Source organism: Zoogloea sp. GDB6 (genome assembly GCF_056724105.1).
Genome location: NZ_CM161497.1, coordinates 5485001 through 5599232, shown reverse-complemented (window position 1 = coordinate 5599232; position 114232 = coordinate 5485001). Strand labels below are relative to the sequence as shown.

99 protein-coding genes and 2 rRNA genes are annotated in these 114232 nt (G+C 66.4%); 58 read left to right on the top strand and 43 right to left on the bottom strand.

Annotation, left to right across the window (positions count from 1 at the left end; translation table 11 throughout):
* Window positions 1–16: 16 nt before the first annotated feature.
* Both AC1PQG_RS25570 and AC1PQG_RS25565 read left to right on the top strand, forming a co-directional pair.
* Window positions 17–655: a hypothetical protein gene (locus AC1PQG_RS25570; protein WP_481120532.1), complete on the top strand. Its 639-nt coding sequence runs from the start codon at window positions 17–19 to the stop codon at window positions 653–655.
* A gap of 153 nt (window positions 656–808) precedes the next feature.
* Window positions 809–1417, top strand: a complete 609-nt coding sequence (locus AC1PQG_RS25565; RefSeq protein WP_481120531.1) for a hypothetical protein — start codon at window positions 809–811, stop codon at window positions 1415–1417.
* 14 nt (window positions 1418–1431) lie between these two features.
* Here AC1PQG_RS25565 and AC1PQG_RS25560 read toward each other — a convergent pair whose 3' ends face one another.
* The gene (locus tag AC1PQG_RS25560; RefSeq protein ID WP_481120530.1) at window positions 1432–1812 is read right to left on the bottom strand and encodes an Hsp20/alpha crystallin family protein; all 381 of its coding nucleotides are present in this window, start codon (window positions 1810–1812) and stop codon (window positions 1432–1434) included.
* An 18-nt stretch (window positions 1813–1830) separates the two neighbouring features.
* Window positions 1831–2262: an Hsp20/alpha crystallin family protein gene (locus AC1PQG_RS25555; RefSeq protein ID WP_481120529.1), complete on the bottom strand. Its 432-nt coding sequence runs from the start codon at window positions 2260–2262 to the stop codon at window positions 1831–1833.
* A 185-nt stretch (window positions 2263–2447) separates the two neighbouring features.
* Here AC1PQG_RS25555 and AC1PQG_RS25550 point away from each other — a divergent pair, with 185 nt between their 5' ends.
* Complete coding sequence (locus tag AC1PQG_RS25550) at window positions 2448–3599, top strand: S1C family serine protease (protein WP_481120528.1); 1152 nt, start codon at window positions 2448–2450, stop codon at window positions 3597–3599.
* Between the two features lie 39 nt (window positions 3600–3638).
* Here the strand turns inward: AC1PQG_RS25550 and nfsB are convergent, their stop codons facing one another.
* Window positions 3639–4292 (bottom strand): oxygen-insensitive NAD(P)H nitroreductase, encoded by a 654-nt coding sequence (gene nfsB, locus AC1PQG_RS25545; RefSeq protein WP_481120527.1) that lies wholly within the window; start codon window positions 4290–4292, stop codon window positions 3639–3641.
* Between the two features lie 265 nt (window positions 4293–4557).
* Between nfsB and AC1PQG_RS25540 the strand changes: the two genes are divergently transcribed.
* The 8 genes from AC1PQG_RS25540 to AC1PQG_RS25505 all read left to right on the top strand — a co-directional run bounded on the left by AC1PQG_RS25540 (window position 4558) and on the right by AC1PQG_RS25505 (window position 12124).
* Entirely contained in the window at window positions 4558–4797 is a 240-nt protein-coding gene (locus AC1PQG_RS25540; RefSeq protein ID WP_481120526.1) for a hypothetical protein, read from the top strand.
* Between the two features lie 501 nt (window positions 4798–5298).
* Window positions 5299–8163, top strand: a complete 2865-nt coding sequence (locus AC1PQG_RS25535) for a TonB-dependent receptor plug domain-containing protein (RefSeq protein WP_481120525.1) — start codon at window positions 5299–5301, stop codon at window positions 8161–8163.
* A gap of 71 nt (window positions 8164–8234) precedes the next feature.
* Complete coding sequence (locus AC1PQG_RS25530; RefSeq protein WP_481120524.1) at window positions 8235–8663, top strand: DUF6152 family protein; 429 nt, start codon at window positions 8235–8237, stop codon at window positions 8661–8663.
* 19 nt (window positions 8664–8682) lie between these two features.
* Window positions 8683–9186 carry a DUF6644 family protein gene (locus AC1PQG_RS25525; protein WP_481120523.1) on the top strand — a complete coding sequence of 168 codons (504 nt, stop codon included), beginning with the start codon at window positions 8683–8685 and terminating at the stop codon, window positions 9184–9186.
* 5 nt (window positions 9187–9191) lie between these two features.
* The gene (locus AC1PQG_RS25520) at window positions 9192–9665 is read left to right on the top strand and encodes a DUF6644 family protein (protein ID WP_481120522.1); all 474 of its coding nucleotides are present in this window, start codon (window positions 9192–9194) and stop codon (window positions 9663–9665) included.
* An 11-nt stretch (window positions 9666–9676) separates the two neighbouring features.
* Window positions 9677–10273, top strand: a complete 597-nt coding sequence (locus AC1PQG_RS25515; protein WP_481120521.1) for a hypothetical protein — start codon at window positions 9677–9679, stop codon at window positions 10271–10273.
* A gap of 51 nt (window positions 10274–10324) precedes the next feature.
* A complete protein-coding gene (locus AC1PQG_RS25510) occupies window positions 10325–11113 on the top strand; it encodes a hypothetical protein (protein ID WP_481120520.1) in 789 nt (262 codons plus the stop codon).
* Window positions 11114–11131: 18 nt separating this feature from the next.
* Window positions 11132–12124, top strand: coding sequence for a hypothetical protein (locus AC1PQG_RS25505; RefSeq protein WP_481120519.1), 993 nt, complete (start codon window positions 11132–11134; stop codon window positions 12122–12124).
* A gap of 6 nt (window positions 12125–12130) precedes the next feature.
* Here AC1PQG_RS25505 and AC1PQG_RS25500 read toward each other — a convergent pair whose 3' ends face one another.
* Both AC1PQG_RS25500 and AC1PQG_RS25495 read right to left on the bottom strand, forming a co-directional pair.
* Entirely contained in the window at window positions 12131–13630 is a 1500-nt protein-coding gene (locus tag AC1PQG_RS25500) for a sensor domain-containing diguanylate cyclase (RefSeq protein WP_481120518.1), read from the bottom strand.
* Between the two features lie 209 nt (window positions 13631–13839).
* Window positions 13840–14019: a hypothetical protein gene (locus AC1PQG_RS25495; protein WP_481120517.1), complete on the bottom strand. Its 180-nt coding sequence runs from the start codon at window positions 14017–14019 to the stop codon at window positions 13840–13842.
* 385 nt (window positions 14020–14404) lie between these two features.
* On the opposite strand from AC1PQG_RS25495, the gene AC1PQG_RS25490 reads away from it, so the two are divergent.
* Genes AC1PQG_RS25490 through AC1PQG_RS25480 form a run of 3 tightly spaced genes read left to right on the top strand, consistent with a single transcriptional unit; the run spans window position 14405 to window position 18057 of the window.
* The gene (locus AC1PQG_RS25490; protein ID WP_374479388.1) at window positions 14405–14743 is read left to right on the top strand and encodes a P-II family nitrogen regulator; all 339 of its coding nucleotides are present in this window, start codon (window positions 14405–14407) and stop codon (window positions 14741–14743) included.
* A 10-nt stretch (window positions 14744–14753) separates the two neighbouring features.
* Complete coding sequence (locus AC1PQG_RS25485) at window positions 14754–16253, top strand: ammonium transporter (protein WP_481120516.1); 1500 nt, start codon at window positions 14754–14756, stop codon at window positions 16251–16253.
* A 58-nt stretch (window positions 16254–16311) separates the two neighbouring features.
* Window positions 16312–18057, top strand: a complete 1746-nt coding sequence (locus AC1PQG_RS25480) for a methyl-accepting chemotaxis protein (protein ID WP_481120515.1) — start codon at window positions 16312–16314, stop codon at window positions 18055–18057.
* 97 nt (window positions 18058–18154) lie between these two features.
* Here the strand turns inward: AC1PQG_RS25480 and AC1PQG_RS25475 are convergent, their stop codons facing one another.
* Complete coding sequence (locus AC1PQG_RS25475) at window positions 18155–18757, bottom strand: helix-turn-helix domain-containing protein (RefSeq protein ID WP_481120514.1); 603 nt, start codon at window positions 18755–18757, stop codon at window positions 18155–18157.
* Between the two features lie 146 nt (window positions 18758–18903).
* Between AC1PQG_RS25475 and purU (AC1PQG_RS25470) the strand changes: the two genes are divergently transcribed.
* The 11 genes from purU (AC1PQG_RS25470) to folB all read left to right on the top strand — a co-directional run bounded on the left by purU (AC1PQG_RS25470) (window position 18904) and on the right by folB (window position 30767).
* A complete protein-coding gene (purU, locus tag AC1PQG_RS25470; protein WP_481120513.1) occupies window positions 18904–19764 on the top strand; it encodes a formyltetrahydrofolate deformylase in 861 nt (286 codons plus the stop codon).
* Window positions 19765–19788: 24 nt separating this feature from the next.
* Window positions 19789–21030, top strand: a complete 1242-nt coding sequence (locus AC1PQG_RS25465) for an FAD-dependent oxidoreductase (protein ID WP_481120512.1) — start codon at window positions 19789–19791, stop codon at window positions 21028–21030.
* A 29-nt stretch (window positions 21031–21059) separates the two neighbouring features.
* Window positions 21060–21317, top strand: a complete 258-nt coding sequence (locus AC1PQG_RS25460; protein WP_079437540.1) for a sarcosine oxidase subunit delta — start codon at window positions 21060–21062, stop codon at window positions 21315–21317.
* On the top strand, window positions 21314–24214 hold the full coding sequence (locus AC1PQG_RS25455; RefSeq protein WP_481120511.1) for a 2Fe-2S iron-sulfur cluster-binding protein: 2901 nt from the start codon (window positions 21314–21316) through the stop codon (window positions 24212–24214). Before AC1PQG_RS25460 ends, AC1PQG_RS25455 begins: the two co-directional genes overlap by 4 nt.
* Window positions 24214–24816, top strand: coding sequence for a hypothetical protein (locus AC1PQG_RS25450; RefSeq protein ID WP_481120510.1), 603 nt, complete (start codon window positions 24214–24216; stop codon window positions 24814–24816). The genes AC1PQG_RS25455 and AC1PQG_RS25450 overlap by 1 nt, the downstream gene beginning before the upstream one ends.
* 35 nt (window positions 24817–24851) lie before the next feature.
* Window positions 24852–26180 carry a type III glutamate--ammonia ligase gene (gene glnT / locus AC1PQG_RS25445; protein ID WP_481120509.1) on the top strand — a complete coding sequence of 443 codons (1329 nt, stop codon included), beginning with the start codon at window positions 24852–24854 and terminating at the stop codon, window positions 26178–26180.
* A 24-nt stretch (window positions 26181–26204) separates the two neighbouring features.
* Window positions 26205–27113 (top strand): class II glutamine amidotransferase, encoded by a 909-nt coding sequence (locus tag AC1PQG_RS25440; RefSeq protein ID WP_481120508.1) that lies wholly within the window; start codon window positions 26205–26207, stop codon window positions 27111–27113.
* Entirely contained in the window at window positions 27101–27790 is a 690-nt protein-coding gene (locus tag AC1PQG_RS25435; protein WP_481120507.1) for a protein glxC, read from the top strand. Before AC1PQG_RS25440 ends, AC1PQG_RS25435 begins: the two co-directional genes overlap by 13 nt.
* A gap of 97 nt (window positions 27791–27887) precedes the next feature.
* Entirely contained in the window at window positions 27888–29249 is a 1362-nt protein-coding gene (locus AC1PQG_RS25430; protein WP_481120506.1) for an FMN-binding glutamate synthase family protein, read from the top strand.
* Between the two features lie 135 nt (window positions 29250–29384).
* Window positions 29385–30302, top strand: coding sequence for a bifunctional methylenetetrahydrofolate dehydrogenase/methenyltetrahydrofolate cyclohydrolase FolD (gene folD, locus AC1PQG_RS25425; protein WP_481120505.1), 918 nt, complete (start codon window positions 29385–29387; stop codon window positions 30300–30302).
* A 69-nt stretch (window positions 30303–30371) separates the two neighbouring features.
* Window positions 30372–30767, top strand: a complete 396-nt coding sequence (gene folB / locus AC1PQG_RS25420; protein WP_481120504.1) for a dihydroneopterin aldolase — start codon at window positions 30372–30374, stop codon at window positions 30765–30767.
* 151 nt (window positions 30768–30918) lie between these two features.
* Here the strand turns inward: folB and AC1PQG_RS25415 are convergent, their stop codons facing one another.
* Window positions 30919–31371 (bottom strand): SRPBCC family protein, encoded by a 453-nt coding sequence (locus tag AC1PQG_RS25415; protein WP_481120503.1) that lies wholly within the window; start codon window positions 31369–31371, stop codon window positions 30919–30921.
* Window positions 31372–31526: 155 nt separating this feature from the next.
* On the opposite strand from AC1PQG_RS25415, the gene AC1PQG_RS25410 reads away from it, so the two are divergent.
* Window positions 31527–33260: a sensor domain-containing protein gene (locus tag AC1PQG_RS25410; protein WP_481120502.1), complete on the top strand. Its 1734-nt coding sequence runs from the start codon at window positions 31527–31529 to the stop codon at window positions 33258–33260.
* Between the two features lie 20 nt (window positions 33261–33280).
* Here the strand turns inward: AC1PQG_RS25410 and AC1PQG_RS25405 are convergent, their stop codons facing one another.
* A complete protein-coding gene (locus AC1PQG_RS25405; RefSeq protein ID WP_481120501.1) occupies window positions 33281–33916 on the bottom strand; it encodes a MarC family protein in 636 nt (211 codons plus the stop codon).
* 205 nt (window positions 33917–34121) lie between these two features.
* Between AC1PQG_RS25405 and AC1PQG_RS25400 the strand changes: the two genes are divergently transcribed.
* Window positions 34122–34886, top strand: coding sequence for a metallophosphoesterase family protein (locus AC1PQG_RS25400; protein WP_481120500.1), 765 nt, complete (start codon window positions 34122–34124; stop codon window positions 34884–34886).
* 24 nt (window positions 34887–34910) lie between these two features.
* Here AC1PQG_RS25400 and AC1PQG_RS25395 read toward each other — a convergent pair whose 3' ends face one another.
* The 6 genes from AC1PQG_RS25395 to AC1PQG_RS25370 all read right to left on the bottom strand — a co-directional run bounded on the left by AC1PQG_RS25395 (window position 34911) and on the right by AC1PQG_RS25370 (window position 42052).
* A complete protein-coding gene (locus AC1PQG_RS25395; RefSeq protein WP_481120499.1) occupies window positions 34911–35852 on the bottom strand; it encodes a c-type cytochrome in 942 nt (313 codons plus the stop codon).
* Window positions 35853–35904: 52 nt separating this feature from the next.
* Window positions 35905–36642 (bottom strand): c-type cytochrome, encoded by a 738-nt coding sequence (locus tag AC1PQG_RS25390; protein WP_481120498.1) that lies wholly within the window; start codon window positions 36640–36642, stop codon window positions 35905–35907.
* Window positions 36643–36750: 108 nt separating this feature from the next.
* On the bottom strand, window positions 36751–38811 hold the full coding sequence (locus tag AC1PQG_RS25385; protein WP_481120497.1) for a c-type cytochrome: 2061 nt from the start codon (window positions 38809–38811) through the stop codon (window positions 36751–36753).
* Window positions 38812–38906: 95 nt separating this feature from the next.
* A complete protein-coding gene (locus tag AC1PQG_RS25380) occupies window positions 38907–39542 on the bottom strand; it encodes a response regulator transcription factor (RefSeq protein WP_481120496.1) in 636 nt (211 codons plus the stop codon).
* Window positions 39539–41347: a sensor histidine kinase gene (locus AC1PQG_RS25375; RefSeq protein WP_481120495.1), complete on the bottom strand. Its 1809-nt coding sequence runs from the start codon at window positions 41345–41347 to the stop codon at window positions 39539–39541. The genes AC1PQG_RS25380 and AC1PQG_RS25375 overlap by 4 nt, the downstream gene beginning before the upstream one ends.
* Before the next feature lie 96 nt (window positions 41348–41443).
* Window positions 41444–42052 carry an HD domain-containing protein gene (locus AC1PQG_RS25370; protein WP_481120494.1) on the bottom strand — a complete coding sequence of 203 codons (609 nt, stop codon included), beginning with the start codon at window positions 42050–42052 and terminating at the stop codon, window positions 41444–41446.
* 163 nt (window positions 42053–42215) lie between these two features.
* On the opposite strand from AC1PQG_RS25370, the gene AC1PQG_RS25365 reads away from it, so the two are divergent.
* The 5 genes from AC1PQG_RS25365 to AC1PQG_RS25345 all read left to right on the top strand — a co-directional run bounded on the left by AC1PQG_RS25365 (window position 42216) and on the right by AC1PQG_RS25345 (window position 51678).
* Window positions 42216–42515, top strand: coding sequence for a hypothetical protein (locus AC1PQG_RS25365; protein ID WP_481120493.1), 300 nt, complete (start codon window positions 42216–42218; stop codon window positions 42513–42515).
* Between the two features lie 431 nt (window positions 42516–42946).
* Window positions 42947–44176, top strand: coding sequence for an exonuclease subunit SbcD (gene sbcD / locus AC1PQG_RS25360; RefSeq protein WP_481120492.1), 1230 nt, complete (start codon window positions 42947–42949; stop codon window positions 44174–44176).
* Window positions 44173–47622, top strand: a complete 3450-nt coding sequence (locus tag AC1PQG_RS25355; protein ID WP_481120491.1) for an AAA family ATPase — start codon at window positions 44173–44175, stop codon at window positions 47620–47622. The genes sbcD and AC1PQG_RS25355 overlap by 4 nt, the downstream gene beginning before the upstream one ends.
* 137 nt (window positions 47623–47759) lie before the next feature.
* Window positions 47760–50666, top strand: a complete 2907-nt coding sequence (locus AC1PQG_RS25350; RefSeq protein ID WP_481120490.1) for an MHYT domain-containing protein — start codon at window positions 47760–47762, stop codon at window positions 50664–50666.
* Window positions 50659–51678 carry an HD domain-containing phosphohydrolase gene (locus AC1PQG_RS25345; RefSeq protein ID WP_481120489.1) on the top strand — a complete coding sequence of 340 codons (1020 nt, stop codon included), beginning with the start codon at window positions 50659–50661 and terminating at the stop codon, window positions 51676–51678. The genes AC1PQG_RS25350 and AC1PQG_RS25345 overlap by 8 nt, the downstream gene beginning before the upstream one ends.
* Before the next feature lies 1 nt (window position 51679).
* Here AC1PQG_RS25345 and AC1PQG_RS25340 read toward each other — a convergent pair whose 3' ends face one another.
* The 4 genes from AC1PQG_RS25340 to AC1PQG_RS25325 all read right to left on the bottom strand — a co-directional run bounded on the left by AC1PQG_RS25340 (window position 51680) and on the right by AC1PQG_RS25325 (window position 55366).
* Window positions 51680–52720, bottom strand: a complete 1041-nt coding sequence (locus tag AC1PQG_RS25340) for an NAD(P)H-dependent flavin oxidoreductase (RefSeq protein WP_481120488.1) — start codon at window positions 52718–52720, stop codon at window positions 51680–51682.
* A 12-nt stretch (window positions 52721–52732) separates the two neighbouring features.
* Window positions 52733–54037: an HD-GYP domain-containing protein gene (locus tag AC1PQG_RS25335; protein WP_481120487.1), complete on the bottom strand. Its 1305-nt coding sequence runs from the start codon at window positions 54035–54037 to the stop codon at window positions 52733–52735.
* A gap of 63 nt (window positions 54038–54100) precedes the next feature.
* Entirely contained in the window at window positions 54101–54790 is a 690-nt protein-coding gene (locus AC1PQG_RS25330) for an HD domain-containing protein (RefSeq protein WP_481120486.1), read from the bottom strand.
* Window positions 54791–54877: 87 nt separating this feature from the next.
* The gene (locus tag AC1PQG_RS25325; RefSeq protein WP_481120485.1) at window positions 54878–55366 is read right to left on the bottom strand and encodes a DUF3617 domain-containing protein; all 489 of its coding nucleotides are present in this window, start codon (window positions 55364–55366) and stop codon (window positions 54878–54880) included.
* Window positions 55367–55753: 387 nt separating this feature from the next.
* On the opposite strand from AC1PQG_RS25325, the gene AC1PQG_RS25320 reads away from it, so the two are divergent.
* Window positions 55754–57889 (top strand): methyl-accepting chemotaxis protein, encoded by a 2136-nt coding sequence (locus AC1PQG_RS25320; RefSeq protein ID WP_481120484.1) that lies wholly within the window; start codon window positions 55754–55756, stop codon window positions 57887–57889.
* A gap of 21 nt (window positions 57890–57910) precedes the next feature.
* Here the strand turns inward: AC1PQG_RS25320 and AC1PQG_RS25315 are convergent, their stop codons facing one another.
* Window positions 57911–58579 carry a hypothetical protein gene (locus AC1PQG_RS25315; RefSeq protein ID WP_481120483.1) on the bottom strand — a complete coding sequence of 223 codons (669 nt, stop codon included), beginning with the start codon at window positions 58577–58579 and terminating at the stop codon, window positions 57911–57913.
* Between the two features lie 5 nt (window positions 58580–58584).
* Entirely contained in the window at window positions 58585–59091 is a 507-nt protein-coding gene (locus tag AC1PQG_RS25310) for an acyl-CoA thioesterase (protein ID WP_481120482.1), read from the bottom strand.
* Between the two features lie 189 nt (window positions 59092–59280).
* Between AC1PQG_RS25310 and AC1PQG_RS25305 the strand changes: the two genes are divergently transcribed.
* Window positions 59281–60570, top strand: coding sequence for an ATP-binding protein (locus AC1PQG_RS25305; RefSeq protein WP_481120481.1), 1290 nt, complete (start codon window positions 59281–59283; stop codon window positions 60568–60570).
* Window positions 60571–60668: 98 nt separating this feature from the next.
* Here AC1PQG_RS25305 and AC1PQG_RS25300 read toward each other — a convergent pair whose 3' ends face one another.
* Complete coding sequence (locus AC1PQG_RS25300; protein WP_481120480.1) at window positions 60669–61550, bottom strand: TorF family putative porin; 882 nt, start codon at window positions 61548–61550, stop codon at window positions 60669–60671.
* 172 nt (window positions 61551–61722) lie between these two features.
* Between AC1PQG_RS25300 and AC1PQG_RS25295 the strand changes: the two genes are divergently transcribed.
* From AC1PQG_RS25295 to AC1PQG_RS25265, 7 genes are read left to right on the top strand one after another with little or no spacing between them, the layout of a single operon-like run.
* A complete protein-coding gene (locus tag AC1PQG_RS25295; protein WP_481120479.1) occupies window positions 61723–63411 on the top strand; it encodes an APC family permease in 1689 nt (562 codons plus the stop codon).
* A gap of 11 nt (window positions 63412–63422) precedes the next feature.
* Window positions 63423–64004 carry a dimethylamine monooxygenase subunit DmmA family protein gene (locus AC1PQG_RS25290; protein WP_481120478.1) on the top strand — a complete coding sequence of 194 codons (582 nt, stop codon included), beginning with the start codon at window positions 63423–63425 and terminating at the stop codon, window positions 64002–64004.
* A complete protein-coding gene (locus AC1PQG_RS25285) occupies window positions 64001–64951 on the top strand; it encodes a PDR/VanB family oxidoreductase (protein ID WP_481120477.1) in 951 nt (316 codons plus the stop codon). Before AC1PQG_RS25290 ends, AC1PQG_RS25285 begins: the two co-directional genes overlap by 4 nt.
* 31 nt (window positions 64952–64982) lie before the next feature.
* Window positions 64983–66059 carry a heme-dependent oxidative N-demethylase family protein gene (locus AC1PQG_RS25280; RefSeq protein WP_481120476.1) on the top strand — a complete coding sequence of 359 codons (1077 nt, stop codon included), beginning with the start codon at window positions 64983–64985 and terminating at the stop codon, window positions 66057–66059.
* Window positions 66060–66112: 53 nt separating this feature from the next.
* Window positions 66113–67495 (top strand): acyl-CoA dehydrogenase family protein, encoded by a 1383-nt coding sequence (locus AC1PQG_RS25275; protein WP_481120475.1) that lies wholly within the window; start codon window positions 66113–66115, stop codon window positions 67493–67495.
* 20 nt (window positions 67496–67515) lie between these two features.
* Window positions 67516–68046: a flavin reductase family protein gene (locus AC1PQG_RS25270; RefSeq protein WP_481120474.1), complete on the top strand. Its 531-nt coding sequence runs from the start codon at window positions 67516–67518 to the stop codon at window positions 68044–68046.
* The gene (locus AC1PQG_RS25265; RefSeq protein WP_481120473.1) at window positions 68043–69947 is read left to right on the top strand and encodes a DUF1989 domain-containing protein; all 1905 of its coding nucleotides are present in this window, start codon (window positions 68043–68045) and stop codon (window positions 69945–69947) included. The genes AC1PQG_RS25270 and AC1PQG_RS25265 overlap by 4 nt, the downstream gene beginning before the upstream one ends.
* Before the next feature lie 42 nt (window positions 69948–69989).
* On the opposite strand, the gene AC1PQG_RS25260 is transcribed toward AC1PQG_RS25265, so the two are convergent.
* Complete coding sequence (locus tag AC1PQG_RS25260; RefSeq protein WP_481120472.1) at window positions 69990–70829, bottom strand: HDOD domain-containing protein; 840 nt, start codon at window positions 70827–70829, stop codon at window positions 69990–69992.
* Between the two features lie 187 nt (window positions 70830–71016).
* On the bottom strand, window positions 71017–71808 hold the full coding sequence (locus AC1PQG_RS25255) for a helix-turn-helix domain-containing protein (RefSeq protein WP_481120471.1): 792 nt from the start codon (window positions 71806–71808) through the stop codon (window positions 71017–71019).
* A gap of 74 nt (window positions 71809–71882) precedes the next feature.
* On the opposite strand from AC1PQG_RS25255, the gene AC1PQG_RS25250 reads away from it, so the two are divergent.
* From AC1PQG_RS25250 to AC1PQG_RS25215, 8 genes are all read left to right on the top strand, one after another.
* The gene (locus AC1PQG_RS25250; RefSeq protein ID WP_481120470.1) at window positions 71883–72746 is read left to right on the top strand and encodes a bile acid:sodium symporter family protein; all 864 of its coding nucleotides are present in this window, start codon (window positions 71883–71885) and stop codon (window positions 72744–72746) included.
* 321 nt (window positions 72747–73067) lie between these two features.
* Window positions 73068–74891 carry a DUF1302 domain-containing protein gene (locus AC1PQG_RS25245; protein WP_481120469.1) on the top strand — a complete coding sequence of 608 codons (1824 nt, stop codon included), beginning with the start codon at window positions 73068–73070 and terminating at the stop codon, window positions 74889–74891.
* A gap of 22 nt (window positions 74892–74913) precedes the next feature.
* Window positions 74914–76659, top strand: a complete 1746-nt coding sequence (locus tag AC1PQG_RS25240; RefSeq protein WP_481120468.1) for an arylsulfatase — start codon at window positions 74914–74916, stop codon at window positions 76657–76659.
* A 70-nt stretch (window positions 76660–76729) separates the two neighbouring features.
* Entirely contained in the window at window positions 76730–78889 is a 2160-nt protein-coding gene (locus AC1PQG_RS25235; RefSeq protein ID WP_481120467.1) for a tetratricopeptide repeat protein, read from the top strand.
* Between the two features lie 260 nt (window positions 78890–79149).
* Window positions 79150–79704, top strand: coding sequence for a cold shock domain-containing protein (locus tag AC1PQG_RS25230; RefSeq protein WP_481120466.1), 555 nt, complete (start codon window positions 79150–79152; stop codon window positions 79702–79704).
* Window positions 79705–79722: 18 nt separating this feature from the next.
* Window positions 79723–80370, top strand: coding sequence for a DUF6928 family protein (locus tag AC1PQG_RS25225; protein ID WP_481120465.1), 648 nt, complete (start codon window positions 79723–79725; stop codon window positions 80368–80370).
* A gap of 228 nt (window positions 80371–80598) precedes the next feature.
* Window positions 80599–81201 (top strand): class I SAM-dependent DNA methyltransferase, encoded by a 603-nt coding sequence (locus AC1PQG_RS25220; protein ID WP_481120464.1) that lies wholly within the window; start codon window positions 80599–80601, stop codon window positions 81199–81201.
* Between the two features lie 626 nt (window positions 81202–81827).
* Complete coding sequence (locus AC1PQG_RS25215) at window positions 81828–82370, top strand: DUF2867 domain-containing protein (RefSeq protein ID WP_481120463.1); 543 nt, start codon at window positions 81828–81830, stop codon at window positions 82368–82370.
* Window positions 82371–82417: 47 nt separating this feature from the next.
* Here AC1PQG_RS25215 and AC1PQG_RS25210 read toward each other — a convergent pair whose 3' ends face one another.
* Both AC1PQG_RS25210 and AC1PQG_RS25205 read right to left on the bottom strand, forming a co-directional pair.
* Window positions 82418–84037 carry a response regulator gene (locus AC1PQG_RS25210; protein ID WP_481120462.1) on the bottom strand — a complete coding sequence of 540 codons (1620 nt, stop codon included), beginning with the start codon at window positions 84035–84037 and terminating at the stop codon, window positions 82418–82420.
* 12 nt (window positions 84038–84049) lie between these two features.
* A complete protein-coding gene (locus AC1PQG_RS25205) occupies window positions 84050–84661 on the bottom strand; it encodes a sensor histidine kinase (RefSeq protein WP_481120461.1) in 612 nt (203 codons plus the stop codon).
* 489 nt (window positions 84662–85150) lie between these two features.
* Here AC1PQG_RS25205 and AC1PQG_RS25200 point away from each other — a divergent pair, with 489 nt between their 5' ends.
* Complete coding sequence (locus tag AC1PQG_RS25200) at window positions 85151–86167, top strand: zinc-dependent alcohol dehydrogenase family protein (RefSeq protein WP_481120460.1); 1017 nt, start codon at window positions 85151–85153, stop codon at window positions 86165–86167.
* 9 nt (window positions 86168–86176) lie between these two features.
* On the opposite strand, the gene AC1PQG_RS25195 is transcribed toward AC1PQG_RS25200, so the two are convergent.
* Entirely contained in the window at window positions 86177–86827 is a 651-nt protein-coding gene (locus tag AC1PQG_RS25195) for a pyridoxamine 5'-phosphate oxidase family protein (RefSeq protein ID WP_481120459.1), read from the bottom strand.
* Window positions 86828–86913: 86 nt separating this feature from the next.
* Here AC1PQG_RS25195 and pdxR point away from each other — a divergent pair, with 86 nt between their 5' ends.
* Window positions 86914–88365 carry a MocR-like pyridoxine biosynthesis transcription factor PdxR gene (gene pdxR / locus AC1PQG_RS25190; protein WP_481120458.1) on the top strand — a complete coding sequence of 484 codons (1452 nt, stop codon included), beginning with the start codon at window positions 86914–86916 and terminating at the stop codon, window positions 88363–88365.
* Window positions 88366–88374: 9 nt separating this feature from the next.
* Here pdxR and AC1PQG_RS25185 read toward each other — a convergent pair whose 3' ends face one another.
* The 12 genes from AC1PQG_RS25185 to AC1PQG_RS25130 all read right to left on the bottom strand — a co-directional run bounded on the left by AC1PQG_RS25185 (window position 88375) and on the right by AC1PQG_RS25130 (window position 102145).
* The gene (locus AC1PQG_RS25185; protein ID WP_481120457.1) at window positions 88375–91395 is read right to left on the bottom strand and encodes a bifunctional diguanylate cyclase/phosphodiesterase; all 3021 of its coding nucleotides are present in this window, start codon (window positions 91393–91395) and stop codon (window positions 88375–88377) included.
* Between the two features lie 13 nt (window positions 91396–91408).
* Entirely contained in the window at window positions 91409–92209 is an 801-nt protein-coding gene (locus AC1PQG_RS25180; RefSeq protein ID WP_481120456.1) for a substrate-binding periplasmic protein, read from the bottom strand.
* A 145-nt stretch (window positions 92210–92354) separates the two neighbouring features.
* Entirely contained in the window at window positions 92355–93044 is a 690-nt protein-coding gene (locus tag AC1PQG_RS25175) for a response regulator (RefSeq protein WP_481120455.1), read from the bottom strand.
* Window positions 93045–93049: 5 nt separating this feature from the next.
* A complete protein-coding gene (locus tag AC1PQG_RS25170) occupies window positions 93050–94339 on the bottom strand; it encodes an ATP-binding protein (protein WP_481120454.1) in 1290 nt (429 codons plus the stop codon).
* A 111-nt stretch (window positions 94340–94450) separates the two neighbouring features.
* Window positions 94451–95524: an RnfABCDGE type electron transport complex subunit D gene (locus AC1PQG_RS25165; RefSeq protein ID WP_481120453.1), complete on the bottom strand. Its 1074-nt coding sequence runs from the start codon at window positions 95522–95524 to the stop codon at window positions 94451–94453.
* Entirely contained in the window at window positions 95521–97041 is a 1521-nt protein-coding gene (gene rsxC / locus AC1PQG_RS25160; RefSeq protein WP_481120452.1) for an electron transport complex subunit RsxC, read from the bottom strand. The genes AC1PQG_RS25165 and rsxC overlap by 4 nt, the downstream gene beginning before the upstream one ends.
* 10 nt (window positions 97042–97051) lie before the next feature.
* Window positions 97052–97585, bottom strand: coding sequence for an RnfABCDGE type electron transport complex subunit B (locus tag AC1PQG_RS25155; RefSeq protein ID WP_481120451.1), 534 nt, complete (start codon window positions 97583–97585; stop codon window positions 97052–97054).
* Between the two features lie 28 nt (window positions 97586–97613).
* Window positions 97614–98195 (bottom strand): electron transport complex subunit RsxA, encoded by a 582-nt coding sequence (gene rsxA, locus AC1PQG_RS25150; protein WP_374486874.1) that lies wholly within the window; start codon window positions 98193–98195, stop codon window positions 97614–97616.
* Window positions 98196–98210: 15 nt separating this feature from the next.
* Window positions 98211–98732 carry a SoxR reducing system RseC family protein gene (locus tag AC1PQG_RS25145; RefSeq protein WP_481120450.1) on the bottom strand — a complete coding sequence of 174 codons (522 nt, stop codon included), beginning with the start codon at window positions 98730–98732 and terminating at the stop codon, window positions 98211–98213.
* Window positions 98733–98758: 26 nt separating this feature from the next.
* The gene (locus AC1PQG_RS25140; protein WP_481120449.1) at window positions 98759–99445 is read right to left on the bottom strand and encodes an electron transport complex subunit E; all 687 of its coding nucleotides are present in this window, start codon (window positions 99443–99445) and stop codon (window positions 98759–98761) included.
* Between the two features lies 1 nt (window position 99446).
* On the bottom strand, window positions 99447–100085 hold the full coding sequence (gene rsxG / locus AC1PQG_RS25135; protein WP_481120448.1) for an electron transport complex subunit RsxG: 639 nt from the start codon (window positions 100083–100085) through the stop codon (window positions 99447–99449).
* Window positions 100086–100339: 254 nt separating this feature from the next.
* Window positions 100340–102145 (bottom strand): sensor domain-containing diguanylate cyclase, encoded by a 1806-nt coding sequence (locus tag AC1PQG_RS25130; protein ID WP_481120447.1) that lies wholly within the window; start codon window positions 102143–102145, stop codon window positions 100340–100342.
* Window positions 102146–102330: 185 nt separating this feature from the next.
* Between AC1PQG_RS25130 and AC1PQG_RS25125 the strand changes: the two genes are divergently transcribed.
* From AC1PQG_RS25125 to AC1PQG_RS25095, 7 genes are all read left to right on the top strand, one after another.
* Window positions 102331–103902 carry an ATP-binding protein gene (locus AC1PQG_RS25125; protein ID WP_481120446.1) on the top strand — a complete coding sequence of 524 codons (1572 nt, stop codon included), beginning with the start codon at window positions 102331–102333 and terminating at the stop codon, window positions 103900–103902.
* Window positions 103886–104563: a response regulator gene (locus AC1PQG_RS25120; protein ID WP_481120445.1), complete on the top strand. Its 678-nt coding sequence runs from the start codon at window positions 103886–103888 to the stop codon at window positions 104561–104563. Before AC1PQG_RS25125 ends, AC1PQG_RS25120 begins: the two co-directional genes overlap by 17 nt.
* A 170-nt stretch (window positions 104564–104733) precedes the next feature.
* Complete coding sequence (locus AC1PQG_RS25115) at window positions 104734–105864, top strand: aminomethyl transferase family protein (protein WP_481120444.1); 1131 nt, start codon at window positions 104734–104736, stop codon at window positions 105862–105864.
* 136 nt (window positions 105865–106000) lie between these two features.
* Window positions 106001–106864, top strand: coding sequence for a formyltetrahydrofolate deformylase (gene purU, locus AC1PQG_RS25110; protein ID WP_481120443.1), 864 nt, complete (start codon window positions 106001–106003; stop codon window positions 106862–106864).
* Window positions 106861–107778 carry a bifunctional methylenetetrahydrofolate dehydrogenase/methenyltetrahydrofolate cyclohydrolase FolD gene (gene folD, locus AC1PQG_RS25105; protein WP_481120442.1) on the top strand — a complete coding sequence of 306 codons (918 nt, stop codon included), beginning with the start codon at window positions 106861–106863 and terminating at the stop codon, window positions 107776–107778. Before purU (AC1PQG_RS25110) ends, folD (AC1PQG_RS25105) begins: the two co-directional genes overlap by 4 nt.
* Before the next feature lie 157 nt (window positions 107779–107935).
* The gene (locus AC1PQG_RS25100) at window positions 107936–108250 is read left to right on the top strand and encodes a transposase (protein ID WP_481120441.1); all 315 of its coding nucleotides are present in this window, start codon (window positions 107936–107938) and stop codon (window positions 108248–108250) included.
* Window positions 108247–108660 (top strand): hypothetical protein, encoded by a 414-nt coding sequence (locus tag AC1PQG_RS25095; protein WP_481120440.1) that lies wholly within the window; start codon window positions 108247–108249, stop codon window positions 108658–108660. Before AC1PQG_RS25100 ends, AC1PQG_RS25095 begins: the two co-directional genes overlap by 4 nt.
* On the opposite strand, the gene tnpC is transcribed toward AC1PQG_RS25095, so the two are convergent.
* The 5 genes from tnpC to AC1PQG_RS25070 all read right to left on the bottom strand — a co-directional run bounded on the left by tnpC (window position 108652) and on the right by AC1PQG_RS25070 (window position 114185).
* Window positions 108652–110157, bottom strand: coding sequence for an IS66 family transposase (tnpC, locus tag AC1PQG_RS25090; RefSeq protein ID WP_481120439.1), 1506 nt, complete (start codon window positions 110155–110157; stop codon window positions 108652–108654). The genes AC1PQG_RS25095 and tnpC overlap by 9 nt on opposite strands.
* Before the next feature lie 61 nt (window positions 110158–110218).
* On the bottom strand, window positions 110219–110548 hold the full coding sequence (gene tnpB, locus AC1PQG_RS25085; RefSeq protein ID WP_481120438.1) for an IS66 family insertion sequence element accessory protein TnpB: 330 nt from the start codon (window positions 110546–110548) through the stop codon (window positions 110219–110221).
* Complete coding sequence (locus tag AC1PQG_RS25080) at window positions 110545–110910, bottom strand: transposase (protein WP_481120437.1); 366 nt, start codon at window positions 110908–110910, stop codon at window positions 110545–110547. The genes tnpB and AC1PQG_RS25080 overlap by 4 nt, the downstream gene beginning before the upstream one ends.
* Window positions 110911–111072: 162 nt before the next feature.
* A 5S ribosomal RNA gene (gene rrf, locus AC1PQG_RS25075) occupies window positions 111073–111185 on the bottom strand.
* A 117-nt stretch (window positions 111186–111302) separates the two neighbouring features.
* Window positions 111303–114185 (bottom strand): 23S ribosomal RNA (locus tag AC1PQG_RS25070).
* Between the last annotated feature and the right edge of the window lie 47 nt (window positions 114186–114232).

Genomic DNA, 114232 nt, shown 5'->3' with positions numbered 1-114232 from the left:
ACACCGCTCATCCGCCATGGCTCCGTCCGCCGCCCTGCTGCCGCCCGTCGTCGACAAGCGCCTGCGCGACTTCGCCGGCGGCGCGCCGCTGCGCATCCGCCACCGGGGCGCCGGCGAGGCCGGCAGCGACGTGTATTGCCATGCGGTGGTGCGTGACACGGTGGCGGCGTCGGGCGGACGCCAGTGTTTCGGCTGGCTGCACAGCCTGCCGGCCCATGCCAGGCCGCAGCAGGGCGCCCACGGCTTCACCTTCCATTCCGTGTGGCTGGCGCCGGACGGGCAACTGGTGGATGTGGCGCCCCACGCCTTCTCGCGGGACGGCTGGAGCGTCTTCATCCCGGACCGCCGGCGGCGTTACGACTTCGCGCAGGACATGGGCTACAACGCGCTGGTCATCTACACGGACGCCCGCGTCAGCGCCTACGCGCGCAAGCTCAGCGGCCTGCCGGTGGCGCCCGGCGAGCTGTACTGGACATCCCACCTCTACCTGTTGCCGGTGGCCACCTACGAAGGGCGCTTCCGTCGCGCGTCGCGCTACCTGGCCGAGATCGAGCGGCGCTACGGCCTGCGCAGCGACGGCAGGCGCCTCGTCGGGCTGGAAGGGCTGAACCGCAGCCAGCGCATCGAACTGGCCTTCAATTACGGCGTGTATTGAGCTGCGCCGCCGCGCATTCCGATGCCGGAACGGCCACGCGGTTAACCTGGCGCAAACAAAGCCGGATTGCCATCGTTCCGACACCGTCCCGTTACCGTACTGTCATCCGGCGTGGCCACAGTGCCCTCATCCAAACCACAAGAGGGCGGCCAGATGCATGATTTTCTTGAAAAACTGCGCACACTGCGGTGGGACGACCACCGCTACTACCACCAGTGCCGCATCAACCAGACGCTGCACCTGATCAGCGCCGTCAGCTTCCTGTGCGCCTACGGCCTGCTCTTCGTCGATCCGGCCATGGCGGGCCTGGTGGGCTGGCTGGTGGGCATGGTGTCGCGCCAGTCGGGGCACATCTTCTTCGAGCCGCGGGAGTTCGACCGGGTGAACAACACCAGCTACGACTACAAGGAATCGATCAAGGTCGGCTACAACATGCAGCGCAAGGGCGTGCTGATCGGCATCTGGCTGAGCATCCCGGCGCTGCTGTATGTGCAGCCGACGCTGTTCGGCCTGTTCGACGCACAGGCCGCCTTCCTGCACAAGCTCGGCCTGGTATGGCTGGGGCTGGGCATCGGCGGGCTGCTGTTCCGCACCGTGCATCTGTTCTTCCTGCGCAGCCCGGCCTGGGGCCTGGCCTGGATGTGCAAGATCCTCACCGACCCCTTCCACAACGTGGACATCTACTGGAAGTCGCCCGTGTGGCTGCTGCGCGGCCAGCGCCTCGACCCGCTCGAGCACGATCTGGAAGAAGCGGCGGCCTGAGCCGCCGCCAGGACTTACACCACCTGCACCTCGATGCGCCGCGGCTGGGCGTGCTCGGCCTTGGGAATGCGCAGGGTCAGCACGCCCTGCTCGAAGCTGGCCTTCACCTTGCCGGCGTCGAGCTCCTTCGACAGCGTGAATTGGCGGCGGTAGCGCGGCAGGCCCACCTCGGTGTGGGTCAGCTCCATGCCCTCCGGCGCGTCGAGCACCACTTCGCCGTCGATGGTCAGCACGTCGGCCTCCACGTGCAGGCTGAGGCGGTCCTTCGGCACGCCGGGCAGGTCGGCATACAGCGTGATGCCGCCAGCGTCCTCCAGCACATCGACGGGGGGCAGCAGCGCGGCGTCCTCGTGGGTCGCGGCGGCACTCTTGGGGGCTTGGTTGGTATCGCTCATGGTCGGTCCTCCGGGGGCTTACTGGATGCTGATGCGGCGCGGCTGGGTTTCTTCGCGGCGCTGCACGCTGACGTGCAGCATGCCGTCGCGGTACTTGGCGACGATGGAATTGGGGTCGATGTCGTCGGGCAGGGACACCACGCGGCGGAAACGCCCGGCGAAGCGCTCGCCGATATGCACGGTGGCCTGCTCGGAGACGGCCGGCGCCTTGCGCTCGCCGGCGATGGTCAGGATGCCCTTCTCGAGCTGCACGTCCAGCGTGGCCGGATCGAGGCCCGGCGCGAAGGCGTAGATCTCCACGGCATTCGGGGTGCCGCCCACGTTGAGGGCGGGGTAGCCGCGCTTCTGGCCGCGAATGCTCGGCCCGGGTTCGACGGTCTGCGGCACCTCCCGCTGCAGCCGCTCGAGTTCGGCGAGCAGATCGCGGGGGAACATGGATCGGTAGTACATGCGAGCCTCCTGAAAGTAGGGGAAAAGGCGGCGCCGGGGCGCCCATGCCCCCATAGCTGAGTGCGCGCCATGGCAATTTCAAGGCCTTGAAGTTCGCCCCCGCATCCCCCATCTTTCGCACAGGCGCGTGCGTGGCGGAGTGCTCCGCATGCGGTCCGACGGCCCCCCGACGACAGGCAGCCCGCATGCGCTACGACGACGACTCCTCCCACCAGCAGCAACGCTTTGCGCAGCGCTGGCTCATCATCACCGTCTGCGTCGGCGCACTGATGCTGCTATGGCATTTCCTGCCGGCGCTGGAGTCGGCCTTCAGCCCCCAACAGGCCAGCGAGCGCACCGTGACGCCGCGCGGCGACCTGGCCGCCGACGAGAAATCGACCATCGAGCTGTTCGAGCGCTCCCGCAATTCGGTGGTGTACATCACCACCTCGCAGCTGGTGCGCGACAACTGGACCCGCAACGTGATGTCGGTGCCGCGCGGCACCGGTTCGGGCTTCATCTGGGACGACGCGGGCCACGTGGTGACCAATTTCCACGTCATCCGCGGCGCCTCGCAGGCCACCGTGCGCCTCGCCGACGGACGCGACTACCAGGCGGCGCTGGTCGGTGCCAGCCCGGCCCACGACATCGCGGTGCTGCGCATCGGTGTCGGCTTCAAGCGGCCACCGCCGGTGCCGGTGGGCACCAGCGCGGACCTGAAGGTCGGGCAGAAGGTCTTCGCCATCGGCAACCCCTTCGGCCTGGACTGGACGCTGACCACCGGCATCGTGTCGGCGCTGGACCGCAGCCTGCAGGGCGACGACGAGGGACCATCGATCGAACACCTGATCCAGACCGACGCGGCGATCAACCCCGGCAACTCCGGCGGCCCGCTGCTCGACTCGGCCGGCCGCCTGATCGGCATCAACACCGCGATCTACAGCCCGTCCGGCACCTCGGCCGGCATCGGCTTCTCGATCCCGGTGGATACGGTGATGCGCGTGGTACCGCAGCTGATCCGCAGCGGCAAGTATCTGCGCCCGGCGCTGGGCGTGGAGCTCGACGAGGCGCTCAACCAGCGCCTCTCCCACGGGCTGGGCGTCGAGGGGGTGGTGATCCTGCGCGTACCGCGCGGGTCGGCGGCCCACCAGGCCGGGCTGCGGGGCATCACGCAGAACCCGGACGGCAGCCTGGTGCCGGGCGACATCATCGTCGCGGTGGAAGGCAAGCCGGTGGATTCGGTGGCCCGCCTGGCGGCGCGCCTCGACGACTTCAAGGTCGGCGAGAGCGTATCGATCGAGATCCTGCGCGGCCGCAACCGCCAGTCGGTGGCGGTCACGCTGCAACCGGGCAGCTGAACATCAACGAAAAAACGGGGGCCGCAGCCCCCGTGTCGATCACAACTCGGTGAACAGCGCCCCATCGGGCAGGCGCGATTTGGGCAGCTTGGCGTTGAAGTCGTCCGCGCCGCTGTAGCCGAGGGCCACCAGCACCACGCCGGTGAGGCCGCGCTCGGTAAGGCCGAGGGCTTCGTCCAGCGCCTTCACATCGAAGCCCTCCATCGGACAAGCGTCGATGTCCAGTGCCGCCGCGCCGAGCAGCAGGGTGCCGAGGGCGATGTAGACCTGACGCTCGATCCAGCTGCGCTCGTCCTGCAGCTCGGTCTGGTGCAGGTTCACGTAGAAACGCCGGCTCTTGTCCTGGTTGGCCTTGGCCTCGTCGGTCGCGAAACGGCCGTCGGCCTGCTCGGCGTCGAGCACCGCCGACAGGTGGGCGTCGTCCAGCGTGGTGCGAGCGCATAGCACCACCACGTGGGAGGCCTTGCGGACCTTCGGCTCGTTGTAGGCAAAGCCGCCCTGGGTCGCCTGCGCGACGCGTGCCTTGGCTTCCGGCGTGGCGGCGATGGCGAAATGCCAGGGCTGGGAATTGACCGACGACGGGGCGTTGCGCAGCAGTACGCGCAGCTGCTCGACGAGGTTCTCGGGGATCTGGCGATCGGCGTCGAAGGCCTTGGTGGTGTGGCGAGTCTGGGTGATGCGGGCAATATCCATGAGCGTGCGTGTCCTTGCGTTCTCGGTTGTCGGGCAGCGCGCCGCCCCTGTACGGGAGGGCGTTTGCGGCGCTGCCGCATTGTAGAGGGCGGCACGCGGCGGAAGTTCATGGCGGGCGTCATCGCGCTGCGCGGGTGGCATGCACGCCGCGGCCCGGCTGTCATCGTCGTGCAATCTGCGGTGCGCATGCTGGCGTTGGAGTCTGGAGGCGCGCCCGCCCCGGCCGGGCGTGCAATTTCATGTGCAAAGCTGTGACGAGGTGACCATGACGACCAAAGTCTATTGCTACCACTGCATGACCTACCACCACCCCGAATCGATGCAGAAGATCATGACCCGCACCGGCGAACGCTGGCGCTGCATCCGTTCCATCGAAGCCGCACGAAGCAGCGTGGATGCGCGCGATGCCTTCGGCGAACGCCAGTCCGAGATCAACAAGGCCCGCGCCCGCGCGGTACAGGAGAACGCGATGCTCGACCGTCGCCTGACCGCCTTCGTGCTGTAGCCCACACGCTGCGCCCGCCTTCCGCCGGGCGCGCAGTGCTTCTGCCGGCATCCCTGCTCTACACGGCACCGATAGTGATTCCCCCTGAGCTCGGTGGATGACCTTATATTGCCTTCTCGGCAAATGGTGCCATTTTCCAGGCAATTCCCTGCACACGGCCTGCTGAGCAGGCATCAGCCGTGCTGGAATTGGAACAGCCCGCCATTCCTATTCCGGCGAATGCCGAATGGGCTACGGCCTATTGCAGGCTTCAATTCGCGCCATTCTTCGTCAATTTCGCGCCACGCCTTCCGCAACGGCACACGGACCGTCGCGCAGGGCCTGACGTTTATTGCAACATATTGTTTGAAAGGCAATTTCCTTTACAAAACCCCCTTCAAATCAGGCCGTGAATCCGAATAAACGGAAAGCCATATCGAATAAGAACGGACATCCAATGGCATAGGCTTTGCTCAAACTGACGCTCTCGAACATTTATTTACATTCGGAGCGCCGTCATTCATGAGCAAGCACAGGATCCCCCGGCAACACGACCCTGCACGAGTCACCAACCGCCCCCACGGCTTCCGGCTGTCCCCGATTGCCGCCCTTTTCGCCGGCATGACGCTGTTCTCGGCGCTGCCGGTTCACGCCCAATCCCTGAGCGATGTGCAGGCCGAAAACAAGCGCCTCGCCGCCGAGAACGAGCGCCTGCGCCAGGCCCTGGAGCAACAGAAGCAGCAGACCGGCAACAGCGCGCCAACAGCCCCCGCGGCCAGGCCGGTCACGCCGACAAGTGTCGCCGAAACCGCCAGCGCTCCGCAGCCCCCGCTGGCCCCCAACAAGGGCGACGCGCTGCTGCTAGAAGCCGTATCAGTGAAGAACACCAAGCTGAAGGAGATCCCCAAGTCCGTGTCGGTGGTCACCGGCGAGGAGCTGGAGAAATTCCATGTGAATAATTTCCGCGACATCGTCAATCGCATCGGCAACGTGCGCACGTCCTGGCAGAACCCCAACACCGCGTCGATCTTCATCCGCGGCGTGGGTTGGGCGGCCGGGGCCGGCGTGCTGGAGCCCAGCGTCGGCGTAAACGTAGATGGCGTGAGCTACGGCATCAGCTCGATCACTGCACTGGGCAACTTCCTCGATATCGAGTCGGTGGACGTCACCCGCGGCCCCACCGGCGTGGATGGCGGCCGCGCGTCCAACGTCGGCCGGGTGTCCATCAACACCCGCAAGCCGAGCTTCGTGCCGGAGGCCCGCGCGTCGGTCACCTACGGCGAGTTGAACACCGCCATCGCCACCGCGGTGATCGGTGGCCCGATCCAGGACGACGTGCTGGCCTACCGCCTGACCGTCAACCGGGAAACCGCCGACGGTCCCTACGACAACAAGAATGACAGCCACTACTCGTGGCGCAACACCGACCGCACCAACATCCGCAGCCAGTTCCTGCTGACCCCCAACAAGGATCTGGAAGCCCGCCTGTCGCTGGACTTCACGCCGAAGGGCCGCGAGATCTGCGAGAACTGCTTCGCCTTCCGCCTGAAGACGCCGGCCAACTACGACCGCCTCAATGCTGCCGGCCAGCCGATCCCGGTGAATTACGCGGAAGACAACTTCGGCAAGATCAACCGGCGCTGGTTCGGCCAGAAGACCGACTACACGGTGGCCGACTACTACGCCAAGGAGATCAACACCCTCGGCGAGTATCCCAACACCTACGCCACCAAGGGCGTGACCGCCGACGTGAAATACAAGCTCAACGACGCGCACACGCTGACCTTCATCACCGGCTACCGGGACTACGACTTCTCCCAGGGCGCCGGCACCCACACCCAGTTCGAATGGCTGCGCGCACCGCGCGGCACCCAGACCGAATACAAGCAGCTGAGCCAGGAGATCAAGCTCGACAGCAAGCTCAGCGACACGCTGCGCTATCAGGGCGGCCTGTACTTCTTCCAGAGCCAGTTCCCGAACACCAGCCAGACCGAGCGCTATGGCTCCGACGGCGGCGCCTGGTACGCCAACGCGGCCCAGTACGCGCTGCTCGACCCGGTCAACCCGCTGCTGCCCAACGCCACCGACTCCGCCGGCCGCGCGCTGCTGCTCAACTCCCTCGACGGCCTGATCACCAAGGTCCGCAACCGCCTCGACAACAAGACCCAGGCGGCCTACTCCAACATCATCTGGGATGCCACCAAGGAACTGAGCCTGAGCGCCGGCCTGCGCCTCAGCCGCGAATCGCGCAAGACCTCCGGCAGCAGCGTCATCGACTCCAACGGCTTCGGCGCCGAGCTCAACCCGGCCGCGGTCAACAACGTGCAGCTCAACGGCTTCGCCAACGACGCCAACGGCGTGCTGGCCGCGTCGAACAGCACCGCCCAGCGGGCGCTGGCGGACTTCGTCGCGCAGAAGTACTTCGGTGTCGCCACCTACGGCGCACTGTCGGCGGACCAGAAGAAGCAGGTCGCCGCCGCCAAGGCGATCCGCGCCGGGCGCATCGGCGCGCTGTACCAGAACACTATCGCCCAGTCCTATCTGGAAACCCTGCCGACCATCGAGCTGGGCTCCACCTACCGCTTCAACAACGCCCACACCGGCTTCGCCACCTGGAAACACGGCGAGAAAGCCGGCGTGTCGCAGATCGTCGGCGGCACGGTACTGGGCGGCAAGTCGGTACCGGCGGACACGGAAAAGACCGACGCCTACGAACTGGGCCTGAAGTCCTTCTTCCTGAACAAGACCCTGTCGGTGACCAGTGCGCTGTTCCTGCAGAACATCCGCAACTACATCCAGCCGGTATATGTGTTCGACGAGGTGCAGACCCGCCTCAACAACAATGGCCTGCCGGCCTACCTGTCGGCCCTCGGCAACGTGCCGAAGGTGCAGACCAAGGGCCTGGAGCTGGACGTGGTGTACTCGGGCCTGCCCTACACCACGCTGCGCTTCGCCGGCGCCTACACGGACGCCCGCTACAAGGACTTCAAGTTCGCCGCCAACCCCGGCGAGTTGGGCGGCGACCCGAGCCAGCCCTACTTTGACGCCAGCGGCAAAACGCTGGCCGGCGCACCGAAGTTCAGCGGCAACCTGTTCGGCGATTTCTCCTATCCGATCCTCGGCAACAAGGTCTTCCACACCAACCTCAACTACAACTTCCAGAGCAGCTATTACGCCGACCCGACCCTGTCCCGCTACAGCAAGACCAAGAGCTTCGGCGTGGCGGACCTGGCCGTCGGCGTCGGCCGCCAGGACAACAAGTTCGACGTGAGCTTCGTGGTGAAGAACCTCTTCAACGAGGACACCAGCCTGCAGCCGACCTGGAACAGCTACAAGCCGGGTATCCCGCGCTGGTTCGGCGTGACCATCAGCGCCTCGCTGTACTGACCCGTCCGTCCCGCTGCCCCTCTTCCCCACTGGATAAGGGCACGCCCACGTCTCGCAAACAGGAGAATCCGATGCACACCCCGTTCAAACCGTCCCGCTCCCGCCTGGGCGCGCTGGCCACCCTCGTGCTGCTGGCCGCGGCCGGCGGCCCCGCCCACGCCCACCACGCCTTCGCTGCCGAATTCGACGCCGACCAGCCGATCGACCTGAAGGGCACCGTCACCAAGGCCAAGTGGGTCAATCCGCACAGCTGGCTGTATTTCGACGTGAAGAACGCCGACGGCACGGTGACCAACTGGGGCGCCGAGTTCGGCACGCCGCTGGCCCTGCAGCAGAAAGGCCTGACCCGTACCGAGCTGCAGGTCGGCTCGGAAGTGCGCATCAAGGGCTACCGCGCCAAGAACGGCGGTCCCCTCGGCTACGCGGTCAGCGTGACGCTGGCCGACGGACGCAGCTTCTTCACCGGTGGCGCCGGCGACGCGCCGACGGCAGCCCGCTGAGACACGAGTCCCCCCGTCCATGGCTTCCATCCTCGAACTCGCCCAGTCCATCGAGGGCACCCGCATCGGCGTCGCCATCGCGGAATCGTCGCTGGCCTTCCCGATCATCGAAGGCATCCACCTGATCGGCCTGTCGATCTCGGTTGGGCTGATCTTCCTCACTGACCTGCGCCTGCTCGGCGTCTTCCTGCGCCACGTGCCGCTCAACGACGTGCTGCACCACCTGCGCCCCTACGTGCTGGGCGGCTTCGCGGCGATCTTCATCTCCGGCGGCCTGCTGTTCTGGGCCGAGGCGGCAACGCTGGTGGCCAGCCCGCCCTTCCCGTTCAAGCTGGCCTTCATCCTGCTCGGCGGCCTCAACGCGCTGTATTTCGAGTTCGTCATCGCCCGCCAGCCAGCCGTGCAGCACGCCCAGCACGGCGCCCTGCCGGCCAACGCGCAGCTGGCCGGGCTGGCCTCGCTGGTGCTGTGGACGCTGGTGATCGTCTGCGGCCGCCTGATTCCCTATATCCCTGCCTGGTAATTGCGATGCCCATCCGCGAACTCCTTACCGACCTGCAGAACAGCGCCTTCGCGCACTCCGTCAGCAAGGCCGACCACTTGGTCGGCGCCGGCCTGCAGATCATCCATGTGCTCGGCTTCGTGCTGCTGCTGGCCTCCCTGGCGCTGGTCAGCCTGCGCGTGCTGGGCCTGGCCTTCGGGCGCCAGCCGCTGCCCTCGGTCGCCCGCGAGGCCAACCGCCTGATCTGGCTCGGCCTGGCGCTGGCCGTGGCGAGCGGCATCCTGATGTTCTCGGCGAGCCCGCTGCTGTACTTCTACAAGCCGGTGTTCATCGCCAAGCTCGGGCTGCTGGCCACCGCGGTGCTGATCCAGCTGCTCCTGCTCGGCCCGGTCAGCCGCAGCGCCCAGCCGTCGCCGGCGCGGGCCCGCGTCAGCATCGTGCTGGGCCTCGGTGCGTGGTTCGGCGCCGCGCTGGCCGGCCGCATCATCGGTTTTGTATGAGGTAACCGACCATGTTCAAGCCCACGCTATCCGCCCTCGCGCTGCTGGCCGCCTTCTGCCTCGCCGGTTGCCGCGACGATGCCCCGAAGGCGGCCACCGAGCCGGCCTTCCGCCCGACCGCGTCGATCCAGGAGATCATGCAGTCCATCGTCGATCCCAGCGCCGACGCGCTGTGGGAGTCCGTCTCCAGCACCGTCACCGCCAAGGGCGTCGAGGACAAGCAGCCACGCACCGACGAGGAGTGGACCGCAGTCCGCCACCTGGCCATCCAGCTCGCCGAGGCCGCCAACCTGCTGGCTGTCGAGGGCCGTCCGCTGGTGCATGCCGGCAAACAGCTGGAAGACGCCCATGTCGCCGGCATCCTCAAGCCCGACGAGATCGGCGCGCTGATCGGCAAGGAGCGCCCGCGCTTCGTCACCCACGCGCGCCATCTGCAGCAGGCTGCCGAGGAGGCGCTGGCCGCCATCGACGCGCGTAGCGTGGAGCGCCTCACCGTCGCCGGCGGGTCCATCGACCAGGCCTGCGAGGCCTGCCACCGGGTCTTCTGGTACCCCAACGACAAGCGCCCGCCGGAGCTGGCCGGCACAGCGGCCCCCGTCACCAAGTAAGCGCGGCGGCCCGTGCCGCCCCGCCCCACCGTTCCACAGGAGATAAACGTCTTGACCGACGCACCGATCCCCGCGCGGCCGCCCCGTGGCGCCCGCCTGCTGGCCGCCGGCCTGATGCTGCTCGCCAGCCAGTTGGCCTTCGCCCACGACGCGATCCCGCGCCTGCCCAATGGCAAGCCCGACTTTTCCGGCATCTGGCAGACCCTCACGCCGGCCGACGACGACCTCGAACCCCACGCCGCGCGCAAGGACGCCGCCCCCGGCGCCGGCGTCGTCGAGGGCAAGTTCATCCCCTACCTGCCCCAGGCGCTGGCCCAGAAGAAAAAGAACTTCGAGGCTCGCGAGACGGCCGACCCGCGCAGCAAGGGCTGGACCCTCGGCGTGCCGCGCGGCATCTACTATCCGGAGCCCTTCCAGATCTTCCAGCGTCCCCGCGACCTGAAGCTGGTGTTCCAGTTCGGCCACACGGTCCGCACCATCCACACCAACCAGACCGAGCATCCCGACGTGATCGGCGACTTGCTGTCCGGCGACTCCCGCGGCCGCTGGGACGGCGACACGCTGGTGGTGGACGCACGCAACTTCACCGACCAGACCTGGCTCGACCGGGCCGGCAACTTCCACAGCAGCGACCTGCATGTGGTGGAGCGGTGGACCTACCTGGACGCCAACACCGTCGAGTACAAGGCGACCCTCGAGGACCCGCAGGTCTATAGCCGCCCGTGGACCCTCGGCGTGATCCTCCACCGCCACCGGGAGAAGGACTTCCAGCTGATCGAGGACTACCGCTTCACCCTCGATTTCGACCAGTACTACCCGCCCAAGCGCGACAAGAACTGAGGAAGGAACCCGCCTGCGATGGACACCCCGATGACCCACCGGACCTCGACCCGACCCCACCACCGCCGCGCCGTGCTGCTGGCCTGCGCCAGCCTGCTTGCCACCGGCACCGCCCACGCCCAGACCGCCCCCACGCAACCCGCCGCCACCGCGGCGCCGGTGGTGGACAAGAGCATCCCGAAGATCCCCGCCGGCCCCTGGCAGGGCCCGCGCCTGCCCGACGGCCAGCCCGACGTGAGCGGCTTCTGGGGCCCGACCTTCGGCAGCTACCTGAACCTGACCGACCCCGAAGGCATCTCCACCGGCGAGCGCCAGCGCAACCTGCCGCCACGGGAACAGCGCGCACCAAGCCGGGTCAGCGAGCCCGCCGACGGCCAGGTGCCCTACCAGCCGTGGGCCCGCGCCAAGGTCCAGGAATACCAGACCTATTACTCCAACCCGATCAAGCCCGAGTACGTGGACCCGCTGGCCCGCTGCGCGCCACCGGGCATTCCGCAGGCCTTGTACATGCACGGCCACGAGATCTACCAGTATCCGGGCTACGTCGTGTTCCTGTTCGACCAGGGCACCCGCATCATCCACCTGGACAACAAGCCCCACCTGGCCGACAACATCAAGCTATGGAACGGGGATTCCCGCGGCCGCTGGGAAGGCAACACGCTGGTGGTCAGCATCTCGAACTACAACGGCAAGTCCAAGTTCGGCCGCAGCGGCGAGTTCGTCAGCGAGAACGTGAAGATCGAGGAGCGCTACACCTTCGACAGGGATGGCAAGCGCTACAACTACGAGGCGCGCATCACCGACCCGACGGTGCTGACGCGGCCGTTCACGGTGACGGTGCCGATCCGCAAATACACCGAGGCCGACAAGCCGCGCCCGGTGGTGTACGCGGTGCGCGAGGCCAAGCACGCCGGCAAGGAAACGATCATCGAATACGCCGAGGAGCGCGCCTGCATCGAGTTCAACAGCGGCCACGCCCACCTGCCCGGCGATGCGGCTGCCGCCAGGTAAGCCCCGTCATCTCACCAGCGGCTCCGCCGCCACGATCACCCGGTTGCGGCCGGCCTCCTTGGCGGCATACAGCGCCCGGTCGGCACGCTCCACCAGATCGATGCCGACCGGACTCATCGAGTGGTTCGGATTTTCCACCGGCCAGGCCGGCCGCAAGCAGGCCACGCCGATGCTGACGGTGACCCGGCTGCTTTCCAGCGTGCCGCGGTGCACGATGCGCAGCGCGGCCACCGCACTGCGCAGGCGCTCGGCCACCTGGGCGGCGGCGGTTTCATCAGTGCCTGGCAGCAGCGCCACGAACTCCTCGCCGCCATAGCGGGCCACCATGTCGGCGGCACGGACGACCGCCACGTTGAGGGTCTTGGCGACCATCTGCAGGCAGCGGTCTCCTTCCACATGGCCGAAATGGTCGTTGAAGTCCTTGAAGTGATCCACATCGATCATCAGCAATGACAGCGGCTGGCCGCTGCGCATCGCCCGGCGCAGCTCCAGATCGAGGGAGCCGTCGAAGGCCCGCCGGTTGCCGATGCCGGTCAGCGCGTCCTGCGCGGTCAGGCGCTTGAGGGTCTCGGTCAAATGCACCAGCTTACGGTACAGGATGCCGCTTTCCACCAGCAGCACCAGCAGCACGAAGCTCGCCGCCAGCAGGCCGTACACGCGGCCGGCATAGAATCCAAGATCGAAGCGCCCGCCGTTGAGCATCGCCGACAGCGCGATGTCGATCAAGGACGCACACACCATGATCATCAGCCACAGGTCGAGCACCGAATGGGGCCGGCTGAACCACAGCACGGCCAGCGCCAGCAGGCTGGTGGCCCATATCGAGGCGACCACGAGCGACATCGACGAGCGGTAACGGTTACCGTCCATGATCGCCGGCAGCAAGTCCTGCCCGACAGTGGCCAGCGCAGTGAAGCCGGCGCTCAACGCCACCATGCCCGCCCCCGCTGCCAACAGCGGCAGACGCAGACGGCGCGGCAGCACAGAGGACACATCGTCCCGCCCCTTGAAGCACGCGTAGGCGACGATGAACAGCGGGAAGACGCCGTGCCAGAACATGTACAGCCAGGCCGTGCTCTGCGGGCCGGCACCTAGCAAACCGGTGGAGGTGAACAGCCCCGGAAAGGTCAGCGCATGAGCTACGGTCATGCAGGCCACGTACAGATAGCCGCAGCCCAGCACGAACAACGCGCGGGAATTGAACGAAAGATACTGGCTGAACAGCAGCGCCGCGGTGATCAGGTCGGTGGCTACCAGCCAGGACTCGTAGCACGGGATGAAGCCCCAGATCGGGGGCAACGGCACCCGTGCGAACGGGGCGAGCAGCGCGAAGACCAGCAGGGAGAACACCAGGACCGTCAGCGCCACGCGCCTTTCGCGCGGGCTGGCCGTCAGCGTCGACAGGAACAGGGCGCTGCCGTCGGCTGGATCGGCGGGAACGCCGTCAGTGAGCCCAGGCGCAGTCAAGGACATGATGGACTCCCGCTCGCGGTCGAATTTGACCATGAATAGGAATCTAGAATAAGACCTGAGCCTCCGTAGCCGTGCGTGAAATAAATCACGCTACGTACATCGCACCGCCCCCTCCTCCGTGTCGGATTCGCCGGCAACAGCGGAACGTTTTGCCGCGACAGCACCCAAGAAACAAGACGACCGGCTCGCCGCTATCCCGACGTGGTCTCACACGCCGGGATATGGACGACTGTGCCCTCACCTCAACGCCAGCCCCCGAACTGCTGCATATGCAGGCCGTCGGCCCCCGCATCCTGCTCGGCGGGGCCTTGCAGGCCCATCGTCGCGAGGCGCGCCGAACGGGAATTGTTGGTCGTCTCGGAGATCCAGGCCTGGCCGGCACGCAGACGGGCCAGGCAGTACTGCCAGAGTGCAGAGAACATATCGCAACCCTCCTCAACATAGATACGGTTTTCATCAAGCAAACGACATACCAGTATTACCGTATTACGTACCAAGCAGGATACAACCTGTCTCTCACGCCGGTTCGCGACTTTTCTCTCGTTTTCCCGACGCCTCCCTGACGCTTTGCCCCTCCACTTCCGCTGCCCGACTTGGTGCAGTTTTGACCTCTGCGCCGTGTTTTAGTGCATGAATTTTATTTTCATTTTGTTAAACCCCCTTCATTTGTAGGGATTGCGGCTTGGCATAGCTCGTGCTTTTCTTTGCATGAAACTTTTGTTCTTTACATGCAATACCGCCTATGAAAAACCCGCCCACATCCCGTCCGGCTTCCTTGCGGTCGCCGGGCCTCCCTTGGAGGTTCCAATGAAATGGATTAGCGCAATCATCAAGCCGTTCAAGCTCGACGAGGTCCGCCTGGCCCTCAATGCCGTCGGCGTAAACGGCGTCACCGTCACCGACGTCAAAGGCTTCGGCCGCCAGAAGGGGCACACCGAGCTGTACCGGGGTGCCGAGTACGTCGTGGACTTCCTGCCCAAGGTGAAAGTGGAGGTCGCCGTGCCCGACGACGTGCTGGAAAGCGCCATCGCCGCCATCGAGCAGGCCGCCGCCACCGGCAAGATCGGCGACGGAAAGATCTTCGTCTTCGACCTTGAGAAGGCCGTCCGCATCCGCACCGGCGAAGCCGGTCTCGAAGCCCTTTAGGAGCGCTCCCATGAAACGCATTCTTGCCCTGGCAACCCTGCTTTTCGCCCTCTGTTTCGCGATGCCCGGCTGGGCCGACGACGCCCCGGCTGCCGCGGCGACCGTCAGCGCCGCCGCCGACACAGCCAGCACTCCGGCAGCCGCGGCCGCAACCGCCACTGCCGCAACACCGGCAGCCCCTGCCGCTGCCGCTCCCGCTCCCGTGCCCAACAAGGGCGACACCGCCTGGCTGATCACCGCCACGCTGCTGGTGGTGATGATGGCCGCCCCTGGCCTCGGCCTGTTCTACGGCGGCATGGTCCGCAGCAAGAACATGCTGTCGATCCTCATGCAGTCGCTGGTGATCTTCTGCCTGCTCGGCGTGCTGTGGGCCGTCTATGGCTACAGCCTGGCCTTCACGGACGGCAATGCCTTCATCGGTGGCTTCGACAAGCTGTTCATGAAGGGCGTCACGCCGGACACCGTGGCCGCCACCTTCAGCAAGGGCGTCGTGCTGCCGGAGTACATCTTCGCGTCCTTCGAGCTGACCTTCGCGGCGATCACCCCGGCGCTGATCATCGGCGGCTTCGCCGAGCGCATCAAATTCACCGCGGTGCTGGCCTTCATGGTGCTGTGGTTCACCTTCTCCTACATCCCGATGGCCCACATGGTGTGGTACTGGGCCGGCCCGGATGCCTTCACCTCTGCCGAAGCGGCGGAAAAGGCGGCTGAAGTGGGTGGCTTCCTGTTCAACAAGGGCGCCCTCGACTTCGCCGGCGGCACCGTGGTGCACATCAACGCCGGCATCGCCGCGCTGATCGGCGCCTTCATGATCGGCCCGCGCCTCGGCTACCGCCGTGAATCGATGGCCCCGCACAGCCTGACGATGACGATGGTCGGCGGCTCCCTGCTGTGGGTCGGCTGGTTCGGCTTCAACGTCGGTTCGTCCCTGGAAGCCGGCGCCACCGCGGGCCTGGCCTTCTTCAACACGCTGGTGGCCACCTGCGCCGCAACCGTCGCATGGACGTTGATCGAAGCCATCTTCAAGGGCAAGCCGTCGATGCTCGGCGCGGTCTCCGGCGCCATCGCCGGCCTCGTGGTAATCACCCCGGCCTGCGGCCTGGTCGGCCCGATGGGCGCCATCATCATGGGGCTGCTCGGCGGCCTGGTGTGCTACTGGGGCGTCAATGGCCTCAAGCGCATGCTCGGCATGGACGACACCCTGGACGTGTTCGGCGTGCATGGCGTCGGCGGCATCCTCGGTGCGCTGCTGACTGGTGTTTTCGCCTCCCCCGAACTGGGCGGGACCGGCGTCTACGACTACGTCGCCAACGCCGTCGCCCCGTACGACATGGGCGCCCAGCTGGTTGCCCAGGCGTGGGGCGTGGGTACTGCAGTGGTGTGGTCCGGCGTGGTGTCCTACATCGCCTTCAAGCTGGTGGATATGGTCATCGGCCTGCGGGTCGAGGAAGACGCGGAACGCGAAGGCCTTGACCTGAGCACCCACGGCGAGTCTGCCTACCACGACTGAGCCCATGTCGATGAATCGTTTTATGAAGGGCCTGTTCGGGCCCCGCGGAAACGACTTCATGGCCGCCGACGATGCCGTCGGCGGCGGGGCCCCGGAGCCCGTCGTGGCTCCGCCGGCCCCGCCGTCGCCGGGCCGTCGCCTGGCCCTGTGGGGTCGCCACATCGCTCATCTGATCCGCCACGGCATGAATGCCGAAACCGCCCACGCCGCCCACCTGGGAGAAGTGGAAGCCCGCATCGGTGCGATGACCCTGGAGATCGAGCGCGGCCAGCGCCGCATGCTGAACGGCAGCGAGGAAGCCCACGCGCTGCGCCAGCAAGCCGAAGCCACCCTGGCCGCCACCGCCGGCGACATCGATGCCGGCCTGGCCGAGCTGGAAGCCACGCTATCGGCCAAGGTCGCGCGCATCGGCGAAGTAGTCAAGGTACTCGAGAAGATCGGCCGCGACCTCGACCTGCTGGCCCTCAATGCCGCCATTCAAGCGGCCAGCGCCGGCGAACAGGGCCGTGCCTTCGCAGTGGTCGCCGACAACATCCGGGCCCTCGCCGGCGACACCGTCGCCAACGCCAAGAGCGCCTCGCAACTACTCGACTTTGCCGATTTCCAGCAGGGCCTGCAGGGCTTCCGCCAGGAGAGCGCAGCCAGCGTGGCCCGCTCCAACCAGGAAACCGGCGCCGCCTTCACGCGTATCGAAGAGACCTTCGCCGGGCTGCGCGACGCCCTCGCCACCCTCGACGAACACGGGCGGGTCATCTCCGCCATGCACACCCTCAACCAGTCCACCTTCGACCGCCAGCGCCTCAAGCTCGAATGGGCCGAGCGCCTGAGCCTCGACCTGGGCGGACTGGAAAAGCAGCCCCACGACAACATCGTGGCGGTGCTCGACCGCCTGCTCGACAAGGAAGGCCTGACCGCCGACGCCGGCTACGACCGGCTGGCCGACATCCGCCGCCGCGGCCGCCTGCGGGTCGCCATCGAGCCGGCCTTCAAGGGCCTGTCCTTCCGCCTGCAGCCCGGCGCGCCACTGCGCGGGCTGGATGTGGACTACGCCCGCGCCTTCGCCAAGCATCTGGGCGTGGCGGTGGACTTCGTCGAACATCCGTGGGACCAATGCACCGAGCTTCTGCAGGCCGGCCGCCGCCCCGGCGAGCCCGCCGCCGACCTGGTGTGGAGTGCGCTGCCACCGAATGCCGCCTACCAGGGCGTGGCCTTCTCGGACAGCTACACCTACCTGAATTACGTGCTGGCGCGCCGCCACGGCGACACGCGCATCGACGGCGTGGCCAGCCTGGAAGGCAAGGTCCTTGGCTGCATCAACGACCCGGCCGCCTTCGCCGCGCTGGAGGCCGCCGGCCTGCGCTGGAGCAAGCACACCCGCAAGGAACCCGGCACCGTGCGGCTGGCCAACCTGATCGGCTATTCCGACCAGGGCGTCATCCACGACGCGCTGGCCGACGGCACCGTGGATGCCTTCGCGGTGGATCACCCGATCTTCGCGTGGGCCTGCTATGGGCAGGACAGCCCGTGGCGCGGCCGCATCGAGATCCTCCCCGAGCCGCTGTCGCGCCAGCCCTGGTTCTACGCGGTCGGCGTCGCCGACGCGCCGTCGTCGTGCCGCCTGCTGCAGGAGGTCAACCGCTTCATCGCCGGCTTCATGAAGAGCCGCGAGCGGGAACAGATCGAGAAGAGCTGGCAGTTCACGGTGCTCCGCGGCACCGGCAGCTATCGCGACGAAGCCGGCAAGCTGCGCGGCGAAGACGCGCTGGCCGCCGACCTGGCCCGGCTGACGCCGTGCGAGCCGTGAAATCCTGCGCCCGCCGGAGCCTGCCTTCCGTTGTGGATGCGGGGCCGCGCAGGAACTCCATCGCTCGTCCGCGGCGCCCTAATCAGGCGCCGCCTGCTCAGCCAGCCTCGCCCGAGTTCGGATACATCAGCACGCTGAGGAAGCGGATCGGGCACTTGCTGAGCTTTTCCGGGCCGTGGGGAATGTCGGCGCGGAAGGTCAGCGCGTCGCCCGGCTTCAGCACATAGGTGTTCTGGCCATGGCGGTACTCGATCTCCCCCTCGAGCATGTAGATGAACTCGGTGCCCGGGTGCTCGAAGATCGGGAAGGTCTCCGACTCGTGGTCGATGGTGATCAGGAAAGGCTCGAAGACCTTGGTCGGCCCCTGGTCGTAGGCCAGCAGGTGATAGGTGTGCCCCTTCTTGGTGCCGCGCCGCACCACTTCCATCCCCTCGCCATCCTTCACCAGCTGCGCGCTGCCGTCGCGCACGTCGTAGCCACGGAACAGCGTGGCGATCGACACGCCGAGGGCGCCGGCCAGCCGCGACAGGGTGTCCAGGCTGGTGGCTGTCTGCGCATTCTCGATCTTCGACAGCATGCCGCGGCTGATGCCGGCCAGGTTGGCCACATCCGCAATGGTGAGGCCGTGCTTCTGGCGCAGGTCACGGATCGTGTTGCCCAGGTAGCGCTCCAGGCTGCCGCTGCCTTCTTGTTCGCTCATGGGGGTTCTCCCACCTAAATCTCGATGACGAAATTATTGCACAGGCAAGTGTTTCATACGAGGAAAAAATAGTTGACACTATTCACCTCGAGATGCACCATGTGCAAAAATAATTCTCTACATGAACTTCCAGCGGAGTTGAGAGCATGTCATCGAGTCGTCGCTACACCCTGTCCCTCTCCTGTCCCGACCGGGTCGGCATCGTCGCCGCGGTAAGCGGCTTCCTTGCCAGCCATCAGGGCTGGATCACCGAGGCGAACCACCACGCCGACGCCGAGGCGGGCCGCTTCTTCATGCGCCAGGAAATCCTGGCCGACTCCCTGCCCTTCGGCATCGACACCCTGCGCGACAAGTTCGCCCCCATCGCCGTCGAGTTCGGCATGGAGTGGCGCATCTCCGACAGCGCCCGCAAGAAGCGCGTCGTCATCCTCGTCTCCAAGCAAGAACACTGCCTCTACGATCTCTTCGCCCGCTGGCAGTCCGGCGACCTGGACATCGACATCCCCTGCGTCATCTCCAACCACGAGACCTTCCGCGGTTTCGTCGAATGGCACGGCATCCCCTTCCACCACGTGCCCGTCACCGCGGACAACAAGCCCGCCGCCTACGCCAAGGTCGAAGAGCTGTTCCGCGAGGCCGATGGCGACGTGATGGTGCTGGCCCGCTACATGCAGATCCTCTCGCCGGAGCTGTGCACCAACTATCCCGGCCAGATCATCAACATCCACCACAGCTTCCTGCCCAGCTTCGTCGGCGCCAAGCCCTACCACCAGGCCCACACCAAGGGCGTCAAGCTCATCGGCGCCACCTGCCACTACGTCACCAGCGAGCTCGACCAGGGACCCATCATCGAGCAGGACGTCATCCGCGTGGATCACTCCGACGCCCCCGACGACCTCGTCCGCTACGGCAAGGACATCGAGAAGGCCGTCCTCGCACGCGGGCTGCGCTACCACCTCGAGGACCGCGTCCTCGTCCATGGCAACAAGACCGTCGTCTTCCGCTGAAACACCGGAACTAGAGGAACCACCATGCCCTGGCGTCTCCTGCGCTTCGCGCTCAACAAGAAGCACCCAGAACCCCGGATGTTCACCTTCCACGAGAAGCTGAAATCCAGCTACGACGTGGTCATCATCGGCGGCGGCGGACACGGCCTGTCGGCCGCCTACTACCTGGCCCGCGAACACGGCATCACCAATGTCTGCGTGCTCGAGAAGGGGTACATCGGCGGCGGCAACACCGGCCGCAACACGACCATCATCCGCTCCAACTACCTGACCCCCGAGGGCGTCCAGTTCTACGACGAGTCCGTGCGCCTGTGGCAGGACCTGTCGGAAGACTTCGACCTCAACCTGTTCTACGCCAACCGGGGCCACTTCACCCTCGCCCACACCGATTCGGCGCTGCGCACCATGCGCTGGCGCGCCGAGGTGAACAAGCATTACGGCGTCGCCTCCGAAGTGGTCGGGCCGGAAGTGGTGAAGGAAGCCGCGCCGATGATCGACATCACCTGCGCCGGCCACTCGCCGATCCTCGGCGCGCTGTACCACGCCCCCGGCTCGGTGGCGCGCCACGACGCGGTGGCCTGGGGTTACGGCCGCGGCGCCGACCAGCGCGGCGTCGAGATCCACCAGCAGACCGAAGTGCTGGGCATCGACGTGGAAGGCGGCAAGGTCAAGGGCGTGCGCACCAGCAAGGGCTACATCAGCACCGGCAAGGTGTTGTGCGCGGTGGCCGGCTCCACGCCGCGCATCCTCAAGATGGTGGACGTCAAGTCGCCGATCTACATCCACCCGCTGCAGGCGATGGTCAGCGAGCCGGTCAAGCCCTGGCTCGACCCGATCCTGGTGTCCGGCAGCCTGCACGTCTATATCAGCCAGTCGGCCCGCGGCGAGCTGGTGATGGGCGCCTCCCTCGACCCCTACGAGCTGCACGGCACCCGCTCCACGCTGGACTTCGTCGAAGGCCTCACCAGCCACATGCTGGAGATGTTCCCCTTCCTCTCCAACGTGAAGGTGATGCGCCAGTGGGCCGGCATGGCCGACATGACCCCCGACTTCGCGCCGGTGATGGGCAAGACCCCGGTGGATGGCTTCTACCTGGATTCCGGCTGGGGCACCTGGGGCTTCAAGGCCACGCCGGTGTGCGGCAAGACCATGGCCCACACCATCGCCACCGACACCGCCCACCCGCTGATCACCGGCTTCTCCCTCGACCGCTTCCGCAACTACGCCCTCACCGGCGAAAAGGGCGCGGCCTCGGTCGGCCACTGACCCGGCCCCGGAGAGAAAGGAAAACCGCCATGAAGATCATGACCTGCCCCCTCAACGGCCCGCGCCCGGTTTCGGAATTCCACTATTGGGGCGAAGTGCGCCCGATGCCCAACCCGGCCACCGCCAGCGACGATGCCTGGGCCGACTACGTCTTCAACCGCAACGGTGCCCCCGGCCTGAAGAAGGAATGGTGGTGCCACACCCCCAGCAACACCTGGTTCATCGCCGAGCGGGACACCGAGAAGGACGTTGTACTCAAGACCTATTTCTACGAGGGAGATCAATGATGCGTTTGCCCGCCACCCGCGGCGAGTGGATCGACCGCTCCCGCCCCGTCGAATTCAAGTTCGAAGGCCAGACCTACAAGGGCTACGCCGGCGACACCATCAGCGCTGCCCTGTGGGGCGCCGGCGTCCGCGTGCTCGGCCGCAGCTTCAAGTACCACCGCCCGCGCGGCGTGCTGTCCCTGGCCAACCATGACGTCAATGCGCTGCACCAGTCGGGCGGCACGCCCAACGTGCGCGCCGACGTCACGCCTCTCGTGGCCGGTATGGACCTGACCGCCGTCAATACCTTCGGCAGCCTGGCCGACGACAAGGGCCGCTTCCTCGGCAAGCTGTCCGCCGTGCTGCCGGTCGGCTTCTACTACAAGGCCTTCCACAGCAAGCGCCTGTTCCCGATGTGGGAGCGCATGTTCCGCGCCATGACCGGCCTCGGCAAGGTGGACCTGAAGAGCCCGCACAAGCGTACGCCCAAGGCCTACGACTTCTGCGACGTGCTGGTCATCGGCGCCGGCCCGTCCGGCCTGTCCGCCGCGCTGGCCGCCGCCGCCCAGGGCGCCGACGTGACGGTGGTGGACGAGAACGCCCAGGCTGGCGGCAGCGCCGGCTACCAGCTCGGCAACGACAACGGCCGCCGCCAGCAGCACGCCGACCTGCTCGCCAAGGTCGCCGCCGAGCCGCGCATCCGCGTGCTCACCGGCACCTACGCCGCCGGCTACTACAAGGATCACTGGATTCCGCTGGTCAGCGCCGAGCGCATGCTCAAGATGCGCGCCGGCAGCGTGGTCGTCGCCAGCGGCGCCTTCGAGCAGCCCGCCGTTTTCCACAACAACGACCTGCCCGGCATCATGCTGGCCTCCGCCGCCCAGCGCCTGGCCTACCGCTACGGCGTCAAGCCGCTGGACAAGGCAGTGGTGCTCACCGCCAACGCCGACGGCTACCGCGCCGCGCTGGATCTGCTGGCCGTCGGCACCGCCATCGCCGCGGTGGTAGACCTGCGCACCAACCCCGGCAAGGCCGAACCGCTGGCCCACCTGCTGCGCCAGTCCGGCGTCGAGGTGCTGAGCGGCCACTGCATCGTCGAAGCCAGGCCCGACGCCAACGGCCTGTGCGCCGGCGCCCGCATCGCCGCGCTGCGCGCCGACGGCACCCCCGCCGCGCAGACCCGCGACATCCCCTGCGACGGCATCCTGATGAGCACCGGCTGGGCCCCCGCCGCCAACCTGCTGTACCAGGCCACCACCCGCATGCGCTACGACCGGGCGGTGGAACAATTCGTCCCCGACGTGCTGCCCGACGGCGTGTTCGCCTGCGGCCGCGTCAATGGCGTCTTCGAGCTCGACCGCAAGCTCGCCGACGGTGCCCGCGCCGGCAGCCACGCCGCCGCCGCGGCCGGCTTCGGCAGCGCCAGCGGCGCCGCCCTGCCCCCCGAGAGCGAGAGCCCCAGCCACCCGTGGCCGATCATCGACCACCCGGCCGGCAAGAACTTCGTCGATTTCGACGAGGACCTGCAGTTCAAGGATTTCTGCAACGCGGTGCAGGAAGGCTTCGACAACATCGAGCTGCTGAAGCGCTTTTCCACCAACGGCATGGGCCCCAGCCAGGGCAAGCACTCCAACATGAACGGGCTGCGCATCCTGGCCCGCCTGACCGGCAAGGAACCCCAGCAGGTCGGCACCACCACCGCGCGCCCCTTCTTCCACCCGGTCCCGATGTCCATCCTGGCCGGCCGCGGCTTCCACCCGGAGCGTCGCACCCCGCTGCACAGCCGCCACGACGCCCTCGGCGCCAAGTGGATGCCCGCCGGCGTGTGGCAGCGCCCGGAGTATTACCAGCTCGCCGGCAAGAGCCGCCTCGACTGCATTCGCGGTGAAGCCCTGGCGGTGCGCAACGGCGTCGGCCTGATCGACGTCGGCACACTCGGCAAGCTGGAGGTCATCGGCCCGCAGGCCGCCGAGTTCCTGGAGCGCGTCTATACGTCCAACTACGCCAACCTCAAGGTCGGCATGACCCGCTACGCGGTGATGTGCGACGAGTCCGGCGTGGTCATCGACGACGGCGTGGTGGCCCGCCTGGCGGACGACCACTTCTACTTCACCACCACCACCTCCGGCGCGGCGACGATCTACCGCGAGCTGTCCCGCCTCAACACCATGTGGCGGCTGGACTGCGGCATCGTCAATCACACCGGCGCCTTCGCCGCGGTGAACCTCGCCGGGCCGAAGTCCCGCGAGGTACTGCGCAGCCTGACCGGCCTCGATCTGTCGGCCGCCGCCTTCCCCTACCTGGCGGTGCGCGAGGGCGAAGTGGCGGGCATCCCGGCACGCCTGATGCGGGTCGGCTTCGTCGGCGAATGGGGCTACGAGATCCACGTGCCGGCCAGCCACGGCGGCGCCCTGTGGGACGCCCTGATGAAGGCCGGCGCCAGCCACGGCGTCCGCCCCTTCGGCGTGGAAGCCCAGCGCCTGCTGCGCCTGGAAAAAGGCCACATCATCATCAGCCAGGACACCGACGGCCTCACCACCCCGCTGGAAGTCGGCATGGAATGGGCACTGAAGATGAACAAGCCCTTCTTCGTCGGCCAGCGCAGCCTCACCGCGGTTTCTCACAAGCCGCGCAAGCAGCAACTGGTGGGCATCAGCTTCCCGGCCAGCCACGAAGGCCCGGTGCCGCTGGAATGCAACCTGGTCATCGAGGGCGGCGACATCGCCGGCCGCGTCACCAGCATCGCCTGGAGCCCGACCCTCAAGCGCCACATCGGCCTCGCCTTCGTGCGCCCCGACCTGGCCAAGCCCGGCCACACCGTCAGCATCCGCCTCACCGGCGGCTCGATGGTCCAGGCCCAGGTGAGCGCCACCCCGTTCTACGACCCGGACAACCTCAAGCAGAAGGAGGCCGCGTGATGCCCAGCAACGCCCTCGCCGTGAGCCCGGTGGCCGACCTCGCCACCCTGCCCGACCCCGCCGCCCAGAAGGCCGCCGTCGCCAATCTCGGCATCGCCGACCAGTCCCTCACGCCGCGCCACGGCTGCAAGGGCCCCGGCGCCGCCGCCTGGCTCGAAAACTTCGGCCTGCCGATTCCGCCGCAGCCCAACAACTGGCTGCCGGTGGACGGCGGCGGCCTGATCGCCCGCCTCGGCTTCACCGAGTTCCTGGTGGAAGGCCCGGCGACGCTGATCGCCCGCCTCGCCGCCGCGCCGCGCAGCGCCGGCGTCTATCCGGTGCTGCGCCAGGACGTCGCGCTGCTGCTCGGCGGCGCCAGGCTCGACGAACTGCTGCGCCAGACCTGCAACGTCAATTTCCGTCCCCTCGACCTGGCCACCCGCCCGGTGGTGCTCACCTCGATGGTCGGCGTCGGCGTGACGGTGATCCCGGAACTGCGCAACGGCCAGCCGGCAGTGCGCATCTGGGGCGACGGCAGCTACGGACACTACCTGTGGGAGACCTTGCTCGACATCGCCGTCGAGCTGGGCGGCGGCGCCGTAGCCCCCCACAGCTTCAACTGACCCCCCACGACCCCACCCCAATCAGGAGAGCGGCAATGACGCCCACAGAAGCAAAGAAGTTTCTCGCGGACAACGACGTCAAGTATGTCCTTGCCCAGTTTGTCGACATCCACGGCACGGCCAAGACCAAGTCGGTCCCGGCCGCCCACTTCGAGCACATCCTCACCACCGGCGCCGGTTTCGCGGGCTTCGCGGTGTGGGGCCTCGGCATCGAGCCCAACGGCCCCGACTTCATGGCCGTCGGCGACCTGGACACCCTCAGCCTGGTGCCCTGGCAGCCCGGCTACGCCCGCATCGCCTGCGACGGCCACGTGAAGGGCGAGCCCTGGCCGCTCGACACCCGCGTGGTGCTGAAGGACCAGATCAAGCGCCTGGACGCCAAGGGCTACACCTTCTTCACCGGCCTGGAGCCCGAGTTCTCCCTGCTCAAGAAGGATGAAGCCGGCAACATCATCCCGACCGACCCGACCGACACGCTGCCCAAACCCTGCTACGACTACAAGGGCCTGTCGCGCAACCGCCAGTTCCTCGAGACCCTCACCGACAGCCTGCGCCAGGTGGATGTGGACGTCTATCAGATCGACCACGAGGACGCCAACGGCCAGTTCGAGATCAACTACACCTACGCCGACTGCCTGACCTCCGCCGACCACTACCTGCTGTTCAAGATGGCCGCCTCGGAGATCGCCAACGACCTGGGCATGATCTGCTCCTTCATGCCCAAGCCCTTCGCCAACCGGCCCGGCAACGGCATGCACATCCACATGTCCCTCGGCGACGGCAAGACCAACCTGTTCGCCGACAAGACGGACAAGCACGGCCTCGGCCTGTCCAAGCTGGCCTACCAGTTCCTCGGCGGCATCCTGGCCCACGCCCCGGCCCTGGCCGCCATCTGCGCGCCGACGGTCAACAGCTACAAGCGCCTGGTCGTCGGCCGCTCGCTGACCGGTGCCACCTGGGCCCCGGCCTACATCAGCTACGGCGACAACAACCGCTCGTCGATGGTGCGCATCCCCCACGGCCGCCTCGAGCTGCGCCTGCCGGACGGTGCCTGCAACCCCTACCTGGCCACCGCCGCGGTGATCGCCGCCGGCCTCGACGGCATCGAACGCGACCTCGATCCGGGCGATCCGCAAAACCAGAACCTCTACGCCCTGAGCCCCGAGGAACTCAAGGCCGCCGGCATCGAGATCCTGCCCCAGAACCTCCACGAAGCCCTGCTCGCCCTCGAGAAGGACACCGTGCTGTGCAAGGCCCTCGGCCCGGTCGCCGGCGAGTTCCTGCGCCTCAAGCACATGGAGTGGGTGGAGTACATGCGCCACGTGTCGGACTGGGAAATCAAGAACTACCTGGAATTTTTCTAAGAACTGAACGAAGGAGAAACGACTATGTGTGGAATCGTCGGATTGCTGGTCAAGACGCCAGCCCTGCGGGAAAAGCTCGGCGAACTGATGGTGCCGATGCTGATCGGCATGACCGAGCGCGGCCCCGACTCTGCCGGCCTGGCGGTGTTCGGCAACCCCCTGGCCGAAAGCCAGCGCAAGATCAGCGTGTATTCCGGCCTCACCGAAGACGGCGCCGACTTCAACTGGCTCGGCCTCAGCCATGAGCTGAAGTCCCACCTGGGCGTGCCGGTCGGCATCGAGATCAAAGGCAACCACGCCGTGCTGACCTTCGACGTGGCCCCGGCCATCGTCAAGCGCTGGATCGCCGAGCACCATCCCAAGCTGCACATCCTGTCCACCGGACGCAGCATCGACCTTTACAAGGACATCGGCACGCCCGCCGAAGTGGCGGCCCGCTACGACTTCAGCAAGCTGACCGGCTCGCACCTGGTCGGTCACACCCGGATGGCCACCGAATCCGCCGTGACGCCGGACCGTGCCCACCCCTTCACCGCCGGCGAGGACTTCTGCCTGGTCCATAACGGCTCCCTGTCCAACCCCAACGGCATCCGCCGCATGCTGGAGCCGCGCGGCATCCACTTCGAGACCGACAACGACACCGAGGCCGCCTGCCGCTTCCTGGAATGGCGCCTGCGTGAAGGCGACGACCTGGAGACCGCCCTGCAGAAGGGCTTCGAGGAGCTCGACGGCTTCTTCACCTTCCTGATGGGCACGCCGGACAAGCTGGCCCTGATCCGCGACCCCTTCGCCTGCAAGCCGGCAGTCGTTGCCGAGACCGACGACTACGTGGCCATCGCCTCCGAGTTCCGCTCGCTGGCCCACCTGCCCGGCATCAAGCACGCCACCGTTTTCGAACCCGCGCCCGAGGAGATGTACGTATGGAACGCCTGACCTTTGACCTCGCCACCCAGCCCCTGCGCGAGCTCAACACCTTCCTGCACAACGACGCCAAGGACGGCAAGGCCCGCCACGTCACCGTGCTCAACCCGGACGGCGCCCACAACATCGCGGTCGGCCTCGACTGCCCGGTGGAAGTCGAGATCATCGGCCACGCCGGCTACTACGCCGGCGGCATGAACAAGGCCGCCAGCGTGACGATCACCGGCAGCGCCGGCACCGGCGTCGCCGAGAACATGATGAGCGGCAAGGTGCACGTGAAAGGCTTCGCCTCCAACGGCGCCGGCGCCTCTGCCCACGGCGGCCTCCTGGTCATCGACGGCGATGCCGGCCTGCGCTGCGGCATCTCGCTGAAGGGCGGCAACATCGTCGTCGGCGGCTCGGTAGGCAGCTTCTCGGCCTTCATGGCCCAGGCCGGCCGCATGGTGATCTGCGGTGACGCCGGCGACGCCCTCGGCGACTCGCTGTACGAAGCGGTGCTCTACGTGAAGGGCAACGTGAAGTCCCTCGGCGCCGACGCCCAGTACGAACCGATGACCGACGAAGACACCGCCGCCGTCGCCAGCCTGCTCGACCAGGCCGGCCTCGACCACGACCCGAAGGCCTTCAGGCGCATCGCCTCCAAGCGTTCCCTCTACCACTGGAACGCCGACGCCAACCAGGAATATTGATCCCGCGCCCCGTCCGGGGCGGAGCGCCGAACCCGCCTCCGCCCCCCATCAGGACGACGCCGACGGACTTAGCCGACGAATATTGAGGAGTTCCCAAATGGAAACCAAACCCGTGCAATTCAAGAACCTCTCCCGCGAGGAATCCTACGGCTACGACCGCAAGACCCTCGACTACATCCGCAACGCTGCCGCCCACGGCCTGTATGAAATCCGCGGCATGGGCGCCAAGCGCAAGCTGCCCAACTTCGACGACCTGGTCTTCCTCGGCGCGTCCATGTCCCGCTACCCGCTCGAGGGCTACCGCGAGAAGTGCCTGACCAAGACCGTGCTGGGCACCCGCTTCGCCAAGAAGCCGGTCGAACTCGATATCCCGATCACCATCGCCGGCATGAGCTTTGGCGCGCTGTCCGCCAACGTGAAGGAAGCGCTGGGCCTGGCCGCCACCGAGATGGGCACCTCCACCACCACCGGCGACGGCGGCATGACGCCGGAAGAGCGCCGCTCCTCCAAGATCCTGGTGTACCAGTGCCTGCCGTCCCGCTACGGCTTCAACCCGGACGACGTGCGCAAGGCCGATGCCATCGAGGTCGTCATCGGCCAGGGCGCCAAGCCGGGCGGCGGCGGCATGCTGCTGGGCCAGAAGGTGAACCCGCGCGTCGCCAAGATGCGCACCCTGCCGGAAGGCGTCGACCAGCGCTCCGCCTGCCGTCACCCGGACTGGACCGGCCCGGACGACCTGGCCATCAAGATCCAGGAACTGCGCGAGATCACCGACTGGGAAAAGCCGATCTACGTGAAGGTCGGTGCCACCCGCACCTTCAACGACGTCAAGCTGGCCGTACATGCCGGCGCCGACGTGGTGGTGGTGGACGGCATGCAGGGCGGCACCGCCGCCACCCAGACCTGCTTCATCGAACACATCGGCATCCCGACCCTGGCCGCCGTGCGCCAGGCCGTCAATGCCCTCGAAGACCTGGACATGAAGGGCAAGGTCCAGCTGATCGTCTCCGGCGGCATCCGCACCGGCGCCGACGTGGCCAAGGCGCTGGCGATGGGCGCCGACGCGGTAGCCATCGGCCAGGGCGTGCTGGTGGCCCTCGGCTGCAACGGCGAAACCTACTTCCAGAACGGCGCCCACCACGACGCCATCGCCGACTACAACGCCCTGGGCACCGCCCCCGGCTTCTGCCACCACTGCCACACCGGCAAGTGCCCGGTCGGCGTCACCACCCAGGACGCCACCCTGGAGCAACGCCTGACCCCGGCAGTCGGCGCCAAGCACCTCAAGAACTACCTCAAGACCCTGAACATGGAACTCACCACCATCGCCCGGGCCTGCGGCAAGCAGAACGTGCATCACCTGGAGCCGGAAGACCTGGTCGCCCTGACCATCGAAGCCGCCGCCATGGCCGGCCTGCCGCTGGCCGGCACCAACTGGATCCCCGGCCAGGGCTTCTAAGGGCCCCCAGGGCCGGGCTACGCCCAGCCCCCCGCGGGGGGTAAGGAAAAGAGTTTCTCCCTCTCGCCCCGCAAGGCGTTTCGCCGGGGCGATCCGACCACGGATCGCCCCGCTTTTTTCCAGGAGACTGAATCCGTGACCGCCCAGATCATCGACGGCAAGGCCCTCTCGAAGCAGCTGCGCGAGGGCTTCCGCGAGCGTGTCGATCACCTCGCCGACCAGGGCGTGCAGCCTGGCCTGGCCGTCATCCTCGTCGGCGACAACCCCGCCTCCCGCGTCTATGTCGGCAACAAGATCAAGGCCTGCGAGGAGTGCGGCGTGCGCTCCTTCCACATCGCCCTGCCCGCCGATACGCCCCAGGCCGAGGTGCTCGCCACCATCGCCCGCCTCAACGCCGACCCGGCCGTGCATGGCATCCTGATCCAGCTGCCGCTGCCCCCGCACATCGAGCCGCGCAGCGTGCTCGAAGCCATTTCTGTGCATAAGGACGTGGACGGCTTCCACCTCTACAACGTCGGCGGACTCGTCGTCGGCAACACCATTTTCCCGCCCTGCACGCCCTACGGCGTGCAGCTCTTGCTCGACGCCACCGGCACCGACGTAGCCGGCAAGAACGTGGTCGTCGTCGGCGCCAGCAACATCGTCGGCAAGCCGATGGCCCTGATGCTGCTGCAGCGCGAGGCCACCGTGACGATCTGCCACGCGAAGACCCGCGACCTCGCCCAGCACACCATCCTCGCCGACATCCTCATCGTCGCCGCCGGCAAGCCGGGCCTGATCGTGCCGCAGATGGTCAAGGAAGGCGCCATCGTCATCGACGTGGGCATCAACCGCCTGACGGATGGGCCCAACGCCGGCAAGATCGTCGGCGACGTGGATTTCGACGGCGTGAAAGAAAAGGCCAGCTGGATCACCCCGGTGCCCGGCGGCGTCGGCCCCATGACCGTCACCATGCTCATCGAGAACACCCTGCGCTCTGCCGAACGCGCCCTGCGCATGCGCCAGGCCGACGATTTTCAGGAATGGGAAGCACCAATCCTCAAGAATGGCTGACAATGCCGCCCTCGACGCGCCGGATGCGTTTCCGGCGCTGCACCCAACCACCGCTGCCGGAGCTTGCCCATGTCCACCGATGATTGCCTGATCCGCCTCGAAGGCCTCGCCCTCGAGGCCTCCATCGGCATCTATGCCCACGAACTCGCCGCCCGCCAGCCGCTCGAGATCGACCTGACGCTGGCCATCGACGGCACACTGGCCGCCCGCAGCGACGACATCCGCCACACGGTGGACTACGACCGGGTCGTCGAATGCCTGGAAGAACTCCTCGCCAGCCGCCACTTCAACCTGCTGGAAAACCTCAGCCAGGCCATGCTCGACGCCATCGGCGCACGCTTCCCGGTGCGCCGCGCCGAGATCCGCATCGCCAAGCCACTGGCGGTGCCCAAGGCGCGTCGCGTGTCGGTGAGCCGCAGCTGCGAGTGGAAGCGCGAAACCATCAAGGCCGTCGCCGCCGGCTGAATCCACCGCCGCGGTGGATTATCCCCGCCCGGCGTGATCAAGCCTGTGGATAAGATGTGGGGGCGCCCCTCAAGCCCCTGAAACGGCAGGCCTTTCATTCGCTGCCTAAAAATTAGGCAGCTACACGTGCCATTTCCGACCCACGTCAGCCTCAGCTGGCGTTGAAGGCCAGTTCCTCTTCCGGCAGGTTTTCCGCCTGCCACTTCAAGCCGCTCGCCTCCATGGCGAGGAAACGCTTGGTCACGTGGCGCATCAGGAAACCGATCACGCCGCCCAGCAGGCCCTCGTACACCACGCACAGGTTGACGACGCAGCCGGATGCGGTAGGCGTCACCATGTGCTGCGCAACGGCCTTCATGCCCGGACTACGGGACTCCCACACGAAATGCACGCCGGGCTCCAGCGCGGTGACCGTCCATATCGCCGCCGGAAAACCCGGCTGGGACAGGCGCACGCTCGATCCGACCGCCAGCGGCAGGGGTGTCAGCGCTTCCACGCTGGACACCGAGCCCGTCCATTCCGGCCAGCGTGCCACGTCGGTCTGAATCTCCCAGACATGCTCTGCCGGGGCCCTGATTTCAGTCGATGTCTGGAAGGTGCGCATGGCTCGTCCCCGAATCGGAGGTGATGACATAGTAATAGCACCCGACACCCCCCTTGTCACCCTTCCCCGTTCCTTGAACTAGAATGATTTGAAAATATCAAAAACACCGAAAATGCCGCACAAATGAGAGGCGGCAATCCGGAGGCCGCTCAGACATGCAGGATTGCGACGAGGCCAAGCGCCCCCTCGGCAGCCAGTTGCACGCGTTGCGCGGTGTGCTCGACGGGCTGGGCGCACTGATCTTCACGAAGGACCGGCACGGGATCTACACCTACGCCAACCAGCGCTTCTGCGAAACGCTGGGCACATCGCTGGAGGCCATCATCGGGCGGAGCTCGGCCGACTTCTTCGATGCGGACACCGCCGGGCGGCTGCAGAGCGACGACCGGCAGGTTCTCGAAACCGGCTGTCGCATCTCCCGCAGGGAGCTGCGCCTGAGCAAGGACAATCACGAACAACGCTGCTACCTGGCCGTCAAGGCGCCGGTCTTCGACGCCGACGGCCACATCTCCGGCCTGTCCGGCGTGCTGATCGACATCACCGAGCACGCCCGTACCGAGCAACAGCTAAGGGAAAACCAGCAACTACTCATGATGGTCCTCGACAACGTGGACGGCTTTGTCTTCATGAAAGGACCAGACCGACGCTATCGCTACGTGAACCGGGCCTTTGCCGATCTATTCCTGCGCGCTGCCGAAGCCGTCGTCGGGCAGGACGACAACGCACTGATGCCGGCCGAGGACGCCCGCCGCATCCGCGAGATCGACGACAAGGTCTTCGCCACCGGCGTGCCCATCGCCGTTGAAGAGCAAATCACCGACGGACAGGGCCAGCTGCGCCACTGGTGGGTCAAGAAGCTCCTGCTCCACGGCCATGGCGACGCGCTGCTCGGTTTCGCGACCGACATCACCGAACTCAAGGCGGCCGAAGAAGAACTGAAGCGTTCGGAAGCGCGCTTCCGGGTGCTCTTCGAGGCCAGCCATGAGGCATTGGTGGTCTTCGACGAGGCACACCTGATCGACTGCAACCAGAGCACCCTGGACCTGCTCGGTGTCTCCAGCCGTGAAGCCTTCCGCAGCTTGACCGCCAGCATGCTGGCTCCGCGGTTTCAGCCTTGTGGCGGCGTATCTTCCAAACTGGCCGCCCGCCACATGGAGGCCGCCCGCCGCAACGGCCATCACCAGCTGGAGTGGACCGTGCAGCGCCATGACAACCAGGCCAGGATACCGGTCGAAGTCACCCTCAGCGCGCTGGAACTGGACGGACGGCCGGCCCTGCTGGCGACGATACGCGACCTCACGGAGCGCAAGCGCTACGAGGAGCAGATCCACCAGCTGGCCTATTACGACGCGCTCACCGGCCTGCCCAACCGCCGCCTGTTCTTCGACCGCCTGGCCCAGAGCCTGGCCCGCAGCCAGCGCAGCGGACGCCACGGAGCGATCATCTATCTCGACCTGGACAACTTCAAACCCCTCAACGACCGCCATGGCCACCGGGCTGGCGACCTGTTGTTGCAGGAAGTCGCCAGCCGCCTGTCCGCCTGCCTGCGCGAAGAGGACACGGTGGCACGCCTCGGCGGCGACGAATTCGCGGTGCTGCTGGCACAGATCGACGACGGCCAGCCGGACAGTCAGCGGGACGCCACCTTGCAACATGCCCGCGACGTCGCCGAACGCATCCGCGATGCGCTGGCACAACCCTACGTGCTGGCAATGGACAAAGGCGACGCCCCCACCGAGCAGGTGGAACACCACTGCTCGGCCAGCGTCGGCGTCACCCTCTTCCCGCCCTGTGAAATGGACGGTGAAGCCATGCTCAGGCGCGCCGACGCCGCGATGTACGCAGCCAAGGCCGCCGGCCGCAACCAGATCCGCTTCGCCGAGGACTGAAACCGCCCTTGACGCGCCCGCTACGTCCCTCCGAGGAGCGGAAACAGCTGGCGCAGTCCGGTCGCCATCATCTCGATGGCCATCGCCGACAGGATGAAGCCACTGACCCGCTCCACCACGTTCAGCGTAGCCTGGCGGATCTCGCGCCCGGCGCGGCAGGCGATACGGAAACTGAACCAGCACGACAGCCCGACCAGGATGATCGGCAGCACCACGTGGATCAGGTCCAGCCGGCTGTCCCACACGCTGTTGCCCATCACGTAGCTGAAGGCCGCCGGACCGGCCAGCAAGGGCACCGCCAGCGGCACGATGGACGCCTCGCGGTGCTCCGGCGGGCCGCCGTTGGCTGGTGACCCCTTGAAGCTCGTCTCCTTGCCGAGCACCATCGCAATCGCCAAAAGCAGCACGATGATGCCGCCGCCGACCTGCATCGCCCCCAGGGACACGCCGAGAAAGCTCAGCAGCGGCAGGCCCAGGAAAGCCGCCACCAGCAGCGCCACCGTCACACTCACGCCGATCGTCCGCGCGAAGCGCAGCCGGGCGGCTGGATCCAAACCCTCGGTGGCTGACAGGAAAATCGGAATCATCGATACCGGCCCCACCAGCGCAAACAGGGTCACGGTCTTCTTGATGGCGAGGGCGGCAATAGCGAGCATGGGACAGACGGAATAGGGCAATAGCCGATTGTTGCCCGCCCACCGCGGGCCGACAACCGGGGTTTCCGCCAACAGCCCGACGGGCACGCGGCGTCACACCCGCCGACAGCATTCTTGAATCTTCATCCACACGGCGCCGGCGGCTATGCTCTGTCATCGACAGCCGACGCACAATTGCCCCGTCTGCACCTCCCAACCACTACCCATGAAACTCCAGATCGTCTCCGACCTGCACCTGGGGCTGGCGCCCTGTGAACTGCCCGACACCGGCGCAGACCTGCTGATCCTCGCCGGCGACATCCAGCGCCCGCAGGCAGCGCTGCAGTGGGCGATGGCGCTGAAGCGCCCGACAATCTACGTGGCCGGCAACCACGAGTACTACGGCTCGAGCATCCCGGCCACCAACCAGCTGCTGCAGGATCTCAGCCGCGACAGCCAAGTGACGGTGCTCGACTGCAGTGAAAAGCGCATCGGCGACCTGCGTATCCTCGGCGCCACGCTGTGGAGCGATTTCCGCGTCGTCGGCGACGGCGCCGCCCGCGAGCGGGCCATGCAGGAAGCCGTCCGCTTCAGCCGCGACTTCAGCCGCATCGCCATCGCCGAGGAACGGCCGGACAGCCTGACCCCACAGCACTGTGCCGCGCTGTTCACACGCCACGCGGACTGGCTGGCCAGCCGCCTCGCCGAACCTTTCGCCGGCCACACGGTGGTAGTCACTCACTTCGCGCCATCACCGCGCAGCATCGCCCCACGCTTCGCCGGCTCGCCGCTCAACGCCTGCTTCGTGTCCGACCTGGAAAACCTGGTCGCCGACAGCGGTGCCGCCCTGTGGATCCACGGCCACACCCACGACAGCTTCGACTACCGCGTCGGCACCACCCGCGTGCTGGCCAACCCGCGCGGCTACGTGCGCGACGGCAGCGCCGAGAACCCGCTGTTTGATCCCGGCCTGACCGTCACGCTGGACTGACGCTGCCAGCGCGGCGCCGATGGCTCACTGCACGCCCTGCCCCAGCTTGCGCCCGTCCACGACCACCCCGTAGAGGTTCACCCCGTCATCGGCGTGGTAGCGCTTGCGGGTCTCGTCGATATCGCCATTCACCAGGCGCGGGTCCTGCGGGCGTTCGTGGGAATTGATGTACGCGGCCACGTCCCAGGCTTCCTGGTCGCTCAAGGTCCGGCCGCGACCCAGCGGCATGTTGTGCTGGATGAAGCCGGCGGCGGTGTTGATGCGGTGCATGCCCGCCCCCCAGTTGTAGGAATCCTTGCCCCACAGGGGCGGGAAGACCGAGGTAGCACCGACCTTCTTGCCTGCGCCATCGTCGCCGTGGCACAGCGCACACTGCTTGTCATACACCACCTTGCCGCGGGCGATGTCGTAACCGCCCTTCGGCGGTGACGGCTCGTCGAAACCGCGGCCCGGTTGCGCCTTGCCGAGATGGACGCCGGTGGACATCCAGTAGGCGTAGGCAGTCAGTGCAGCCATCACCTCGCTGTCCGCCGCCGGCGGCTTGCCGTTCATGCTGAACTGAAAGCAGCCCTGCATGCGCTCAACGAAGGTATTCACCTTGTTGTTCTTCTTGCGGTAGGCCGGATACATCGGGTACGCCGCCCACATCGGCCCCGAGTTGGGCTTGCGGCCCCGGTCGATGTGGCAATTGACGCAGTTCATCTCGTTGCCCACGTACTGGGGCGCGAGGGCCTTGGTGTTCATGAACAGATCCTGGCCACGACGGACCAGCTCACCGAAGGCGTTGTGCGGAATATCAGCCTCGGCCGGCGGCTGGAAATAGGTCTGGCCTGCCGGACGGGCGGGCGCCTTGGGAAGCTGCGTCTGGTCGTCCAGGCGGGGATTGCGGGCGGCATCGGCCGCCAGCGCAGAGGTGGTCAACAGGGGCAGGAGCACGACGCTCAGGCAGCGGAGGGTCATCTTCATGGGGGCGGTTCCTTGATCGGTCACGGGGCGGGGCACGGGCAGCGACGACGGCTCAGCGCAGCCGGTGCTGGCTCTCATCGAAGGGCTCCGTGGATTCGCCCAGACCGGCGAAGTAGGCCGCGACGGCCTTGATCTCGGCCTCACTGAGGTCCGCGGCGATATGGCGCATCAGGCCGTTGGGATCGTTGCTGCGGGTGGGGGCGACAGCCGCCACCGCCTTGGTCTTCTTGCCGGCGGGTTGGGCCGGGGTACCGCGCCAGGCGCGCAGCTGGGCCTCGATGTATTCCGCCGACTGGCCGGCCAGCGGTGGGAAGACGTCACCAACACCGACGCCGGACGGGCCGTGGCACAAGGTGCACTCCGGAATGTGGCGGTCCCAGGCGCCGCGCAGGGCCAGCCACGCGCCGCTGCCCTCCTTGGGCCGCTCCACCGGCCCAGGCTTGACGTTGACCTTGGGCTTGGCCGCATAGGCCTTGGCCAGCGCGGCCACCTCGGCATCGCCGAGGGCCTGGGCGATGGGTTGCATCAGCGGATTCTCGCGGCGACCGGCCTTGAAGTCGGCCAGCTGCTTGGCGATGTAGGCTTCGGGCAGGCCAGCCAGGCGCGGAAAGCCGCCGGCGGCCATGCCCTTGCCGTCGGCACCATGGCAGCTCATGCAGGGCATGGCCGCCGGATTGGCGCCGCCCTGCTGGATGATGGCCTCGCCATCGGCCGCCCCGGCCTGCAGCGGCAGGGCCAGCAGGGATGCGGACAGGCAGAAGGCAAGGGATCTCGTGGGGGATAAAGACATGGGATGACTCCTGGATTCGGGTGATCTCTCGTTGTCGTGCCGCCCGAAAGGGCGGAAAAAAAGGCCGCCCCGCGCGGGAGCGGCCTGCTTACCCCTGAAGGGGCGGGTTCAGTAGCGGGCGTCGGCCGGCTTCTTGTCCTTCGGCCAGTCCTTCACCTTGTCGGGGAAGTCGGGGCGGGGCTGGTGACTGAAGTACTCGGCCACGTCCACCGCGTCCTGGTCGGACAGGCCGCCCTGGCCGAGGGGGAACTTGCCGTGGAAGCCGATCGGCATGTTGCGTTTGACGAAGGCCGCGGCGGTGTAGGTGCGGGCCATGCCGGCGCCGATGTTGAAGGACGCGTCACCCCACAGCGGCGGATAGACGTAGCGGCCGTCCGCTTGCTTGAGGCCCTCGCCGTCCTGGCCGTGGCAGACCGCGCATTGCTCGGCATAGACCTTCTTGCCGTTTTCCGGATTGGGCTGGATCTTCGGGTCGATCTTGCCGACGCCGCGCCCCGGCACCTTGTCGCCGGGCTTGGTCTCGCGCTTCATCCAGTCGAAGTAAGCGACCATCGCCTTCATGTCAGCGGAGTCCGGCGGCAACGGCTTGCCGTTCATGGAGCGCTTGAAGCAGCCGTTGATGCGATCCTCCAGCGTGATCACCTTCCCTGCCCGCGGCGCATAGCTCGGGAAGAAGGCGGACACGCCGACGAAGGGCGAACCGTCGGCCACCGTACCGGCGTTGAGGTGGCAGCTCGTGCAATTGAGCGCGTTGCCGACGTGCTGCGGCAGCAGGTCACGGGTTTCCAGGTGCAGGCGCATACCGCGCACCAGCTGCTGGGCATTGGCACCGCCCAGCATGTCGGCCAGGCGCGGCGTCTCGAAGGCGCTCATGTCGGTCTTCGGCTCCAGCGCGGCGCGCATCTTGTTCACCTGCGCTGCGCTCACTGGCGCACCGCCGTTACCCCAGCTGTCGCGCACGAAGGTCAGGATCTCGGCCAGCTCGGCATCCTTCAGGCGCGCGAAGCCGGGCATCGCAAAGGCCCGCGGATGGGCCGCGGTCGGCACCGTATGACCCCCGGTCAGCACGATGTGCATCAGGCTGGCCGGGTCCTTGGCGGCGATCGCCGGATTGCCGGCCAGCGGCGGGAAGACCTTGGGCACGCCGCTGCCGTCCTGGCGGTGGCAATCGACGCAGAACTGCACATAGCCCAGGCCACCGCGGCTGCTGTACAGCTTGTCCGGCGCGGCGCCGGCCACCACCTTGCGCGGCGTGGCGGGCGCCGGCATCTCGCCCTCGCCCGGTGGCAAGGCCTTCAGATAGGTGGCGATGGCCCGCAGGTCCTCGTCCTTCAGGTGCTGCGTGCTGTGCAGGATGACGTCGGCCATGTTGCCGGACGCCGCGGCGAAGCGGTTCTGCCCGGTCTTCAGGAACAGCGCGGTGTCGTCCACCGTCCACAGCCCGCGCAGGCTGAGGGCCCGCCAGTGCTCCACGGTCTCCCCGGCGAGGAAGTGGCGTCCCTTCGCGCCCGCGTCGCCCATCGTCTTTTCCTGGAAGGCAATGCCCCGCGGCGTGTGGCACGCGCCGCAATGGCCGAGGCCCTGGACCAGGTAGGCGCCACGGTTCCACACCGCATCCTTCTGCGGATCGGCCTTGAAGGGCGTGCTGTCGAGGAAGGCCCAGTTCCACAGGGACAAGCCCCAGCGCATGTTGAAGGGCCAGCTCATGTCGGAGGGCTTGTTGGCCTGCTTGACCGACGCCAGGCCCTGCATCAGGTAGGCGTAGAGGGCGTGCATGTCGTCCACCGTGATCTTGGCGTAGGACGGGTAAGGCATAGCCGGGTAGAGGTTGTGACCGTCCGCCGCGATACCCTTGCGCATGGCCCGGTCGAAATGCTCGAAGCTGTATCTGCCGATGCCAGTGTCCCGGTCCGGCGTGATGTTGGTGGAGTAGAGCTTGCCGAAGGGTGTTTCCAGCGCCCGGCCGCCAGCCATCGGCGCGCCCTTGTCAGCCGTGTGGCAGGCCACGCAATCGCCGGCCTGGGCCAGGTAGCGGCCGCGCTCGATGGTCTGGGTATCCACGGTGGCAGCCTGGGCAAGCCCGCTGGTCAACACAAAAATGGCTGCGCCCATCAGGACGAGGCCGCTGGACGACCGGCGGATCTGCCGGCCCATGGCACTGCTCAACATGACGTTCTCCCTACTGCTTGTTTTGGGTACAAGTCTAGGGAGAGGCCCCGGATGCCACTATCCGGACATCGGGTTAACGCAATAACCGAAACCGTCTAGTCGAGACCTTGGGGATCGGCGCGTAGGATCAGCCGGGCGAGGTCGGCGGCGCTGCCGGTGGCGGTCTTTTCCATCACGTGCTGGCGGTGCACATGCACGGTGTTGTCGCTGATGCCGAGCAGGCGCGCCACTTCCTTGTTGGCCAGGCCGAGGGCGAGCAGACGGGCCACTTCACGCTCCCGCGCCGACAGGCGGGCCAGGATGTCCTGCGCCTCGCCCTGGCGACGCTGGCTGGCGTGGCGTTCCAGGCTCACCTGCACGGCCCGCTCCACCGCGTCGAGAAAGAGCTGGTCCTTGAAGGGCTTCTGCAGGAAGTCGAGGGCGCCGTCCTTCATGGCCTGCACCGCCAGCTCCACGTCGCCGTGGCCGGTCATGAAGATCACCGGGAAGGACGAGCCTGCCGCCTGCAGACGGCGCTGCAGTTCCAGGCCGCTGACACGTGGCATGCGGATGTCCAGCACGATGCAGCCGCCACCGGACGGAAAGGCCGGCGCCGCGGCGAGGAAGGCCTCGGCGGACTCATGCCCCACCGCCTGCCAGCCCACCGATTCGAGCAGGAACAACAGCGAGCGGCGGAACGGGGCTTCGTCGTCCACCACGTGGATCACGGGCATGTCGGGGGAGCTTGTCATGAAGGGTCTCGGGAGTCGGCCGCCGGTTCGTCGGCCAGCGGCAGCGTGAAACGGAAAACCAGGCCGGGACCGGATTCGGCGACGGCGACGGTGATGTCGCCACCGTGGGCCTCGACGATGGTCTTGCAGATCGACAGACCCAGGCCCAGACCGTCGGGCTTGGTCGTGAAGAAGGCTTCGAACAGGCGCTCGCGCTCGTCGGACGGCAGGCCGGCGCCATGGTCGCGCACCTCAACGGCACAGCGCCCGCCGTCCCGCCCCAGGCTTACCTCGATGGGTGCGTCGCAGCCAGCAGCCTGCTGGGCATCCCAGGCATTCTTGAAGAGATTGAGCAGCACCTGCTGCACTTGCAGCGGGTCCACCCACACCTTCAACCCGGCCGCCTCGGCATCCTGGCGGAGCGCCACCGCCGGCACGCCGGGCAGCATGCCGGCAAAGAGCCGGCTGGCCTCGCGGACCAGGCTGGCCGGATCGTGGGCTTCCCGCACCCGGTCGCGCTTGCGCGCAAAAGCGCGGATGCCACCGAGGATGCCGGCCGCCCGTTCCGACTCACTGGCAATCTCCTCCGCCGCCTGGCGCAGCGCGGCCGGTGCCAGCGTGCCGCTGTCCTGGCGGCGCAGCAGGCTGCGCGCGTAGTTGCCGATGGCCGCCAGCGGCTGGTTGAGTTCGTGGGCCAGGGTGCCGGACAGCTCACCGAGGATGGACAGGCGCGACAGGTGGTCCATCTGCTGCTGGCCCTCGCGGAGCTGTGCCTCCAGACGTTGCCGCTCGTCCATCGCGGCGGTCAGCTCCCGCGTGCGCCGCTGCACCAGATGCTCCACATGCAGCGTGTAGGCGCCCCACGCCAGCAACATCAGCACCAGGCCGCTCACCCACGGCCAGTAACGCTCCCACAGGGACGGCCAGGCGGTTTCGCGCAGGAAGGCATAGGGGCCGATCTGCAAGTCCTGCAACAGCTCATGCACCGGATGGTAGTCCGCCGGCACGCTCCAGGACTGGCCGGCTGCGTCCGGCGACAGGGACAGCAGCGCCACCAGCACGTCCCGCGACAGGGCCGGCGGCGTGCCCGGCGCGGCAGCGAAGGCCCAGCCCGGATAGAGCGGCGCCGACACCCGGCAGCGCCGCACGTCGGCCCGCGGCGACAACACCCGCAGCTGCCCGGGCCGCAGGGTGCCGTCCTGCTCCAGGCGCTCCAGCAGGCAGGCGCGCAACACCCCCGCATCGGCATCGCCATTGAGCACCGCCTCCACCACCCGTGACATCGGGAAATCGGTAAACACCGGGCGCGGCTGCCCCTGCTCCGGGTTCAGCCCGATGCGGCGCAGCTCGGCCCAGGCCACCTGATAGCCGCCGAAGGCATCCTGCGACACCGCCGCCAGGGTTCGCCCTTTCAGGTCGGCCAGCGCCCGGATGTCCCGGCGCTCGTCCAGCACCACCACCGCAGAGCCCACCACGTGGGCCGGATCGGTGGACGCATCGGCGATCAGCGTGGCGATCCGGCTGACCCCGCTCTCCGCCTCCAGAAAGACGTAATGGCCCGGGTTGGTGACGACGAAATCCAGCTCCCTGGCCTGCAGCGCCGCCGCCATGCCGTCCAGGTCGAAATGGCGCAGCACCAGATCACGCCCGGGCAGCTTGTCCTCCAATTGGTCCATCAGCGCCGACCAGCGCACCTGCGCTTCCTCCGCCCCTTGCCAGGCCAGCACGCCGATCCGCACCTGCCGCGGTGGCTCGGCGGCCCACGCAGACAGCGCGAACAAGGCTGCCAGCAACAGGGCGGCAAAGGAGCGGAACGGGGGCCTCATAGGCGAGAGTGTCCGCCGGATGGAGGGCGCGGTACAAGCCAGGGCCACGGGATACGGCCAGCCGCGGACTGTCCCGCTACGGCAAGGGCGCTCGGATCAGTCCTGCGCCAAGCCCTTGCTGCGATAGTGATCCTCGGCCATTCCGGCAGCAGCCTCCCACAGCGCAGGGGCGCCGCGTTCGATCGGCGGCCGGCAGCGCGACTCGATCTGTTCCAGCGTCACCTCGCACTCCACCCACGTCCCGCCGTCCGTCGCGGCGTTGTGCAGCATCGGCTGAAAGCGGTCGAGCGCTTTGGCGAATTTCGCGTCGTCGCTTTGGGCGGCTTCGAACTCGAACCACAGCTCGCGGAATTCACTTGCCTGTACATCGGGCAACAGGCCGAACAGACGCTCGGCGGCGAGCCGCTCGCGCTCGTCCTGCCCGGCATGCGTCGCCGGCACGTGGAAAGGCACGTCACCGGCGTCAATCTCGACGATGTCGTGGATCAGCAGCATCTTCACCACGCGCAACACGTCGATTGCCCCGGCGGCATGCTCGGCAAGCACCAGCGCATACATGGCGAGATGCCACGAATGTTCGGCGCTGTTTTCACGGCGCGATCGATCAATGAGCGGTGACAGGCGGACGACGCTCTTGAGCCGATCGATTTCCCTGAGGAAAGCCAGCTGCCGTTCCAGGTCCGGCGGAGTCACTTTGCTGCGCATCTTTGGGATTGAGAAATGCGCGAGTCTATCAGAGCGGCCTGGACGCCCGGCACACTGCAGTCCCATTCCCCACTGGTCTATAACAAGAAGACCCTCCACCCGAAAGGAGTATGAGCAAGACCGTCCATCAACCTGCCATCCACTTTGAGATGGGAGCATGTCCATGAAGATCAAAACCAGACTCGCGCTGGCGACGCTGTACATTTTGCCCGCCATCGCATTTGCCGAAGGGCACGCGGTCAAGCACGAGCCGACGGCCGTCGCCCATTCATCGGCCGAGGCCACGGAGCACAAGGGCAAGGCCAGCCACGTTGCCCACAAGGATTCGCCCTGCACCCACGAGGAAAGGGCCCGCACGCAGGCCGCAACTGAAAGAGCCCCCGACACCTCGCATGAAACCGCGTCCGTCACCTATCCGCCCGGTTTCGCGACTGGCCCCAGCAGCAATGACAATGTGGAATAACTGAACCTGGGCAGGGCAGCGCCCAACCACAACCCCCGAAGCCGGTCCGGCGGGCCCCGAAACCGTCCCGACCCTCCGCGAGCTCGTCGCGAGGAGCCCGGCGAGTGTCCTGCCCTGTCCGCGCATCCCTCGCGAGTACCTCCGGGACAGTCGCCCCTGTCCCGCCGACACACCCACCCTATCCCGGAGCCTCTCGCGAGGAGCCCGGCGCTGCTCGCGAGGAGCTCCCGGATAGGGGCCGCCTGTCCGGGATACAGGCCCGAGCAGCACGGAGACAGTCCCGCCCTATTCCCGCGGCCCGATCGAGGGCTTCCGATACAGGACGGAGTACCCCGGCGGGGGTCGAGAGGCCCTCCGGGATAGTCGCGAGGCCCTCGGCGGGGGTCGCAGTGGAGTAAATTAGCGCCCCTGTCGCCTTCCGCCCCGCTTCCATGCGCCTCCTCCATACGTCCGACTGGCACCTCGGCCAGCATTTCATCGGCAAGACCCGCCAGGCCGAGCACCAGGCACTGATCGCCTGGCTGCTCAAACAGGTGGAGGAACAAAAAGTGGATGCGCTACTGATCGCCGGCGACATCTTCGACACCGGCACGCCGCCGAGCTACGCGCGGGAGCTGTATGCGCAGCTGGTGGTGGGCCTGCACGAGGCCGGCGTAGCGTTGCTGCTGCTCGGCGGCAACCACGATTCGGTGGCGACCCTCGGCGAGAGCCGCGACCTGCTGGCCCGCCTCGGCGCCACGGTGGTGCCGGCCGCCGACACGGCGGACGAGCAGGTGCGCGTGCTGCCGCAACGGGATGGCACGCCGGGCTGCGTGGTCTGCGCGATCCCCTTCATCCGCCCGCGCGACGTGATCCACAGCCAGGCCGGCGCCAGCGCGGAGGACAAGCAGGCGTCGCTGCAGACGGCCATCCAGGCCCACTACCACGCCGTCTTCGCCGCCGCCGAGGCCCGCCGTGACGCCGTCGCCGCCGAGCTGGGCCGCAGCCTGCCGCTGATCGCCACCGGCCACCTGACCACCGTCGGCGCCAGCGCCAGCGAATCGGTGCGCGAGATCTATGTCGGCGCGCTGGAGGCCTTTCCGACCAGCGCTTTCCCGCCGGCCGACTACATCGCCCTCGGGCACATCCACCGCCCGCAGCGGGTCGGCGGGCTGGAACACATCCGCTACAGCGGCTCGCCGATCCCGCTGTCCTTCGACGAGGCCAGTCAGCACAAGGAAATGCTGCTGGTGGACCTGGACGCCGCCGGCCTGCAGGCGGTCACGCCACTGCCGGTGCCGCGCTTCCAGGCCCTGGCCAGCCTGACCGGCAGCCTCGACGAACTGAAACCCACCATCGCCGCCGCCGCGCTCGACGGCAATCCTGAAAACCCGGTCTGGCTGGAAGTGGTGGTGCGCACCGACGACTACCTGGCCGACCTGCCGGCGCGTATCGAAAGCATGACCGACGGCCTGCCGGTGGAAGTGCTGCGCATCCGCCGCGCCCGCGGCAACGCCGCCGCCAGCCTGGTCTCCGAGGCCCGCGAGACGCTGGACGAGCTGACCCCGAACGACGTCTTCGCGCGCCGCCTGGCCCTGGAAGAGCTGACCGACGAACTGCGCGGCGCCCTCATCGAGCGCTTCCGCAGTGTGCTCGCCGGCCTCGAGGAGAACGCGGCATGAAGATCCTGCGTCTGCGCCTCAAGAACCTGAACTCCCTCAAGGACGAGTGGAGCATCGACTTCACGCGGCCGCCCTTCTCCGACAACGGCCTGTTCGCGATCACCGGCCCCACCGGCGCCGGCAAGTCCACGCTGCTCGACGCCATCTGCCTAGCCCTCTACCACGAGACGCCGCGCCTGAAGAGCATCTCCGCGTCGGCCAACGACATCATGACCCGCCACACCGCCGACTGCCTGGCGGAAGTGGAATTCGACGTGAAGGGCACCGTCTACCGGGCCTTCTGGAGCCAGCGCCGGGCCCGCAACAAGCCCGATGGCGCGCTGCAGGCGCCCAAGGTGGAGTTGGCCGAGGTGGATGCCGCCAGCGGCGAAGGCAAGATCCTCAGCAGCCAGATCAACGACAAGCTGAAGCGCATCGAGGCCATCACCGGGCTCGACTTCGCCCGCTTCACCAAGTCGATGCTGCTCGCCCAGGGCGGCTTCGCGGCCTTCCTCAACGCCAGCGCCAACGAACGCGCCGAACTGCTCGAAGAGCTGACCGGCAGCGACATCTACGGCCTGATCTCCGAGCGCGTCTACCGCCAGACCCAGGAAGCCCGCCAGCAGCTCGACCACCTGAAGGCCCGGGCCGAAGGCGTCGAGCTACTGAGCGCGGAAGCCCGCGCGGAGAAGGAGCAGGCCCTCGCCGCCCTCGCCGGCGCCCAGGCCGAGGCCCGCCGCGAGCGGGACGCCACGCTGGCCCTGCGCCAGTGGCAGAGCGGCGTGGACGACGCCGAACGGGACGCCGGCGTCGCCGCCACCCGCCTGCAGGCTGCCGACCAGGCCATCGCCGACGCCGCCCCGCTGCTCGGCCGCTTGGCCGCCGGCGAACCCGCCGAGGCCATCAAGCCGGTGCACGAACAGTGGCAGCTGGCCGAAGCCGCCGTCCGCCACGGCGAAGCGCAACTGCAACAGCTCGCCACCGAACGCCTCACGCTGGAAGGCGAGCAGGACCGCCAGCACGCCGCCGCCGACCAGCTGGCCCGCCACGTCGCCGCCGCCACGCGCCGGCACTGGCAACAGCTGCAGGACGAACAGCTACGCCTCGACGCCTTCTGCGCCAGCCACGCACGCCGCGCCCAACTGGGCGAACAGCTCGGCGCCTGGCGCCAGCAGTTCGAGCAACGCCAGTCGCTGCGGCAAGGCCTCATCGACGGCCAACGCGGCGTCGACGCACTGGCCGCCGAAATCCTCAGCCACGACACCCGGCTCGCCCAACAGAGCCAGGCCCTGGCTAGCGCCGAACAGGCCCGGTCGCAGGCCGAAGCGGAACTCAACGCCGCGCAGGCGGCCCAGCTCCAGCGCCTGAACGGCGCCAGCCTGGATGCGCTGCGCCAGCGCTGGCAGCACGCCCAGGGCGCCGTCGCCCTGTGGCAGCAGCTCGACGAACTGGCCGGCCGGCGCCGCGAACAATCCGCCCGCCATGCCGAGCTGACCGGCCAGCTACAGCGTGAGCAAGCCGTCATCGAGGCCCGCGACAAGGCCCTCGTCGCGCTGCGGGAGAAGCACGCCGTGCTCAAGGAACAGGTCGGCGACAAGCAGAAGATGCTCGACCAGGAACGGCGCATCCAGAGCCTGGAAGCCCACCGCCAGCACCTGCAGCCGGGCGAGGCCTGCCCCCTGTGCGGCGCCACCGAACACCCGGCCGTCGCCGCCTACCAAGCCCTCGACGTGTCCGCCACCGAGGCGGCGCTGAAAGCCCGCCAGGCCGAGCTGGAGGCACTGATCGAACAGGGCCAGAAAGCCCGCGGCGAGCTGGCGGCCCTGCAGGCCCGGCGCGACGCTGCGCAGGCCGAGCACGTTCGCGTCGGCAGCGAACTGGACCGCCTGACCATCGAATGGTCCGAGCGCCACGCCGTACTCGGCGATGCGCTGGCCGCCGACGACTGGCAGCAGCCCGAGCGCCTGCTGGCCGCGCGCGGCGCCGCAACCCAGGCCCTGAACCGCCTCGCCGAATCCCTGCAGGCCGCCGAGCAGGGCGAGCGCATGCTCCAGCAGGCCACCCAACTCACCCACACCCGCAGCCAGGCCTGGCAGGCCGCCGGCAACCAGCTGGAACTGGCCCGCCAGGCGCTGGCCACCAGCCGGACCCGCCACGCCGACAGCGCCAGGCAGCTCGACGCACGCCGGCAGGAGCTGGCCACCCTCGACGCCCGCCTCGGCGCCAGCCTGGCCGACGCCGGCTTCAGCCTGCCCACCGAGCCCGCCCCGTGGCTGGGCGAGCGCGACGCCGAATGGCAGGAGTGGCAGAGCGTGCAGCAGCGCCGCCAGCAGCTGGCCGCCGAACTCAGCCGCCAGCAGGCCCGCTGCGAAGTTGCCGAGGCCGACGCCGCCCAGTGGGAATCCCGCTGGGAGAAGCTGCAGGAGATGCGCGACACGGCCGTCGTCGAGCTACCGCCCCCCGGCGACGATGCCACCGCCGCGCTGGCCCGCTGCGCCGAACGGATCAGCGGCCTGGCCGCCGAACTCGCCGCGCTGCACGGCCGCCGCCAGCAACTGGAACACAGCCTGGCCGACCAGCGCAGCGCGCTGCTCACGGCCACCGAAAACTGGCATGCCGCCCTCGCCGCCAGCCCCTTCGCCAACCGGGACGCCTTCCTCGCCGCGCTGCTGCCGGCCGACGAGCGCCAGCGCCTGCTGCTGCACAAGGACAGCCTGCAGCAGGCCCGCCAGCAGGCCGACACGCTGCTGCGCGCCGCCCGCGACAAGCACGCCGGCCTGCTCGCCGAAGCCCGCACGGCGCTGCCGCTGATCGAACTGGAACGCCTGCTGGCGGAGCAGGAAGGCCGCCTGAAGGACATCGACGAACGCCACGGTGCCGAACGGGCGCTACTCGACAGCGACGCCCAGCGCCGCAGCAGCCAGCAGGCCCTGTTCGCGCAGATCGACGCCCAGGCCGCCGAGACCGAGCTGTGGCTACGCCTCGACGGCCTGATCGGCTCCGCCAAGGGCGACAAGTTCCGCAAGTTCGCCCAGGGCCTGACCCTGGACCACCTGCTGCATCTGGCCAACCGCCACCTGGCCCGCCTGCACGGCCGCTACCTGCTGCGCCGCAGGACCAGCGGCGAGCTGGAGCTGGACATCGTGGACAGCTGGCAGGGCGAAGCCGCCCGCGACACCCGCACCCTGTCCGGCGGCGAGAGCTTCCTGGTCAGCCTGGCGCTGGCCCTGGCGCTGTCGGACCTGGTCAGCCACAAGACCTCCATCGACTCCCTGTTCCTCGACGAAGGCTTCGGCACCCTCGACGGCGAAACCCTCGACATCGCGCTGGACGCCCTCGACACCCTCAACGCCAGCGGCAAGATGATCGGCATCATCAGCCACGTCGAAGGCCTCAAGGAACGCATCACCGCCCAGATCCGCGTGGACAAGGGCGGTGGCGTGGGACACTCGCGACTGGCGGTGTAGGTCAACTGTTTCCGAGGGGCGAATCCACGCGCCCTCCCGTTCATCAGATACAGGCAGCAAACAGGAAGACGCTTGCCCTGGATTTCAGTTTTTCCGGTTTATGCCGTAATCAAGGGCCGACGAGACATAACCCTGGCATGTTTTCCCCCAGCGACTTCTTCAAACTGGATTCGACTCCCGGCGTGCTGCTGTACAGCAGTTTCAGCCCGTGGATGGTCGCGCTATCCGTAGCCATTGCGGTGGTTGCCTCCATCAGTGCCCTCTACGCAGCGGGCCTGGCCCGACGCGCCAATAGCCGCAGACAACATCTGATCCTCGTCGGTACCGGTGCCGTCACACTGGGCGGCGGCATCTGGGCGATGCACTTCATCGGCACGCAGGCTTTCGAGTTCTGCACCCAGGTGAGCTATTCCCACCCACTCACGCTGCTGTCCATGCTGTCCGGCCTGGCGGCAGCACTTGTTGCCCTGCATCTGCTGGCCCACAACCACATCAGCCGGCAGCAACTACTCGCCGGGGGCACACTGGTCGGTACGGGCATCGGCATGATGCATTACATCGGCATGGCGGCAATGACCATGGCCGGCAAGCTGCGCTACGACCCATGGTGGTTCGCGCTGTCCATCGTGACGACCATCGCGCTGGCGGTTTTTGCACTGTGGCTGCGCTTCCGGCTGCGCCGCCTGCGCCATCGCCTGCCCAGCTGGGCCGGCATGCTGATCAGCGGCATCGCGCTGGGTTGTGCGGTAGCCGGCATGCACTACATCGGCATCGCCGCGGCACGCGTCAACGTCCCGGTGGCCGGCGGCAATCCGGTCAATACCGACCCGGGCTTCCTGACGGTCGCCGTCACGCTGGCGACCCTCAGCCTGACCCTGCTGGTGGCGGTGGCCAATGGCCTGCTGCGCTATCAGCAGCTGTACCACAAGGTCGAATCGAAGGAGGCACGGCTGCAGGCCATTCTGGACACCGCAGTGGACGGCATCGTGACCATCGACCGCCATGGACTGGTACGCAGCTTCAACAATGCCGCCGAACGGCTCTTCGGCTGGCAGGCGGAAGACGTGGTGGGCCGCAACATCAACATGCTGATGCCGGAGCCCCATCGCACCCGCCACGACAGCTATCTCAGCAACTACATGGAAAGCGGCGTGGCCAGGATCATCGGCACTGGCCGGGAAGTCACCGCCATGCGCCGGGACGGCAGCCTGTTCCCGATCCGGCTCGCCATCGGGCGGACCGAGGTGCCGGGCGAAACCCTGTTCGTCGGCTTCATCACCGACATCAGCCAGTACAAGGAACTGGAACAGGCCTTGCGCGACTCCCGCGACCGCGCCGAACTGGCCGCCACCAGCAAGACAGCGTTCCTGGCCAACATGAGCCACGAGATCCGCACGCCGATGAACGCCATCATCGGCTTTACCGAGCAGTTGCTCGACACGCCGCTGGACACCCAGCAGCGCCACCACCTGGACACGGTGCGCCGCTCGGCCCGCTCCCTGCTGGGTCTGCTCAACGACATTCTCGATACGGCCAAGCTCGAACGTGGCGCGATGGAGATCGAGAACATGGATTTCTCGCTGCACGACGTCGTATACCAGGTGGGGGCCTCCCTGCGCCTCGGTGCGGAAGCCAAGGGGCTCACGCTGGACATCGATTACGCCCCCTTCCTCGGAGAACACTTCAGGGGCGATCCGCTACGGGTCCAGCAAGTGCTGACCAACCTGCTAGGCAACGCCATCAAGTTCACCGAACGCGGCTGCGTGAAGGTGTCGGCCGAAGGCGAAGCCGGGGCCGTGCGCCTGATCGTCGCGGATACAGGCATCGGCATACCGGCCGATCGGATCGCCCGCATCTTCGAGCCCTTTGCACAGGCCGACGCATCCACCAGCCGTCGCTTCGGCGGCACCGGATTGGGCACCACCATCGCCCGCCAGCTCATCGAGCTGATGCACGGGCGGCTGGACGTGGAGAGCGCAGTCGGGGTGGGCAGCCGCTTCATCGTCGAGCTTCCCCTCCAACGAGGCGGCCCGATTGCCAGCGTGCCGGACTCCGCCCTACCTGCCCTGCCCCCCCTGCGCATCCTCGTTGCCGACGACGTGCCGCAAAACCTCGAACTGCTGACCCTGGCCCTCGGCCGGGCCGGCCACCAATTGGTCACAGCCAGTGACGGTGAGGAAGCACTGACGCTCTTCGTGGCCGGACGCTTCGACGTGGTGCTGATGGATGTCCAGATGCCGCACACCGACGGCCTCGAAGCCACGCGCTGCATTCGTGCCCACGAACGGCAACACGGCCTCAGCCCCACGCCGATCATCGCCCTCACCGCCAGCGTACTCAACCAGGACCGGATTGCCGCGCGGGAGGCCGGAATGGATGGTTTCGCCTCCAAGCCCCTGGACATACCGCGATTGCTGGCCGAAATTGCCCGCACCACCGGACACGCCGTCACCGGACTCCCTCCGGCGCACACGCCGCTGAGCTGCGACGCCATCGACTGGCAGCGCGGGATCGCCCTGTGGGGAAACGCAGATGCGCTGGAGCAGGCGTTGCGCCGTTTTGTCGACATCCACGCCAGCGCACCTGAAGCGCTGTCGAGGCTGGCCATGGACGCGGACCATACCTCGCTCGAACGCGCCGCCCACCGCCTGCGAGGAGCAGCCGCCAATCTGTGCCTGTCCGTCGTCAGCAGCGTCGCGGAACGCATCGAAAGCGAAGCCGGCACGGCGCATTACGAACGCCTCGCTCCCTACTTCCACGCCCTGCGGGATGCCATCGACGCAGTGGTTACGGAACTCTCGCGCCGCGGCCCCGGTCACCCTGAAGCACCGGCACCAAACACCGGCCAGACCGACGTCACTGCGCTGGCCAGCCAACTGCACGCTCTGCTCGAACATGGAGAGCTCGACGAGAACATGTTGCGGGAACTTCTCTCCACACTGCACGCCGATGGACGCCGCCCTGCCGCCGAAGCAATCGCGCGTGCCGTCAACGATTTCGAATTCAAGACCGCCCAGCAGGAATTGCTGGCCCTGTATGACTGAACTGCTCACCCCCACGTCGTCCGGATGCGACCACCGTCCCAAGCTGCTCCTGGTGGATGATGAGCCCACCAACCTGCAGGTGTTGCGCCATATCCTGCAACAGGATTACCGCCTGCTCTTCGCCAAGGACGGCCTCCGCGCGCTCGAGCTGGCCAACACCGAACAACCCGCACTGATCCTCCTCGACGTGATGATGCCGGGCCTGACCGGGCTCGATACCTGCCGCCAGCTCAAGCAGAACCCCGGCACCGCGACGATCCCGGTGATCTTCGTCACCGCCCTGAACGACTCGACGAACGAGACGGAGGGCTTCGAAGCCGGCGCCGTGGACTACATCACCAAACCTTTGAGCGCCCCCGTGGTACGTGCCCGCGTGCGCACTCACCTGTCGCTCGTGCGGGTCGAGGAACTCACCACTACCCGCCTGCAGGTCATTCAGCGCCTGGGACGAGCTGCCGAGTTCCGCGACAACGAGACCGGCCTGCACGTCATCCGCATGAGCCATTACGCCCGCCTCCTGGCGCTCGGCACCGGCCTGGGCGAGCAGGCCGCCGACGACATCTTCCTCGCCGCACCGATGCACGATGTGGGCAAGATCGGCATCCCGGATGCCGTCCTGCTCAAGCAGGGTCCGCTGGACGAGGCCGAGTGGAAGATCATGCGCCGCCACTGCGAGATCGGCGCCGAGATCATCGGCGAACATCCGTCCGGGCTACTGTGCATGGCCCGCAGCATCGCCCTGAGCCACCACGAAAAGTGGGATGGCAGCGGCTATCCGAACGGACTGACCGGCGAGGCCATCCCGCTCGAAGGCCGCATCGTCGCCATCGCCGACGTCTTCGACGCGCTGACCAGCGCCCGCCCCTACAAACACGCCTGGGACGTGGACCAGGCGATCGCCTGCCTGCGCCAGAACGCGGGCACGCACTTCGACCCGGCTCTAGTGCAGCGCTTTGTCGAAAACCTGCCGGCCATCCTGGCCATCAAGGCACGCTGGCCGGACGAACCGTGATTCAGCCCAGGCCTTCGACCAAACTCCGCGTCACCTCCGCCGCGCCAACCTCCCTACAGCCGAGCACGTTCTGACCGCACCACAGCGGCGAGAAGTCGCCGCTGCCGCGGCTCTCGGCGGCGGCGCGCAGCGGTGCGATGGCGGCGGTCGCCAGCGGGAACTCCGGCGCCGCGGGGCTGAGCGGGCCGAGCTCGCGCATCACGCGATTGACGATGCCCCGCGCCGGGCGACCGGTGAACAGGTTGGTGAGGGCTGTGTGGCCGGCGGCCGAACTCTTGAGGGCGGCGCGGTGCACTGCGCTGGTAGTGGCTTCGGGACACAGCAGGTAGGCGGTACCGACCTGCACACCAGCCGCACCGAGGGCCAGCGCCGCCGCCACGCCACGGGAATCAACGATGCCGCCGGTGGCGATCACCGGCAGCTTCACCGCATGCACGATGCGCGGCAGTAGCGCGAAGGTGCCCGACTGGGCGCTCAGGTCGTGGTTCAGGAAATGGCCCCGGTGGCCGCCCGCCTCCAGGCCCTGGGCGATGATCGCGTCCGCGCCGTGGGCTTCGAGCCACAGGGCTTCTTCCACCGTGGTGGCGGACGACAGAACCTTGGCGCCCCATTTCCTGACCCGCGCCAGCAGCTCGGCGGACGGCAGGCCGAAGTGGAAGCTGACCACCGGCGGGCGGAAGGCTTCGATGATGTCCGCCGTCTCGGCAGTGAACGGATTGCGGCCGGGGCCGGCCGGAATGCCCGCCGGGTCAATGCCGAACTCCGTGTAATACGGTGCCAGCGCGGTGCGCCACGCGGCCTCCCGCTCGGCATTCGGCTGCGGTGGGCGATGGCAGAAGAAATTGACGTTGTAGGGCTTGTCGGTGGCCACGTGGATGGCCGACAGCTCCTTCTCCAGTGCCTCAGGGCTCAGCATCGCGCAGGGCAGCGAGCCGAGGCCGCCGGCTTCGGAGACCGCAATGGCCAGCGCACTGCCCTGCACGCCGGCCAGCGGGGCCTGGATGACCGGCAGGTCGATGCCGAAAAGCTCGGTGATGCTCATCAGAAAATCTCCTTAAATACCGAAATGCAGGCGGACGCGTGCGTCCAGCAATTGTCTGGCCTGGCCTTCATCGCAGTCGGCCAGGCGCTCGAAGACTTCCCGCGCGATGGGCCGGAAGGCGGCCATCACGGCGGGATCGAAATGACTGCCGCTGTCCCGGTCGAGGATCTCCATGGCGGCCTCGAAGCCGAGCGGAGCCTTGTAGGGGCGTTTGGAACAGAGGGCGTCAAACACGTCGGCAACGGCGAAGATCCGCGCCGCCAGCGGGATCGTCTCGCCGGCCAGGCCGCGCGGATAACCGGCCCCGTTCCATTTCTCGTGGTGGCCGGACACCACCGCCGCGGCGCCTTCCAGCCAACCGATGCCGGTGACGATCTCCTCGCCCTGCCGCACATGGCTGCGCATGGTGTCGAACTCACCTTCGTCGAGCTTGCCGGGCTTGAGCAGGATGGCGTCCGGGATGCCGATCTTGCCGACGTCGTGCAGGAAGCTGCCGGCGATCAGGGCCTGCATCGCCTGGCCGTGCAAGCCCAAGCGTTCGGCGATGCGGGTGGCGATCCAGGCGACCCGGTAGTTGTGGGCGCCGGTATCCGAATCCCGCTTGGCGATGGCGCGGCCGAGGGCGTCCATCATCGAAATGTGCGAATCGAGCACCTCGCGGGCCTTGCGCTGGTTGTCGGCGGACAGGCGCACGACCACCGGGTAGATCACCGCACCGCACAGCAGGGAGGCCAGCCCGGCCAGCAGCGCCGCATGCAGCGCATGGCTGCGGATCTGTTCGCGCTGCCAGTCGGGCACCACGCGCACGCCCTCGAAATATCCGGAAACCCGCGCCCCCCCATCACTCGCCACGTCCTGCAAGGGCACGAAGATACGCAGGATCCAACGCGCATCACCGTCCAGGCGCAGGCTCTCATAGGATGCGTCGCGGTAAGCCGGGCTGCGATGTTCCGGCAGGCGCGCCTCGACCAAAGCCCCTTCCGCAGACATGGCAATGGCCAGCTTGCGACCCTGGGCGTCGTAGAGCTCGGCAATGTCGAACAGCCCGCCAGCGATCGTATGGGCCGCCATGGCGGCCTTGTCGGCGGCCTCCGGGCCGTTCAGCGCAAGGGCGTCGAAATGGCGCAGCAGGCGGCGCGACTCTTCCATCCCCAACGACACGGTAGCCTGCTCGGCCTGCTCCCGCGCCACGAACCAGGTGATCGGGCCGGCCAGCACTGCCAGCAGCACGCTGATAGCAGTGATCCGGATAGCTGTACGCCGGTTGAAAGTGTCCATGCCCGCGACGATGCGCGCCTGCTGTAATGAGGATTCCATTATCACCGCGGGGCGCGGGTCACCGCCAACCCACACGAAAGCGGCCGCCGGGTTGCACCGCTATCAGCCCTCGCCGGCGCAGTCGGTGGCCGGATCCGATCCCGCCCCCCACTCGGCCACGAACACCGCCCGGAACTCCCGCAGCCAGGCCACGCGCTGCTCGCCGAGGCGCCGGGCGGCAGCGGTGTTCATCAAGGCCGGCAAGGTGGCCAGCTTGACCTCGATGTGATCGAGGGAATAGGCCCGGTCGTCGGCCGGCCGCCGCAGCGCGAGGGGATCGTCGGCGTGAGCCAGCGCCGAACCCATGCGCCCGGCGGTGTAGAACATGCGTGCCAGACCGACGGCACCGAGGGCATCCATGCGGTCGGCGTCCTGCACGATCTGCGCCTCCAAGCTGCGCGGTGGAATACCTGCCGAGAAGCTGTGGGCCTCAATGGCATGGGCCACCGCGTCGAGCCGCTCCGCCGGAAAGCCCGCCTCCACCAGCCTGGCGCGGGCCTGCTGCGCCGCCAGCCGGGAGGCCTGGGCGCGGCGCGGATCGTCCTTGGGCAGATTGACGAGATCGTGCAGATAACAGGCGGCCAGCACCACCAGCCCGTCGGCCGCGGGGTAATCGGCCAGCAACTGCTGCGCAACGCGCCACACCCGGTGCAGGTGCTGCACGTCATGGGCGCCGTCGCCATCGGCAGTGGCCACGGCGAGGGCGATCAGGCGCGGCTGCCAGTCGGCGAGAAGGCCGGGAAAATCGGACATGGATGCATACCTCGTGTCGAAGGCCGAACAGACCCGCGCATGATCCACGAGTTCTCGGCGGCTTGCCGCACCGAGGCCGCCACCGGCTCACAATTGCAGCATGTCCTTGGTGCACGCCCCTTCATACACCGAATCCATCGTGATACGGATCTGCACATCCTGGCCGCCCTTATGGACAAGCTGCTGGACCTCGGAACGCAGGTGACGCGGCGCCACGGTATTGTTGATCTGCATCTCCACCGCATTGCCGTCGGCCATCGTGCAACTCATCTTCCAGCCGGCCTGGGCCTCGCTTCGGGTCGCGTCCGAAATGCGGCAGTGCGCGCCCTGCTTCTCCATCTTGTCCTGATCGATGCCAGGCGTCAGATAGGGATCGCGGGCCAGAAAGGCGGGTGTGAGACAGAGCTGCGTATTCATCTCGGATACGGTGCGAACCGGACTGGCCGGGGTTTCGCGCGCGGTGACCACCGTCTTGACCTTCCAGCCCCCCGGCTGGATGGTGGGGCTGGCGAGCGTCGGCACGCCAGTCAGAACCAGGGGCAGGACGATGGCGTAGTACAGGACACGGACTGACATGGAAACCTCCGGCCGGGAAATGGATGAACGGAACGATGGTGCCACGAACGGCCAGTCTCCGGCCCATGCCACAGAGGCCCGTCGGCCGTGACATTTTCCTGCCCGCCAAGGCCACCTGTCCGGCCGGGAAAACGCCCAGCGGCACCCGGCACCATTACGGTGCAAATACCTCTTTATGGGTATCAGATTCTGGATATCAGCCAAAAATGCACATATTTGGTGCGCATGTGTGAATTTCCGTGACGCCAGCAGGGGAAATACATTGCATAACGTAAAGTCCTAAGCACCTGATTCACCAAGGCGGTGCAGGCCGCAACGACTCTTTAGGGCAAAACAGGCGCAGCTCTTGCTAACGATCCTGCTTAGTTTTGTAGCAGGAATCAGTCAATGCTCAAGAGTCAGAACATGTCCCTCAGCGGCGCGGAGAAAGCCTGGCTGCCGTGGTTCGGCCGGACCGGCAAGATCGCCATGGGCTGGGCCACGTCCCGCAACCGGCACCGCTACCCCGCCATCGAACAGACCTTCGAGGCCTTCGCGCAGACCCGCGTGCGCATCCTGAGCACCTGGGCCGAACAGCAGTGGGCCCATCTGGAAGGGCTGGCCCGCGAACTGGCCGGCAGCTGGCCGGATGTGGATGTCCGCCTGCTGCAGCAGCGCCGCCAGCGCGCCGAGGACTTCTCGGAGCTGTTCGTCGTCAACCAGCAGGGCATGATCACCGGCTCCACTGCGAAAGGCCGCGCCGGCGCCCGCGTGGCCGCCACCGCGCCGCTGCGCGCCGGGCTGGCCGGGCGCTTCCTGCACGGCCCCTACCGCGATCCGGTCACCCAGAACCTGTCGCCGTCCACGTCCCGCTTCCACGATGCGGTGACGCTGATGTTCTACCAGCCGATCAGCGTGGACGGCAGCATCGTCGGCGCCCTGTGCGGCCGCGTGCCCAACGACGTGATCGGCGACCTGATCCAGCGCGAGGCCGGCCACATCTTCCACGAGTCCGGCGACAACTACCTGTTCATGGTCAAGTCGGTCTTCGATCCGCAGATCGCCCCCGGCACCGCCCTGTCCCGCTCGCGCTTCGAGGACGCCACCTTCACCGGCGGCGACAACCTGAAGGATGGCGTGCGCACCGCCTTCGGCACCGTGCGCGTGCAGGAACACACCGAGCTGGAGTTGGTCTTCAACGACCCGGCCACCGGCCAGCTCCACCCCGGCGTGCGCGAGACGATCCGCAAGGGCGACAACCTCTTCGTCACCTACCCGGGCTATTCCGACTACCGCCACGTGCCGGTCATCGGCAAGGGCGTCACCTTCCGCCTGCCCGGCTCGCCGGACACCTGGGGGATGATGTGCGAGGCCGACCTGGAAGAGGTCTACCGCTACCGCAGCATCCCGTTCCGCCTGCTGCGCCTGTACATGGCGATCACGCTCGGCAGCTGGGGCGTCGCCGGCCTGCTCGCAGAACTGGCCGGCCTCGGCCAGGCTGCCGTGCTCGGCACCGGGCTGGCCCTGCAACTGGTCGGCGCGGCGCTGTTCCACCAGCTCGGCTGCATGCCGGTCAGCCAGCGGCTGCGCGAGGCGACCCGCGTGCTGCGCTCCACCACCGAAGGCGGCGGCAACCTGTCCCAGCGCCTGCCGCGGGCCAGCGAACGGATCGACGAAGCCACCGTGCTGGCCCAGTGGGCCAACAGCTTCATCGACAACCTGGAGCAGATGATCCGCCAGGTCGCCAAGACCACCAGCGAGATCGGTGATACCAACCGCAACATGCTGCAGAAGAACAGCCACGCGGACCAGGTCTCGACGAGCATGCAGGGCGCCATCGACGACATCCTCAGCGCGATCCGCGTGCAGCTCAGCGAGATCGACGCCGCCACCACCAACACCGCCACCATGCAACAGGTCGTCCACCGCGTCAGCGAAGAGGCGCGCGAGCAATTCGCGCTGGTGGAAGCCCGCAGCCAGGGCATCCGCAGCTCGGTCAACCTGTCGGCGACGACGATCCGTCAGCTCGAACAGCGCACGCTAGAGATCGGCCGCATCGTCACGCTGATCAACGAGATCGCCGACCAGACCAACCTGCTGGCCCTCAACGCGGCCATCGAAGCGGCCCGCGCCGGCGAGACCGGGCGCGGCTTCGCGGTGGTGGCCGACGAGGTGCGCAAGCTGGCCGAACGCACCCGCGGCGCCACCGCCGACATCCGCGAGATGATCGACGGCGTGCAGAGCCAGGCCGAGGAAGCCGTGCGCACGATGGAAAGCGGCATGTCGGAGATGGAAGAAGGCCTGCGCCTGGCCACCGCGGCCAGCACCGACAAGCGGGAGATCGAGGCGGTCGTCGAACGCCTATTCGTCACCATTAATCAGATCGCCGCGGCGACTCACGCTTACGGCGACCGGGTGGAATCCATCTCCTCCGCCGCTGAGGCAATGCGCCACGCCACGCGGGAATCGGCCCGCAGCGCCGAGCTCACCGGCTTCGCGACCGGCAAGCTGGAGCAGACCATGGGGCAGTTCCAGGTCGCCTGACACGCGACCTGCGACCCAGCATCAATCCGCCGCTGCCCCGTCGGCCCGCCCGGGCTCGACCGGCGGCAACGGTGCGGCCTTGGGATGGGCATCGCCGCCGAGAGGCGGCGTGTGCGCGGCCCGGGTGATCCGCCGTACGGGAATGGACATGGCCACGACCTGCGGGTCCGGGTCGCGGATCAGCACGACATGGAGGCTGAGCGTGCCGAGCTTGCCGGCCTCGATCAGGCCCTGCAGATCCGCTTCGGTGAGCCCATCGTCGAAGGGCACATAGGCAAAAGCGGCATCCCGGTGGCGCAGCATGATGGTGGTGTAGCTCTTCGGGTCGCTCACCCCCCCCTTGGCATCGATCGGCCGGAACTTGATCTCGTAGTCGCCCGTCGCGGTATTGCCGTGGGCCGCATTGCCCGCCTTGAGCCGGCTGCCGAAGCGGAAGTTGGGATTCAGCACCAGCAGCGGGGCGTCACGCAGATTGCGCACCTCGAAGTTGAGGGTATTCGGGTAGAGGGGATGCCCCGTACCGACCGTGTAGGTGACGTGCACCGAGAAGCCCGGTACCCGGCGGCGGTACCAGGTCCGGATGAACACGCCGATCGACACCGCCGCAAGGGTGGTGAGCATGTCCCAGATACCATGATCCGCCAGCCACTTGAGGAGCTCAGCCACCTCCGCCGCGGAAAATGGCAGCATGCGCGTCAGCCCTCGCTGCGCGCACCGTCCGCCAGGCCGTCGCGCAGCGCCGTGTAGCGCTGCTCCAGCTCCCGGCGCAGTTCCTTGCGGGCCTGGGCGGCTTGGTAACGGCGCTTCTCGTCCGGAGTGAAGGCGCGCAGCGGCGGCACGCTGACCGGCTTGCGGTTCTCGTCCACCGCGACCATCGTGAAGAAGCAGCTGTTGGCATGGCGCACGACCTGGGTGCGGATATCCTCGGCGATGACCTTCACACCGATCTCCATCGACGAGTTGCCGGTGTAATTGACCGACGCCATGAAGGTCACCAGCTCGCCGACGTGAATGGGCTGGCGGAACATCACCTGGTCCACCGACAAAGTCACCACGTAGCAGCCGGAATAGCGCGCCGCGCAGGCATAAGCCACCTGATCGAGCAGCTTGAGGATGGCGCCGCCATGCACGTTGCCGGAAAAGTTGGCCATGTCGGGGGTCATCAGCACCGTCATCGTCAGCTGATGGGCGGGGAAATTCATTGTTGTCTCCGTGGGGTCTGCAAGCATGGAGCTCAGGATAAACGCGGTAAGGCGGGATGTCTCCCCACGCCGGGCGGAATCGGGCATCCTGTCGTGCACGGAACTTACAGACATGTCGAAGTGCCTGCCTGCGCCACATATCCCTCGAAAAACAGCCATACCTCTTCCGCCAGCACCTTGGATGCCTCCATGAATGCCCAGGACAGCAGCCTGCAGCCTCCCCGCACCACCCGCAGCGTGGTGCTCGTCGTCGACGACGAACCGGTGAACCGGCTGGTGCTGGGCCGCGTCCTCGAACCCTTCTACACGGTCGTCAAGGCCGCCAACGGGACGGAAGCCCTGCAGGCGGCAATCCAGGACCCGCCGCCCGACCTGATCCTGCTCGACATCATGATGCCGGACCTGGACGGTTTCGAAGTCCTCCAGCTGCTGCGCCGCGATCCCCGCACGGCCACCACCCCGGTGATCTTCGTCACCGCACTGATCGATGAGGATAGCGAGCAGCGCGGCTTCGAGCTGGGCGCCTGCGACTACATCCACAAGCCGATCCGAGCGATCGTCGTGCGCGCCCGGGTGCGTGCGCAGCTGGAAGCCAAGGCCGCCCGCGACATGCTGGACAAGAACAACCAGCGCCTGCGGCACAAGGTGGAAGGCGGAGCCAAGGCCCTCGAAACCGCCCAGATGCAGTTGCTGCAATCCGAGAAGATGGCCTCCCTCGGCCAGCTGGCAGCCGGCGTCGCCCATGAGATCAACAACCCGATCGGCTTCGTCGGCTCCAACCTGGGCAGCCTGGAGCGTTACCTGCAGGACTTGTTCGCCATCGTGGACGCCTACGAGGCAGCGCTAGCTACCAGCACGCCCGAGGCCGTTGCGGCCGTCGAGGCGCTGCGCCGCCAACTCGACTATGACTTCCTGAAAGAAGACGCACTGCAACTATTGAAGGAATCCGCCGACGGCGTGGACCGCATCCGCAAGATCGTCAGCGACCTCAAGGATTACTCCCACACCAGCAGTGCCGACTGGCACTGGGCCGACCTGCACGCCGGCCTCGAATCGACCCTCAACATCGCCGCCAACGCGCTCAAATACCACTGCACGGTGGTCAAGGACTACGGCGAGCTGCCGCAGGTCTATTGCCTGCCATCCCAGCTCAACCAGGTCTTCATGAACCTGATCATCAACGCTGCCCAGGCCATCGAAGGCCGGGGGACGATCACCCTGGCCACCCGGCACAGCGGCGACAACATGGTGCAGATCAGCGTCAGCGATACCGGCCGGGGCATCCCGCCGGAAGACCTTCAGCGCATCTTCGAGCCCTTCTACACCACCAAGCCGATCGGCAAGGGCACCGGCCTCGGTCTGTCCCTGTCGTGGGGCATCGTCAACCGCCACCACGGCCGCATCGACGTGACCAGCGAACCTGGCAAGGGCAGCACCTTCACCGTCACGCTGCCGATCGAGGCACCGGCAGAAGCCTAGGAGTCAGCCTCTCCCCGACCCCGTTCAAAAAAAACGGCCCGCCGTTGCCGGTGGGCCGAATCAGGTGCCAACTTGCCTGAGGAGAAACGGGGACCGGATCAGAAGACCCGGTTGACCGACGCGATCCAGGTGCCGGCGTTCATGTCCTTGGTGGTGCCGTTGCCAGCCACGCTGGGGTAGTTCTTCCAGTAATCGGCACCGGCCGTCGTCGTGTAGGCCAGGCCCAGCGTCCAGCTGCCCGGCATGGCCTTGGTTACGCCGACCTTGTAATCGGAATAGTCCAAGCCCTTCGAATTTGCAATGGTTTGACGACCGGCATGCAGCGTGGCGGTCCACGTCGGCAGGAACTCATAGTTCACGTTGGCTTCGATGTACCACGAGCCGGTGGTGTCCTTGCCGGTCACGCCCGCCGCGGGCTTGTTGGGGAAGGCGCCGGGGCCGGCGTTGTTGTCGGTGAAGCCGAAGTAACCGACATCGGTCATCGCCCGCGAATACTTCAGGTTGAGCCACTGCCAGGTGCCGGAGAGGTAGAACTCGGTGGAATTGTAGGTCTTCTTGGCGTAGCTGCCGGCCGGCGTGATCTTGTCGTAGTTGGCCTGCGGGAAGATGAACTGCAACACCCCCACGTCGTAGCTGAAATCACCCGCCGTACCCCGGTAGCCGCCGTACACATCCACCTCGATGTTGGCGTTGGCGTACAGGTTGGCGCTGGTGTTGGACATCCACGTTCCGACGTAGAGGCCGGACGCATGGGCGTAATCCACGCCGCCCTGGATCGCCGGGTTGCCCCAGGTCTGGCGGATGCCGCGGAACACGTATTCCGACACCACACCGATGTTGCTGGTCAGCTCCGGAACGGGCGCCGGCGCGTCCTCGGCACAGGCGGGGGCCGCCAGCGTGGCGACGGCAAGCGCCGGCAGCGCGCCGGTACCGAGTTGTCGGACGGCCTTCCGTAATGCGTTCTTCATCGCGGGTTTCATGCTTTTGCCTCTGTCGGTGTTGGGATGGCAGCCATTTCACGCCCGCGCGCCTACTCCCTCAATTCCCCCTCGGACCTACTCCCAAAGTCGAATTGTTCGCCCCCCACCCGGCGGCGGACAGTGCAGGCCATTGCAGTCCCATCGCATTTTTTCGACATCGAGGAGTACGCAGATGAACACGACGACAGTGGATGCCGTAAGCAACGGCATCGGCGGTGCGAGCGCGACGCTCCACCGCAAGATCGGCTGGGCCGGGGCCTTCTGGGTGGCCAGCGGCGTCCCGGCCTTGGTGCTGTTTTCCATCGGCTCCATTGCCGCCACGGTGGGCAAGCCCTCCTGGGCGGTGTGGATCATTTCCATCGCCTTCGGTTTCCTGCAGTCCTTCTCCTACGCGGAGATCGCCGGCCTGTTCCCGCACAAGTCCGGCGGCGCGTCGGTGTACGGGGCGGTGGCCTGGGTGCGCTACAGCAAGCTGCTGGCGCCGCTGTCGGTGTGGTGCAACTGGCTGGCCTGGTCGCCGGTGCTGGCCATCGGCTCCGGGCTGGCGGCGGGCTACATCCTGTCGATCCTGTTCGCACCGGATGCGGCCATCAACACCTGGCAGATCACCCTGCTCGACCTGGGCTTCATCAAGGGCGGCCTGTCCCTGCGCATCAACGCCACCTTCGTGCTCGGTGCGGCGGTGCTGCTGGCCGCCTTCGCCATCCAGCACCGCGGCATCCTGCAGGCGGCGCGCATGCAGATGGTGCTCGGCATCGCCGCGCTGGCCCCGCTGATGCTGATCGGCCTGTGGCCGCTGCTCTCCGGTGACGTACCGGCCGCCAACCTGACCCCGCTGTTCCCGCTTGCCAAGGACGCCGGCGGCGCGGTGATCGACGGCGCCTGGGACATGGGCGGCCTGACCCTGATGGCCGGCGGCCTGTTCATGGCGGCCTGGTCCACCTACGGCTTCGAGACGGCGGTGTGCTACACCCGCGAATTCCGCGACCCGCGCACCGACACCTTCAAGGCCATCCTGTACTCCGGCCTGCTGTGCATCTTCGTGTTCACCGTCGTGCCGCTGGCCTTCCAGGGCAACATCGGCCTCGGCCAGCTGGTCACGCCGGAAGTGAAGGACGCCGCCGGCAACGTGGTCACCCCGGCGGTCTACGACGGCATCCTGTCGCCGGACATCTACAGCGGCATGGGCGTCGCCCACGCCATGGCCCACATGCTGGGCGGCGGCGCGCTGGTCGAGCACGTGCTGATGGCGATGCTGGTGCTGGCCCTGGTGCTGTCCATCATGACCTCGATGGCCGGCTCCTCGCGCACCCTTTACCAGGCCTCCGCCGACGGCTGGCTGCCCAAGTACCTGTCCCACGTGAATGCCAACGGCGCGCCGATCCCGGCGATGTGGACCGACCTCGGCTTCAACCTGATCCTGCTGCTGATGTCCGACTACGTCTTCGTGCTGGCCATCTCCAACGTCTGCTACATCCTCTTCAACTTCCTCAACCTCAACGCCGCCTGGATCCACCGCCTCGACCGCCCGAGCTGGCCGCGCCCGTTCAAGGCCCCGCTGTGGCTGATCGCCATCGGCACCGTGCTGGCCTTCGCCAACCTGTGGCTGATGGGCATGGGCGCCGACATCTGGGGCGCCGGCACGCTGGCCTCCGGCCTGGTGGTCGCCGCGCTGATCGTGCCGGTCTTCCTGTACCGCCACTACGTCACCGACAAGGGCCAGTTCCCCGCCGCGATGCAGGAAGACATGCACCTGGGCAGCGAGGAAGGCGTCGGCACCCGCGCCGGCATCCTGCCCTACCTGACCCTCGCCGGCGGCGCCGCGGTGGTCGCCATCGCCCACGCCTGTGCGGTGATCTGAGGAGAACGACCATGCTGCATTCCGACATCAAGAGCCGCCCCACCTACACCCAGCTGGAGCCGGACCTGTCCGGCAGCCAGCACCTGCTGATCGTCGAAGGCGACACCGTGCTGCCGGGCCGCCTCGACTCCCTGGCCGGCACCTTCGCGCCGGTGGAAGAGAACCTGCACACCTGGCTGGTCGGCACCCAGGCCGGCGGCCTGGGCCTCGGCAAGGTGTGGCGCCTGCCCGGCGTAGCCGACGTGGTGGACGCCTTCGCCTGCGCCACCCGCGGCTACGGCATCGGCGACCGCCTCTACGTGCAGGGCACCGAGCCCTTCCTGTGGTCGGTGGCCAAGGCCGCGGCGATCATCGGCTTCAGCGCCGAGCAGATCCACCTGCATCACGCCGGCAGCCTGCGCCGCCGGGTGTGGTGCACCCACTGCCACACAGTCACCGAGGACGTCACCACCAGCATCGCCAGCTGTGCCGGCTGCCACCGCCACCTCCTGGTACGCGACCACTTCTCCCGCCGTCTCGGCGCCTTCATGGGCGTGATGGTGGATGCGGAAGCGCCGGGCGAAGTGCCGGCTGTCGAGGAGAGCTTCGCATGATCGGCGAAACCCTCACGCTCAAGGTGGCCGCCGCCTGCGCCATCTCGCCGAGCCTGCGCCACCTGCGCCTGGTGGCGGCGGACGGCGGCAAGCTGCCCCCGGCAGCGGCCGGCGCCCACCTCCAGCTCGTGCTCAAGGGCGCCGCGCGCACCCACCGCAACGCCTATTCGCTGATCAGCCGCCCCGGCGCCCGCGACGCCTACGAGATCATCGTGCGGCGCGTGCCCAGCTCCCGCGGCGGCTCGGCCTTCATCCACGAGCAGCTCAAGGTCGGCGACGTGCTGGAGGCCGGCTGGCCCGGCAACCTGTTCGCCCCGGTGCGCACCGCCCGCCGCCACCTGATGATCGCCGGCGGCATCGGCATCACGCCCTTCCTGTCCTACCTGGCCGACTTCGCCTTCGGCGGCGCCGACTACGCGCTGCACCTGTGCTGCCGCGAGGACGAGCAGCACGTCTTCGACCCGTGGCTGGCCGGCAAGAGCAGCGTCAGCGTGCACTGGGACGCCGACGGCCACCGCCTCGACATCCCGGCCCTGCTCGCCGCCCAACCGGTCGGCAGCCACCTTTACGTGTGCGGCCCGGCCGCCATGAACGACGAGGTGCTGGAACTCGCCGCGGCCGCCGGCTGGCCCGCCAGCCACGTGCATTGCGAGCACTTCGGCAGCGCCCTGTCCGGCGGCGAGGCCTTCCGCGCCTTCCTCGCCAAGTCCGGCGTCGAGGTCAGCGTCGGCGAGGACGAGAGCCTGCTCGAAGCCATTGAGCGGATCGGCGTCAAAGCCTCCTGCCTATGCCGCGGCGGCGCCTGTGGCGTGTGCGTGACGCCCCTGCTGGACGGCGAAGCCGACCACCGCGACCACTACCTGTCCGCCGCCGAGCGGGAAGCCGGCCGCCTGATCCTGCCCTGCGTGTCGCGGGCTCGGAGCGGGCGCCTGGTTCTGGACCTGTGACATCCCCCTGAGCGCCCCCGAGGAGATCGACATGAGCATCGCTTTCAAACCCGAAGAAACCTTCCGCGGCGACTACAGCTACCGCAACAGCGACGCGGCCGTGCTGCGCTTCCCCTTCCCCTTCCCGGAAGACCGCTACATGTACAGCGTCAACATCGAGCCGCATGTACGCAGCGGCCCGAGCGACGTCTTCCTGCGCCCCTTCGACGTGGATGAGCACTACATCGCCGAATGCCGCGACAAGGCCATCACGCTGGAACGCGACCCCGGCCGCTGCCAGGTGCTGCCGCACATGATGATGGCCCAATGGGACACGCTGGAACTGCTGATGGAGAACCTGTCCGCCGACTACCCGGAGCAGTTCTCGCTGATCAAGGAAGGCGACGACTTCGGCAGCCGGTGGACCTGGATCAACCGCCCGCTGGGCATCGAGCAGAGCTTTATCTTCGGCAACGCCGAGACCCTGCCCTGCGAACCCTTCGAGTACATCACCCGCCAGGCCCAGGGCGACTTCGCGATCTGCGACCAGCGCGACGACAACCTCTTCATGGACGCCGGCATGGTCACCTCCCAGGCCGACTGGTCGCTGGAGTTCGACGTCGGCATGAGCTTCATGGAATGGCACGGCCCAGTGCCGCTGGCCCACCAGAGCGGCGTCTTCGAGCGCGCCCTGAAATACCTGCTGATGCTGCGCCTCGGCCAGCCGGTGCGCCGCCTCAACTGGACGATGAGCATCAACCCGCGCCTCGACACCTCGCCGGAGAGCTACCCGGAGTGGGGCCCGGACCGCGCCAGCGTCACTCCCGACAACGCCGGCCAGAAGGTGCACCTGCGCGTCGAGCTGCAGACCCTGTGGCGCCTGCCGCGCAGCAACGCAATCCTGTTCCCGATCCGCTGCTACCTGGCCTCTCTCGAAGACCTGGCCCGCGTGCCCAAGTGGGGCGCCCGCCTGCACCGGGTGCTGTCCACGCTGCCGCCCCAGCTCGTCGAATACAAGGGCCTGACCCGCTACCTGCCGGCCGCCCTCGAATGGCTGGCCCAGCACGACGACGGCCGCGAACTGCCCGTCGGCACCGAGCCCGGCATCACCACCCTCGGCCCCCGCTGAGGCGCCTTCATCCCATTCATCGACACCCCGAAACCACAAAAAAGGAAACAGCCATGAACGCCATCACCCAAATGACCCCCACCGGCATCGGTTCCGAATGGAGCCCCCAGTGGCTGCTCACCGCCGAGCAGAAGGCCCTGCAGGCCGACCTGATCGCCCTGTGCGAAACCACGCTGCGCCCCAACGCCATCGAGAGCGACAAGAAGTACATCTACCCGCGCAAGAACTTCGAGGCCCTGGCCGCCATGGGCCTGATGAGCCTGACCATCCCGAAGGAGCTCGGCGGCCGCGGTGAAAGCCACCTGTGCGCTGCAATGGTGGTCGAAACCATCGCCCGCTACGGCTGCCCCTCCACCGCCATGTGCTACACCATGCACCTGGGCGCCTGCGCCGCCGCGCTGCTGCGCCACCACGACAACGAGCGCCTGAAGGACATCCTGCGCCGCGTCGACAAGGACGTGCTGATCGGCACCCTGTCCTACTCCGACCCGGAAACCGGCTCCCACTTCTGGTACCCGATGTCGTCCCGCGCCGAGCGCACCGAGAACGGCTGGAAAGTCTTCAAGAAGGCCTCCTGGACCACCTCCGGCGGCTTTGCCGACTGGTACATCATCCAGACCACCTCGCCGGACTTCGGCGGCGACTACTCCAACCTGTCCTGCTTCCTGGTCACCAAGGACCAGATCCACGCCGACCCGGCCAACTGGGACGGCCTCGGCATGCGCGGCAACCAGTCCGGCCCGATCGCGGTGGACGGCGTCGAGATCGCCCCGGACGCGCTGGTCGGCCCGATCGGCGACGGCGCCAAGTCCAACGACGAAGTGGTCGACCCCTTCTTTCTGGTGTGCTCCTCGGCCTGCTGGAACGGCATCTGCCTCGCCGCGATGGACATCACCAAGAACCACACCACCCGCAAGGTGCATAACGACGTGGGCATGCGCGTGGCCGACTACCCGACCATCCAGGACTACGTCGGCGAATGCCTGATCGACACCAACGCCAGCCGCAGCTACGTGTACCTGGCCGCCAAGGCACTGGACGAGCAGACCAACAACTGCGACTGGTCCGCCCACGCCACCATCGACCACCTGCCGCGCACCGAGCTGCTCAACTGGCTGTGGCAGGTCAAGTTCTTCGCCTCCAAGAACGTCACCTTCGTGGTGGACAAGATGCTCCACGCCTGCGGCGGCACCGGCTACAAGCCGGCCCTCGGCATCGAACGCCTGCTGCGCGACGGCAAGGCCGGCTGGGTGATGGGCCCCACCAACGAAGTGCTGCGCCAGTTCGTCGGCAAGGCCGCGCTGCTCGGCTTCGAGGTGCTGGACTACTGGAACCAGTCGGTGAACCAGCGCGTCCTCAACAATGAGCTCAAGAAGATGAGCAAGGAAGAGAAAGCCGCCTTCGCCAGCAAGCTCCTCGCCGAGGCGCAAGCTTAAGTCCAGGGAGCCACGCCGCCATGCAAGCCACCGCCAGCCAGCCCATCGCCGCCCACCGGGCGCCCTTCGACGGGCGTTTGTTCCGCCGCGTCCTCGGCCTCTTCCCCACCGGCGTCACCATCGTCACCACCTGGGACGATGAGGGCCGGCCGGTGGGGGCCACCGTCAGCTCCTTCAACTCCGTGTCCCTCGACCCGCCACTGGTGCTCTTCAGCCTGGCCAAGAACATGGCCTGCTGCGAAGCCTTCGCCGCCGGCGGACCGCTGGCCATCCACGTGCTCGGAGACGAGCAGGAATCCCTGTCCAACCGCTTCGCACGGGGCGGCGGTGACAAGTGGGTGGATCTGGTCTACGGCGCGGGCGAGCATGGCGCACCGCTGATCGACGGGGCGCTGGCCACCTTCGAATGCCGGCCCTTCGCCCAGTATCCGGGCGGTGACCACACCATCTTCGTCGCCGAGGTCCATCAACTGCGCTGCCGCGACGGCGAGCCGCTGGTCTTCGCCGGCGGCAGCTACCGGCGCCTGGCCGAGCGGGAGGTGTGCGCATGAACGACGTCGTCCCGCCCGCGGACGTGACGCAGGAAGGCGACCCCTTCCTGCTCGCCGCCGAGGCCGCACCGCGCCTGGCCCAGGCCTTTCCCGAACCGCTGGCGGTGATCCGCGTCGCCGCCGCCAGCGCCCGCGCCTTCGAAGTGAAGGCCGGACAGTACATCCAGGTCATCGACGTGGATGGGCGCCAGTGCTCCGACCTCCTCGCCTTCGACGCCGCAGCGCTGGCCGCCGGCGAGGAATGGGGCCTCGACCCGACGGTGACGCGCACCCTGGCCGGCGCCGCCTATCCCCAACCCGGCCTGCACGCCAAGTACTTCGACGCCCGCATGCAGCCGCTGCTCGAGACCGTGCAGGACACTGTCGGCCGCCACGACGCTTTCGCGCTGGCGTGCACCGCCAAGTACTACGAGGACGCCGGCTTTCCCGGCCACGCCAACTGCAGCGACAACTTCAACGCCGCGCTGGCCGGCTTCGGCATCCGCCCGCGCGCCGGCTGGCCGGCCATCAACTTCTTCTACAACACCTTCATTCAGCCCTGCGGCAGCCTCGGCTTCGCCGAACCGTGGTCCAAGGCCGGCGACTACGTGCTGCTCAGGGCACTGAAGGACCTGGTGGTGGCAGTGTCGTCCTGCGCCGACGACATCGACCCCGCCAACGCCTGGCAGCCCACCGACATCGAGGCGCGGCTCTACGACGCCGCCCATTCCTTCCCCCGCGCGATGGCCCACCGCATGACACCCGACTCCCCCGTCCGCCTGACCCGGCCGACCGCCTTCGCGCCGGCAACCGAAACCCTCACCCGCGACTTCATCGACTACAAGGGCTACTGGCTGCCGCGCAGCTTCGTCGGCCACGGCACGCTGGCCGAATACTGGGCCTGCCGCGAAAAAGTGGCAGTCATGGACCTGTCGGCGCTGCGCAAGTTCGACGTCACCGGCCCCGACGCCGAAGCCCTGCTGCAGAAGGTACAGACCCGCGACATGCGCAAGCTGGCCGTCGGCCAGGTGGTCTACACCGCCGTCTGCCACGCCCACGGCGGCATGATGGACGACGGCACGGTGTTCCGCCTCGGCCGCGACGTGTTCCGCTTCGTCTGCGGCGAAGACACCACCGGCCTGTGGCTGCAGGAACAGGCCACCGCAGGCGGCTTCAATGTGCACATCCGCGAAGCCACCGACGCCCTGCACAACCTCGCCGTACAAGGCCCGCGCAGCCGCGAGTTGCTCAAGAAGATCCTGTGGACCAGCCCGCTGCAGCCCACGCCGGACGAACTCGGCTGGTTCCGCTTCGCCGCCGCCCGCCTGGGCGGCCCCACCGGCATCCCGCTGGTCGTGTCGCGCACCGGCTACACCGGCGAACTCGGCTACGAGCTGTGGTGCGCCCCCAAGGACGGCCCCGCCGTGTGGAACGCGGTGATGGGAGCCGGCGCCCCGCTGGGCATCGTGCCGCTCGGCTTCGACGCCCTCGACATGCTGCGCATCGAAGCCGGCCTCGCCTTCGCCGGCCACGAATTCTGCGACCAGACCGACCCCTTCGAAGCCGGCATCGGCTTCACCGTCGCCCTCTCAAAGCCGGACGACTTCATCGGCAAAGCTGCCCTGGAGGAACGCAAGGCCCACCCGCGCCGCAAACTGGTCGGCCTCGCCATCGCCAGCAACGAAGCCGCCAGCCACGGCGACGGCCTCTACGTCGGCCGTGCCAAGGTCGGCGAAATCACCAGCACCACCCGCTCGCCGATCCTCGACACGCAGATCGCGCTGGCTCGCGTGGATGTCGCCTACTCGGCACTCGACACCGAACTGCAGGTCGGCCAACTGGACGGGCACCGCAAACGGCTGGATGCGAAAGTGGTGGCGTTTCCGCACTACGACCCGACCAAATCACGGGTCAGGGCCTGATAACGTGCGCTGCGCGGCACGCCTCACGTGGTGCAGCGCCGCTCACAGATCGCAGTAGCTTTCCTTCAGATCGCATACGTCCTGCTCCGAGATGCCAAGATGGGCCATTACAACGGATTTGCCGCGGCTCCAGTTGGTGTCATCGGTGAGGTAGCGCTGGCTGTGCGCGATGTGCTCGGCGAGCGTCGCGAAGGACACCAGGGTGCGCGCTTGCGCGGCGGTGTTGTCGGCATCGTCGTCGAAGATCGACAGATCGTGGTGCAGCAGCGTGGCCTTGCTGATCGCCTCGGGCAGCCCCCAGGTGCGCGTCAGAAAGTAGCCGACCGCGGAGTGGTTGGTCGCGTGGTGTTCTTCTTCGACGCTGGTGAAACTCTGGTCGTAGGCCGCATTGGCAACCTCCAGGGTCTCGGTGTAACTGGGAAAGCGCTTCATCAGCACCGCGATGCCGCAATCGTGGAACAGACCGAAGGAATAAGCCATCTCGGTCGGTACGCCCTTGAACTCGCGGCTCAGGTTCGCACACAAGCTTGCAACCCGCGCGGCAGAGTCCCAGAAGCGCTCAAGGTACAGGCTGCTGCCACCGGAGAGCGTGGCACGCAGCATGACCCCGGCCGTCAATGCGGAAAGCGCCCGCATACCCAATACCGACACGGCCTGGGAAATGCTGCCGACGTGGCGTGACAGGCCCAGGGCGGGAGAATTGGCGACCTTCAGCACCGACGCCGCCAGCGCAACGTCGGTGCCCACGATTTGTGCGATGCGCCCCAACGAGCCGTTCGGGGAGGCAATTTCGTGCTGTAGCGAGATCAGGACTGCGGGACAGGGCGGGATGTCGATACCGCGCAGAAGACGGTCGAGCGTGGCGTGGTCAGGTGACTCCATGGCAACGCGGAACCTGGAAGGAAAATGGCGATTTTAACAAATTTACCATTTTTGCAAAATAAAACTCGACATCGAAGGATGTCCAGCTGCACGGCCCCCTGTCGCCACCATACCCGCCACACCTTGCTGGACTTGCGCCACCTCATCGGCAGCCAGCAACCGCTTTGGCGCGAGGTGGCGCAATGACTCAGCTGGCAGCCAGCGCGGCGCCGATCGCCGTAGCCGACTCCTTGAGGTCGGCGAGATGAGCCTGGACCAGCTTTGCGCGGAGCTGGAACTTGCGCGGCCACAGCAGGCTGATGCACGCGATCACGTCGTCACCATGAAAAATGGGGACGGCGATGGCGTCGAGCTGGTCGTCACGCAAGCTCTTGTCCAGGTTTGATCCGCCGAACAGTGGATCACGGGCGCCGTAGCCCTGCGCGCGGGTTTCGGCGAGCATCGTGTCCAGTTCCCGTTCCAGCACCTGACGACTGCGGGGATTGGCCGGCGGGTCAGCACGCGCGCGGGCAATCTCGGCCTCGCGTTGTTCGTCACGACAAAAGGCAAGATAAGCGCGGCTGGGAGCCGCCAGAAACATGTCGACCTTATAGCCCAGCTCGTATTCCGCGATGCCGAGCCCGGCGTAGCGGCGTGAGGTTTCGACCAGCTCCAGATAGCCCTCCCGCGGGACCGTCAGGTCGGACGGCCAGATGACCTTCTTCTGCAACTGGACGAGAAACGGCGCGGCGATCTCGGCGAGCTGCAGGGTCCGCTCGTCCAGTTGCCGGCGCGCGGCAATCGAGATCGTGCGGCGATAACATCCATCGCCCATCGCGCGCCAGATGAAGCGGTTCTTCCGGAGGGTTTCGAGGATACGCAGCAGCGTCGCCTTGGGAATGGCCGTTTTCTCGTGCAGTTCGGCAAGGGACTGCCCGCGCAGCTCATCCAGTTCCTGAAGTACAAGCAGCCCGCGTTCCAGCGTGTTGATGGTCTTCATCACCGTCGGCCTGTTTGACAAATCTCGAGATTAAATCAGAAAATTGATCGACCCGGCCTCAGGAAGTCACGCCCATGCACGCCGATCTCCAAGCACTTCTGGTGGCCTGCGTCGTCACGATGATGCTCTGCGTCGGACTGGATTTCCCGCTGGCCTCCTGGCGATCCCTGCTCAGAAACCCCTTGCCGCTGTGGGTCGGGTTGGCAGCCCAGAATCTTGTCGTGCCCCTGGTGGGATTTACGGTCGCCCTGCTGTTTCGCGATCAGAGCGAAATAGCACTGGGCATCGTTTTGATTGTAGCGGCTCCCGGTGGGCCAATCGCGAATGCAATGGTGCATTTTGCCGGCGCGCGCATCGACATATCCGTATCGCTGACGGTGATCAATGCGCTCGTCAGCCTGGTCACCGTTCCCTTGATCGCCAGCGCGGGTTTTGCGCTGCTGGCCGAAGAGAATGCAGCTATCCGCTTGCCTGTTGCGGAGACACTGACCCATATCGCCTTCATCATCGTGATGCCGATTGTCAGCGGCTTCGCCATTCAGCGTATTGCGGGCCGATCTGTTGCGCGGATCAGCCGATTTGCGCGGGCCGGCACTGGCGTCATGATGACGCTCATTCTCGCCATCGTCTGTATTGCAAACGCTCAGGTATTGATCAGCCATTTCAATGAGATGGTCCCGGCGGCTCTGACACTTTGTCTGGCCATGCTGGCCTGCGCTCACCTGTTTTCGTGTTTCAGCCGCCTCGACGCCGACACGCGCTTCGCAATCGCCAACGAGTCCAGCGTGCACAACGTACCGCTGGCCTTGATCATGGCCGAAGAGATCATCCATCGCCCCGAACTGGCCGCAATCATCGCCGTTTACGCGCAATCGATCGGTCTCCTGACGCTCGTCTGGGCGCTCATCCATCGGCGTCGGCTCGCACCCGCGAAATAACCGGCCCCCCCCTCGCATGTAACCTGGCTGTAGCAAAAAGCCCCAGCGCGCACAAGTCCAGAACCACGTGCATCGGCACATGGTTTCACCTGGTGACACGAACGCGCTTGTCGATTGTGCAAGCGACGCATCACTGAAAAACTGAATTCCACGAAAAGCCGAGCCGACCGGGCCGGACTTTTCAGTGACACAGGCTGAATAAAAATAGCTTCGTGGTCTCCACGTGGCAGAGGGGTATCTCACCGTAGAAAGGTGATATCCCCGCTGCGGCAGGTGATCGACCCATACAGCCAAAAAACAAAATAACGAGGAGACAATTAGTTGAAGATCAAGCTGCCATGCGGGCGCCACGCCCTCAGGCCGGCGGATTTCATTCGCCTGGCCATTCCCTGCGGACTCGCGCTGAACCATGCCTATGCGGCGACGGACTTCGAGCTTGCCGGCGCGACCGGCAGTTTCAAGGCCGACGTGACGCTGGGCACGCAATTCAGGACTTCTTCCCCCAGCGCCGAACTCCTCAATGGCAACAATGCCGCAACCGTCGGCCGCAGCGGAAACCCCAGCGGTGCCACGGGACGCAATAACGACGACGGCAACCTGAATTACAAGCGTGGCGACCAGACCTCCACGGTCGCAAAAGTCCTTCTGGAATCGTCCCTGAAGGGCGACGTGTTCGAAGGGGTCGTCAAGGCCAAAGCCTGGTACGACTACCAGTTGAGCGACGGCGGCGTTCCCTACGGCAATTCGATCAATGGATACACGGCGGGCGCAGCGCTGGGCCAGCACGGCGCGAGTTCGCTGGCGCGGGCCTCGGGAATCAGCCTGCTCGACGCCTATGTGAAGGCCAAGATGCGGCTCGGCGCCGTGGCCTCGGACGTGTCCGCCGGCAATCAGGTATTGAGCGGATGGGGCGAGAGATTCGCCTTCGGTGGCGGCCTCTCCGCCCTCCAGCCGCGGGATTTCGCGGCGGCGGCCAGGCCGGGCGCCTTGCCCGGCGAAATCTTCCGTCCTTTCCCGATGATTGCGCTGAAGGCGGCATCGGCGGATCTGGGCAGCGTGGAAGCCTTTTACCAGTTGGGACGGGCCGAGAATGCGCTGCCCCTGTGCGGCACGTTCGCCAGCCCTGCCGACTTTCAGGCAGATGGCTGCAACAAGGTCTATGTCGGGCCGGGTTCGGATGCATCACGCGATCTCATCGGCCAGTATTTGACCCGCCCCGGCAATCTCCACGCCAGCGACCACGGTCAATACGGCTTGGCTTATCGCTTCACGCTGGAGCCGATCAAGACCCAGTTTTCATTGCATTACGCCAATTACGCTTCGCGCATGGGCCTGATCGGGGTCACCAAGAGCACGAACCCGACCAACCCGCTGATCAATGGCGATCCACTCGGCTCGAACGTCAGCTATTTCCTGGAATATCCGGAGGATATCAGAGTCTTTGGACTGGGCTTCAACAGCCAGATCGGCAAGACGAAGATCTCGGGTGAATTGACTTATCGCCCCAACCAGCCCGTTTCCCTGAACGGCCCCGACATCCTGAATGCCTTTGCCAGCTACAGCGCAGCGACACCGCTGCGTTCCGCTGCGCAGAATGCGCCGCTGGGACAGCCTTTCCACGGCTTCGACCGTTTCAAGGTCAGCCAATTGCAGCTGGCTGCCACGCGCGCCTTCGACAATGTGATCGGCGCGCAGGAATTCACGCTTTACGGTGAAGTCGGCATCCGGCATGTGGATGGCCTGCCCGACGTCAATGAAACGCGTTATGGCCGAGCCACGGTATTTGGAATCGGTCCTATCGGCGGCGTCTGCCAGGGCGGTTCGACCAAGGGATCGGCGCAATGCAGCACCGATGGCTTTGCCTCGAGCACCATGTGGGGCTACCGCTTGCGCGGCAGTGCGCGTTACGCCGGCGCCATTTTTGGCGCCGATCTGGTGCCGACGCTTTCATTCGGGCAAGACGTCAAGGGATGGTCCGACGAAGGTGTATTCAATCAGGGGCGCAAGATCATGAATCTCTCGGTGCGCGCCATCATGAACAAGAAATACTGGGTGGATGTGACGGCGCAATCGGCATGGGGCGGCACGTATGACCCGATGCGCGATCGCGATTTCGTGAATCTGTCCATCGGTGCAAGTTTCTAACGATCAAAAGGAGACACAGTTCATGAAGCTCACCCGCCTTTTGGGACTTTCATTGCTTTCCGTCGGGCTCGCATCCCCGTCGTTTGCCGCCGACGCCCATCGTCCCAATATCCTGCTCATCCTCGCCGACGATCTCGGGCTGACGGACGTCGGCGCCTACGGGTCGGAAATCTCGACGCCCAATATCGACCGCCTGGCCAAGGGCGGCGCACGCATGAGCAGCTTCTACGCATCGCCCTTCTGTTCGCCGACGCGCGCGATGCTGATGTCCGGCACCGACAATCACCTGGCGGGCTTCGGCGACATGGCTGAACTCCTGCTGCCCGAACAACGGGGCAAGCCGGGTTACGAGGGCTACCTGAACGAGCGGGTCCTTGCCATTCCGCAGGTCCTGCACGACGCCGGCTATCGCACGGTCATGGCCGGCAAGTGGCATCTCGGTACCGCCGAGAATCAAAGCCCGGCAGCCCGCGGTTTCGATCAGTCCTACGCGATGGTGCAAGGCGGCGCCAGCCATTTCGGGGATCAGACGGGTATCGTCGCGCTCGACGCGAACAAGCCGCCCAAGGCGCTTTATCGGGAGAACGGAAAGTCCATCGATATTCCCAGGGACGGTTTCTATTCCTCCGAGGTATTTGCCAACAAGGTCATGGAATACCTCGATAAAACCGACGGCACGAAAAAGCCTTTCTTTGCCTACCTGGCCTTTACCGCTCCGCACTGGCCCCTGCAGGCCCCCGATGCCGATATCCAGAAATACGTCGATCGCTATAAGGGCGGCTATGACGAGATCCGGCGCGAACGCGTGGAACGCCTGAAGAAGGCGGGCTTGCTGGATCAGAATACGCCGGTCTTCGAGGGCAATTCCCGCTGGCCGAAATGGGATTCCCTGTCGCCGGCCGAAAAGCGTGCGGAAGCCAAACGGATGGCCGTCTATGCTGCGATGGTGGACAACATGGACCGCCAGATCGGCCGCGTGCTCGCCTATCTCGAAAAGAAGGGAGAACTGGACAATACGGTCGTGTTCTTCCTTTCCGATAACGGCGCGGACGGCAATTCCGTCTATGACGTGGGCGAAACGCGGAAATGGCTGCACCGGGACATGGACAACAGCATCGAGAACACCGGACGCCCCGGTTCCTTTGTCGAATATGGACCGGGATGGGCACAGGTCGGCATGACGCCGATGCGCATGTACAAGGCCTTTACCTACGAAGGCGGCATCTCGGTGCCGGCCATCGCCTGGGGCCCCGGCGTCGGGATCAAGGGCAGCGAGCGTGGCGCGCTGACCCATGTGTCGGATATTGCGCCGACCATTTATGAACTGGCCGGCACGCACCATCCGGGAACCGAGTATCGCGGCAAGTCCATCCTGCCGGTGCGTGGCAAATCCCTGTTGAGCTACCTGAAAGGGGAAGCGCCAAGCGTGCATGACGCCAACGAGGCGATTGGCTGGGAGCTGGGCGGGCGCAAAGCGCTGCGCAAGGGGGACTGGAAGATCGTGTATGCCAATCAGCCGTGGGGCAGCGGTCACTGGGAGCTCTACAACATCGTCCAGGATCGCACCGAGAGCCATGATCTTGCCGCCGCGATGCCGGACAAGCTGAACGAACTGCTGGCCGCGTGGAAGCAGTACGTCGCCGAAACGGGCACGCTGGAGATCGAAGGGCTGGCCAACCGGCCGGGCTACAGCAATGCGGGCCGCTACTACGAGGATCTGGCGGTGGAAGCTGCGCAGAAGCCCAAGGCGCCGGCTGCAACGAAGTAGGCTCCCGGCTGGCGTGCCCGTGATCTGCCTGCATCGATGGCTCCGAGTCCTGCTGGTACTGAGCGTCTTTATGGCGCTCGGTGCCGAAGCAGCGCCATCCGCGGGCACGCCCCCTGGCTACGTAAGCGAGCGGGTCTGCGGCGAATGCCATGCCGGCGTGACGCGCGCCTGGCAGACCTCCCACCATGCATCGGCCATGCAGACCGCCACCCGCCGCACGGTGACGGGTGATTTCTCGGCCGGCACGGTGGGCGATGGAGCCGACAGCGTGCGGCTGGCGCAGCAAGGCGATTCCTTTTACGCCTGGGCCAGGGATGCGGACGGCCAGCGCCGCAAGCACCGCATCCTCTATACCCTCGGGGTGAGCCCCCTGCAGCAGTATCTGGTGGCAGCCCCCGGGGGACGCCTGCAGACCCTCACCATCGCATGGGATGTCAGACAACGACGCTGGTTCAGCCTTGCCGAACCCGACGCACAGCCCGGCGACGCGATGCACTGGAGCGGCCGCTACCGCAACTGGAACCTGATGTGCGCCGAGTGCCACACCACCGGCCTGCGCAAGGGCTACGACGGCGCCACCGATCGTTATACGACCCGCTGGGATGCGCTGGGGGTCGGCTGCCAGGCCTGCCACGGCCCTGGGCAAGCCCATGTGAATGCGGCGCACCGGGGCAACAAGGTGCCGATGCCCGTCCTGCAGACGGCGCAGGGGCATGCGGAAGGACAGGTCGATCTGTGCGCCCGCTGCCACACCGTCCGCAGCCGGCTGGTCGAGGCCGATCGGCCCGACCATCCCCTGCTCGACCAGTTCCGCCCCGAAGTGCTGCGCGACGGCCTGTACTTTCCCGACGGCCAGCAGCAGGGCGAGGTCTTCGAGGCCGGCTCCTTCAAGCAGTCGCGGATGTTTGCCGCCGGCGTCGGATGCACCGACTGCCACGACCCCCACAGCGGAAAACTGAAGCGCGCAGGCAATGCCACCTGCACGCTGTGCCACAGCCCTGCCGGCAATCCGCGCTTCCCGACGCTGGCGCTGAAACGCTACGACGACGCCTCCCACCACCAGCATCAACCCGGCACGCCGGGCAGCAACTGCGTGGACTGCCACATGCCCACGCGCACCTACATGGGCGTCCATGCCCGCCGCGATCACGCGATCAGGATTCCGCGCCCAGACCTCAGCGACGAACTGGGCGTCCCCAACGCCTGCGACCAATGCCATGCCGGGCGCGGCAAGCGCTGGGCCGCCAACGCGCTCGCCGGCCGCCCGTTGTCGCCTGCCGATACGCAGTACGACTTCGCAGGCACCTTCCTGCGCGCCCGCCAGGGCGATGTGGCCACGACGGGTGACTTGACCCGCATCGTGACCGACCGGACGCGCCCCACCATCATCCGCGCCACCGCCGTCGATCTGCTCGGCAGCCTCGGTGCGGACATCCCGGAAGCGGCCCTCCGCGATGCCGATCCGCTGCTCCGCTCGTATGCCGCTGCGGCAGTCGCAGCAGGCCATGGATCGAAGGAGGCGCTGATCGACCTGCTGAACGATCCGGTACGCGCCGTGCGCATGGCCGCGGCGCGCAGCCTTCTCACCCTGGGGCAATCCGTCCCATCCGGGCACGCCCTGGCCTATGCGGTCGCCCTCGACGAATACAAGCAGGCCCAGTCAGTCATGGCCGACTTTCCATCCGCCCGGTTGAATCTGGCCCTATTGGCCCGCGATCAAGGTGCCGTCGACACCGCAATCGACCATCTGCAATCGGCGTTGCGGATGGACAGCCGATTCGAGGCTGCCCGGCTCGAACTGGCGCGACAACAGGCCGCCCTCGGCGACGCCACCCAAGCAGAAACGACCCTGAGGGAAGGCCTTCCCCTCACCCGCAAGCCGGCGGAATTGCAGCTCGCCCTGGGCACCTTGCTGTCGAAGGCAGGACGATTTGCCGAGGCCGAGCAGGCGTTTGCCGCCGCTGTACGTGCCAATCCCGCGGCAGCGCGGGCCCGCTACAGTCATGCGCTGGTGCTGCTCCGTCTGTCACGCTGGACCGAAGCCGGCACGGAATTGCAGGCATTGCGCGCCGCGTTTCCCGACAACGCCGATGTCGCCTACGCGCTCGCATCGCTCTGGATACAGAGTGGCCAGACGGCAACGGCCCGCGCCACCCTGCCGGAATTGATGCACGCCCATCCGGATGATCAGCGCTTGCGGCGCCTGTGGATGCAACTGGGAGCGCCGTGACCTCGCGTAGGGACAAGTAGCCCCCGCTCGCTTTCATGTCGCACCCCGAAATGCTGGGGTGGCACCGGCTGTTTCGCAGTTGCCCCTGGTCGCTCCAACTGCTTGGGAATGTTGGCTACACATGCAGGACGTTGCGGGCGGTGTAGACCGCATTCGCATGAACTCAGGCCGCCTGCTCTCGCATGAATGCCAATTGCGTTATCGACATGCTAAGGTGTGTCTCCACGCAACTTGCATTACAACATCATCGGTCTTGTCTCATGCGTATCGAAGGCACTCTCACGAAATGGAACGATGATCGCGGTTTTGGATTCATCACCCCCGCCAATGGCGGGCCGGAAGTCTTCGTGCATATCTCGGCATTTCCGAAGGACGGACGTCGTCCGACCATCGGAGAACAACTGACATTCGAAATCGATACCGACGGTGCCGGCAAGAAGCGCGCGCGAAACCTGCTCTGCCCTGACCGTCCCGCCACGCGCCCTGTACGTCCCTCCGTTCCCCGCCGCCATAAAGAAGAAAAGCGGAGCCTGCTTGGCCGGATCGCTCCACTTTTCGTCGTCATCGCGCTGGCCAGTTACGGCTACGACAAATACACACACCGCACCGCACCACAGCCGGCGGCCTCTTCTGTGTCTACCGATCAGACAGCCCCGTCGCCTTTCCACTGCGATGGCCGGACCCATTGCTCGCAAATGACGTCCTGCGCCGAAGCGACATACTTCCTGCGCAACTGCCCCAACGTCCAGATGGACGGCAACCACGATGGCGTGCCATGCGAACAACAATGGTGCACCGGCCCTTTTGCCAGATAGCTCGACAGGAAATGATTCATGGGCGCAAAGACCTGGATGCTCGTATTTTCAGACTTGAACGCGCGCGAAGCGCTCGCAGCTAAACCTTCGCTGGATCGTGACGCAAGCCTGAAGCTCGCGAGCACCCTGTTCCCTGGCGAGAGACTTGAACCAATCGGGGATGGCGATCTTTCCTATACCTGCCCTCCCGAAAACGAAGTTCATATCGGCTGCTTCCAGAGCGTCTCTGTCGTTGCGGCGAGAGAGTTCGCCATCGACTACCCATCCAGGCTGCCGCATCACTTCATTGCCGCCGGTGGCCACGGACTTGTCACGCTCCACGCAATGCATAGTGCGGTCGATTGGTTTGCTTATGCGATATGGTCAAATGGAAAGCTCGTGCGCGCTCTCAGCCTGTCGCCGGATGACGGAATTATCGAAGACATCGGCCAGCGCTTACCTTTCGAAGAACCTTATTGGTCTGGTGAGCACCCGGATGCGGATGACGACGACGAGGGGAGCTCTTACCCGTTTCCATTCCATCCCCTGGACCTCGGTGAGGAAGCACTGAAGAACTGTTTCGGCTACCAACTCGAAGGCTTCATGGATCCTTCGCTGCTTGAACCAGAGTCAATTCCACTGCTCCGCTACAAACGCTCCCGCCCCTCCTGGTGGAAATTCTGGTAACGAGGCCAAACCCATCATTTCGCCAAATCGGTCGCCGCGATCCATGAGCAAACCGTTTCATGAGTTTCCCCTCTCCGATTTTTGGGAGGACTCGGATTACGCTCGAGAGCAGTATGTGGACGATCCTTTGACAGACGAGAAGGTGGCGGCTGTCGAAATGAGTCTCGGATATAAATTACCCATGGCCTATATCACTCTTGCCAGACACAAAGGGAAGGAGCCCTCACGATGAGCATCGACCACTTCGCCCATAAGGCGGGCAGTTACGACGGGAACCCCAGCCGGGTGGACAACGTCGCGAACATTGCCGGAGCCATCCGGAATGCCATCACGCTCGACCGGTCCATGCACCTCATGGATTTCGGTTCGGGCACCGGCCTGCTGCTGGAGCGGATCGCGCCGTATGTCGGGAAGATCACCGCGGTGGATGTTTCCAGTTCGATGAACACGCAACTCCAGGCAAAGCAGGCTGGCTTGGACTGCGCGCTGGAGATCGTGGAGATCGATCTCGAAACGTCCGAGCTCAGCGGTACATTTGACGGCATCATTTCCTCGATGACCATGCACCACATCCGGGACACGGACGCAATGTTCCGGAAGTTCCACTCGCTGCTGAAGGACGGTGGCTTTATCGCCCTGTCCGACCTGGATCGGGAGGACGGCAGCTTTCATACGGAAGACACCGGGGTCCATCATTTCGGTTTTGAGCGCAGTGAATTTGCGAAATCCGCTGCGGCGGCGGGGTTCCGGATGATTCAAACGTCTTCGGCCAGCGTCGTGCATAAGCCCCAGGGCGATTTCCCGGTGTTTCTGCTCACCGCGCTTCGATGAGCCGGCTATCCTGGCGCCCCCCGGCGCGGTCCGCCCGCCCCCCGTCGAGCCGCTCCGCCCAGGCAATCCGCCCCGCCGGACATCCCCCGAAGCCGATCTGACACGCCCCGAAGCCGTCCCGACCCTCCGTAAGCTCGTCGCGAGGAGCCCGGCGAGTGTCCTGCCCTATCCGCGAATCCCTCGCGAGTCCCTCCGGGACAGTCCGCCCCTGTCCCGCCGACACACCCACCCTATCCCGGAATCTCTCGTGAGGAGCTCCGGGATAGGGGCCGCCTGTCCGGGATACGGACCCGAGCAGCACGGAGACAGTCCCGCCCTATCCCCACTGCCCGATCGAGGGCTTCCGATACAGGACGGAGTACCCCGGCGGGGGTCGCGAGGTCCTCCGGGATAGTCGCGAGTACCCCGGAGGACCTCGCGACCCCTTTCGCCAGAGCGGCGACCACCGGGAGGACGCAGCCGGGCTGCCCAGCTACGAGGACGCGCTTTGCCAACGCCACGCCCGTCGTCGTAATATCCATTTCGACTTTCCACGGCGCCGTTCGGACCGAGTTTCGGCACGGCCCGCCTGGCACTGTGATGCCAGGAGGATAAGGAAGGTTCTTGTGCAATCGTTGGTTACCTCTATGCCCTCCCCTATCCATCCCATCGAAACCGCAGTGCCGCCCAATAGCCGGATCCAGAGCTTCCTGGCCGGTGCCAGCTTTTACGATTCGTGGAGCATCACGTCGCACGAGGTCGACCGCTCGGCGCTCGATCACTTCATCGCCGCGGCCCGGCGTACGCCACGCTGGGTCGATGCCTGCATGGCGGCGCGCAACCGGGTGGTCCGCTTCTTCGGCTTGAAGGATCTCGGTGGGCTATCCGGCCTGGAGGGGGGGCGGCGCGCGGTGGATTACGCGCCGGGAGAGCGCGTCGGAATTTTCACGGTCTTCGAAAACCGCTTCGATGAGGCGCTGATCGGCGACCGCGACAAGCACCTCAATGTCGTGCTCAGCGTGCATCGCCATGCCCTCCCCGGCGGGCGGGAAGTCGTCGTCACCATCACGACGGTGGTGCATGTGAAGAACGCGCTCGGCCGTCTGTACATGCTGGCGGTCAAGCCCATGCACCGCTTCATCGCCCCGGCGGTGCTCGCCACGATTGGCGACGCCGCTCGCACGGCCTGACCGCGCAGGCTGTGCCGCAGAAACGCAATGGCAACGGGCAGCGGCTATTAGCGGAGGGTTTCCAGCTTGGCCAGCAATTCGCCGCAGCGCTTCTCGCCCGGCGAGATCTGGCGGGCGGTGAGGATGGAGCGGCGGGCGTCGTTGTCCATGTCGTGCCGCCAGCCGCCCTTCTGCATCAGCGCGATGACCACATAGGCGTGGTTGAGGAGCAGGCGCGGGTTGCGCGGCATCAGTGACTTGGCTTCGTTGAGGAATTCGAGGGCTTCGCTCAGCTTGCCCTGGCTGGCCAGGCGCACGCCCTGGTTCATGGATTCGGTCGCCTGCTGGCGGGTGGTCTTGACCAGCGCGCGGCCTTCGTCACCCATGCCGCCCTTTTCGAAGACTTCCAGGACGCGGGAAGCCAGTTCCTCGTCCTCGTGGTTGTTGAGCACGACGAATTGCAGGAGCTTGCTGGCCGTTTCCTTGTTGCCCATGAGCATGAAGGTTTCCGCCAGATTCAGCGTGGCGGCGGGCGAAAGGTTTTGCGTGCCACTCTGGATGCGGGCGGCGACGTCACGGGCCGCCGCTTCCGCAAGTTGCGTGTTGCCCGAGACATGATGCACGCGGACTTCGGCCGCCTTGCCCTGGAGCCGGGCTTCGTCGTTGTCGATGTCGATGCTCAGCTGGGACAGCAGCTTGAGGGCTTCGCCCGGCTTGTTCTGGGCGGTGTAGACCCGGGCCAGACCGAGGTAGGGTTCGGGCGTCTTGTAGGTGGTCCTGGCGGCGAGCTTGAGAGCCTTCTGGTAGGCCGACACGGCGATATCGAGGTCATCGCAGTGCAGGGCGCTTTCTCCCAGGGCCGACTGGCGTTGGGATGAGTTGGGCGACACCATCACCGCGTGGTGCAACACCCGCTGCGCATCGCTCCAGGCCCCCTGGCGCTGGTAGGTGTGCGCCAGCACGTCGTAGGCTTCCAGATAATTCGGGTAGTCGCCGACGAGTTGCTCCAGGGTTTCGCGGGCGCGGGAAAAGTGGCCGCGGTGGATATGCAGCTTTGCCATGCCGACCCGCGCCCAGGGCACATCCCGCCGCGCGAGGACGGCGTCGAACAGACTGCCGGCCTTTTCGGGCTGGCCGAGGTTCAAATAGAGGTCGGCCTGGATGCGCAGGATCTCCATGGAACTGGTCGGGTCCTGCTCCAGGCGCGCCTTGCACAGGTCGATGGCCTTTTGGTATTCCTTGGCCCGCATCGCGGCGGCGATACCGGCCAGGGCCGCCTTGCGCCCGAGCAGTTTTGCCAGCCGGCTCTGCAGGGTGGCTTCGCTCACCGGCTTGAGCAGGTAGTCGTCGGGCTGATGCTCGACGGCGCCCATGACCATGTCCGCAGTCTTTTCGGCAGTCACCATGATCCAGATCGTGGAGGCGCTCACCAAGCCATCATGGCGGGCTTCTTCCAGGATCTGCTGGCCGTTCTTGCCCGCGCCAAGGTGATAGTCGCACAGGATTACATCGCACTTGCCGCGGCGCAGAACGTTCAAGGCCTCGATGCCATTGGCCGCCACTTCGATGTGGCGGGCACCACAGCGCCGCAGCAGCTCGCGCAGAATCCCGCGCATGGCCTCGAAATCCTCGACGAGAAGGAAGGAGCGGTCTGCGAAATTGGCCCTGCTCGGATCTACGACTACCATTGCGTTGTTTCTCTAGGGCAGGCTCAGGATAAAGGTGGCGCCGCCCCATACACCGCCGTTTTCCAGACGGGTGCTGCCGCGCAGGGCACGATTGCCATGCATTTGTGCAACCTTGGCGGCGAAATAGAGGCCCAGGCCGGTGCTGCCGGTCATCGAATTGACGCCGTACGCGGCTTCCTCGCTCGATTCCAGCATGAACGCCGGAAAACCTTCGCCGTCATCGTGAACACGGATCTCCAGGCGTGCGTCCACAACCTGGATCGACAGCAGAACGCGGCTGCGGGTGTACTTGACCGCATTGTGCAACGACTGGGTGATGAGGCTGACGATCAGCTCGTAATCGAAATACCAACTACGTTCGGTCCGTTCCGGGATTACCTCGAGGACGATGCCCTTGGCGGTGGCGAAGGGGAGAACGCGGGCGACGACCTCCCTTTCGAAGGAGTCCAGTTCCACCTCCACCGGATCGAAGGGGTACATGTTGTGATTGATCTTGTAGAGGGCCAGCAGCTGGATCAGGTGATGGTTGATGCGCTGCGCCTCGTAGAGGGCCTGGCAGGTCATGGCCCGGGAGGATGCTTCGGCCGGCAAGTCGGCCAGTGCGGACTCGAGATAAGCGGTCATGACGCAAACCGAGTTCTTCATGTCGTGTGCCGACGCAACCAGGAAGGTGCTCATGTCCATGGCGGACAAAAGACTACCGTCAGCGATAGGCATCGCGCGCTGAGGGGGTCGTTCCACCATGCTATCAAAGCTCCATTCGATGATTACGGGTCAGGGGCGAATATTACGCTGCGGCGCAATCCCTCAGGCCTCTGTATATCTGTGCCCGGAGGGAAAGCCTCACGTTCGAGGCGAGCTTAATCGGCCCCGCGGGCCCTGTGGGGTGTTTTTTCGCCCTCCGAGCGAACCTGAACGACTGGAAACCCTACCACGGCGGGGCTTGCGGTGGAGCAACGCAAGTTGGCCTGGGCTTTTATGACTAATAGGTCAGATAACGACTCCACGCAATGAAATCCTGAGGGGTTGGCAATCGGACATCTTCCGCTTGGCATTCATGCCAGAATGCCTGCGCAAGCCCCCATACCAACTAACTACAGAGACAAACCATCCATGAAACGCTACGAAGTCTTCCCCAACCACCCGGTTTCGCCGCTGCAGATCGCCGAGTTCGAGCCCGCCCCGCTGGGCGACACGGAGGTGGCGGTGGCCATCAAGGCCGTGTCGCTGAACTTCCGCGACATCCTGGTCACCCGCAACACCTATTTCGCCAACATCGTCGATGGCCTGGTGCCGTGCTCCGACGGGGCCGGCGAGGTGGTGGCGGTCGGCAAGGACGTGAAGGGGCTGGCGGTCGGCGACCGGGTCGCGACGCTGTTCTTCCCCCACTGGTACAGCGGCAAGGCCGACGCGCGGGCGCTGTCCGATGCGCGCGGCGCGGAATCCACCGGGGCCTTCACCGAGCGTTTCATCACCGACGAGAGCGGCCTGGTCAAGCTGCCCGACAGCCTGAGCTATGCCGAGGCGGCTACCCTGCCCTGCGCGGCGGTAACGGCCTGGAATTCCCTCTTCGAGGCGGGCGACCTGAAGCCGGGCCAGACGGTGCTGCTGCTGGGCACCGGCGGCGTGTCGATCTTCGCGCTGCAGTTCGCCAAGGCGGCCGGTGCGAAGGTGATCATCACCTCCAGCGACGACGCCAAGCTGGAGCGCGCCAAGGCCCTCGGCGCCGACCATGGCATCAACTACAGAACCCACCCGGAATGGCACGAGGAAGTGCTGCGTCTGACCGACGGCGCAGGCGTGGACGTGGTGCTGGAAGTGGGCGGCCCGGGCACGCTGGAGCGCTCGCTGATGAGCGTCGGCGTCGGTGGCCGGATCGCCTACATCGGCGTGCTGACCGGCCTCGCCGGCGCCGCCAGCCCGGTGATGCTGATCCCGAAGGCGTCGAGCATCCAGGGCATCTTCGTGGGCAGCCGGGCGATGTTCGCCGACATGCTGGACGCCATCGCCACCCACGGCATCAAGCCGGTGATCGACCGGGAGTTCCCGTTCGAGGAAGCCCCCGCCGCCCTCAAGCACATGGAGAACGGCGGGCACTTCGGCAAGATCGTGATCCGCGTCGGCGACTGAGGACCGATCTCAGTTCGATGCTTCGATGAAACCGGGATGGGCTGGCAGGCTGTATGCCTCGCCACCCACTTCCGGCACCGGCGCCCCCGCCCGCAGCGCGAGCGGGATCACGCCGGCCCACACCGGGATCGCCATGTCCTCCTCGGAATCCTCGACGCCCCAGTTGCGGATCTTGGCGGCGGCTTCGGCCAGCGGCAGGCACAGCAGGCGGGTGCCGGCCAGTTCGGCGCGGGATGGCAGGCGCACCTGCGCGGCCCGCCCCGGGCTGACGTGCTCGACGAAAGCGCGGAAGGCGGCCTCCTTGGCCCCCACCTCATCCACCGCCTGGAAGCGGCCGTAGATCGCCACCGAGCGGTAGTTCATCGAGTGGTGGAAGGCCGAACGGGCCAGCACCAGCCCGTCCAGGTGGGTGATACAGACCGCGCATTCGCCGTCGAGCAGGGTGTTCACCAGGCGCGAGTTGTTGGCGCCGTGGACGTACAGGAAATCCCCGTCCCGCCAGCAGGCGGTGGGCAGGCAATGCACGCTGCCGCTCTGGTTGAAGGCGATGTGGCAGACCAGGGCCTGATCGACGATGGCGTGCACGGTGGCGAGGTCGTAATGGGCGCGCTGGGCCTTGCGGTGGATTTCGGTACGCGGGCTGGGGGCAACGTGGGACATGCTGGGCTCCTTGAAATGTGCGGTCAGCATAGCCGCGACGTGGCACCATTCATGGAACCAAGCCTACCTCCCGTTATGGAGCCACGATGTCCCTCGACTTGGAGCTGATCCTCGGCCCACTGCGTGATGCGGCGGACGTCGGCGAACCGCGCCAGTCGCGGCTGTATCGCCTGCTCAAGGCGTCGATCCTCGACGGTCGCCTGGCACCGGGCACGCGCCTGCCGGCCAGCCGCCAGCTCGCCACGGACTACCGTATGGCCCGCAACGGCGTGCTGTTCGCCTACCAGCAACTGCTCGCCGAAGGCTTCCTGGAAGCGGACCGCCAGGGCACGCGGGTGGCGGCGCTGCCGCTGGCGGCGGGCCCGGCGCCGGCAATCCGGGTCGGGCCGGAGATCCTGTCGCGGCGCGGGCGGCAACTCCCGCCCATCGACCGGAGCGACGCGTCGCTGCCCTTCGCGCCCGGCATCGCCGATCTCAACGCCTTTCCGTGGCAGCGCTGGGCGCGCCTGCTGCAACAGGCCTGGGGCGAGGTCAGCGCCCGTCAGCTGGCCTACACCGAACCGGGCGGCGAGCCGGCCCTGCGCCGCGCGGTGGCGGCCTTTCTGTCGGCACGGCGCGGTGTCGCGTGCGCGCCGGAGCAGGTCTTCATCGTGGCGGGAGGGCAGGTGGCGCTGGATGCCTGCGCCCACCTGCTGGCCGACGAGGGCGACACGGTGTGGATGGAGGAGCCGGGCTATCCCCACGCCCGCAACGCGATGCTGGCTGCCGGCCTGCGCGTGCAGGGGGTGCCGGTGGACCAGGACGGCATGGCGCCGGACGAGGCCCTATGGCAGGCCACCCCGCCGCGCCTCCTGTTCCTGACCCCGTCCCACCAGTATCCGCTGGGCAGCGTGCTGAGCCTGGAGCGGCGGCTGGCCTTCCTGAACCGGCTGGCGCCCGGCGGCTGGCTGATCGAGGACGACTACGACAGCGACTTCAACCACGCCCAGCCCGGCGCCCGCCCGCTACCGGCCATCCAGGGCCTGCGGCCGGATGCGCCGGTGATCTACGTGGGCACCTTCAGCAAGCTGCTCTACCCCGGCCTGCGCATCGGCTACATGGTGGTGCCGCGCTGGGCAGTGGCGGCCCTCGGCGAGGCCATCGGCACGCTGTACCGCAGCGGACGGTCCGTGGAGCAGCGGGCCCTCGCCCGCTTCCTCGACAGCGGCGAGCTGACGCGCCACCTGCGCCGCATGGCGCCGGTGTATCGCGCCCGCCAGCGGGCCCTGCGCAATGCGCTGAGTGCGGAGTTCGGCATGCCGGAACACATCCTCGGCGGCCAGGCCGGGCTGCACCTGGTGCTGCGCCTGCCGGACGGACCGGACGACGTGGCGGTGGCGCGGGCCGCGCGGGCACTGGGCGTGATCACCCGCCCCTTGAGCAGCTATTACGCCGACGGCGCGGCGGCCGGCAACGGGCTGGTCCTCGGCTACGGCGTGGCCGACGTGCAGCGCATCCCGGAACTGGTCGCACGCCTGCGCGCGGCGAGCCTCGCGTAGCCGCCGGGCTCAGGCCCGCTGCCGGATGATGCTGGAGACGTTCCAGCCGCCCAGAAATCGCTCGAACTCATCGATGGGCAAGGGCGCACTGAAGAGGTAGCCCTGGTAAGCCGGGCACCCCTGGCGGACCAGAAACTGGTGCTGCTCCGACGTCTCCACCCCTTCGGCGATGACATTGAGGCCCAGGTTGCGGGCCAGCGCGACGATGCTGCGGGCAATCACCGCGTCGTTGGGATTGACCTGCAGGTCATGGACGAAGGCCTTGTCGATCTTCAGCTGGTCCAGCGGTAGGCGCCGGAGGTAGGCCAGCGAGGAATAACCGGTGCCGAAATCATCGAGGGAGAAACGGATGCCACGGCTGCGCAGGGCCGCCATCTTGGCGATGACCTCTTCCAGGTCGTCGAGCATCAGGCTCTCGGTCAGCTCCAGCTTGAGCCGGCGCGGATCGGCCGCGGTGCGGGCCAGCACATCCTCGACCTGGGCCACGAAATCCGGCTGGTGGAACTGCCGGACACTGACATTCACGGCGATCTCAATATGCTCCCGACCCGGCACTGCAGCCCAGCACGCCAGCTGACGGCAAGCCGTTTCCAGGACCCACTGGCCGAGGGGCAGGATCAGGCCGGTCTCTTCGGCCAGCGGGATGAAGGTACCGGGGGCCACCAAGCCGAGGCTGGGATGCCGCCAGCGGACCAGTGCCTCAGCGCCGATAACGCTGCCCCGGTCATCCACCTGTGGCTGGTAATACAGCAGGAACTGCCGCTCCTGCAGCCCGATGCGCAGGTCTTTCTCGAGGGCTGCGCGAGAACTGACGGCCTCCTGCATCTCCGGGTCGAAGAAACGGATGGTGTCGCGGCCGGCGGCCTTGGCGCCGTACAGCGCCAGATCGGCGCGCTTCATCAGATCCTCGCAGCTGCAGTCGGCGTCGACAATCAGCGTGATGCCGATGCTCGGCGTGCAGCGGTAATCATGGCCGGCCAGGTCGTAGGGCTCGTCGAGATTCTGCTGGATCTTGTCGGCGACGATACGCGCCTGGGTGGCGGCATCCTGGCGGCCCGGGCGGAGATCGTCGAGCAGCACCACGAATTCGTCGCCACCCAGGCGGGCCACCGTGTCGCTTTCCCGCACGCAGGCGCTCAGGCGCTGGGCCACATGCTGGAGCAGCAAGTCGCCCATATCGTGGCCGAAGGAATCGTTGAGCGTCTTGAAGTTGTCCAGGTCGATGAACAACAGGGCCCCCTGCCGCTGGCTGCGGCCCAGCGTGGCCAGCACATGCTTGAGGCGGTCAAGCAGAAGGCGGCGGTTGGGCAGGCGGGTCAGCGGATCGTAGAAGGCGAGGTTCTTGATCTCGTATTCCGCCTCCTTGCGCAGGGTGATGTCGGTGAGCGCCGACACGTAATGGCTGATTCGGCCAGCCGTGTCGCGGACAACGGTGATGGTCAGCCATTCCGGGAAGATCTCTCCGCTCTTGCGCCGGTTCCAGATCTCGCCCTGCCAGGTCCCGGTCGTCTCAAGGCTGGCGTACATGCCGGCGTAGAACTCGTTGTCGTGGCGGCCGGAACGGAGCAGGCGCGGCGTTTGCCCGATGGCTTCGTCCTCGCCATAGCCGGTGATCTCGGTGAAGGCGCGGTTGACCTTCAGGATGACGCGGTCGGCATCGGCGATGAACATGCCTTCCTGGGACTCGAAGGCGATGGCGGCGATGCGCAGGTCGATCTCGGCACGCTTTCGCTCGGTGATGTCGGTCAGCGTCCCCACGTAATGGGTGGTCCGGCCGTCGTCGCCGTACACCGCGGTGATGGTCAGGAAATGCGGATGGATCGAGCCATCCCGGTGCTTGTTGAGGATCTCTCCCGACCAGGCCCCGGTACTCGCCAGACTCGTCCGGAGGGCTGCATAGAAGTCGGCGTCGTGCATCCCCGACTTCATGAAATTCATGTATTGACCTATGACCTCTTCGGCCCGGAAGCCGGTGATGGCGGTGAAGGCTTTGTTGACCTGCAGGACCTCGACATCCTCGTTGGTGACGACCATGCCTTCCTGGGACTCGAAGGCGATGGCGGCGATACGCAGTCGTGCCCGCTCCGCCTCGCGCTCCCGGGCCAGGCGCTCGAAGCGCATGAAATAGAGGCCCGCCAGGGTCAGGGCAACCAGCAGCACCGCACCAACGATGGTCGCGGTACGCAGTGCCTCCTGATGCCAGACCGCCAGGACCCGTTCCTTGTCGAAACGGACGCTGAGCACGAAAGGATAGGCCCGCGAGGCCCGATAGGCGGTGAGCATGGCCCGGCCGTCGGCGCCCTGCTCCTCGAACTGGCCGACCTCCGTAGCGGCAAGGCGGATCGGCAGATCGTCGCCGGGGCGCAGGCTGCCGGGCAGCGCGTTCTCGTCGGTACTCAGCAGCAGGCGACCGTCGTAGCCGCGCAATTCGACCACGCCCTGCTCCGGGCTGATGTGGGCGCCGTAGAAATTCAGGAAGTAGTCCGTGTTCACCGAGGCCACGACGGTCATCCAGTGGGCGTCGTCCAGGCGGACATCGCGGGCGACCGGAATGAAGCTGACCACCGGCGCGCTCGCCCCCGCCGGGCTCGCATCGTAAAAGTCGCGGCCGCTGACGACAGGGCCGGCGCGCAGCACATCGAGCGGGCGGGCGGCCTCCGGCCGGAAATCGGCGCGCGGCAGGCGGATCCCCAGGTTTCGCGGATCGGTACTACGCGCGATCCGCTCCTCTGCATCCAGCACCGCGACGGAGCGCAGGTAGGGCGCATGGCGCAGCGCTTGGGACAGGCTGGCCGGGGCCCCCCCTTCAATGGCCAGGGACATGAGGCTACGCTCGATGACGTTCAGGCTCTGGGTCAGGTGGTTCTCGAAGGCGCGGGCCGTCATCGCGGCCGCCTCCAGCTGATGGTCGATGCGCTCGGCGCGCAAGCGCCACAGGCCGTAGGCCGTGGCGCTACAGGCGCTGAGGACCACCACCAGCACGACGAGGCAAAAGATGGAGCGCCGACTGAAGCCGGCCTGAGCTGACATGGAGAGCGGAAAACTAATTGCCTGTCTGGGCGCGAATGGCGATGGGCTCGAGGCGGTGCCGCTTGATTGCGGCCATCAATTGGCCGTTCTGCTTGACCCGCTCGAGGAACTGTTCCACCCACGCATACCAGCGCTCATCCCCCTTCTGCATCGCGTACGCGTAGGGCGTCAGGTGGTAGGTGGACGACGGCGCCACCAGGCGCGCCCAGTCGGTGGTTTCGAGCATCCGGCGGCTGAACGGAAAGTCCGTCATGAACACGTCGGCGCGCCCCGATTCGACCTCTTGCTCGCGGCCCTGGGTCGTGTCGATGACCAGCAGGGTGGCGTGGCGGAGCTTGTCACGCATGACCGGCTCGTGCAGCGTGCCCTTGGCGACGGCCACGACGACACCCGGCTTGTCGATATCGTCCCAGGTCTTGATACGCCGGTTGCTCCTGGTGGTGATGGCGTAGATGTCGCTGACCAGGTGCGGCTGCGTGAAGCGCAGTTTGTCGGCCCGCGCCGGCGTCACACCGATGGCGAACATGGCGATGTCGCAGCGGTCCTGCGTGATGTCGTCGATCAGCCGGGCGAAGGAGCTGTCGATGAAATTCACCCGCACGCCCAGTTCCTTGGCGAGCGTCCTGGCCATGTCCACGTCGATGCCGTCGAGGGCCTGGGTTTTCGGGTTGCGGTAGGAAATGCCGTAATAGTCGGGCCAGATGCAGACCCGGACCTCGCCGGCCGCCCTGATCCGCTCCAGATGCCCGCTTTGCGCCAGCGCGGGCTGGCCGAGCAGCAGAACGCATCCGCCAGCAAGAATAAGTCTGTTCATCTCGATTCCCATGGAGGAATATACGGGCCGAAGCGGACCGGCACACCTGATGTCGCGCTATTGTAAGAAAAAGGGCCGGCACAAGTCGCGGCAGAGGGCATCAGGATCGACCCCGATCCGTGACGGATGTGTCACACAAGGACTTTCAGGGCTCGAAACGGTAGCCGACGCCGATCTCGGTCAGGATGTGGCGCGGGCAGGCCGGGCTGGCCTCGATCTTCTGACGCAGGTGGCCGACATAGACCCGCAGATACTGGTGGTTGTCGGCGGCCTTGGCGCCCCAGATGTGGGTCAGCAGGTGGTGGTGGGTCATCACCCGACCCGGATTGGCAGCCAGGAAGACCAGCAGGCGGTATTCGATCTGCGTCAGGTGCAGGGCCTCGCCGGCCCGTTCGACGACCCGCGTCACGCAGTTGATCTCGTAATCACCGAAGCGGATCTTCGGCTCAGGCGCGGCCGGCATGACCTGGCCGCGGCGCAGCAGCACGCGCACGCGGGCCAGCAGCTCGGCAATACCGAAGGGCTTGGTGAGGTAGTCGTCGGCGCCGGCGTCGAGGGCTTCGACCTTGCTCTTCTCCTGGGTGCGCGCCGACAGCACCAGGATCGGGGTCGGCGACCAGGCCCGGTAGTCGCGGATGAAGTCGATACCGTCCCGGTCCGGCAGGCCGAGGTCGAGGATCACCACGTCTGGGCGCCGCGCGGCCGCCTCCACCGCCGCCTGGCTGGCACTGGCCGCCTCGCAGACGGCGAAGCCTTCACACTCCAACGCAGTAGCCACCGCCTCGCGCATCTGGCGCTCGTCCTCCACCAGCAGGATGGTCTTGCTGTCACTCATCGCCGTCACCCCAGGGCCAACACGTCCGGCGGGTTGCCGATCGGCAGCGTGAAGTAGAAGCAGGCCCCGCCACCGAGGCGGTTGGACGCGCCGATCTCGCCCTCGTGGGCGTCGACGATGCTGCGCGAGATGGCCAGCCCGAGGCCGACGCCCGCCACGTCGGATTCCTGCCTGCCGCGCTGGAACAGGTTGAACAGGCGGCCGGCGTCGCCGTCCGGCAGGCCGGGGCCGGAATCGCTGACGCTGATCTCCAGCCTGTCGCCGAGCTGACGCACGGCCAGCTCGATCGGCGCGTCGGCCGGCGCGTACTTGATGGCGTTCTCCAGCAAATTCCACAGCACGCGCTCGATCAGCACCGCGTCGATGCACACCGGCGGCAGGTTGCGCGGCAGGTTGACGCTGATCTCCCGGTCGCGCCACTGGCCGCGGATCTGTGTCAGCACCACACCGACCACTTCATCCACCGGCTGCCAGGCGCGGTTCAGCTCGACGCGGCCGGAGCTCAGCTTGGCCATGTCGAGAAGGTTCATCATCTGCTGGCAGATCGTCATGGCCTGGTTGCGGATCGCTTCGAGCAGGCGCTTCTGGCGCTCCGGCGAGGCTTTGCCGAGGGCCGCCGTGTCGGCCATGCTGACCAGCGCCGCCAGCGGCGTGCGCAAGTCGTGGGACAAAGCGCCGAGGATGGAGCTGCGCAACACCTCGGAGGCGTGCCGGACCTCGGTCTCCCGCGCCATTTCGGCGAAACGCGAGCGCTCCAGCGCCACTGCGACGAGGGACGCGACGGTCTCGATGTATTCGACGAAATCCGGGTGGGACACCACCGCCGGCATCGCCTCGAAGGCCAGCACGCCCTGGGTGCCGCTGGCCGCGGCGAGCGGCAGCAGGGCGTGCAGCGCACCGTCCGGCAAGGGCTCCCAGTTCAGCCGCGCCTGCTCGACGCAGGCCTCGAGGCGGGTGGCGAGCACCGGGAAAGGCGGCGCAGCGAACTCCGCCGGCGGGATCAGGTGGGCATTCCGCGCGCCGACGGCGCTGGCCAGGAAGGCGAAGGTTGCATCAGCCACATCGGTGGCCGTCAGCGCGCCGGACAGCTCCCGCGAGAACTCGTAGAGCGTCTTGCTGAGCAGCGACTTGCGCTCGGCGATCTCGGCATGGCGGCGCAGGCGGAGCGTGGAATGACCGACGGTCAGCGCGACCGCCAGCATCAGCGTGGCAGGCAGAAAGTAAGGTGTGTCGGTCATCGGGCCACTACGGAGCGCAGGCAGCATGAGCACCAGCAGCAGGGCCGCCCACACCATGGCCAACCCACCCCCCAAGAAAACAGCCCGCAGCCGGGTGGGCTGCGGGCTGGACGGAAGGGCGGCGGCCGGGATCCTCATGGCGCTCGGAGGAAGCCCGGCATGGCTGACTCAGTCCGCAACCTGCAGCGGCAGCCCCTTGCGGTTGCGGCCGTAGATGCGGGGGCGGAAGTGGCTGTCGATGATCGGCGTCAGCGCGTTCATCAGCATCACCGCGAAGGCCACGCCTTCCGGATAGCCGGCCCAGGTGCGGATCACGTAGGTCAGCAGGCCGCAGCCGAAGCCGAACACCAGCCGGCCCACCGGCGAATTGGGGGACGTGACGTAGTCGGTGGCGATGAAGAAGGCGCCGAGCATCACGCCGCCGGACATCAGGTGGGTCTGGGCGTCGAGGAAGTGGGCCGGGTCGTAGGCGTTCAGCGCGGCGGCCGGCAGCGCGACGCCTGCCAGCATGGCGACCGGAATGTGCCAGCTGATGACACGCTTGATGATCAGCATCAGACCACCGGCGATGATCAGCCAGGCTGCGGTCTCGCCCATGCTGCCGGCGCGCTCGCCGATCATCGACAGGACCGGCGCGTGGGCCGCCGACTGCAGCAGATCGACGCCGCGGGACATCTCGGTCTTCGAGAAGCCCAGCGTGGTGGCGCTGGTCATCGCGTCGAAGGCCGCCGGAATGCCCTTGAAGAGGATCACCAGGCCGTCCAGCGGGCCCGGCGAGCCGTCGGCGAAGAGCGGCGCGACGCCAACCCAGGAGGTCATCTGCACCGGGAAGGAGATCAGCAGCGCGACGCGGGCCACCATCGCCGGGTTGAAGAGGTTCTGGCCGAGGCCGCCGAAGACGTGCTTGCCAAGGACGATGCCGAACAGGCCACCGAAGGCGCCAATCCACCACGGCGCCCACGGCGGCAGGGACACCGCCAGCAGCCAGCCGGTGAGGATCGCCGAGCCATCGGTGAGCGCTTTGCTGGCCTGGCGGTCCATGGCGCGCAGGAAGAAGGCCTCGCCGAGCATCGCCGAGGCGATGGTGATCAGCCACAGGTAGATCGACGGCCAGCCGTACAGCCAGAAGCCGTACAGCGTGGACGGGGCCAGCGCGACCATCACGGTCGCCATGATGCGGCCGGGATTGTTGGAGGTGGTGGTGTACGGTGCGGCGACCGGACTGCCGAGGTTCTCGTTCATACCGTTTCTCCTTGAGCCTGACCGCTATCCTTGGCCGGGGCCTTGGCGGCGGCCGCCTTGGCTGCCGCGGCGGCGTCCTTCTCGGCCTTGCGGCGCGCGGCGGCTTCGGCCTTTTCCTGTTTCTCCCGTTCGATGCGTGCGGTGCGGGCTTCGGCCAGGCGCTTGGTGGCATCGGTGCGCAGCTTGACGCGCTCGGCGGCCATCAACTCACCCTTGGCGTAGCTGAAGTACTGCACCAGCGGGATGTGCGACGGGCACACGTAGGCGCAGCAGCCGCAGGAGATGCAGTCGCCGAGGGCATAGCCCTCCGCCCCTTCGAAATCCTCGACGCGGATGTGCGCCGCCATCTCCATCGGCAGCAGGCCCATCGGACAGGCGTCGGCGCAGGTGCCGCAGCGGATGCACGGGCCGGCTTCCGGCGTGGCCGCTTCGGCGGCGTTGAAGGCCAGGATGCCGGAGGCGCCCTTGACCAGCGGGATGCGGTCGTGGGCCAGCGGCGTGCCCATCATCGGTCCGCCGAGGATCAGGCGGGCCGGCTCGCCCTTCAGGCCGACGAAGGCCAGCAGGTCGGTGACCAGCGTGCCGAGCGGCGCATAGATGTTGCCCGGCGTGGCGATCGCCCCGCCGTTGAGGGTGACGATGCGCTCCACCAGCGGCTGGCCGAGGCGCACCGCCTTATGCACGGCGGCGCAGGTGGATACGTTGTGGACCAGCACGCCGACTTCCGCCGCGCGGGCGTTGGACGGCACTTCCTTGCCGGTGAGGGTCTGGATCAGCTGCTTGTCGGAGCCCATCGGGTAGCGCGTCGGCACCGGGCAGATCTTGACCTCGGAGAAGGACGCAGCGGCCTTGCGCATCGCGGCGATGGCTTCCGGCTTGTTGTCCTCGATGCCGACCAGCGCCTCTTTGGCACCGATGGCATGCATGACGAGGCGGACGCCATCGACGACCTGGTCGGCGAAGTCGCGCATGATGCGGTCGTCGCTGGACAGGTAGGGCTCGCACTCGCCGCCATTGACGATCAGCGTTTCCACCTTGAGGCGCTTGCCGAGGGCGAACTTGACCGCCGACGGGAAGGTCGCGCCGCCGAGGCCGACGACGCCGGCTGCCGCAGCCTTGCGGGCGATGTCTTCCGGCGCCAGCGCGAAGGGATCGGCGACCAGGTCGGTGTCGATCCAGCGGTCCTGGCCGTCGGACTCGATGGTGATGGCGCGGAAGGGTAGGCCCGAGGCGTGCGGCGCGGTCACGTCACCGATGGAGAACACGGTACCCGACACCGGCGCATGGATCGGCGCCGAGATGTTGCCCTGGGCGTCGGCCAGCAGCTGGCCCTTGAGGACCTTCTGGCCAACCACCACGATCGGGCGCGCGGCGCCGCCGACGTGCTGGCTGAGAGGCATGTAGACGCGCTCGGGCGTCGGCAGGATGCGCAGCGGGGCATCGGCGGCCGGACGCTTGTGGTCGTCCGGATGTACGCCCCAGCTGGGCTCTTTGAAGAAGCGGTCGAGGAATCCCATGATGGCGTACTCAGCTGGCAGAAGAAGCGGGTTGCGGCCAGACCCAGTGCTGCAGGGTCACCGGAATGGGCATCAGGCTCAGCGCTTCGGTGGGGCACACGTTTACGCAGGACGAGCAGCCGGTACAGGCTTCGCGGATCACGTTATGGACCTGCTTGGCGGCGCCGATGATGGCGTCGGTCGGGCAGACCTTCAGGCATCGGCTGCAGCCGATGCAGATTTCCTCGGTCACATCCGCGATCTGCGGGCCCGAATCCACCACTGCGGAGAGGTCCACCTTGATGCCCAGCTTGGCCGCCAAGGCTTCGGCGGTGGCCTTGCCGCCCGGCGGGCAGAGCGTCACCTGCGCTTCGCCCTTGGCCAGCGCGGCGGCCGCCTGGGCACAGCCCACGTAGCCGCACTGGCCGCACTGGGAGCCCGGCAGCATGGCCTGGATCTCGGCTTCGAGCGGGTTCTCTTCGACCGCCAGGTAGCGCGACGCTGTACCGAGCATGCTACCCAGGGCGAGACCCATCAAGGAAAGGCTTCCGACTGATACCAACATGATGATCGTCCTCGTTTCTGGTTTCTGATTAGCTCGCGGCGATGCCCGAGAACCCCATGAAGGCCATGGCCAGCATTCCGGCCACGATGAACGCGATCGGCGGGCCGGCGAACAGGCGCGGCACCTGCACCAACGCCAGGCGCTCCCGCAGGCCGGCGAAGATCACCATCACCAGGCTGTAGCCGAGGGACGACGCGAAGGCGAACAGGGTCGCGTGGATGAAGCTCATGCGCCCTTCGACCAGCAGCAGGGCGACGCCCAGCACCGCGCAGTTGGTGGTGATCAGGGGCAGGTAGATGCCGAGCATCTGGAACAGCTCGGGCGAGACCTTCTTGATCGTCATCTCGGTGAATTGCACCGCCGAGGCGATCACCAGGATGAAGGTCACGGTGCGCAGGAAGCCCAGTCCGTAGGCATCGAGCAGGTAGGTCTGCACGGCCCAGTCGGCCATCGACGAGACGGTGATCACGAAGGTCGTCGCGAAGCCCATCCCCGCCGCAGTGTCGATGCGCGTGGTCACCCCCATGAAGGAGCACAGCCCGAGGAAGCGGGCGAGGATCACGTTATTGACCAGCGCAGCGCTGATCATGATCATGGCAAATTCTTTCATGGTCTTGTCCCAAGCCTATTTGCAGGTTTCGTCGGGGCGCGCCCGACGCAGAAAATGGGGAGTCGCTTCGCCACGCACGGCCAGGCGGTAGGCACCGATACGCGCCACCAGCAGCCCGAAGGCCAGGCCGGCGGCCACGCCGAGCATCGACAGAAGATCGCTCTCGTAGGCCGACTGCGCCAGGCCGCCGCCGCACAGGGCGGCCAGCAGCGGGAAGCCGTAGGCCAGCACCGCAGCCTTCAGCAGCGTGCTGTTGTGGACGCCGACCACGATCCGCTCACCCTCACGCAGCTCGCCGGGGCCCGGCGGGTTGTCGAGGCGGAAGCGACGGGACTGGAGGCGGCTGGCGACCGAGCCGATGCCGGCCGCGCCGTGGCTACCGCAACTGGCGCTGGAGGCGCAGCTGCCGCAGCTGGTGGTCTGCTCCGGCTCCAGCCAGGCCCAGCCCGGCTCGACGCGGACGACGCGGGCGATGCCTTCCACCATCGGGGTGCTGGAGTCCTGGCTCATGCTGGCGATCTCGCGGGTGGCGTTCATGATCGGGATGGCTGTCAGGTGACGACTCAGACCGCGTGGGCGCCGGCCATCTGGATTTCCTTGCCGGCACGCAGGTCGAGCACGCGCTTGGCCACCACCAGCAGGCCGGTGACGATGAAGCCGCCCGGCGGCAGGATCATCATCAGCACGCCCATGTCGGCGGGCAGCAGGCGCATCTCGATGACCTTGAAGGAGTTGCCGAGCAGCAGCGAGGCGTCGGCGAACAGCGTGCCGGAGCCGATGATTTCCCGTACCGCACCGATCACGGTCAGCGCGATGGTGAAGCCAAGGCCCATGAACAGGCCATCGAGCAGGGCCGGGAACGGGGGCTGCTTGGCGGCGAAGGCTTCCAGCCGGGCCAGCGGCAGACAGTTGGAGACGATCAGCGGGATGAACAGGCCGAGCACCTTGTAGAGCTCATGCATCCAGGCGTTCATCGCCAGATCGACGAGGGTCACCATGGCAGCGACGATCAGGATGTAGACCGGGATCCGCACTTCGGTGGTGATCTGGTTGCGGAACACCGCCACCAGGTAGCTTGAGGCGCCCATCACGACGGCGGTGGCGAGCCCCATGCCGAAGCCGTTGGTGGCACTGGTCGTCATGGCCATCGTCGGACACATGCCGAGCAGCATGCTGAAGACCCCGTTGTTGTCCCACAGGCCATCCTTGACGATGGTGGAATACTGGTTCGAGTTTTCGGCGTTCGACATTTCAATTGCTCCCGGTCAGCTTGTCCTTGTTCGCGGCATAGAACTCCTGCCCGCGCCGTATGGCGGCCACCACGCCGCGCGGCGTGATCGTCGCGCCGGCGAACTGGTCGAAATCCCCACCATCCTTCTTGACCTTCCAGCGCTCGACAGGTGGATTGCTCAGCGACAGGCCGGTGAAGCGCTCGATCCACGGGCCCTTCTTCGCCTCGATCTTGTCGCCCAGGCCCGGGGTTTCCTTATGGGCCAGCACGCGCACGCCAAGCAGCTTGCCGCCGGCGTCGATGCCCATCATCAGGCGGATCTCGCCGGCGTAGCCGGTGCCGAAGATCTCGTAGGCCACGCCAGTCACCTGCTTGTCCTTGCGGGCGCGATAGACGGTGATCTCCTTGCCCTCTTCGTTCTTGACGGTGAGAGTGTCGAGGACCGGGTTGTTGTCGTGGATGTTGTCGGGCAGGACCTGGCTGAGGGAGTTCTGCTTGTCCTCGAGGGCGCGGGCGGCGATGTCGTCGAGGGTGACATCGTTGGTCAGCGCCATCACCAGACCGAAGCCGAGACAGAAGGCGAACAGGATCACTCCGTGGATGTAGGGCTTTGGCTTGACGGCGACCGGAGCAATCGGCGAATCGTGCGTGGCGTTCATGATCTGTCGAAATAAGGGGGTTTGCCCTGATTTAGCAGGTCTTGTGCCAAGGACTCGCGGATGCGCCGGAAGGCCCGGAATTGCAGTGTTTTACAGTCTTTTCGGGGGTCCGGCGGGCGGACGGGACGGTACGTTTTGTGGAGGAGACGCTACATGCCCCGGTTTGTCGCACGTATAAAGACAACAAACGACAAAGCCTTGTTTTACGGTCCTTTTTAGGCGGGCCACATATAAAGGATGCGTAAACAGCCCCGTCAGACGGCGGCCTGGGCACTCCGCGCGGCCTCGATCAGTAGCGCCTGGGCGTCGGCACAGGCGGCCTGACCGGACGCCTCGCCGACCGCGATGTCGAGGCTGATGGCATGGCCGTCGATGCGTAGCGGATGGCCGAGCAGTTCGACAAGGGCGGCCGTCAGGCGAGCGCGCCCCGGCGGTGACGCCGGCTCGTCGGGCAGCGCGCCTGCCCAGGCCAGTGCCGCCGGGCGGAAGTCGGCGATCAGCACCGCGAAGCCGCTGCCGTGGCGGGTCACACAGTTGCAGTCGCTGTGCAGCACGCGCAGGCGCTTGCCGCTTTCCACCAGCACCCGTTCGGCCATCGCCGCACCATGCTCGGCGGCAATCCGCTCCAGGGACGGAATGGCCAGGTGTACGACCATGAAGGGATAGCCGGCGATGGCCGAGTGGACAAACACGTGCTGCAAGCGGTCGAGGAACAAGCTGAAGCCGAGCAGGCCGGTGGCGTTGTCGAAGAACAGGCGGCGGCGGGCTTCCTCCTGGGCTTCGCGGCTGCTGCTGACGTCGGTGATGAAGCCTTCCAGGCCGAGGAATTCTCCACGGCTGGAATGGATGCCGCGCCCCTGCTCCCACACCCAGCGGGTCTGGCCGTCCCGGTCGACGATGCGGTAGCTGAGTTCGTAGCGCTCGCGCCGGGCCAGGCGCATCTGCACGTAGTTCCAGACGAAATCCCGATCCTCCGGATGGATCAGGTCGGCGAAGCTGGCGGAGCGGTTGTCCACCAGTTCCAGCGGCGTGTAGCCGGTCAGCTCGAAACAGCCCTCGCTGACGAATTCCATCGTCCATTCCTTGTCGTTCTGGCCCCGGTAGATCATCCCCGGCAGGTTGTCGAGCATGGTGTGCAGGCTGCGCCGCTGGGCGCGCAGGGCTTCTTCGCCGCGCCGCCGCTGGTCGATGTCGAGGAGCATGCCGGCGATGCCGGCCTCGCCGCCCGGCGGCAGTTCCACCGGCCAGGCCCGCAGTTCCACCCAGCGCGGGCCCGACGTGCGGGCGGCGAGCAGGCGGACTTCCAGCGTCAGCCCGTCCCGTTCGCCGGCCTGCAGCTGGCGCAGGCCCTTGGTCAGCGCGGCCCGGTCTTCCACCGGGAAGAGCTGCAGGAAGGGCGTGCCGAGGCCGTCCGCCGCCGGTCGGCCAGTCGTCCGCTCCCAGCGGGAATTGAGATAGGCCACATGCAACTGGGCATCCAGCGTGAACAGGATCTCCGCGGCACCATGGGCGAAACGGTTGCCCCACTGGTGGTCCGCCGCGCTGCCGTCGTCTTCCGGCAGGGAGAAATGCAGCAGCGCCATCGGCGAGCGGTCGGCCCGGAACAGGCTCACCTGCGCCGGCCAGGACACGCCGTCGGCACGCAGCAGCGTGATCACGCCATCGCAGGCCGGGGTGTCGGCAGCCAGCAGTTCGGCCAGCCGTCCCTGATGCTTGGGATGCACGATGTTGTCGAGGGGCATGCCGATCAGCTCGTCGCCGCGCTCCTCCAGGCCGAGCGCCTTGAGCAGGGCCCGATTGACGTGGGCGATGCGCCCGTTCTCGGCAAGTACGGCCGGCTGGCCGCTGTGCTGGGCGAACTGGCTAAGGGTTGGATCGGCCAGCGCCGGGCCGTCAGGCCGGGCGGCGGCGAGGCGGCGGCCGCCGAAGCGCAGCGCCGTCCACGCCAGCCCGGGAATCAGCGGCACGAGGGCCAGCAGCGGCGTCTGGCGCCCAGCATCGCCGCAGACAATGACGGCCAGCACCGAAACCAGCAGGGTCGCAAATAGATAAAGGGTCATGGCGGGAATCCGTGAGCGTGAACACCGCGCCTGCACGGCACGGCGTCCGCATCAAGCAGGATTCACTCCATCCTGCCTGGCGCGGCGCCGATCCGGGACGGAAACAGCCGTTTCCCAAAAGGCGCAAAAGTTGCTTCAAAGGAACGGCATATCGACGGACCTTCTCAATCGCCAACGACGCTCACGTGCTGAAACGCTACCCGCTCCTGTCCCGCCTGAGCCTCATGCTGAGCTGCCTGGCCAGCCTGTGCGCGGCCTTGTTCCTCAGCGCCGGGGCCGCCGGGCGCCTGGAGGCAGCGGCCCGTGCAGCTCCCGGCAGCCTGGCGGCCAGCCGGCTTGCGGGCATCGAACTGATGGAGATCGTGCTGGCGCTGGCCTTCGTGATCGGCTGTGCGATCACGCTGCGCATCGCCTACCGGGCCCTGGCCCAACGCACCGACTGTGCGCTGGCCCGCCTGGCCGCGCACACGGTCGGTGCGGACGGGCCGGTCGGCGGGACCGACGAGATCGACCGGCTGATACGTGCGCTGGACGGCGTGTCAGCCCAGCTGGCCTGCCGCGTCGCCGACAGCGAACGCCTGTCCCGCCACGCTCATGAGCAGGAACGCTTCGCCACCCGCTCGCTGGAATTCATCTACCGCGCCTGTACCTGTCTGGCCGAAAACAACGCCAGCACCCAGTGGTTGACCGCCTTGCTGGAAGACATGGCCGACTGCCTGCGCGCCCGCAGCTGTTCGCTGGGCCTGCTGACACCCCTCGCCGAAAGCCTGGGGGTGCCGACCCGCCTGGGCGCACCGCGGCTGGCCAGCCTGCTCGACGAGTTCGACGCGGAAACCCTGGCCCGCAAGGGCGGACTGCGCCGCCAGGCGACCTACGCAGATGGCGAGCGGGTCGAGCTGGCGGTGCCGGTGCGCGACGCCGACGGCATCTACGGCATCCTGGTGGTGGAGGCGCGCAGCGACGTGCTTTTCGAAAGCCGCTACAGCCGCTTGGTGGACGCGGTAGCCAGCCTGTTCGCACTGTCCCTCGGCAGCCTGCAGCGCACCCAGCGCCGCCGCCGGCTGGCCCTGATGGACGAGCGCAACGCGATCGCCGGCGAGCTGCACGACTCCCTGGCCCAGGCGCTGTCCTACATGAAACTGCAGATCGCCCGCCTGCAATTGGAGATCGGGCGCAGCTGCGGCGCCTGCGCGCCCGGCGGCAAGGTGCTGGAGATCTCCGGCGACATCAAGACCGGCCTCGACAGCGCCTACCGCCACCTGCGCGAGCTGCTGTCGGCCTTCCGCACCAGCATGCCACCCGGCGGCCTGCAGCAGGCCATCCGCGAAGTGGTCGAGGAGCTATCTGCCCGCGCCGGCACCGAGATCAGCCTCGACTACCGGCTCGGTGACACACCGCTGTCGGTCAACGAGGAGTTCCACCTGCTACAAATCGTCCGCGAGGCGCTGACCAACGTGATCCGTCATGCCCGCGCCGGGCACGCGCTGATCCGCCTGGACTGCGAAGCCGGCGTGGTGGTCGTGCAGGTGGACGACGACGGCCGCGGGATGGCAGCCGGCAGCGGCGGCGAAGGCCATCACGGCGTCTCGATCATGCAAGACCGGGCCCGCCAGCTGGCCGGCACCCTGGACCTGCAACCCGGCCCCGGCGGGCGCGGCACCCGCGTGGAACTGCGCTTCCGCCCGCGGGCCGGGCCGCCGCCTTCTTCTCCCCCATTCGCATCCGACAGGGACACTGCCCATGCACAGCCCCACTGACGACACACCACCGATCCGCCTGGTGGTGGTGGACGACCACGCCCTCTTCCGCAAGGGCATCGGCCAGCTGCTCTCGATGTACGGCGACCTCCACGTGGTCGCCGAAGCCGCTTGCGGCGCCGACGGCATCGAAGCCGTACTGACCCACCGGCCCGACGTGGCCCTGGTGGACCTGCACATGAAGGGCCTCGACGGCATCTCTGTAGTCCGCGCACTGAAAACCGCCGGCTCAGCTACACGGCTGGTGATGCTCACCGTGTCCGACTCCAGCTTCGACGTGATGGAAGCCCTCAAGGCCGGCGCCAGCGGCTATCTGCTGAAGGACATGGAGCCTGACGAGTTCTGCCTGAAGCTACGCCAGGTGGCCGCCGGCGGTACCGTGCTGTCGGCCGAGGTCGGCGGCATTCTCGCCAAGCCCCAGCCACCGAGCCGCGAGAGCATCGACGCCGGCTGGGCCTCCCTCACCGCGCGGGAGCAGGAAACCCTCGAACTGGTCTCCAAGGGCGCGTCGAACAAGATCGTCGCCCGCTCGCTGGGCATCGCCGAGAGCACCGTGAAGGTTCACGTGAAACACGTGCTGCAGAAACTCAACCTGCGCAACCGCTTCGAGGCTGCCGTGTGGCTGCGCGAACTGCGCCAGGAGGAAGGCCGGCCGTCCTGAAAACGAAACCGGGCTCCGATTCATGTCCGGCAATTTGCGTCTGCAGACCACCCTGCACAGGGCGGGCCACGCCCTCCGCCTTGAAGTAGTACCAGAGTAGTATTTTCCGGCGCCGGGCCGGCTGGCCTAATGAACTCAAGCTTCATCCCTTTTTCGACTAGGAGTTGCAGATGAGTTCATGGAGACTCTCGGTCCTCGCTGACCGCCACCGCGCCCTCGGTTCCAGCCTCGAAGACTGGAACGGCATGGGTACCGCCTGGACCTACCGGACCGATCTAGCCGACGAGCACGCGGCGATCCGCACCCGTGCCGGCCTGATGGACGTGTCGGGCCTCAAGAAGATGCACATCATCGGCCCCCACGCCGAGGCGCTGATCAACTTCGCCACCACCCGCAATGTCAGCAAGCTCTACCCGGGCAAGTCGGTCTATGCCTGCATGCTCAACGAAGCCGGCAAGTTCATCGACGACTGCGTGATCTACCGCAATGGTCCCAACGCCTTCATGGTGGTGCATGGTTCCGGCGCTGGCCACGAGATCCTGACCCGCGCCGCGGTCGGCCGCAATGTGGTCGTGCTGTTCGACGACGACCTCCATGACCTGTCCCTGCAAGGACCGGTGGCCGTCGATTTCCTCGCCAAGCACGTGCCAGGCATCCGCGAGCTGCCCTACTTCCACCACATGCAGACGACCCTCTTCGGCCGCCCGGTGATGCTATCCCGCACCGGCTACACCGGCGAGCGTGGCTACGAGATCTTCTGCAAAGCCGCCGACGCCCCGCTGATCTGGGACACCATCGTCGCCGAAGGCAAGGAAATGGGCATCATGCCCTGCTCCTTCACCGCCCTGGACTGGCTACGGGTGGAGAGCTACCTGCTGTTCTACCCGTACGACAACTCCGACATGTACCCGATGGAGGGCGAGCCGATCGGCGACAGCCTGTGGGAACTGGGCCTGGATTTCACCGTCTCGCCGGGCAAGAAGGAATTCCGCGGTGCCGCCGAGCACTACCGTCTGCAGGGTAAGGAGCGCTTCAAAATCTTTGGTGTAGAGCTGGCCAGCAAACAGGCCGCCCAGGCCGGCGATGCCCTCTACGACGGCGACACCAAGGTGGGCTTCGTCACCTGTGGCATGTATTCGCGGCTGGTGGAGCGTTCGATGGCCATCGCCCGCCTCGACCCGGCCTACGCCGTCGCCGGCCGCAAGCTGCAACTACGTGGCGCCAGCCTCGAATGCGGCGCGACAACCCACACGCTACCCTTCGACGACCCGGACAAGACCAAGCGCACGGCCAAGGGCTGAGCCCTGGCTTCCGTGGGGGCGAGCTCACTCGCTCCCCACCGCTGGATCAAGTCCACAGGCGAATGAACTCGCCCCCCGAGGGCTGCCTCATGCAGCCCCAATGGCCCGCCAGAGGCCGAGCAAAAGGAAACAGCCCATGAGCACCCCCACCCGACGTTACACCCTGTCCCTGTCCTGCCCTGACAAGGTCGGCATCGTCGCCGCCGTCAGCGCCTTCCTCGCCAAGAACCACGGCTGGATCACCGAAGCGAACCACCACGCCGATCCCGAAGCCCAGCGCTTCTTCATGCGCCAGGAAATCCTCGCCGACTCCCTGCCCTTCGGCATCGACACCCTGCGCGACAAGTTCGCCCCCATCGCCGCCGAGTTCGGCATGGACTGGCGCATCTCCGACAGCGCCCGCAAAAAACGCGTCGTCATCCTCGTCTCCAAGCAAGAACACTGCCTCTACGACCTCTTCGCCCGCTGGCAGTCCGGCGACCTGGACATCGACATCCCCTGCGTCATCTCCAACCACGAGACCTTCCGCGGCTTCGTCGAGTGGCACGGCATTCCCTTCCACCATGTGCCCGTCACTCCCGACAACAAACCCGCTGCCTACGCCAAGGTCGAAGAGCTGTTCCGCGAGTCCAACGGCGACGTAATGGTCCTCGCCCGCTACATGCAGATCCTGTCGCCCGAGCTGTGCATCAACTACCCCGGCCAGATCATCAACATCCACCACAGCTTCCTGCCCAGCTTCGTCGGCGCCAAGCCCTACCACCAGGCCCACGCCAAGGGCGTCAAGCTCATCGGCGCCACCTGCCACTACGTCACCAGCGAGCTCGACCAGGGACCCATCATCGAGCAGGACGTCATCCGCGTGGATCACTCCGACGCGCCCGACGACCTCGTCCGCTACGGCAAGGACATCGAGAAGGCCGTCCTCGCCCGCGGACTGCGCTACCACCTCGAGGACCGCGTCCTCGTCCATGGCAACAAGACGGTGGTGTTCCGATGACCGCCCAGATCATCGACGGCAAGGCCCTCTCGAAGCAGCTGCGCGAGGGCTTCCGCGAGCGTGTCGATCACCTCGCCGACCAGGGCGTGCAGCCCGGCCTGGCCGTCATCCTCGTCGGCGACAACCCCGCCTCCCGCGTCTATGTCGGCAACAAGATCAAGGCCTGCGAGGAGTGCGGCGTGCGCTCCTTCCACATCGCCCTGCCCGCCGATACGCCCCAGGCCGAGGTGCTCGCCACCATCGCCCGCCTCAACGCCGACCCGGCCGTGCATGGCATCCTGATCCAGCTGCCGCTGCCCCCGCACATCGAGCCGCGCAGCGTGCTCGAAGCCATTTCTGTGCATAAGGACGTGGACGGCTTCCACCTCTACAACGTCGGCGGACTCGTCGTCGGCAACACCATCTTCCCGCCGTGTACGCCCTACGGCGTACAGCTGCTGCTTGACGCCACCGGCACCGACGTGGCCGGCAAGAACGTGGTCGTCGTCGGCGCCAGCAACATCGTCGGCAAGCCGATGGCCCTGATGCTCCTGCAGCGCGAGGCCACCGTGACGATCTGCCACGCCAAGACCCGCGACCTCGCCCAGCACACCATCCTCGCCGACATCCTCATCGTCGCCGCCGGCAAGCCGGGCCTGATCGTGCCGCAGATGGTCAAGCAGGGCGCCATCGTCATCGACGTCGGCATCAACCGCCTCACGGATGGGCCCAACGCCGGCAAGATCGTCGGTGACGTGGATTTCGACGGGGTCAAGGAGAAGGCCAGCTGGATCACCCCGGTGCCCGGCGGCGTCGGCCCGATGACCGTCACCATGCTCATCGAAAACACCCTGCGCTCCGCCGAACGCGCCCTGCGCATACGCCAGGCCGACGATTTTCAGGAATGGGAAGCACCTATACTGAAAGACGTCTGATTACCGACTGAGCACCACAACACGGCATCGTTTGTACGTGGGCTGCAATTCGCCAGCCCAGCATCCACCGAATTCAGGAATGCTGTCCGGACGATGCCTTCTGATGTATTGCTCCAGTAAAACCCTGCTCAGGTGTTAACCTTGAAAGGAAAGACACATGAGTACGGCGATGGAAGACGAAAGCAAACGTTGGACAGCCAAGCGCAAGAGCGCATTGGTAATGGAAATCCTGCAAGGGAAGACGACGGTGGCGGAGGCGAGCCGCTCGTACGATCTCCCCCCGTCCGAGATCGAGACCTGGATCGACGAGGCGAAGCGGGGCATGGAGAACGCACTGCGTGCCAACCCGCTGGACATCCGGGAGCTGTACGAGAAGCAGATCAAGCAGCTGCAGGAAGCCTACGGGGAAGCGATGCTGGAGCTGCGTGCCCGAAAAAAATTGCAGTCCCTGCTGGGCGAGGACGAGAAGTGATCGAGACGATCCGCCAGGGACTGCAGGAAGAAGGTGTCGTCGTCTCGATCAGCCAGCTGTGCCGGTGGTTTGAAGTGCCCCGTCGGACGTTCTACTACCAGTCGGTGAAGGCGCTACCGAAAGTGCAGCCCCGCTTTGCTGAACCGATCAAGGCGATGATCGAGGACAACCCGTCCTTTGGTTACCGGACCGTGGCGCACCTGCTGGGCTTCAACAAGCACACGGTGCAGCGGGTGTTCCAGCTCCGCGGCTGGCAGGTCAGGAAGCGTCCGGTCGGTTTCCGGCCGCGGATCGAGGCGCGGCGCTCAAGGGCATCCCAACCCAACGAGCATTGGGCGACGGATCTGTGCCGTGTCTGGGCAGGGAGGGTAAGCACCCGGCGATCCCCTCTTGACCGAGCCTTAAGCTGAATCCGGCTGCCACCGATGCGGCAACAGCTCCCCGATCCGACTCTGCGGCTGAGTCGGCAGGCGGGTGAGGACATCCTTCAGGTAGGCGTAGGGCTCATGCCCATTCAAGCGCGCCGACTGGATCAGGCTCATGATCGCCGCCGCGCGCTTGCCAGCGCGCAGCGAACCCGCAAAGAGCCCGTTCTTGCGGCCGATGGCAATCGGCCGAATCTGGTTCTCGATCCAGTTGTTGTCGATGGGCACGCGCCCATCCGTCAGGTAATGGGTCAGCGCCGTCCAGCGTTTGAGGGTGTAGTCGATGGCTTTGGCGCTGGATGACCCGTTGGGAATCTTGCCCCGACACGCCAGCAGCCAGGCTTTCAAGTCTTCCAGCCGCGGCCGGGCACGCGTTTCTCGTAGCGCCTGGCGGGCTTCGGCCTTCAGCTCCCGCGTGTCTTGCTCGATGCCGTAGAGGGCGGCGATGCGGTCCAGCGCCTCGCCGGCGATCTGGCTTTGCCCGTGCTCCTGGAGCTCGAAGAACTTGCGCCGCGCGTGGGCCATGCAGCCGGCTTCGGTCACGCCTTTGGCGATCAAGGCCTTGTAGCCCGAGTAATCGTCGCAGACGAGGGTGCCTCGCCAGTCGCCCAGGAAGTCCTGCGCGTGCTTGCCGGCGCGGCTCTCGGCAAAGTCGTAGATCACCGCCCGGACCGGATCGTGGGCGCCGATGCTGTAGGACCACAGATAGGCCCGGTGGGTCTTGCCGGCCCCGGGGTCGAGCATGGCCACCGGCGTCTCGTCGGCATGCAGCACCGGGAAGGCGAGAAGCTCTTCCTTCAGCGCATCGACCAGTGCTTGCAACTGCACGCCCATCTGGCCGACCCATTGGGCCAGCGTGGATTGGGGAATGGCGAGCCCCGCCCGGCCGAAGATGCCTTCCTGGCGGTAGAGTGGCAGATGATCCTGGTACTTGGCCACCAGCACCTGGGCAAGCAGCCCGGCGGTGGGGATACCCTTGTCGATCACGTGGGCGGGTACCGGCGCCTGCACCAGGGTTTCGCACGCCTGGCAAACCCATTTGCCGCGGAGGTGGCGCTCGACGCTGAAGGTGCCGGGCGTGTAGTCGAGCTTCTCGGCCACATCCTCGCCGATGCGTTTCATCTGGCAGCCACAGGCGCAGAAGGTGGAGTCCGGTTCGTGATGGATCTCGGTGCGCGGAAGCTCGGGCGGCAGGGGTTTGCGCTTGGCCTGGCCCTTGGCGGATGCGGGTTTGCCGGAGAGCTGTTCAAGTGCCTCGGTCATCGCAGCCAGGTCCGCTTCGACCGTCTCCTCGAACAGCTGGGCCTGCTCCGCGGACAGGCGCTCAGTCTTGACCCCGAAGCGCCAGCGTTTGTGCAGTGCCAGCTCATGAGTGAGCTGGTCGATCTTGCTCTGGCGCCAAGTGAGTTCCCGGTCCTGCGCGATGAGCAGCTGGCGCAGGGCGTCGGCGTCCAGTTCGTGGAGGTTGGCGGGGAGAACCATGGTCAAATCATGCTGTTCGAACACGGCCACTGCCATCGGGACATCCCCCGATGGTGGACCTTCAAATCATCCGGATCGCGCCGTCGCTGCCCAGCTGCTGCCAGGGCAGCCCCAGCACCAGGGCGTCGAACTGGGCCTGCGAGAGCGTGAGCGAGCCGTTCCCCGCGGCCCAACGGAAGCGCCCCTGGTTGAGCCGCCGGCAGGCGAGCCAGATCCCCTGGCCGTCGTGGATCAGCACCTTCATCCGGGTGCCGCGCCGGTTGGCGAAGAGGTAGGCATGATGCGGGCGCGCCTCACCGAAGACCTGCACCACCTGGGCAAGGAGCGTGTGCATGCCGGCGCGCATGTCGAGCGGAGCGATCGACAGCCATAAGGCTTCGACCCGGATCACCCGAGCCACTCACGTAGCCAGGCACCACAGGCGGCGGCCGAAGACGCGGGCCAGTCTACCGTGACCACTGCGGCACCTTTGCGCAGTTCCAGCCGGATGGGGGGATCAACGCAGGGGGAAAGCTGCACCGGGACGAAGCCGCCCATCGGCTCGGAGGCCGCCACACGTAAGGACAGACAGGACAACTCGGGCGGCTCGATGCCCCGCTCGCGCATCCAGCGCCGCAGCTGGTTGGCGTTGATCCCGTTCGCCAGGGCCACCCCGGCGACCGACGCACCGGGTTCGCCGCAGGCTTCGATCAGGGACCGTTTGAACTCCTCGGAGTGGGTGCGACGGGTACGGCAGGGCTTCGTGATGCTCATCAAAGTGTCCACTTCTATTTGGCTAGTGGACGCTATATTTAGCGAGCTAAGGGGCTGGCGGAAGATGGGATGGCCGGGGGCTTACCCGGGGGCTTGCTTTGTTTCGGAGCTTTAAAGCGCAAAGCCCCCGCACGATGGAGTGCGAGGGCTTTGATGGGGTAAGTCTGACGATGACCTACTTTCACGCACGGTTGTGCACTATCATCGGCGCGGTCTTGTTTCACGGTCCTGTTCGGGATGGGAAGGGGTGGTTCCAAGACGCTATGGTCGTCAGACTATAACTTGTACCGCTTTCCGCGTTTTCGCGGTTGAAGCGTCAAAGGGAAGAAGTGTTCTTTGGGATGTATGACTGCGCGTTGCGCTTTATTCGTCTTGCATTTTTGCAAGGTTATAGGATCAAGCCTCACGGGCAATTAGTACTGGTTAGCTTAACGCATTACTGCGCTTCCACACCCAGCCTATCAACGTCGTGGTCTTCAACGACCCTTCAGGGGAATCGAGTTCCCAGGGATATCTCATCTTGAGGCGAGTTTCCCGCTTAGATGCTTTCAGCGGTTATCTCTTCCGGATTTAGCTACCCGGCGATGCGACTGGCGTCACAACCGGTACACCAGAGATCCGTCCACTCCGGTCCTCTCGTACTAGGAGCAGGCCCCCTCAAATATCCAGCGCCCACGGCAGATAGGGACCAAACTGTCTCACGACGTTTTAAACCCAGCTCACGTACCACTTTAAATGGCGAACAGCCATACCCTTGGGACCGGCTACAGCCCCAGGATGTGATGAGCCGACATCGAGGTGCCAAACTCCGCCGTCGATGTGAACTCTTGGGCGGAATCAGCCTGTTATCCCCAGAGTACCTTTTATCCGTTGAGCGATGGCCCTTCCATACAGAACCACCGGATCACTATGACCTGCTTTCGCACCTGCTCGACTTGTCGGTCTCGCAGTCAAGCCACCTTTTGCCATTGCACTATCAGTACGATGTCCGACCGTACCTAGGTGACCTTCGTACTCCTCCGTTACCTTTTGGGAGGAGACCGCCCCAGTCAAACTGCCTACCATGCACGGTCCCCGATCTGGATTCACAGACCTAGGTTAGAACCTCAACGACACCAGGGTGGTATTTCAAGGACGGCTCCTCTGGAACTAGCGTCCCAGTCTCATCGCCTCCCACCTATCCTACACAAGTCCCGTCAAAGTCCAATGCAAAGCTACAGTAAAGGTTCATGGGGTCTTTCCGTCTAGCCGCGGGGAGATTGCATCTTCACAAACACTTCAACTTCGCTGAGTCTCAGGAGGAGACAGTGTGGCCATCGTTACGCCATTCGTGCAGGTCGGAACTTACCCGACAAGGAATTTCGCTACCTTAGGACCGTTATAGTTACGGCCGCCGTTTACCGGGGCTTCGATCAAGAGCTTGCACCCCATCACTTAACCTTCCGGCACCGGGCAGGCGTCACACCCTATACGTCCACTTTCGTGTTTGCAGAGTGCTGTGTTTTTAATAAACAGTCGCAGCCACCGATTCTCTGCGGCCTCTTCGCCCTTCGGATGTACTCCTACAAGCTACCGAGGCATACCTTCTCCCGAAGTTACGGTATCAATTTGCCGAGTTCCTTCTCCTGAGTTCTCTCAAGCGCCTTAGTATCTTCTACCTGCCCACCTGTGTCGGTTTGCGGTACGGTCACTCTATGACTGAAGCTTAGAGGCTTTTCCTGGAAGCAGGGTATCAATCACTTCGGTCTCAAAGAGACCTCGTCGTCACGCCTCAGCTAAGCTCTCCGGATTTGCCTAAAGAGCACGCCTACACGCTTAAACCGGGACGTCCAACACCCGGCTGACCTAACCTTCTCCGTCCCCCCATCGCATCATAGAGCGGTACAGGAATATTGACCTGTTTCCCATCGACTACGCATTTCTGCCTCGCCTTAGGGGCCGACTCACCCTGCGTCGATGAACGTTGCGCAGGAAACCTTGGGCTTTCGGCGAGGGTGCTTTTCACACCCTTTATCGCTACTCATGTCAGCATTCGCACTTCTGATATCTCCAGCATCCTTTACAAGACACCTTCACAGACTTACAGAACGCTCCCCTACCATCTCTTACGAGATCCGCAGCTTCGGTTCATGGCTTGAGCCCCGTTACATCTTCCGCGCAGGACGACTCGACTAGTGAGCTATTACGCTTTCTTTAAAGGGTGGCTGCTTCTAAGCCAACCTCCTAGCTGTCTATGCCTTCCCACCTCGTTTTCCACTTAGCCATGTATTTGGGACCTTAGCTGGCGGTCTGGGTTGTTTCCCTCTTGACGATGGACGTTAGCACCCACCGTCTGTCTCCCGTGTATCACTTTCCGGTATTCGGAGTTTGCTATCGCGGGGTAGATCGCAATGACCCCCCCAACGATTACAGTGCTCTACCCCCGGAAGTGTCCGCACGAGGCACTACCTAAATAGTTTTCGGGGAGAACCAGCTATTTCCAAGTTTGTTTAGCCTTTCACCCCTATCCACAGCTCATCCCCTAATTTTTCAACATTAGTGGGTTCGGACCTCCAGTGCGTGTTACCGCACCTTCATCCTGGCCATGGATAGATCACTTGGTTTCGGGTCTACGCCCAGCAACTAAAATCGCCCTTATCAGACTCGCTTTCGCTACGCCTCCCCTATCCGGTTAAGCTTGCTACTGAACGTAAGTCGCTGACCCATTATACAAAAGGTACGCAGTCACCCCTTGCGAGGCTCCCACTGTTTGTATGCATGCGGTTTCAGGATCTATTTCACTCCCCTCCCGGGGTTCTTTTCGCCTTTCCCTCACGGTACTGGTTCACTATCGGTCGATCACGAGTATTTAGCCTTGGAGGATGGTCCCCCCATCTTCAGACAGGATTTCACGTGTCCCGCCCTACTTGTCGCACGCTCAGACCCGCCGGCTACTTTTCACATACGGGGCTATCACCCACTATGGCCAAGCTTTCCAGCTTGTTCTGTTAAGTAACCGGTTTAGTCGTGCAGGCTCATCCCCGTTCGCTCGCCACTACTTGGGGAATCTCGGTTGATTTCTTTTCCTCGGGGTACTTAGATGTTTCAGTTCTCCCGGTTCGCTTCCACTGACCTATGAATTCAGTCAGGGATACCTCAAAAGAGGTGGGTTTCCCCATTCGGATATCGGGGGATCAAAGCTCCATTGCCAGCTCCCCCCGCTTTTCGCAGGCTTGCACGTCCTTCATCGCCTGTGATCGCCAAGGCATCCACCACATGCACTTTGTCGCTTGATCCTATAACTTTGCACTCTGATTACTCAGAGACAACGCTATTGACGAAC

Excerpts from the sequence above, each read along its gene's own strand:
- AC1PQG_RS25440 (WP_481120508.1), top strand. The coding sequence starts at position 26,205 with ATGTGTGGAATCGTCGGATTGCTGGTCAAGACGCCAGCCCTGCGGGAA.
- AC1PQG_RS25155 (WP_481120451.1), bottom strand. The coding sequence starts at position 97,585 with ATGTTGGTATCAGTCGGAAGCCTTTCCTTGATGGGTCTCGCCCTGGGT.
- AC1PQG_RS25500 (WP_481120518.1), bottom strand. The coding sequence starts at position 13,630 with ATGGTCAAATTCGACCGCGAGCGGGAGTCCATCATGTCCTTGACTGCG.
- AC1PQG_RS25405 (WP_481120501.1), bottom strand. The coding sequence starts at position 33,916 with ATGCTCGCTATTGCCGCCCTCGCCATCAAGAAGACCGTGACCCTGTTT.
- glnT (WP_481120509.1), top strand. The coding sequence starts at position 24,852 with ATGACGCCCACAGAAGCAAAGAAGTTTCTCGCGGACAACGACGTCAAG.
- AC1PQG_RS25195 (WP_481120459.1), bottom strand. The coding sequence starts at position 86,827 with ATGTCCCACGTTGCCCCCAGCCCGCGTACCGAAATCCACCGCAAGGCC.
- AC1PQG_RS25430 (WP_481120506.1), top strand. The coding sequence starts at position 27,888 with ATGGAAACCAAACCCGTGCAATTCAAGAACCTCTCCCGCGAGGAATCC.
- sbcD (WP_481120492.1), top strand. The coding sequence starts at position 42,947 with ATGCGCCTCCTCCATACGTCCGACTGGCACCTCGGCCAGCATTTCATC.
- AC1PQG_RS25240 (WP_481120468.1), top strand. The coding sequence starts at position 74,914 with ATGAAGCTCACCCGCCTTTTGGGACTTTCATTGCTTTCCGTCGGGCTC.
- AC1PQG_RS25295 (WP_481120479.1), top strand. The coding sequence starts at position 61,723 with ATGAACACGACGACAGTGGATGCCGTAAGCAACGGCATCGGCGGTGCG.
- AC1PQG_RS25475 (WP_481120514.1), bottom strand. The coding sequence starts at position 18,757 with ATGAGCGAACAAGAAGGCAGCGGCAGCCTGGAGCGCTACCTGGGCAAC.
- AC1PQG_RS25145 (WP_481120450.1), bottom strand. The coding sequence starts at position 98,732 with ATGAACGCCACCCGCGAGATCGCCAGCATGAGCCAGGACTCCAGCACC.
- AC1PQG_RS25565 (WP_481120531.1), top strand. The coding sequence starts at position 809 with ATGCATGATTTTCTTGAAAAACTGCGCACACTGCGGTGGGACGACCAC.
- AC1PQG_RS25215 (WP_481120463.1), top strand. The coding sequence starts at position 81,828 with ATGCCCTCCCCTATCCATCCCATCGAAACCGCAGTGCCGCCCAATAGC.
- AC1PQG_RS25235 (WP_481120467.1), top strand. The coding sequence starts at position 76,730 with ATGGCGCTCGGTGCCGAAGCAGCGCCATCCGCGGGCACGCCCCCTGGC.
- AC1PQG_RS25260 (WP_481120472.1), bottom strand. The coding sequence starts at position 70,829 with ATGGAGTCACCTGACCACGCCACGCTCGACCGTCTTCTGCGCGGTATC.
- AC1PQG_RS25205 (WP_481120461.1), bottom strand. The coding sequence starts at position 84,661 with ATGACCGCTTATCTCGAGTCCGCACTGGCCGACTTGCCGGCCGAAGCA.
- AC1PQG_RS25365 (WP_481120493.1), top strand. The coding sequence starts at position 42,216 with ATGAAGATCAAAACCAGACTCGCGCTGGCGACGCTGTACATTTTGCCC.
- AC1PQG_RS25455 (WP_481120511.1), top strand. The coding sequence starts at position 21,314 with ATGATGCGTTTGCCCGCCACCCGCGGCGAGTGGATCGACCGCTCCCGC.
- AC1PQG_RS25515 (WP_481120521.1), top strand. The coding sequence starts at position 9,677 with ATGTTCAAGCCCACGCTATCCGCCCTCGCGCTGCTGGCCGCCTTCTGC.
- AC1PQG_RS25320 (WP_481120484.1), top strand. The coding sequence starts at position 55,754 with ATGCTCAAGAGTCAGAACATGTCCCTCAGCGGCGCGGAGAAAGCCTGG.
- AC1PQG_RS25560 (WP_481120530.1), bottom strand. The coding sequence starts at position 1,812 with ATGAGCGATACCAACCAAGCCCCCAAGAGTGCCGCCGCGACCCACGAG.
- AC1PQG_RS25415 (WP_481120503.1), bottom strand. The coding sequence starts at position 31,371 with ATGCGCACCTTCCAGACATCGACTGAAATCAGGGCCCCGGCAGAGCAT.
- AC1PQG_RS25130 (WP_481120447.1), bottom strand. The coding sequence starts at position 102,145 with ATGACCCTTTATCTATTTGCGACCCTGCTGGTTTCGGTGCTGGCCGTC.
- AC1PQG_RS25230 (WP_481120466.1), top strand. The coding sequence starts at position 79,150 with ATGCGTATCGAAGGCACTCTCACGAAATGGAACGATGATCGCGGTTTT.
- AC1PQG_RS25100 (WP_481120441.1), top strand. The coding sequence starts at position 107,936 with ATGAGTACGGCGATGGAAGACGAAAGCAAACGTTGGACAGCCAAGCGC.
- AC1PQG_RS25355 (WP_481120491.1), top strand. The coding sequence starts at position 44,173 with ATGAAGATCCTGCGTCTGCGCCTCAAGAACCTGAACTCCCTCAAGGAC.
- AC1PQG_RS25390 (WP_481120498.1), bottom strand. The coding sequence starts at position 36,642 with ATGTCTTTATCCCCCACGAGATCCCTTGCCTTCTGCCTGTCCGCATCC.
- AC1PQG_RS25315 (WP_481120483.1), bottom strand. The coding sequence starts at position 58,579 with ATGCTGCCATTTTCCGCGGCGGAGGTGGCTGAGCTCCTCAAGTGGCTG.
- AC1PQG_RS25330 (WP_481120486.1), bottom strand. The coding sequence starts at position 54,790 with ATGTCCGATTTTCCCGGCCTTCTCGCCGACTGGCAGCCGCGCCTGATC.
- AC1PQG_RS25550 (WP_481120528.1), top strand. The coding sequence starts at position 2,448 with ATGCGCTACGACGACGACTCCTCCCACCAGCAGCAACGCTTTGCGCAG.
- AC1PQG_RS25140 (WP_481120449.1), bottom strand. The coding sequence starts at position 99,445 with ATGTCGAACGCCGAAAACTCGAACCAGTATTCCACCATCGTCAAGGAT.
- AC1PQG_RS25300 (WP_481120480.1), bottom strand. The coding sequence starts at position 61,550 with ATGAAACCCGCGATGAAGAACGCATTACGGAAGGCCGTCCGACAACTC.
- AC1PQG_RS25220 (WP_481120464.1), top strand. The coding sequence starts at position 80,599 with ATGAGCATCGACCACTTCGCCCATAAGGCGGGCAGTTACGACGGGAAC.
- AC1PQG_RS25505 (WP_481120519.1), top strand. The coding sequence starts at position 11,132 with ATGGACACCCCGATGACCCACCGGACCTCGACCCGACCCCACCACCGC.
- AC1PQG_RS25495 (WP_481120517.1), bottom strand. The coding sequence starts at position 14,019 with ATGTTCTCTGCACTCTGGCAGTACTGCCTGGCCCGTCTGCGTGCCGGC.
- AC1PQG_RS25340 (WP_481120488.1), bottom strand. The coding sequence starts at position 52,720 with ATGAGCATCACCGAGCTTTTCGGCATCGACCTGCCGGTCATCCAGGCC.
- AC1PQG_RS25465 (WP_481120512.1), top strand. The coding sequence starts at position 19,789 with ATGCCCTGGCGTCTCCTGCGCTTCGCGCTCAACAAGAAGCACCCAGAA.
- purU (WP_481120513.1), top strand. The coding sequence starts at position 18,904 with ATGTCATCGAGTCGTCGCTACACCCTGTCCCTCTCCTGTCCCGACCGG.
- AC1PQG_RS25225 (WP_481120465.1), top strand. The coding sequence starts at position 79,723 with ATGGGCGCAAAGACCTGGATGCTCGTATTTTCAGACTTGAACGCGCGC.
- purU (WP_481120443.1), top strand. The coding sequence starts at position 106,001 with ATGAGCACCCCCACCCGACGTTACACCCTGTCCCTGTCCTGCCCTGAC.
- AC1PQG_RS25395 (WP_481120499.1), bottom strand. The coding sequence starts at position 35,852 with ATGAAGATGACCCTCCGCTGCCTGAGCGTCGTGCTCCTGCCCCTGTTG.
- AC1PQG_RS25520 (WP_481120522.1), top strand. The coding sequence starts at position 9,192 with ATGCCCATCCGCGAACTCCTTACCGACCTGCAGAACAGCGCCTTCGCG.
- rsxG (WP_481120448.1), bottom strand. The coding sequence starts at position 100,085 with ATGAACGCCACGCACGATTCGCCGATTGCTCCGGTCGCCGTCAAGCCA.
- AC1PQG_RS25175 (WP_481120455.1), bottom strand. The coding sequence starts at position 93,044 with ATGAGTGACAGCAAGACCATCCTGCTGGTGGAGGACGAGCGCCAGATG.
- AC1PQG_RS25540 (WP_481120526.1), top strand. The coding sequence starts at position 4,558 with ATGACGACCAAAGTCTATTGCTACCACTGCATGACCTACCACCACCCC.
- AC1PQG_RS25275 (WP_481120475.1), top strand. The coding sequence starts at position 66,113 with ATGAACGCCATCACCCAAATGACCCCCACCGGCATCGGTTCCGAATGG.
- AC1PQG_RS25345 (WP_481120489.1), top strand. The coding sequence starts at position 50,659 with ATGACTGAACTGCTCACCCCCACGTCGTCCGGATGCGACCACCGTCCC.
- AC1PQG_RS25525 (WP_481120523.1), top strand. The coding sequence starts at position 8,683 with ATGGCTTCCATCCTCGAACTCGCCCAGTCCATCGAGGGCACCCGCATC.
- AC1PQG_RS25185 (WP_481120457.1), bottom strand. The coding sequence starts at position 91,395 with ATGTCAGCTCAGGCCGGCTTCAGTCGGCGCTCCATCTTTTGCCTCGTC.
- pdxR (WP_481120458.1), top strand. The coding sequence starts at position 86,914 with ATGTCCCTCGACTTGGAGCTGATCCTCGGCCCACTGCGTGATGCGGCG.
- AC1PQG_RS25115 (WP_481120444.1), top strand. The coding sequence starts at position 104,734 with ATGAGTTCATGGAGACTCTCGGTCCTCGCTGACCGCCACCGCGCCCTC.
- AC1PQG_RS25280 (WP_481120476.1), top strand. The coding sequence starts at position 64,983 with ATGAGCATCGCTTTCAAACCCGAAGAAACCTTCCGCGGCGACTACAGC.
- AC1PQG_RS25435 (WP_481120507.1), top strand. The coding sequence starts at position 27,101 with ATGGAACGCCTGACCTTTGACCTCGCCACCCAGCCCCTGCGCGAGCTC.
- AC1PQG_RS25460 (WP_079437540.1), top strand. The coding sequence starts at position 21,060 with ATGAAGATCATGACCTGCCCCCTCAACGGCCCGCGCCCGGTTTCGGAA.
- AC1PQG_RS25120 (WP_481120445.1), top strand. The coding sequence starts at position 103,886 with ATGCACAGCCCCACTGACGACACACCACCGATCCGCCTGGTGGTGGTG.
- AC1PQG_RS25210 (WP_481120462.1), bottom strand. The coding sequence starts at position 84,037 with ATGGTAGTCGTAGATCCGAGCAGGGCCAATTTCGCAGACCGCTCCTTC.
- rsxA (WP_374486874.1), bottom strand. The coding sequence starts at position 98,195 with ATGAAAGAATTTGCCATGATCATGATCAGCGCTGCGCTGGTCAATAAC.
- AC1PQG_RS25530 (WP_481120524.1), top strand. The coding sequence starts at position 8,235 with ATGCACACCCCGTTCAAACCGTCCCGCTCCCGCCTGGGCGCGCTGGCC.
- AC1PQG_RS25290 (WP_481120478.1), top strand. The coding sequence starts at position 63,423 with ATGCTGCATTCCGACATCAAGAGCCGCCCCACCTACACCCAGCTGGAG.
- AC1PQG_RS25485 (WP_481120516.1), top strand. The coding sequence starts at position 14,754 with ATGAAACGCATTCTTGCCCTGGCAACCCTGCTTTTCGCCCTCTGTTTC.
- AC1PQG_RS25480 (WP_481120515.1), top strand. The coding sequence starts at position 16,312 with ATGGCCGCCGACGATGCCGTCGGCGGCGGGGCCCCGGAGCCCGTCGTG.
- folB (WP_481120504.1), top strand. The coding sequence starts at position 30,372 with ATGTCCACCGATGATTGCCTGATCCGCCTCGAAGGCCTCGCCCTCGAG.
- AC1PQG_RS25285 (WP_481120477.1), top strand. The coding sequence starts at position 64,001 with ATGATCGGCGAAACCCTCACGCTCAAGGTGGCCGCCGCCTGCGCCATC.
- tnpC (WP_481120439.1), bottom strand. The coding sequence starts at position 110,157 with ATGGTTCTCCCCGCCAACCTCCACGAACTGGACGCCGACGCCCTGCGC.
- AC1PQG_RS25400 (WP_481120500.1), top strand. The coding sequence starts at position 34,122 with ATGAAACTCCAGATCGTCTCCGACCTGCACCTGGGGCTGGCGCCCTGT.
- AC1PQG_RS25170 (WP_481120454.1), bottom strand. The coding sequence starts at position 94,339 with ATGGTGTGGGCGGCCCTGCTGCTGGTGCTCATGCTGCCTGCGCTCCGT.
- AC1PQG_RS25310 (WP_481120482.1), bottom strand. The coding sequence starts at position 59,091 with ATGAATTTCCCCGCCCATCAGCTGACGATGACGGTGCTGATGACCCCC.
- AC1PQG_RS25265 (WP_481120473.1), top strand. The coding sequence starts at position 68,043 with ATGAACGACGTCGTCCCGCCCGCGGACGTGACGCAGGAAGGCGACCCC.
- nfsB (WP_481120527.1), bottom strand. The coding sequence starts at position 4,292 with ATGGATATTGCCCGCATCACCCAGACTCGCCACACCACCAAGGCCTTC.
- AC1PQG_RS25570 (WP_481120532.1), top strand. The coding sequence starts at position 17 with ATGGCTCCGTCCGCCGCCCTGCTGCCGCCCGTCGTCGACAAGCGCCTG.
- folD (WP_481120442.1), top strand. The coding sequence starts at position 106,861 with ATGACCGCCCAGATCATCGACGGCAAGGCCCTCTCGAAGCAGCTGCGC.
- AC1PQG_RS25535 (WP_481120525.1), top strand. The coding sequence starts at position 5,299 with ATGAGCAAGCACAGGATCCCCCGGCAACACGACCCTGCACGAGTCACC.
- rsxC (WP_481120452.1), bottom strand. The coding sequence starts at position 97,041 with ATGGGATTCCTCGACCGCTTCTTCAAAGAGCCCAGCTGGGGCGTACAT.
- AC1PQG_RS25325 (WP_481120485.1), bottom strand. The coding sequence starts at position 55,366 with ATGTCAGTCCGTGTCCTGTACTACGCCATCGTCCTGCCCCTGGTTCTG.
- AC1PQG_RS25200 (WP_481120460.1), top strand. The coding sequence starts at position 85,151 with ATGAAACGCTACGAAGTCTTCCCCAACCACCCGGTTTCGCCGCTGCAG.
- AC1PQG_RS25555 (WP_481120529.1), bottom strand. The coding sequence starts at position 2,262 with ATGTACTACCGATCCATGTTCCCCCGCGATCTGCTCGCCGAACTCGAG.
- AC1PQG_RS25410 (WP_481120502.1), top strand. The coding sequence starts at position 31,527 with ATGCAGGATTGCGACGAGGCCAAGCGCCCCCTCGGCAGCCAGTTGCAC.
- AC1PQG_RS25385 (WP_481120497.1), bottom strand. The coding sequence starts at position 38,811 with ATGTTGAGCAGTGCCATGGGCCGGCAGATCCGCCGGTCGTCCAGCGGC.
- AC1PQG_RS25180 (WP_481120456.1), bottom strand. The coding sequence starts at position 92,209 with ATGAACAGACTTATTCTTGCTGGCGGATGCGTTCTGCTGCTCGGCCAG.
- AC1PQG_RS25375 (WP_481120495.1), bottom strand. The coding sequence starts at position 41,347 with ATGAGGCCCCCGTTCCGCTCCTTTGCCGCCCTGTTGCTGGCAGCCTTG.
- AC1PQG_RS25370 (WP_481120494.1), bottom strand. The coding sequence starts at position 42,052 with ATGCGCAGCAAAGTGACTCCGCCGGACCTGGAACGGCAGCTGGCTTTC.
- AC1PQG_RS25270 (WP_481120474.1), top strand. The coding sequence starts at position 67,516 with ATGCAAGCCACCGCCAGCCAGCCCATCGCCGCCCACCGGGCGCCCTTC.
- AC1PQG_RS25490 (WP_374479388.1), top strand. The coding sequence starts at position 14,405 with ATGAAATGGATTAGCGCAATCATCAAGCCGTTCAAGCTCGACGAGGTC.
- AC1PQG_RS25380 (WP_481120496.1), bottom strand. The coding sequence starts at position 39,542 with ATGACAAGCTCCCCCGACATGCCCGTGATCCACGTGGTGGACGACGAA.
- AC1PQG_RS25250 (WP_481120470.1), top strand. The coding sequence starts at position 71,883 with ATGCACGCCGATCTCCAAGCACTTCTGGTGGCCTGCGTCGTCACGATG.
- AC1PQG_RS25335 (WP_481120487.1), bottom strand. The coding sequence starts at position 54,037 with ATGGAATCCTCATTACAGCAGGCGCGCATCGTCGCGGGCATGGACACT.
- AC1PQG_RS25255 (WP_481120471.1), bottom strand. The coding sequence starts at position 71,808 with ATGAAGACCATCAACACGCTGGAACGCGGGCTGCTTGTACTTCAGGAA.
- AC1PQG_RS25080 (WP_481120437.1), bottom strand. The coding sequence starts at position 110,910 with ATGAGCATCACGAAGCCCTGCCGTACCCGTCGCACCCACTCCGAGGAG.
- AC1PQG_RS25165 (WP_481120453.1), bottom strand. The coding sequence starts at position 95,524 with ATGAACGAGAACCTCGGCAGTCCGGTCGCCGCACCGTACACCACCACC.
- AC1PQG_RS25305 (WP_481120481.1), top strand. The coding sequence starts at position 59,281 with ATGAATGCCCAGGACAGCAGCCTGCAGCCTCCCCGCACCACCCGCAGC.
- AC1PQG_RS25350 (WP_481120490.1), top strand. The coding sequence starts at position 47,760 with ATGTTTTCCCCCAGCGACTTCTTCAAACTGGATTCGACTCCCGGCGTG.
- AC1PQG_RS25450 (WP_481120510.1), top strand. The coding sequence starts at position 24,214 with ATGCCCAGCAACGCCCTCGCCGTGAGCCCGGTGGCCGACCTCGCCACC.